The organism is Streptomyces longwoodensis (assembly GCF_001514125.1).
Lineage (GTDB): Bacteria > Actinomycetota > Actinomycetes > Streptomycetales > Streptomycetaceae > Streptomyces > Streptomyces longwoodensis.
The window spans coordinates 223,943-335,433 of record NZ_KQ948554.1 but is presented as its reverse complement, the minus strand read 5'-3'; the positions used below and the strand labels follow the sequence as shown (position 1 = coordinate 335,433).

At 73.1% G+C, this 111,491-nt stretch carries 108 protein-coding genes and 7 tRNA genes (2 of these 115 running past the window's edge); 36 read left to right on the top strand and 79 right to left on the bottom strand.

The annotated features are described in order from the left end of the window. From mltG to AQJ30_RS19355, 10 genes are all read right to left on the bottom strand, one after another. On the bottom strand, positions 1-272 hold the start of the coding sequence (gene mltG, locus AQJ30_RS19400; protein WP_079084146.1) for an endolytic transglycosylase MltG. Its footprint begins 1,531 nt before the window's first position; only the first 272 of its 1,803 coding nucleotides appear in the window; it begins with the start codon at positions 270-272; its stop codon lies beyond the left edge, outside the window. A gap of 122 nt (positions 273-394) precedes the next feature. Then, on the bottom strand, positions 395-859 hold the full coding sequence (gene ruvX / locus AQJ30_RS19395; protein WP_067235508.1) for a Holliday junction resolvase RuvX: 465 nt from the start codon (positions 857-859) through the stop codon (positions 395-397). 32 nt (positions 860-891) lie between these two features. Next, a complete protein-coding gene (gene alaS / locus AQJ30_RS19390) occupies positions 892-3,564 on the bottom strand; it encodes an alanine--tRNA ligase (protein ID WP_067235505.1) in 2,673 nt (890 codons plus the stop codon). Continuing rightward, positions 3,564-3,908, bottom strand: a complete 345-nt coding sequence (locus AQJ30_RS19385) for a hypothetical protein (protein ID WP_067235502.1) — start codon at positions 3,906-3,908, stop codon at positions 3,564-3,566. The genes alaS and AQJ30_RS19385 overlap by 1 nt, the downstream gene beginning before the upstream one ends. 12 nt (positions 3,909-3,920) lie before the next feature. Further along, the gene (locus tag AQJ30_RS19380; RefSeq protein ID WP_067235500.1) at positions 3,921-4,352 is read right to left on the bottom strand and encodes a DUF948 domain-containing protein; all 432 of its coding nucleotides are present in this window, start codon (positions 4,350-4,352) and stop codon (positions 3,921-3,923) included. Between the two features lie 182 nt (positions 4,353-4,534). Next, positions 4,535-5,149 carry a 30S ribosomal protein S4 gene (gene rpsD, locus AQJ30_RS19375; RefSeq protein WP_067235497.1) on the bottom strand — a complete coding sequence of 205 codons (615 nt, stop codon included), beginning with the start codon at positions 5,147-5,149 and terminating at the stop codon, positions 4,535-4,537. Positions 5,150-5,447: 298 nt separating this feature from the next. Next, on the bottom strand, positions 5,448-6,803 hold the full coding sequence (locus tag AQJ30_RS19370; protein ID WP_067235494.1) for a replication-associated recombination protein A: 1,356 nt from the start codon (positions 6,801-6,803) through the stop codon (positions 5,448-5,450). Positions 6,804-6,846: 43 nt separating this feature from the next. Further along, complete coding sequence (locus AQJ30_RS19365; RefSeq protein ID WP_067235492.1) at positions 6,847-7,506, bottom strand: vitamin K epoxide reductase family protein; 660 nt, start codon at positions 7,504-7,506, stop codon at positions 6,847-6,849. 267 nt (positions 7,507-7,773) lie between these two features. Further along, entirely contained in the window at positions 7,774-9,036 is a 1,263-nt protein-coding gene (gene hisS / locus AQJ30_RS19360; protein ID WP_067235490.1) for a histidine--tRNA ligase, read from the bottom strand. Positions 9,037-9,049: 13 nt separating this feature from the next. Further along, positions 9,050-9,772: an MBL fold metallo-hydrolase gene (locus AQJ30_RS19355; RefSeq protein ID WP_067235488.1), complete on the bottom strand. Its 723-nt coding sequence runs from the start codon at positions 9,770-9,772 to the stop codon at positions 9,050-9,052. A gap of 129 nt (positions 9,773-9,901) precedes the next feature. Between AQJ30_RS19355 and AQJ30_RS19350 the strand changes: the two genes are divergently transcribed. Both AQJ30_RS19350 and AQJ30_RS19345 read left to right on the top strand, forming a co-directional pair. Further along, positions 9,902-10,717, top strand: coding sequence for a peptidylprolyl isomerase (locus AQJ30_RS19350; protein ID WP_067235486.1), 816 nt, complete (start codon positions 9,902-9,904; stop codon positions 10,715-10,717). 144 nt (positions 10,718-10,861) lie between these two features. Then, positions 10,862-12,091, top strand: a complete 1,230-nt coding sequence (locus AQJ30_RS19345) for a DUF349 domain-containing protein (RefSeq protein ID WP_067235484.1) — start codon at positions 10,862-10,864, stop codon at positions 12,089-12,091. A 97-nt stretch (positions 12,092-12,188) separates the two neighbouring features. Here AQJ30_RS19345 and AQJ30_RS19340 read toward each other — a convergent pair whose 3' ends face one another. The 15 genes from AQJ30_RS19340 to pgsA all read right to left on the bottom strand — a co-directional run bounded on the left by AQJ30_RS19340 (position 12,189) and on the right by pgsA (position 27,604). After that, the gene (locus AQJ30_RS19340) at positions 12,189-14,807 is read right to left on the bottom strand and encodes a RelA/SpoT family protein (RefSeq protein WP_067235482.1); all 2,619 of its coding nucleotides are present in this window, start codon (positions 14,805-14,807) and stop codon (positions 12,189-12,191) included. A 187-nt stretch (positions 14,808-14,994) separates the two neighbouring features. After that, positions 14,995-15,534 carry an adenine phosphoribosyltransferase gene (locus AQJ30_RS19335; RefSeq protein WP_067235480.1) on the bottom strand — a complete coding sequence of 180 codons (540 nt, stop codon included), beginning with the start codon at positions 15,532-15,534 and terminating at the stop codon, positions 14,995-14,997. Beyond that, a complete protein-coding gene (gene secF, locus AQJ30_RS19330) occupies positions 15,531-16,652 on the bottom strand; it encodes a protein translocase subunit SecF (RefSeq protein ID WP_067235477.1) in 1,122 nt (373 codons plus the stop codon). Before secF ends, AQJ30_RS19335 begins: the two co-directional genes overlap by 4 nt. A gap of 3 nt (positions 16,653-16,655) precedes the next feature. After that, positions 16,656-18,422, bottom strand: a complete 1,767-nt coding sequence (secD, locus tag AQJ30_RS19325) for a protein translocase subunit SecD (RefSeq protein ID WP_211279031.1) — start codon at positions 18,420-18,422, stop codon at positions 16,656-16,658. A gap of 134 nt (positions 18,423-18,556) precedes the next feature. Beyond that, on the bottom strand, positions 18,557-19,054 hold the full coding sequence (gene yajC, locus AQJ30_RS19320) for a preprotein translocase subunit YajC (RefSeq protein WP_067235473.1): 498 nt from the start codon (positions 19,052-19,054) through the stop codon (positions 18,557-18,559). A gap of 187 nt (positions 19,055-19,241) precedes the next feature. Then, on the bottom strand, positions 19,242-20,330 hold the full coding sequence (ruvB, locus tag AQJ30_RS19315) for a Holliday junction branch migration DNA helicase RuvB (RefSeq protein ID WP_067235470.1): 1,089 nt from the start codon (positions 20,328-20,330) through the stop codon (positions 19,242-19,244). A 71-nt stretch (positions 20,331-20,401) separates the two neighbouring features. Then, on the bottom strand, positions 20,402-21,007 hold the full coding sequence (gene ruvA, locus AQJ30_RS19310) for a Holliday junction branch migration protein RuvA (protein ID WP_067235467.1): 606 nt from the start codon (positions 21,005-21,007) through the stop codon (positions 20,402-20,404). Further along, positions 21,004-21,543 (bottom strand): crossover junction endodeoxyribonuclease RuvC, encoded by a 540-nt coding sequence (gene ruvC, locus AQJ30_RS19305; RefSeq protein WP_067235463.1) that lies wholly within the window; start codon positions 21,541-21,543, stop codon positions 21,004-21,006. Before ruvC ends, ruvA begins: the two co-directional genes overlap by 4 nt. A gap of 145 nt (positions 21,544-21,688) precedes the next feature. Beyond that, entirely contained in the window at positions 21,689-22,441 is a 753-nt protein-coding gene (locus AQJ30_RS19300; RefSeq protein ID WP_067235460.1) for a YebC/PmpR family DNA-binding transcriptional regulator, read from the bottom strand. A gap of 48 nt (positions 22,442-22,489) precedes the next feature. Further along, on the bottom strand, positions 22,490-23,098 hold the full coding sequence (pdxT, locus tag AQJ30_RS19295; RefSeq protein WP_067235457.1) for a pyridoxal 5'-phosphate synthase glutaminase subunit PdxT: 609 nt from the start codon (positions 23,096-23,098) through the stop codon (positions 22,490-22,492). A gap of 6 nt (positions 23,099-23,104) precedes the next feature. Further along, a complete protein-coding gene (pdxS, locus tag AQJ30_RS19290) occupies positions 23,105-24,010 on the bottom strand; it encodes a pyridoxal 5'-phosphate synthase lyase subunit PdxS (protein WP_067235801.1) in 906 nt (301 codons plus the stop codon). 115 nt (positions 24,011-24,125) lie between these two features. Continuing rightward, positions 24,126-24,668, bottom strand: a complete 543-nt coding sequence (locus AQJ30_RS19285) for a LemA family protein (RefSeq protein WP_067235454.1) — start codon at positions 24,666-24,668, stop codon at positions 24,126-24,128. A gap of 121 nt (positions 24,669-24,789) precedes the next feature. After that, positions 24,790-25,959, bottom strand: a complete 1,170-nt coding sequence (locus tag AQJ30_RS19280) for a glycosyltransferase family 4 protein (protein WP_067235452.1) — start codon at positions 25,957-25,959, stop codon at positions 24,790-24,792. Continuing rightward, positions 25,956-26,873, bottom strand: a complete 918-nt coding sequence (locus AQJ30_RS19275) for a phosphatidylinositol mannoside acyltransferase (protein WP_067235449.1) — start codon at positions 26,871-26,873, stop codon at positions 25,956-25,958. Before AQJ30_RS19275 ends, AQJ30_RS19280 begins: the two co-directional genes overlap by 4 nt. After that, positions 26,870-27,604, bottom strand: a complete 735-nt coding sequence (gene pgsA / locus AQJ30_RS19270) for a phosphatidylinositol phosphate synthase (protein WP_067235446.1) — start codon at positions 27,602-27,604, stop codon at positions 26,870-26,872. The genes AQJ30_RS19275 and pgsA overlap by 4 nt, the downstream gene beginning before the upstream one ends. A 246-nt stretch (positions 27,605-27,850) precedes the next feature. Between pgsA and AQJ30_RS19265 the strand changes: the two genes are divergently transcribed. Both AQJ30_RS19265 and AQJ30_RS19260 read left to right on the top strand, forming a co-directional pair. Beyond that, positions 27,851-30,046, top strand: coding sequence for an elongation factor G-like protein EF-G2 (locus AQJ30_RS19265; protein WP_067235444.1), 2,196 nt, complete (start codon positions 27,851-27,853; stop codon positions 30,044-30,046). 228 nt (positions 30,047-30,274) lie between these two features. After that, complete coding sequence (locus AQJ30_RS19260) at positions 30,275-31,936, top strand: hypothetical protein (RefSeq protein ID WP_067235442.1); 1,662 nt, start codon at positions 30,275-30,277, stop codon at positions 31,934-31,936. A 28-nt stretch (positions 31,937-31,964) separates the two neighbouring features. Here the strand turns inward: AQJ30_RS19260 and AQJ30_RS19255 are convergent, their stop codons facing one another. Beyond that, positions 31,965-32,525 carry an HIT family protein gene (locus AQJ30_RS19255; RefSeq protein ID WP_067235439.1) on the bottom strand — a complete coding sequence of 187 codons (561 nt, stop codon included), beginning with the start codon at positions 32,523-32,525 and terminating at the stop codon, positions 31,965-31,967. A 67-nt stretch (positions 32,526-32,592) separates the two neighbouring features. Between AQJ30_RS19255 and AQJ30_RS19250 the strand changes: the two genes are divergently transcribed. Then, positions 32,593-33,249, top strand: coding sequence for a potassium channel family protein (locus tag AQJ30_RS19250; protein WP_067235437.1), 657 nt, complete (start codon positions 32,593-32,595; stop codon positions 33,247-33,249). A 55-nt stretch (positions 33,250-33,304) separates the two neighbouring features. Here AQJ30_RS19250 and thrS read toward each other — a convergent pair whose 3' ends face one another. The 3 genes from thrS to AQJ30_RS19235 all read right to left on the bottom strand — a co-directional run bounded on the left by thrS (position 33,305) and on the right by AQJ30_RS19235 (position 37,199). Beyond that, a complete protein-coding gene (gene thrS / locus AQJ30_RS19245; RefSeq protein WP_067235435.1) occupies positions 33,305-35,281 on the bottom strand; it encodes a threonine--tRNA ligase in 1,977 nt (658 codons plus the stop codon). Positions 35,282-35,409: 128 nt separating this feature from the next. Next, positions 35,410-36,636 (bottom strand): hypothetical protein, encoded by a 1,227-nt coding sequence (locus AQJ30_RS19240; RefSeq protein ID WP_067235433.1) that lies wholly within the window; start codon positions 36,634-36,636, stop codon positions 35,410-35,412. Then, positions 36,633-37,199, bottom strand: a complete 567-nt coding sequence (locus AQJ30_RS19235) for a DUF4365 domain-containing protein (RefSeq protein WP_067235798.1) — start codon at positions 37,197-37,199, stop codon at positions 36,633-36,635. Before AQJ30_RS19235 ends, AQJ30_RS19240 begins: the two co-directional genes overlap by 4 nt. A gap of 168 nt (positions 37,200-37,367) precedes the next feature. Here AQJ30_RS19235 and AQJ30_RS19230 point away from each other — a divergent pair, with 168 nt between their 5' ends. After that, on the top strand, positions 37,368-38,093 hold the full coding sequence (locus tag AQJ30_RS19230) for a 3'-5' exonuclease (protein WP_067235430.1): 726 nt from the start codon (positions 37,368-37,370) through the stop codon (positions 38,091-38,093). An 82-nt stretch (positions 38,094-38,175) separates the two neighbouring features. Here the strand turns inward: AQJ30_RS19230 and AQJ30_RS19225 are convergent. Both AQJ30_RS19225 and AQJ30_RS19220 read right to left on the bottom strand, forming a co-directional pair. After that, positions 38,176-38,247, bottom strand: a tRNA-Val gene (locus AQJ30_RS19225). A gap of 39 nt (positions 38,248-38,286) precedes the next feature. Further along, positions 38,287-38,742, bottom strand: a complete 456-nt coding sequence (locus tag AQJ30_RS19220; protein WP_067235429.1) for an SRPBCC family protein — start codon at positions 38,740-38,742, stop codon at positions 38,287-38,289. 139 nt (positions 38,743-38,881) lie between these two features. On the opposite strand from AQJ30_RS19220, the gene AQJ30_RS19215 reads away from it, so the two are divergent. Then, positions 38,882-41,365, top strand: a complete 2,484-nt coding sequence (locus AQJ30_RS19215) for an SCO7613 C-terminal domain-containing membrane protein (RefSeq protein WP_245726992.1) — start codon at positions 38,882-38,884, stop codon at positions 41,363-41,365. A gap of 220 nt (positions 41,366-41,585) precedes the next feature. Here the strand turns inward: AQJ30_RS19215 and AQJ30_RS19210 are convergent. Beyond that, positions 41,586-41,657: transfer RNA gene (locus tag AQJ30_RS19210), tRNA-Val, on the bottom strand. 75 nt (positions 41,658-41,732) lie between these two features. Beyond that, entirely contained in the window at positions 41,733-42,197 is a 465-nt protein-coding gene (locus AQJ30_RS19205; RefSeq protein WP_067235424.1) for a TIGR02611 family protein, read from the bottom strand. Positions 42,198-42,388: 191 nt separating this feature from the next. Here AQJ30_RS19205 and AQJ30_RS19200 point away from each other — a divergent pair, with 191 nt between their 5' ends. Continuing rightward, on the top strand, positions 42,389-42,802 hold the full coding sequence (locus tag AQJ30_RS19200) for an SsgA family sporulation/cell division regulator (RefSeq protein WP_004002642.1): 414 nt from the start codon (positions 42,389-42,391) through the stop codon (positions 42,800-42,802). Between the two features lie 238 nt (positions 42,803-43,040). Then, the gene (locus AQJ30_RS19195; RefSeq protein WP_067235421.1) at positions 43,041-43,601 is read left to right on the top strand and encodes a CGNR zinc finger domain-containing protein; all 561 of its coding nucleotides are present in this window, start codon (positions 43,041-43,043) and stop codon (positions 43,599-43,601) included. Between the two features lie 111 nt (positions 43,602-43,712). Here the strand turns inward: AQJ30_RS19195 and AQJ30_RS38745 are convergent, their stop codons facing one another. Together AQJ30_RS38745 and AQJ30_RS19190 are read right to left on the bottom strand one after the other, a co-directional pair. Next, the gene (locus tag AQJ30_RS38745) at positions 43,713-43,877 is read right to left on the bottom strand and encodes a hypothetical protein (RefSeq protein ID WP_168372645.1); all 165 of its coding nucleotides are present in this window, start codon (positions 43,875-43,877) and stop codon (positions 43,713-43,715) included. Positions 43,878-44,054: 177 nt separating this feature from the next. Next, complete coding sequence (locus tag AQJ30_RS19190) at positions 44,055-44,501, bottom strand: hypothetical protein (protein ID WP_067235418.1); 447 nt, start codon at positions 44,499-44,501, stop codon at positions 44,055-44,057. Positions 44,502-44,698: 197 nt separating this feature from the next. Here AQJ30_RS19190 and AQJ30_RS19185 point away from each other — a divergent pair, with 197 nt between their 5' ends. Beyond that, positions 44,699-45,250 carry a DsbA family protein gene (locus AQJ30_RS19185; protein WP_067235415.1) on the top strand — a complete coding sequence of 184 codons (552 nt, stop codon included), beginning with the start codon at positions 44,699-44,701 and terminating at the stop codon, positions 45,248-45,250. Positions 45,251-45,257: 7 nt separating this feature from the next. Here AQJ30_RS19185 and AQJ30_RS19180 read toward each other — a convergent pair whose 3' ends face one another. The 3 genes from AQJ30_RS19180 to AQJ30_RS19170 are packed head-to-tail and all read right to left on the bottom strand — an operon-like array spanning position 45,258 to position 48,009. Then, positions 45,258-46,082, bottom strand: a complete 825-nt coding sequence (locus tag AQJ30_RS19180) for a GNAT family N-acetyltransferase (protein WP_211279024.1) — start codon at positions 46,080-46,082, stop codon at positions 45,258-45,260. 53 nt (positions 46,083-46,135) lie between these two features. Continuing rightward, positions 46,136-46,957 (bottom strand): aminotransferase class IV, encoded by an 822-nt coding sequence (locus tag AQJ30_RS19175; RefSeq protein ID WP_067235412.1) that lies wholly within the window; start codon positions 46,955-46,957, stop codon positions 46,136-46,138. Next, complete coding sequence (locus AQJ30_RS19170; protein WP_067235410.1) at positions 46,954-48,009, bottom strand: chorismate-binding protein; 1,056 nt, start codon at positions 48,007-48,009, stop codon at positions 46,954-46,956. Before AQJ30_RS19170 ends, AQJ30_RS19175 begins: the two co-directional genes overlap by 4 nt. A gap of 197 nt (positions 48,010-48,206) precedes the next feature. Between AQJ30_RS19170 and AQJ30_RS19165 the strand changes: the two genes are divergently transcribed. From AQJ30_RS19165 to AQJ30_RS19145, 5 genes are all read left to right on the top strand, one after another. Continuing rightward, positions 48,207-48,279, top strand: a tRNA-Gly gene (locus AQJ30_RS19165). A gap of 36 nt (positions 48,280-48,315) precedes the next feature. After that, positions 48,316-48,389: transfer RNA gene (locus tag AQJ30_RS19160), tRNA-Cys, on the top strand. Position 48,390: 1 nt separating this feature from the next. Then, a tRNA-Val gene (locus AQJ30_RS19155) sits at positions 48,391-48,462 on the top strand. Between the two features lie 23 nt (positions 48,463-48,485). Continuing rightward, positions 48,486-48,557: transfer RNA gene (locus AQJ30_RS19150), tRNA-Val, on the top strand. A 34-nt stretch (positions 48,558-48,591) separates the two neighbouring features. Continuing rightward, a tRNA-Val gene (locus AQJ30_RS19145) sits at positions 48,592-48,663 on the top strand. A 51-nt stretch (positions 48,664-48,714) separates the two neighbouring features. On the opposite strand, the gene AQJ30_RS19140 is transcribed toward AQJ30_RS19145, so the two are convergent. From AQJ30_RS19140 to AQJ30_RS19125, 4 genes are all read right to left on the bottom strand, one after another. Next, complete coding sequence (locus AQJ30_RS19140) at positions 48,715-49,008, bottom strand: TFIIB-type zinc ribbon-containing protein (RefSeq protein WP_079084145.1); 294 nt, start codon at positions 49,006-49,008, stop codon at positions 48,715-48,717. Between the two features lie 80 nt (positions 49,009-49,088). Continuing rightward, positions 49,089-50,021, bottom strand: a complete 933-nt coding sequence (locus tag AQJ30_RS19135) for a phosphotransferase enzyme family protein (RefSeq protein ID WP_067235405.1) — start codon at positions 50,019-50,021, stop codon at positions 49,089-49,091. A gap of 263 nt (positions 50,022-50,284) precedes the next feature. Next, the gene (locus AQJ30_RS19130; RefSeq protein ID WP_067235401.1) at positions 50,285-50,491 is read right to left on the bottom strand and encodes a hypothetical protein; all 207 of its coding nucleotides are present in this window, start codon (positions 50,489-50,491) and stop codon (positions 50,285-50,287) included. A gap of 197 nt (positions 50,492-50,688) precedes the next feature. Further along, positions 50,689-50,964 (bottom strand): hypothetical protein, encoded by a 276-nt coding sequence (locus AQJ30_RS19125; RefSeq protein ID WP_067235398.1) that lies wholly within the window; start codon positions 50,962-50,964, stop codon positions 50,689-50,691. A gap of 196 nt (positions 50,965-51,160) precedes the next feature. Here AQJ30_RS19125 and AQJ30_RS19120 point away from each other — a divergent pair, with 196 nt between their 5' ends. Then, positions 51,161-52,636 (top strand): serine/threonine-protein kinase, encoded by a 1,476-nt coding sequence (locus tag AQJ30_RS19120; RefSeq protein WP_067235395.1) that lies wholly within the window; start codon positions 51,161-51,163, stop codon positions 52,634-52,636. On the opposite strand, the gene AQJ30_RS19115 is transcribed toward AQJ30_RS19120, so the two are convergent. The 9 genes from AQJ30_RS19115 to AQJ30_RS19075 all read right to left on the bottom strand — a co-directional run bounded on the left by AQJ30_RS19115 (position 52,603) and on the right by AQJ30_RS19075 (position 65,158). Further along, on the bottom strand, positions 52,603-53,421 hold the full coding sequence (locus tag AQJ30_RS19115; RefSeq protein WP_067235393.1) for a TrmH family RNA methyltransferase: 819 nt from the start codon (positions 53,419-53,421) through the stop codon (positions 52,603-52,605). The two genes, AQJ30_RS19120 and AQJ30_RS19115, sit on opposite strands and share 34 nt — an antisense overlap. Before the next feature lie 64 nt (positions 53,422-53,485). Continuing rightward, positions 53,486-54,727 (bottom strand): uroporphyrinogen-III C-methyltransferase, encoded by a 1,242-nt coding sequence (cobA, locus tag AQJ30_RS19110; RefSeq protein WP_067235390.1) that lies wholly within the window; start codon positions 54,725-54,727, stop codon positions 53,486-53,488. 237 nt (positions 54,728-54,964) lie between these two features. Next, a complete protein-coding gene (cobT, locus tag AQJ30_RS19105) occupies positions 54,965-58,981 on the bottom strand; it encodes a nicotinate-nucleotide--dimethylbenzimidazole phosphoribosyltransferase (protein WP_067235388.1) in 4,017 nt (1,338 codons plus the stop codon). A gap of 346 nt (positions 58,982-59,327) precedes the next feature. Continuing rightward, the gene (gene cbiE / locus AQJ30_RS19100; RefSeq protein ID WP_067235385.1) at positions 59,328-60,539 is read right to left on the bottom strand and encodes a precorrin-6y C5,15-methyltransferase (decarboxylating) subunit CbiE; all 1,212 of its coding nucleotides are present in this window, start codon (positions 60,537-60,539) and stop codon (positions 59,328-59,330) included. Between the two features lie 117 nt (positions 60,540-60,656). After that, complete coding sequence (locus tag AQJ30_RS19095; protein WP_067235384.1) at positions 60,657-61,295, bottom strand: GNAT family N-acetyltransferase; 639 nt, start codon at positions 61,293-61,295, stop codon at positions 60,657-60,659. 128 nt (positions 61,296-61,423) lie between these two features. Further along, on the bottom strand, positions 61,424-62,263 hold the full coding sequence (locus AQJ30_RS19090; RefSeq protein ID WP_067235381.1) for a MetQ/NlpA family ABC transporter substrate-binding protein: 840 nt from the start codon (positions 62,261-62,263) through the stop codon (positions 61,424-61,426). A 67-nt stretch (positions 62,264-62,330) separates the two neighbouring features. Next, positions 62,331-63,056, bottom strand: a complete 726-nt coding sequence (locus AQJ30_RS19085) for a methionine ABC transporter permease (protein ID WP_067235378.1) — start codon at positions 63,054-63,056, stop codon at positions 62,331-62,333. Next, positions 63,053-64,096, bottom strand: coding sequence for a methionine ABC transporter ATP-binding protein (locus AQJ30_RS19080; protein ID WP_067235375.1), 1,044 nt, complete (start codon positions 64,094-64,096; stop codon positions 63,053-63,055). Before AQJ30_RS19080 ends, AQJ30_RS19085 begins: the two co-directional genes overlap by 4 nt. Before the next feature lie 411 nt (positions 64,097-64,507). Continuing rightward, entirely contained in the window at positions 64,508-65,158 is a 651-nt protein-coding gene (locus AQJ30_RS19075; RefSeq protein ID WP_067235374.1) for an HAD-IA family hydrolase, read from the bottom strand. Positions 65,159-65,249: 91 nt separating this feature from the next. Between AQJ30_RS19075 and AQJ30_RS19070 the strand changes: the two genes are divergently transcribed. Both AQJ30_RS19070 and AQJ30_RS19065 read left to right on the top strand, forming a co-directional pair. Beyond that, entirely contained in the window at positions 65,250-65,609 is a 360-nt protein-coding gene (locus AQJ30_RS19070) for a hypothetical protein (RefSeq protein WP_067235371.1), read from the top strand. Further along, a complete protein-coding gene (locus tag AQJ30_RS19065) occupies positions 65,590-66,048 on the top strand; it encodes a hypothetical protein (RefSeq protein ID WP_067235370.1) in 459 nt (152 codons plus the stop codon). Before AQJ30_RS19070 ends, AQJ30_RS19065 begins: the two co-directional genes overlap by 20 nt. A gap of 33 nt (positions 66,049-66,081) precedes the next feature. Here the strand turns inward: AQJ30_RS19065 and AQJ30_RS19060 are convergent, their stop codons facing one another. The 3 genes from AQJ30_RS19060 to AQJ30_RS19050 all read right to left on the bottom strand — a co-directional run bounded on the left by AQJ30_RS19060 (position 66,082) and on the right by AQJ30_RS19050 (position 68,408). Further along, positions 66,082-66,579 (bottom strand): GNAT family N-acetyltransferase, encoded by a 498-nt coding sequence (locus AQJ30_RS19060; protein WP_067235367.1) that lies wholly within the window; start codon positions 66,577-66,579, stop codon positions 66,082-66,084. A 60-nt stretch (positions 66,580-66,639) separates the two neighbouring features. Beyond that, positions 66,640-67,131 carry an RNA polymerase sigma factor gene (locus tag AQJ30_RS19055; RefSeq protein WP_067235365.1) on the bottom strand — a complete coding sequence of 164 codons (492 nt, stop codon included), beginning with the start codon at positions 67,129-67,131 and terminating at the stop codon, positions 66,640-66,642. A gap of 110 nt (positions 67,132-67,241) precedes the next feature. Then, entirely contained in the window at positions 67,242-68,408 is a 1,167-nt protein-coding gene (locus AQJ30_RS19050; RefSeq protein ID WP_067235362.1) for a glycerophosphodiester phosphodiesterase, read from the bottom strand. A 356-nt stretch (positions 68,409-68,764) separates the two neighbouring features. Between AQJ30_RS19050 and AQJ30_RS19045 the strand changes: the two genes are divergently transcribed. After that, positions 68,765-69,436 carry a lysophospholipid acyltransferase family protein gene (locus AQJ30_RS19045; RefSeq protein WP_067235359.1) on the top strand — a complete coding sequence of 224 codons (672 nt, stop codon included), beginning with the start codon at positions 68,765-68,767 and terminating at the stop codon, positions 69,434-69,436. Between the two features lie 230 nt (positions 69,437-69,666). Here AQJ30_RS19045 and AQJ30_RS19040 read toward each other — a convergent pair whose 3' ends face one another. From AQJ30_RS19040 to argH, 4 genes are all read right to left on the bottom strand, one after another. Continuing rightward, a complete protein-coding gene (locus AQJ30_RS19040; protein ID WP_067235358.1) occupies positions 69,667-71,190 on the bottom strand; it encodes an MFS transporter in 1,524 nt (507 codons plus the stop codon). Then, a complete protein-coding gene (locus AQJ30_RS19035) occupies positions 71,187-71,735 on the bottom strand; it encodes a TetR/AcrR family transcriptional regulator (protein ID WP_067235355.1) in 549 nt (182 codons plus the stop codon). Before AQJ30_RS19035 ends, AQJ30_RS19040 begins: the two co-directional genes overlap by 4 nt. Positions 71,736-71,850: 115 nt before the next feature. Continuing rightward, a complete protein-coding gene (locus AQJ30_RS19030; protein ID WP_067235352.1) occupies positions 71,851-72,822 on the bottom strand; it encodes an aldo/keto reductase in 972 nt (323 codons plus the stop codon). 72 nt (positions 72,823-72,894) lie between these two features. Further along, positions 72,895-74,322 (bottom strand): argininosuccinate lyase, encoded by a 1,428-nt coding sequence (gene argH, locus AQJ30_RS19025; protein WP_067235349.1) that lies wholly within the window; start codon positions 74,320-74,322, stop codon positions 72,895-72,897. Positions 74,323-74,551: 229 nt separating this feature from the next. Here argH and AQJ30_RS19020 point away from each other — a divergent pair, with 229 nt between their 5' ends. The 3 genes from AQJ30_RS19020 to AQJ30_RS19010 all read left to right on the top strand — a co-directional run bounded on the left by AQJ30_RS19020 (position 74,552) and on the right by AQJ30_RS19010 (position 76,810). Continuing rightward, positions 74,552-75,388 carry a hypothetical protein gene (locus tag AQJ30_RS19020; protein WP_211279022.1) on the top strand — a complete coding sequence of 279 codons (837 nt, stop codon included), beginning with the start codon at positions 74,552-74,554 and terminating at the stop codon, positions 75,386-75,388. A 120-nt stretch (positions 75,389-75,508) separates the two neighbouring features. Next, complete coding sequence (locus AQJ30_RS19015; protein WP_067235345.1) at positions 75,509-76,096, top strand: pyridoxamine 5'-phosphate oxidase family protein; 588 nt, start codon at positions 75,509-75,511, stop codon at positions 76,094-76,096. 3 nt (positions 76,097-76,099) lie between these two features. After that, entirely contained in the window at positions 76,100-76,810 is a 711-nt protein-coding gene (locus tag AQJ30_RS19010) for a L,D-transpeptidase family protein (RefSeq protein WP_067235343.1), read from the top strand. A 46-nt stretch (positions 76,811-76,856) separates the two neighbouring features. On the opposite strand, the gene AQJ30_RS19005 is transcribed toward AQJ30_RS19010, so the two are convergent. Both AQJ30_RS19005 and AQJ30_RS19000 read right to left on the bottom strand, forming a co-directional pair. Beyond that, on the bottom strand, positions 76,857-78,344 hold the full coding sequence (locus AQJ30_RS19005) for a sensor histidine kinase (RefSeq protein ID WP_067235340.1): 1,488 nt from the start codon (positions 78,342-78,344) through the stop codon (positions 76,857-76,859). Continuing rightward, a complete protein-coding gene (locus AQJ30_RS19000; RefSeq protein ID WP_067235792.1) occupies positions 78,341-79,081 on the bottom strand; it encodes a response regulator transcription factor in 741 nt (246 codons plus the stop codon). The genes AQJ30_RS19005 and AQJ30_RS19000 overlap by 4 nt, the downstream gene beginning before the upstream one ends. 149 nt (positions 79,082-79,230) lie before the next feature. Here AQJ30_RS19000 and AQJ30_RS18995 point away from each other — a divergent pair, with 149 nt between their 5' ends. The 5 genes from AQJ30_RS18995 (at position 79,231) to AQJ30_RS18975 (ending at position 84,218) form a co-directional block, all read left to right on the top strand. Continuing rightward, on the top strand, positions 79,231-80,586 hold the full coding sequence (locus AQJ30_RS18995; protein ID WP_067235338.1) for a ferredoxin reductase family protein: 1,356 nt from the start codon (positions 79,231-79,233) through the stop codon (positions 80,584-80,586). A 6-nt stretch (positions 80,587-80,592) separates the two neighbouring features. Further along, on the top strand, positions 80,593-81,117 hold the full coding sequence (locus AQJ30_RS18990; protein WP_067235335.1) for an FMN-binding protein: 525 nt from the start codon (positions 80,593-80,595) through the stop codon (positions 81,115-81,117). A 75-nt stretch (positions 81,118-81,192) separates the two neighbouring features. Continuing rightward, on the top strand, positions 81,193-82,575 hold the full coding sequence (locus tag AQJ30_RS18985) for a ferredoxin reductase family protein (protein WP_067235332.1): 1,383 nt from the start codon (positions 81,193-81,195) through the stop codon (positions 82,573-82,575). Positions 82,576-82,654: 79 nt separating this feature from the next. Beyond that, a complete protein-coding gene (locus tag AQJ30_RS18980; protein WP_211279021.1) occupies positions 82,655-83,422 on the top strand; it encodes an FMN-binding protein in 768 nt (255 codons plus the stop codon). 4 nt (positions 83,423-83,426) lie between these two features. Continuing rightward, entirely contained in the window at positions 83,427-84,218 is a 792-nt protein-coding gene (locus tag AQJ30_RS18975) for an FAD:protein FMN transferase (RefSeq protein WP_067235787.1), read from the top strand. Positions 84,219-84,311: 93 nt separating this feature from the next. Here AQJ30_RS18975 and AQJ30_RS18970 read toward each other — a convergent pair whose 3' ends face one another. The 5 genes from AQJ30_RS18970 to argC form a co-directional block, all read right to left on the bottom strand. After that, positions 84,312-84,860: an arginine repressor gene (locus AQJ30_RS18970; protein ID WP_067235329.1), complete on the bottom strand. Its 549-nt coding sequence runs from the start codon at positions 84,858-84,860 to the stop codon at positions 84,312-84,314. A 7-nt stretch (positions 84,861-84,867) separates the two neighbouring features. After that, on the bottom strand, positions 84,868-86,067 hold the full coding sequence (locus AQJ30_RS18965; protein ID WP_067235327.1) for an acetylornithine transaminase: 1,200 nt from the start codon (positions 86,065-86,067) through the stop codon (positions 84,868-84,870). Then, a complete protein-coding gene (argB, locus tag AQJ30_RS18960) occupies positions 86,064-86,969 on the bottom strand; it encodes an acetylglutamate kinase (RefSeq protein WP_067235324.1) in 906 nt (301 codons plus the stop codon). The genes AQJ30_RS18965 and argB overlap by 4 nt, the downstream gene beginning before the upstream one ends. Further along, positions 86,966-88,117, bottom strand: a complete 1,152-nt coding sequence (gene argJ / locus AQJ30_RS18955; protein ID WP_067235321.1) for a bifunctional glutamate N-acetyltransferase/amino-acid acetyltransferase ArgJ — start codon at positions 88,115-88,117, stop codon at positions 86,966-86,968. The genes argB and argJ overlap by 4 nt, the downstream gene beginning before the upstream one ends. A gap of 88 nt (positions 88,118-88,205) precedes the next feature. Next, positions 88,206-89,234, bottom strand: a complete 1,029-nt coding sequence (gene argC / locus AQJ30_RS18950; RefSeq protein ID WP_067235320.1) for an N-acetyl-gamma-glutamyl-phosphate reductase — start codon at positions 89,232-89,234, stop codon at positions 88,206-88,208. Between the two features lie 199 nt (positions 89,235-89,433). Between argC and AQJ30_RS18945 the strand changes: the two genes are divergently transcribed. From AQJ30_RS18945 to AQJ30_RS18930, 4 genes are all read left to right on the top strand, one after another. Further along, positions 89,434-90,972 carry a S1 RNA-binding domain-containing protein gene (locus tag AQJ30_RS18945; RefSeq protein WP_067235317.1) on the top strand — a complete coding sequence of 513 codons (1,539 nt, stop codon included), beginning with the start codon at positions 89,434-89,436 and terminating at the stop codon, positions 90,970-90,972. 225 nt (positions 90,973-91,197) lie between these two features. Continuing rightward, entirely contained in the window at positions 91,198-92,520 is a 1,323-nt protein-coding gene (locus AQJ30_RS18940) for a WD40 repeat domain-containing protein (RefSeq protein WP_211279019.1), read from the top strand. After that, positions 92,517-93,002: a hypothetical protein gene (locus AQJ30_RS18935; protein ID WP_169808482.1), complete on the top strand. Its 486-nt coding sequence runs from the start codon at positions 92,517-92,519 to the stop codon at positions 93,000-93,002. Before AQJ30_RS18940 ends, AQJ30_RS18935 begins: the two co-directional genes overlap by 4 nt. Positions 93,003-93,166: 164 nt before the next feature. Next, positions 93,167-93,631: a DUF6314 family protein gene (locus AQJ30_RS18930; protein ID WP_067235781.1), complete on the top strand. Its 465-nt coding sequence runs from the start codon at positions 93,167-93,169 to the stop codon at positions 93,629-93,631. A 4-nt stretch (positions 93,632-93,635) separates the two neighbouring features. On the opposite strand, the gene AQJ30_RS18925 is transcribed toward AQJ30_RS18930, so the two are convergent. The 3 genes from AQJ30_RS18925 to AQJ30_RS18915 form a co-directional block, all read right to left on the bottom strand. Further along, entirely contained in the window at positions 93,636-94,229 is a 594-nt protein-coding gene (locus tag AQJ30_RS18925) for a histidine phosphatase family protein (protein WP_067235313.1), read from the bottom strand. 84 nt (positions 94,230-94,313) lie between these two features. Next, positions 94,314-94,784, bottom strand: coding sequence for a GNAT family N-acetyltransferase (locus AQJ30_RS18920; protein WP_067235309.1), 471 nt, complete (start codon positions 94,782-94,784; stop codon positions 94,314-94,316). Then, positions 94,781-96,262: an aminotransferase-like domain-containing protein gene (locus AQJ30_RS18915; protein WP_079084144.1), complete on the bottom strand. Its 1,482-nt coding sequence runs from the start codon at positions 96,260-96,262 to the stop codon at positions 94,781-94,783. The genes AQJ30_RS18920 and AQJ30_RS18915 overlap by 4 nt, the downstream gene beginning before the upstream one ends. Here AQJ30_RS18915 and AQJ30_RS18910 point away from each other — a divergent pair. Then, a complete protein-coding gene (locus AQJ30_RS18910) occupies positions 96,261-97,178 on the top strand; it encodes a DMT family transporter (protein WP_067235305.1) in 918 nt (305 codons plus the stop codon). The two genes, AQJ30_RS18915 and AQJ30_RS18910, sit on opposite strands and share 2 nt — an antisense overlap. A gap of 79 nt (positions 97,179-97,257) precedes the next feature. Further along, positions 97,258-97,461 carry a DUF1918 domain-containing protein gene (locus AQJ30_RS37020; RefSeq protein ID WP_079084143.1) on the top strand — a complete coding sequence of 68 codons (204 nt, stop codon included), beginning with the start codon at positions 97,258-97,260 and terminating at the stop codon, positions 97,459-97,461. On the opposite strand, the gene AQJ30_RS18900 is transcribed toward AQJ30_RS37020, so the two are convergent. Beyond that, positions 97,400-98,752, bottom strand: coding sequence for a glycoside hydrolase family 10-like protein (locus AQJ30_RS18900; RefSeq protein ID WP_067235300.1), 1,353 nt, complete (start codon positions 98,750-98,752; stop codon positions 97,400-97,402). The genes AQJ30_RS37020 and AQJ30_RS18900 overlap by 62 nt on opposite strands. Before the next feature lie 193 nt (positions 98,753-98,945). Here AQJ30_RS18900 and AQJ30_RS18895 point away from each other — a divergent pair, with 193 nt between their 5' ends. Further along, positions 98,946-99,803 carry a 3-hydroxybutyryl-CoA dehydrogenase gene (locus AQJ30_RS18895; RefSeq protein ID WP_067235298.1) on the top strand — a complete coding sequence of 286 codons (858 nt, stop codon included), beginning with the start codon at positions 98,946-98,948 and terminating at the stop codon, positions 99,801-99,803. A 70-nt stretch (positions 99,804-99,873) separates the two neighbouring features. On the opposite strand, the gene AQJ30_RS18890 is transcribed toward AQJ30_RS18895, so the two are convergent. The 9 genes from AQJ30_RS18890 to infC form a co-directional block, all read right to left on the bottom strand. Next, positions 99,874-100,404: an NUDIX domain-containing protein gene (locus tag AQJ30_RS18890; protein ID WP_079084142.1), complete on the bottom strand. Its 531-nt coding sequence runs from the start codon at positions 100,402-100,404 to the stop codon at positions 99,874-99,876. Positions 100,405-100,501: 97 nt separating this feature from the next. Then, positions 100,502-101,842 (bottom strand): NsdA family TPR-like regulatory protein, encoded by a 1,341-nt coding sequence (locus AQJ30_RS18885; protein ID WP_067235294.1) that lies wholly within the window; start codon positions 101,840-101,842, stop codon positions 100,502-100,504. Positions 101,843-102,082: 240 nt separating this feature from the next. Further along, positions 102,083-104,596 (bottom strand): phenylalanine--tRNA ligase subunit beta, encoded by a 2,514-nt coding sequence (pheT, locus tag AQJ30_RS18880; RefSeq protein ID WP_067235291.1) that lies wholly within the window; start codon positions 104,594-104,596, stop codon positions 102,083-102,085. Continuing rightward, entirely contained in the window at positions 104,596-105,717 is a 1,122-nt protein-coding gene (gene pheS, locus AQJ30_RS18875; protein WP_067235289.1) for a phenylalanine--tRNA ligase subunit alpha, read from the bottom strand. The genes pheT and pheS overlap by 1 nt, the downstream gene beginning before the upstream one ends. Before the next feature lie 147 nt (positions 105,718-105,864). Beyond that, positions 105,865-107,019: a sensor histidine kinase gene (locus tag AQJ30_RS18870; protein ID WP_067235287.1), complete on the bottom strand. Its 1,155-nt coding sequence runs from the start codon at positions 107,017-107,019 to the stop codon at positions 105,865-105,867. Between the two features lie 47 nt (positions 107,020-107,066). Beyond that, positions 107,067-107,918 carry a TrmH family RNA methyltransferase gene (locus AQJ30_RS18865; protein ID WP_067235284.1) on the bottom strand — a complete coding sequence of 284 codons (852 nt, stop codon included), beginning with the start codon at positions 107,916-107,918 and terminating at the stop codon, positions 107,067-107,069. A gap of 114 nt (positions 107,919-108,032) precedes the next feature. Further along, on the bottom strand, positions 108,033-108,416 hold the full coding sequence (rplT, locus tag AQJ30_RS18860; protein WP_004002577.1) for a 50S ribosomal protein L20: 384 nt from the start codon (positions 108,414-108,416) through the stop codon (positions 108,033-108,035). 114 nt (positions 108,417-108,530) lie between these two features. Continuing rightward, positions 108,531-108,725, bottom strand: a complete 195-nt coding sequence (rpmI, locus tag AQJ30_RS18855; protein WP_004933563.1) for a 50S ribosomal protein L35 — start codon at positions 108,723-108,725, stop codon at positions 108,531-108,533. Positions 108,726-108,836: 111 nt separating this feature from the next. Beyond that, positions 108,837-109,502, bottom strand: a complete 666-nt coding sequence (gene infC, locus AQJ30_RS18850; RefSeq protein ID WP_079084155.1) for a translation initiation factor IF-3 — start codon at positions 109,500-109,502, stop codon at positions 108,837-108,839. A gap of 361 nt (positions 109,503-109,863) precedes the next feature. Between infC and AQJ30_RS18845 the strand changes: the two genes are divergently transcribed. After that, on the top strand, positions 109,864-110,226 hold the full coding sequence (locus AQJ30_RS18845) for a DUF1844 domain-containing protein (protein ID WP_067235278.1): 363 nt from the start codon (positions 109,864-109,866) through the stop codon (positions 110,224-110,226). A gap of 22 nt (positions 110,227-110,248) precedes the next feature. On the opposite strand, the gene AQJ30_RS18840 is transcribed toward AQJ30_RS18845, so the two are convergent. Next, on the bottom strand, positions 110,249-110,992 hold the full coding sequence (locus tag AQJ30_RS18840; RefSeq protein ID WP_067235276.1) for an SseB family protein: 744 nt from the start codon (positions 110,990-110,992) through the stop codon (positions 110,249-110,251). A 160-nt stretch (positions 110,993-111,152) separates the two neighbouring features. Here AQJ30_RS18840 and AQJ30_RS18835 point away from each other — a divergent pair, with 160 nt between their 5' ends. Next, positions 111,153-111,491, top strand: the start of a protein-coding gene (locus AQJ30_RS18835; RefSeq protein WP_067235274.1) for a serine hydrolase. It continues 621 nt past the right edge of the window; 339 of the gene's 960 nt are visible here — the first part of the coding sequence; it begins with the start codon at positions 111,153-111,155; its stop codon lies off the right edge, out of view.

The window sequence follows — 111,491 nt, the reverse complement described above, 5'->3', positions numbered from 1 at the left end:
TACTGCTGGTGACCGCCCTGGTACTGCCCGCCGGCGTACTGCTGCTGGTCGTACTGCTGCCGGCCGTACGGCTCCTGGCCCGGGGCGTGGCCCTGGTGCCCACCCCAGTCGCCGTACTGCGCCTGCTGGTGGGGCTGCTGCGGGTGCTGCTGGCCGCCGTGGGCAGGCTGGTGGCCCGCGTGGGGCTGCTGCCCTCCCCATCCTCCGTCCCCGTACAACGGGTCCTCGGGAGGCCACGGTTCGGAGCCCTGGCCCCGGCCATACTCAGTCATCGATCCCCTAGAGCCGCGAGGCGGCGGTCACGCGGCCGGCGGGCCCGGCGTCCGTTCCGTCTCTTGCTGTGCGGCGGCTGTTCGAACACCGCCGCATCGCGCGGAACGTTACCGTATCGCGATCAGATGACCACTTCGACGCCCTCGCCGGGTGGTCTGCCTGACACCCGTTCGGATTCCAGCGCCTGCTGCAGGATGATCACTGCGGCCGCCTGATCGATGACGGAGCGGCCCTTCTTGGACTTCACGCCGGAGGCGCGCAGTCCTTGACTGGCCGTCACGGTCGTCATGCGCTCGTCCACCAGTCTGACCCCGATCGGCGCGATCATGCGGGCCAGTTCCCGGGCGAACACGCGGACCTTGGCCGCCGCCGGGCCCTCGCCCCCCTTGAGGGAGCGGGGGAGGCCGACGACGACCTCGATGGGCTCGTACTCCTCGACGAGTTGCCGCAGCCTGCGGTGCGCCGCGGGGACGTCCCGGCCCGGCACGGTCTCCACCGGCGTCGCGAGGATCCCGTCGGGGTCGCACGAGGCGACCCCGATCCGGGCGTCCCCGACGTCGACGGCGAGGCGACGGCCGCGGCGCATGACCGGGCCGCCGTCCTCTCCGCCCGCGGCGCTCACTTGGCGGTGTCGGCGACGAGCCGCTCGACGGCGTCGACGGCCTCGCCGACGGCGGCCGGGTTCTGGCCGCCGCCCTGGGCGACGTCGGGCTTGCCGCCGCCACCGCCGCCGAGGGTCTTGGCGGCGGTGCGGACCAGGTCGCCGGCCTTGAGGCCCCGCTCACGGGCGGCCTCGTTGGTGGCGATGACCGTGAGCGGCTTGCCGTTGTTGACCGTGAACAGGGCCACGACCGCGGCCCGCCCGCCCTGGATGCGGCCGCGCACGTCCAGGACCAGCTTGCGCAGGTCGTCCGGCGTGGTGCCGTCGGGCACCTGGCCGGTGACGACGGCGACGCCGCGCACGTCCTTGGCGGACTCGGCCAGTCCGGCGGCGGCCTGCAGGACCTTCTCGGCGCGGAACTTCTCGATCTCCTTCTCGGCGTCCTTCAGCTTGCCGAGCATCGCGGAGACCTTCTCCGGCAGCTCCTCCGGGCGTCCCTTGACCAGCTCCTGGAGCTGGGCGACGACCGTGTGCTCGCGGGCGAGGAAGTTATAGGCGTCGACGCCTACCAGGGCCTCGATGCGGCGGACACCCGAACCGATCGACGACTCGCCGAGCAGCTTCACCAGGCCCAGCTGGGCGGTGTTGTGCACGTGCGTGCCGCCGCACAGCTCCTTGGAGAAGTCGCCGATGGTCACCACGCGGACGCGCTCGCCGTACTTCTCGCCGAACTCGGCGATGGCGCCCTGCTTCTTGGCCTCGTCGATGCCCATGACGTCGGCGCGCACGTCGAGGTCGCGGGCGAGCACCTCGTTGATCTTCTGCTCGACGTCGGTCATCACGGCCGTCGGCACGGCGGACGGGGATCCGAAGTCGAAGCGGAAGCGGCCGGGCTGGTTCTCGGAGCCGGCCTGGGCGGCCGTCGGGCCGAGGGCGTCGCGCAGGGCCTGGTGGGTCAGGTGGGTGGCCGAGTGGGCGCGGGCGATGGCCTTGCGGCGGCGGGCGTCGATCGAGGCGTGGGCCGTGGCACCGACGGTGACCTCGCCGACCTGGACGACGCCCTTGTGGACGTAGACGCCCGGCACCGGCTTCTGGCAGTCGCGCACCTCGATGACGGCGCCGGAGTCGGTCCTGATGCGGCCGGTGTCGCCGATCTGGCCGCCGCCCTCGGCGTAGAACGGGGTGCGGTCGAGGACGATCTCGACCTCGTCGCCCTCGGTGGCGGCCGGGGAGGACACGCCGTCGACCAGGATGCCGACGACCGTGGACTCGGCGTCGGTGTCGGTGTAGCCGATGAAGTCGGTGGCGCCGGCCCGGTCCGCGATCTCGCGGTAGGCACCGAGGTCGGCGTGGCCGGTCTTCTTGGCCTGGGCGTCGGCCTTGGCGCGCTCCCGCTGTTCCTTCATCAGGCGGCGGAAGCCGTCCTCGTCCACGGACAGCCCCTGCTCGGCGGCCATCTCCAGGGTGAGGTCGATCGGGAAGCCCCAGGTGTCGTGGAGCAGGAAGGCCTTGTCGCCGGCCAGGACGGTGCCGCCGGCCTGCTTGGTCTCGGTGACGGCGGTGTCGAGGATGTTGGTGCCGGCCTTCAGCGTCTTGAGGAAGGCGTTCTCCTCGGCGAGGGCCACCTTCTCGATCCGCTCGCGGTCGGTGACGAGCTCGGGGTACTGCCGGCCCATCATCCTGATGACGGTGTCGATCAGGTCCTGGACGACCGGTCCGGTGGCGCCGAGCAGGCGCATGTTGCGGATGGCGCGGCGCATGATGCGGCGCAGCACGTAGCCGCGGCCCTCGTTGCCGGGGGTGACGCCGTCGCCGATGAGCATGGTGGCGGTGCGCATGTGGTCGGTGACCACGCGCAGGGACACGTCCGAGGCGTGGGCGTCGCCGTAGCGGACGCCGGTCAGCTCGGTGGCCGTGTCGATGACGGCCATCGAGGTGTCGATCTCGTACATGTTCTGCACGCCCTGCAGGATCATGGCGAGGCGTTCGAGGCCGAGACCGGTGTCGATGTTCTTGCTCGGCAGGTCCCCGAGGATCTCGAAGTCGTCCTTGCCGGTGCCCTCGCCCCGCTCGTACTGCATGAAGACGAGGTTCCAGATCTCCACGTACCGCTCGTCGTTGACGGCGGGGCCGCCCTCGGCGCCGAACTCGGGGCCGCGGTCGTAGTTGATCTCGGAGCAGGGGCCGCACGGGCCGGGTACGCCCATGGACCAGAAGTTGTCCTTCTTGCCCAGGCGCTGGATGCGCTCCATCGGCACGCCGACGACGTCGTGCCAGATGCGCTCGGCCTCGTCGTCGTCCTGGTAGACGGTGATCCAGAGCTTCTCCGGCTCCAGGCCGTAACCGCCCTGGTCCTGGGAGCTGGTGAGCAGCTCCCAGGCGAGCTTGATGGCGCCTTCCTTGAAGTAGTCGCCGAACGAGAAGTTGCCGCACATCTGGAAGAACGTGCCGTGCCGCGTGGTCTTGCCGACCTCTTCGATGTCGGGCGTGCGCACGCACTTCTGCACGCTGGTGGCGCGGTCGAAGGGCGGCTTGACCTCACCGAGGAAGTAGGGCTTGAAGGGCACCATGCCGGCGGGGACGAGGAGCAGAGTCGGGTCGTCCGCGATGAGCGACGCCGAAGGGACGACGGTGTGCCCGCGCTCCTCGAAGAAGCTCAGCCAACGGCGGCGAATCTCGGCCGACTCCATCAGTGGTCCTCATTCCGGTTGTACGAGTGCGTCGGCGGGGCGACGTACTGCGAGGGGTTGCTGTTCTCCAGGGCGGTGTAGCGCCGGGGTGCGGGGAGTTCGGGGGCGGCGTTGATGCCCAGCGCCTCCCCCAGCTCGTCCTCCCGCTGGGCCATGTTGTCGCGCACGTCGTGCGCGAAGCCGACGGCCCGGTCCTTGAGCCGCTGGCCGGTCTCCAGCGCCTTGTGGGCGGCGGCGACGGCGAGGCTCTCGGGGGTCAGCTGCTTGATCTTGCGGTTCACCTTGGTGGTGGCCCAGACACCGGCGGCCACACCGGAGGTGAACCAGAAGGTACGGCGGAACATCTGAGCTGGCTCCTACTTTCGCCGGTTCTTCCGCCGTGCGGCCGGGACGGTGCGGCCCACGATCACCGTGCGCCGGGGCTCCCGGGCGGGCGCGTTCTCCTTGCGGCCGCCGAGGGCGCGGCGGACGCCGTAACCGAAGGCGGCGACCTTGACCAGCGGCCCCCCGAAGGTGGAGGCGACGGTGGTCGAGAGCGCGGAGGCGTTGGACGTGACCTCCTGGACGTCCGAGGCGATCGCGTCGACCCGGTCGATCTGGGTCTGCGCGGACCGCACCGCCGCGGAGGCGTCGGCCAGCAGCGGGACGGCCTGGTCGGTCACGTCCGCCACGAGCTTGGTGGTCGCCCTGAGCGTCTGGGCCAGCCTCGCCAGCGCGACGGCGAGGAAGGAGACCAGGATCGCCCAGAAGACGGCCACCAGGATGCCGGCCACCTCTCCACCGGACACTGCGCACCCGCTTCCGCTCTTCGGTCACTGTTGACAGGGGTCGAGCCTATCGCGCCGGGGGCGGCGCCCCGTACTCGATTGGCGCCGGGCCGGGGACGGAAGAACCCGCCGCCCCGGCCGCCCGGGAGGGCGGCGGGACGACGGGTTCCAGTGCTGCGGGTCCTACGACCGTCGATCCGTGATCAGCGGGCGTAGTACTCGACGACGAGCTGCTCGTCGCAGATCACCGGGATCTCCTTGCGGTTCGGCTCGCGGTCCAGGCGGAACGCCAGGGCCTTGAGGTTCACCTGCAGGTAGCGCGGGGTCTCACCGTCGGGGGCGAAGCCACCCTCGCGGGCGATCTGGAAGAGGGTCTTCTCGCGGCTGCGCTCGCGGACCATCACGACGTCGTCGGGACGGACGCGGAACGACGGCTTGTCGACCTTCTGGCCGTTGACCTCGATGTGGCCGTGGACGACCATCTGACGGGCCTGGTAGATGGTGCGGGCGATGCCCGAACGCAGGACCAGGGCGTCGAGACGGCGCTCGAGCTCCACGATCAGGGCCTCACCGGTCTTGCCCTGGACCTTGGACGCGCGCTCGTAGGCGCGGACCAGCTGGCGCTCGGAGAGGTCGTACTGCGCGCGCAGACGCTGCTTCTCCAGCAGACGGACCTTGTAGTCCGAGTTCTGCTTGCGGCCGCGGCCGTGCTCACCCGGCGGGTAGGGGCGGGCCTCGAAGTACTTGACGGCCTTCGGGGTCAGCGCGATGCCGAGGGCACGCGACTTCTTGACCTTGGGGCGGGACTGGTTCGCCACTGTCTCAATCTCTTTTCGCTGTTTCCGGCTCGTCAGGGTTCAGGGAGGTCGCATCCGCAGCCGGGGAAACCCGCCGGGTCCGCTGGGGACCTGCCGGGCAGCCGCTCCCCTGGTCTGGGCAACTACGTGCAGCACGCGAGTGGCCCACCGACCTGTCCCGGGAACCGGGTGGTGGTGGGCGGCCCGCGACACCGTTCGACGGTGCGCGACGCTCCTGGAGTCCCCCGAGGGGGTCTCCGGCCGGTTGTCCCGCTCTGACAGCGCGGGACTCGGCACTTCGGGTCAGTCTACAGGCCGCTCAGGACCGCTTGCGACCGAGGTGCTGGCGGGTCCACTCCACGGCGTCCGCGTACCGCGCCTCCGCGCCGTGCCGGGTCGGGGTGTAGTACGTGCGGTCCTTCAGGGCGTCCGGCGCGTACTGCTGCTCGGCGATGCCCTCGGGCACGTCGTGCGGGTACACGTAGCCCTGGGCGTGGCCGAGCTTGGCGGCGCCCTTGTAGTGGCCGTCGCGCAGGTGGGCCGGGACGGGGCCGGCCAGTCCCTTGCGCACGTCGTCCAGGGCGGCGCCGATGGCGGTGGTCGCGGCGTTGGACTTGGGAGCCAGGGCGAGCGCGATGGTGGCGTGGCTGAGGGTGAGCGCGGCCTCGGGGAAGCCGATCATGGCGACGGCCTGGGCGGCGGCGACCGCGATCGGCAGGGCGTTGGGGTCGGCCAGGCCGATGTCCTCGCTGGCGGAGATCATCAGGCGGCGGGCGATGAACCGGGGGTCCTCGCCGGCCTCGATCATCCGGGCCAGGTAGTGCAGGGCGGCGTCCACGTCGGAGCCGCGGATGGACTTGATGAGGGCGCTGGCCACGTCGTAGTGCTGGTCGCCGTCGCGGTCGTACGTGACGGCGGCGCGGTCGACGGTCTGCTCCAGCGTGGCGAGGTCGATCTGCGCCGCGTCCTGGTCGAGGGCGGCCCCGGCGGCGGCCTCCAGGGCGGTCAGGGCGCGGCGGGCGTCGCCCCCGGCGATGCGCAGGAGGTGGGCCTCGGTGTCCTCGGGGAGGGTGACGGCGCCCTTGAGGCCGCGCTCGTCGGTGAGGGCGCGGCGCAGCAGGCCGCGCAGGTCGTCGTCGGTGAGGGGTTCGAGGGTGAGCAGCAGCGAGCGGGACAGCAGCGGGGAGATGACCGAGAAGTACGGGTTCTCGGTGGTCGCGGCGATCAGGGTCACCCAGCGGTTCTCGACGGCGGGCAGCAGGGAGTCCTGCTGGGCCTTGCTGAAGCGGTGGATCTCGTCGAGGAAGAGGACGGTCTCCTGGCCGTAGCCGCCCGAGGCGCGGCGGGCGCCGTCGATGACCGCGCGGACCTCCTTGACGCCGGCGGTGATCGCGGACAGTTCCACGAAGCGCTTGTTGGTGGCCTTGGAGACGACGTAGGCCAGGGTGGTCTTGCCGGTGCCGGGCGGGCCCCAGAGGATCACCGAGGAGGGGCCGGCCGGGCCCTTGGCACCCTCGCCGACCAGGCGGCGCAGGGGTGAACCCGGTTTCAGCAGGTGTTGCTGCCCCACGACCTCGTCGAGGGTGCGGGGGCGCATGCGGACCGCCAGGGGGCTGGCCGACGGGTCCTTCTCCTGGCGTTCTTCGGCGGCGGCGGTGAACAGATCGGGCTCCACCCTGAAACCCTAGAACACCGCACTGACAATCCCCTCGGGGCTGTCAGCTGGTCCAGAAGTCCCACCAGCGGGTCAGGATCAGCATCCCGATGATGCCGATGTGCAGCACGGGCACGACCCAGGTGAACTCGCTGAAGAAGCCCTTCAGCCAGCGCGGGCCGGGCAGCAGGCCGTTGCGCACGGTGAACGAGGTGACGTACCAGAACATGAGGATCGTGGCGACCCAGGCCAGGCAGCACCACAGGCACAGGGCGTTGATCCGGTACAGCGACTGGAACTGCAGCCAGGTGACGAAGCCCACGCCGAAGAGCGTGCCGGCGTTGAAGGTCAGCCAGTACCAGCGCGGGAAGCGGGCGCCGGCCAGCAGGCTCATGCCGACGCAGATCACGATGCCGTAGGCGACCAGGCCGAGCATCGGGTTGGGGAACCCGAAGGCGGCGGCCTGCTTGGACTCCATGACGCTGCCGCAGGAGACCACGGGGTTCAGGCTGCAGCCGGGGGTGAAGCTCGTGCCGGCGACCTTGGCCTCGAGCAGCTTGAACTTGTCGATCGTGATGACCCACGCGGCGAGCAGCCCGGCCGCCCCGGTGAGCAGCAGCAGGATGGCGAACGCGCGGCTGCCGCCCAGAGCGCGCGGTCCGGGGGCCCCGGCGTGCTGCGGCTCGGGGTCGGTGGAGACGTCCTTCACTGTCGTCTTGCTCATTCCGCCGGTTCCGTCACGTGAGAGGTGGACCTGCTTCGGGCAGGGCCATTGTGCCGCACGTGGCCCGCGGGCCACCGTTCGTTGCGCATAAGGAGATACGCGCGCACGGGCCGGACCGTTCGGTTCCGGCCGTGGTGCGGGGCACCCGTCGGCCGGGTGCCCCCGCGTCGAAAACCGTCCCGGAGGACGAATCCGGGGCCGCCGGGTTGACGCCCAGGGGCCCCGGAGGTGAAGACGCTCGGGACGCGGTGCGGCCCACCGGGCCGGTCAGCCCAGCCGGGACTCCAGCTCCGCCACGATCTCGCCCACGCCGACGGCCACCTGCTCGCCGGACTCCATGTCCTTCAGCTGGACGACGCCCTCGGCGAGGTCCCGCTCACCGGCCACGATCGCAAAGCGCGCGCCGCTGCGGTTGGCGTTCTTCATCGCGCCCTTGAGCCCCTTGCTCCCGTAGGAGAAGTCGGCGGCGACGCCCAGCTTGCGCAGCTCGGTGACCTTGGCGAACAGCACCCGGCGGGCCTCCTCGCCGAGCGGGACCGCGTAGACCGAGGTCGCGGACGGCAGGTCCAGCCGCACGCCCTCGGCCTCCAGGGCGAGGACCGTGCGGTCGACGCCCAGGGCCCAGCCCACGGACGGCAGCGCGGGGCCGCCGATCATCTCGGACAGGCCGTCGTAGCGGCCGCCGCCGCCCACCGCGGACTGCGCGCCCAGGCCGTCGTGGACGAACTCGAACGTGGTGCGCGTGTAGTAGTCCAGGCCGCGCACCAGCCTCGGGTCGTCCTCGAAGGCGACGCCGGCGGCGGTGATCAGCTCGCGGACCTCCTCGTGGTACGCCTTGCAGGCGTCGCACAGGTAGTCGCGCAGCAGCGGGGCGCCGGTGAGCTGCTTCTGCACGTCGGCCCGCTTGTCGTCGAGCACGCGCAGCGGGTTGATGTCCGCCCGGCGCAGGGTGTCCTTGTCGAGGTCCAGTCCGCGCAGGAACGTCTGCAGCGCCTCCCGGTAGACCGGGCGGCACTCCTTGTCGCCGAGCGAGTTCAGCAGGATGCGGAAGGAGCGCAGGCCCAGCGAGCGGTAGGCCTGGTCGGCCAGGATGATCAGCTCGGCGTCCAGGGCCGGGTCCTCGGCCCCGATGGCCTCGGCGCCGACCTGGGAGAAGTGGCGGTAGCGGCCCTTCTGCGGCTTCTCGTAGCGGTAGTACGAGCCGGAGTACCAGAGCTTGACCGGGAGGTTGCCCTGCTTGTGCAGGTTGGCCTCCAGCGCGGCGCGCAGCACGGAGGCGGTGCCCTCGGGGCGCAGGGCGAGCCGGTCGCCGCCCTTGGTCTCGAAGGCGTACATCTCCTTGGTCACGATGTCGGTGGACTCACCGACACCGCGGGCGAACAGCTCGACGTTCTCGAAGCCGGGTGTCTCGACGTAGCCGTAGCCGGAGGTGCGCAGCGGGGCGGCGATGGCCTCGCGGACCGCGAGGTAGGTCGCGGAGTCCGGCGGGATCAGGTCGTAGGTGCCCTTGGGGGCCTGGAAGGTGCTCACGGGAGTCTCTCGTTCACATTCCTCGTCGGGGAGCGGTGCCGGTGTCCGCGCCGGGCTCCGGGCGGCCGTCGGCCACCTGGCGCAGGTACGGGTTGGCGGTGCGCTCGCGGCCGATGGTCGTCTGGGGGCCGTGGCCGGACAGCACCACGGTGGAGTCGTCGAGCGGCAGGCACACGCGGGCCAGCGACTCGAGCATGTCCGCCATGGATCCGCCCGGCAGGTCGGTGCGTCCGATGGAGCCGGCGAAGAGCAGGTCGCCCGAGAAGAACACCGGGGGGACGTCCGCGTTCTCGGGGAGCTGGAAGGTCACCGACCCCTTGGTATGGCCCGGGGCGTGCGCGACGGCCAGCTCCAGGCCGGCCAGTTCCAGCCGCGCGCCGTCGGTCAGCTCCCGGACGTCGTCCGGCTCGCCCACCGTCAGGTCGCCGAGCAGCGGCAGGCCGATCGACCGGCCGAGCGCCTTCTCGGGGTCGCTCATCATGTACCGGTCCTCGGGGTGGATCCAGGCCGGCACGTCGTGCGCGCCGCACACGGGGACGACCGAGGCCACGTGGTCGAGGTGGCCGTGGGTGAGGACGACGGCGACGGGCTTGAGCCGATGCTTCTGGAGTGCTTCCTCGACTCCGGGGGCCGCTTCGTGGCCCGGGTCGATGATCACGCACTCCTCACCGGGGGCGGGGGCGACGAGGTAGCAGTTCGTCCCCCAGGCACCGGCGGGGAACCCGGCAATGAGCACGTTCGTCCTTCGTTTGTGTCGATACGGGTGGCTACGGCTTGCGCCCGAGCCTACCGGCGCTGCCGAATCCTCAGCGAACCCATATACGGTACGGGGCACACACAGACGGACGCATGAGGAGACAACCCCGTGGTCACCCAGGAACAGCGGCGGCGACAGCTCGCCCGGGAGAAGTTCTTGCGGCAGCAGCAGCGGCGGACCGAGGCGCGGCGGAAGGCGAAGGTCCGCACCTCGGTGATCGCGTCGGTGCTCGGCGTGGTCCTGGTGGGCAGCCTGGCGCTGTACACGACCGGTGTCATGAAGGACGACTCGGACGACAAGGCGAGCGCGAGCGCGTCGACGGCCCCGTCGCCCAGCGCGGCCAAGGACCCGTGCGAGAAGCCGGCCGCCGGCAAGGTCGCGACGCAGACCTGGAAGAAGGAGCCGGCGATGTCGATCGACAAGTCGGCTAAGTACACGATGACGCTGGACACCACGTGCGGCGCGATCGACGTCGCGCTGAAGGCGTCGGCGGCCCCGCACACCGTGAACTCCTTCGCCTTCCTCGCGGGCAAGGGCTACTTCGACCACACGAAGTGCCACCGCCTGACGACCAACGGCATCTACGTGCTCCAGTGCGGCGACCCCACGGGCAGCGGTTCGGGCGGTCCGGGCTACACGCTCCCGGACGAGAACCTCAAGGACACGAGCCTGAAGAACAACACCTACCCGGCGGGCACGATCGCGATGGCCAACACCGGTCAGCCGCACACCGGCGGCAGCCAGTTCTTCCTGGTCTACCAGGCGAGCCAGCTCCCGCCGAGCTACACGCCCTTCGGTACGGTCTCGGCCGCCGGCATGAAGGTCCTCAAGAAGATCGCCGCGGCGGGCGAGAACACCGGCGGGGGTGACGGCGCACCGAACGCGACCGTGGTGATCGACAAGGCGACGGTCGGGAAATCCTGACGACCAGGGCGGCCAACAGCGCAATTTCGGTCGTGCGGGATGCGGACAGGCGCCCTGCCGGTCGCCTAGATTGGCCGTGACGAAACTGTGGACGATGCCCGGGGGCCCTGAAACCCCCCGCGGGCATCATGTGGAGGAGGCGCTGTGAGCAGCGACCCGTGGGGCCGCGTCGACGAGACGGGGACCGTGTACGTGCGTACGGCCGACGGCGAGCAGGTGGTCGGCTCCTGGCAGGCGGGCTCCCCCGAGGAGGCGCTGGCCTATTTCGAGCGCAAGTACGAGGGCCTGGTGGTCGAGATCGGCCTCCTCGAGAAGCGGGTGCGGACGACCGACCTGTCCACCAAGGACGCCCAGGTCGCCATCGGCCACCTGCGCGAGCAGGTGGACGCGCACCACGCGGTCGGTGACCTGGACGCGCTGCGGTCGCGCCTGGACAAGCTGGTCGAGACCGTCGAGGCGCGCCGCGAGGAGCGCAAGGCGCAGCGGGCCAAGCAGTCCGACGAGGCCCGCCGGGCCAAGGAGGACCTGGTCGTCGAGGCGGAGCAGCTGGCCCAGTCGGACCAGTGGCGGGCGGCCGGTGAGCGGCTGCGCGCCCTGGTGGACACCTGGAAGGGCCTGCCGCGGCTGGACCGCAAGTCCGACGACGAGCTGTGGCACCGCTTCTCGCACGCGCGCTCGGCGTTCTCCAAGCGCCGCAAGGCGCACTTCGCGCAGCTGGACGCGCAGCGCGAGGACGCCCGCCGGGTCAAGGAGCGGCTGGTCGTCGAGGCCGAGGCGCTGTCGGGCTCCCAGGACTGGGGTCCCACGGCGGCCCGCTACCGGGAGCTGATGGCCGAGTGGAAGGCCGCGGGCCGCGCCCAGCGCGAGCACGAGGACGACCTGTGGAACCGCTTCCGCGGCGCCCAGGACGTCTTCTTCGCCGCCCGCAGCTCGGTGTTCGCCGAGCGCGACGCCGAGCAGGCGGAGAACCTGAAGCTGAAGGAGGAGCTGGCCGAGGAGGCCGAGAAGCTGCTCCCCATCGAGGACCTCAAGTCGGCCCGGGCCGCGTTCCGCTCGATCAACGAGCGGTGGGAGGCCATCGGTCACGTCCCGCGGGACGCCCGGCCGCGGGTCGAGGGCCGGATGCACACCGTGGAGCGCGCGCTGCAGGAGGCCGAGGAGGCCGAGTGGCGCCGCACCAACCCGGAGGCACGCGCGCGTGCCGCGGGTCTGACCGGTCAGCTGCAGGCCGCGGTGGACAAGCTCAAGGGCCAGATCGAGCAGGCGCGCGCCCAGGGCAACACGTCCCGGGCCGAGAAGCTGGAGCGTGAGCTGGAGGGCCGCCAGGCCCTGCTGGACCAGGCGCTGAAGGGCCTGCACGAGTTCGGCGGCTGATCCCCGCCTGAGCGAGCCGTGCGAGAGGCCCCCGTACACCGCGTACGGGGGCCTCTCGCGTGTCCGGATGTCGCCGGTCGCGGTCCGGGGCCCGGGGTCAGTCGGAGGGCCGGCGGGCCGAGGTGACCCGGTAGACGTCGTACACGCCCTCCACGCCGCGGACGGCCTTCAGGACGTGGCCGAGGTGCTTGGGGTCGCCCATCTCGAAGGTGAAGCGGGACGTGGCCACCCGGTCCCGGGAGGTCTGCACCGCCGCCGAGAGGATGTTGACGTGCTGGTCGGACAGCACGCGGGTGACGTCCGACAGCAGCCGGGAGCGGTCCAGCGCCTCCACCTGGATGGCGACCAGGAACACCGAGGACTGGGTCGGCGCCCACTCGACCTCGAGGATGCGCTCCGGCTCCCGGGACAGCGACTCGACGTTGACGCAGTCGCTGCGGTGGACCGAGACGCCGCTCCCCCGGGTGACGAAGCCGATGATCGGGTCGCCGGGCACGGGGGTGCAGCAGCGGGCCAGCTTGACCCACACGTCGTCGACGCCCTTGACGACCACACCGGGGTCGTTGCTGCTGCGCCGCTTGCGGCTGCGGGTGCGCGACGGCGGGACCGCCTCGTCCATCTCCTCGGTGGCCGCCTCCTCGCCGCCGAGGGCCTGCACCAGCTTCTGCACGACGTTCTGCGCGGCCACGTGGCCCTCGCCGATCGCCGCGTACAGCGAGGAGATGTCCGGGTAGCGCATCTCGTGCGCCAGGGTGACCAGCGAGTCGCCGGTGAGGATGCGCTGGATCGGCAGGTTCTGCTTGCGCATGGCCCGCGCGATGGCGTCCTTGCCGTGCTCGATCGCCTCGTCGCGCCGCTCCTTGGAGAACCAGGCCCGGATCTTGTTGCGGGCGCGCGGTGACTTGACGAAGCCCAGCCAGTCGCGGGAGGGCCCGGCACCGGCCGCCTTGGAGGTGAAGACCTCCACCAGGTCGCCGTTGTCCAGGGTGGACTCCAGCGGGACCAGCCGGCCGTTGACGCGTGCCCCTATGGTCCGGTGGCCGACCTCGGTGTGGACCGCGTAGGCGAAGTCGACCGGCGTCGCCCCGGCGGGCAGCGCGATGACGTCGCCCTTGGGGGTGAAGACGAAGACCTCGTTGCGGGACAGGTCGAAGCGCAGGGACTCCAGGAACTCGCCGGGGTCCTCCGTCTCCTTCTGCCAGTCGAGCAGCTGGCGCAGCCACGCCATGTCGTTGAGGTGGTCGTCCTTCTTCCCGGCCTTGGGCACGTCGGTGCGCACCTTGGAGGCGCCGGCGACGGCCTCCTGCTTGTACTTCCAGTGCGCGGCGATGCCGTACTCGGCGCGGCGGTGCATGTCGAAGGTGCGGATCTGCAACTCGACCGGCTTGCCGTTGGGCCCGATGACCGTCGTGTGCAGCGACTGGTACATGTTGAACTTGGGCATCGCGATGTAGTCCTTGAACCGGCCGGGGACCGGGTTCCATCGCGCGTGCACGGTGCCGAGGGCGGCGTAGCAGTCCCGGACGGTGTCGACCAGGACGCGGATGCCGACCAGGTCGTAGATCTCCGCGAAGTCACGGCCGCGGACGATCATCTTCTGGTAGACGCTGTAGTAGTGCTTCGGGCGTCCGGTGACGGTGGCCTTGATGCGGGCGGCGCGCAGGTCGGTCTGGACCTCGTCGGTCACTATGGCCAGGTACTCGTCACGCTTCGGTGCCCGCTCGGCCACCAGCCGGACGATCTCGTCGTACATCTTGGGGTAGAGGATCGCGAAGGCGAGGTCCTCCAGTTCCCACTTGATGGTGTTCATGCCCAGGCGGTGGGCGAGCGGCGCGTAGATCTCGAGGGTCTCGCGCGCCTTCTTCTCCTGCTTCTCGCGCTTGAGGTAGCGCATGGTGCGCATGTTGTGCAGGCGGTCGGCGAGCTTGATGACCAGGACGCGCGGGTCCTTGGCCATGGCGACGACCATCTTGCGCACGGTCTCGGCCTGCGCGGCCTCGCCGAACTTGACCTTGTCGAGCTTGGTGACGCCGTCGACGAGCAGCGCGACGACGTCGCCGAAGTCGCGGCGCAGGTCCTCCAGGCCGTACTCGGTGTCCTCGACGGTGTCGTGCAGCAGGCCCGCCATCAGGGTCGCCGGGTCCATGCCCAGCTCGGCGAGGATGGTGGTCACCGCGAGGGGGTGGGTGATGTACGGGTCGCCGCTCTTGCGCTTCTGGCCGCGGTGCCAGCGCTCGGCGACCTGGTAGGCGCGCTCGATCTGGCGGAGCGTGGACGTCTCGATCTTGGGGTCGTTGCTGCGCACTATCCGCAGCAGGGGCTCCAGGACCGGGTTGTACGGGTTCGCGCGCTGGACGCCGAGGCGGGCGAGGCGGGCGCGGACGCGGTTGGAGGAGCCGGAGCGGGCGCCCTGGCCGGCCGGCGGCCGCGCCGCGGGCGCGGAGGACGCCTTGGGCGCGGGCGACTGCTGCTGCGCGGGGTCCGCGGCGGGCGCCGGGGAGGGGCGTCCGGACGCGGCGGAGTCCGGCCCCGCGGGCCCGGCGGCGTCGGGGGACGGCTTGGGACGCGGGGCCTCCGCCGGGCGGTCGGCCGGGGCGGAACGGTCGTGCTCGACCGGCCCGCGGGTGTCGTCCTGCGCGTGCGCCGCTGGCTTCGCCGCGGGCGCCGAGGCGGACTCGGGCTTGGCGGCGGTCAGGTGCTGGGCCTCGTCTGGCAAGAGGACTCCTCGTGCGCGATCCGGGTGCCCGGTCAGGCTCCGGAGCACCCATCGTAGCGATCCCGGACCGCGGGATCGCCTTCAGGCCTGTGAGGGCCGTGTACCCGGGAAACGCCGAGGGCGGGCACCGGATTCCTCCGGGCCCGCCCCAGTGCGGTACAGCGGCTTTCGGCCTGCGGCCACCCTGTCACACGGTGAGCAGGGATTCCAGGGGTGCGCCGTCCAGCGCGGCCTCCAGACGGCGGCGGCCGGGCAGGAAACCGAGCTCCATCAGCACGGCGACGCCGGCGACCCGGGCGCCCGCGCGCTGGATCAGCTGGATCGACGCCTCGGCGGTGCCGCCGGTGGCCAGCACGTCGTCGACGATCAGGACGCGGTCACCGGCGGCCAGGTCCTCGGCGTGCACCTCGATCTCGGCCGAGCCGTACTCCAGGTCGTAGGCCTGGCTGAGGGTGGCGCCGGGCAGCTTGCCCGCCTTGCGCACCGGGATGAAGCCCAGGCCGGCGCGCAGGGCCACGGGTGCGCCGAGGATGAAGCCCCGGGCCTCCAGGCCGACGACCTTGGTGGCGCCGGTACGCGTGGCGATCTCCGCGAACGCGTCGGTGAGCGCGGTGAACGCCGCCGGGTCCGCGAGCAGCGGGGTGATGTCCTTGAACATCACGCCCGGCTCGGGGTAGTCCGCCACGTCCCGGATCCGGCTGAGCAGCAGCTCCTGGATGTCGGTCATCGGCGCTTCCCGGACGGCCGGCCGCCGCGGCCGCGGCCGCGGGACGCGGGCTGGTGGCGCGGTCCGACCACGGCGGGCGTGGCGTCCTCGGGCTCACCGGCGGCGTCACCGGCGGCACCCGTACGGGCCTCCACCAGGTCCTCCGTCGAGGCGGCCTGGGCCCGCTTGGCCAGCACCCGCTTGCGCAGCGCCCTGATCTGCGGCTCGCGCTCCTTGAGGTCGGCGACGAGCGGCGTGGCGATGAAGATCGACGAGTAGGCACCGGCGGCGAGGCCGACGAACAGCGACAGCGAGATGTCGTTGAGCGTGCCCGCGCCGAGGAAGCCGCCGCCGATGAACAGCAGGCCCGCGACCGGCAGCAGCGCGACCACGGTGGTGTTGATGGAGCGGACCAGGGTGCCGTTGATCGAGCGGTTGGCGATCTCGCTGTAGGTGACCTTGGTCTGCTTGGTGATGTCCTTCGTCTGCTCCTTGAGGGAGTCGAACACCACGACCGTGTCGTACAGCGAGTAACCGAGGATGGTCAGCAGACCGATCACCGTGCCGGGCGTGACCTCGAAGCCGACGAGGGCGTAGATGCCGGTGGTGATGGTGATGTCGTGGATCAGGGCGACGAGCGCCGCGATGGCCATGCGCCACTCGAAGGCGATCGCCAGGTAGATCACCACCAGGACCATGAAGATCGCCAGGCCCTGCCAGGCCTTGTTGGCGATCTGGTCGCCCCAGCTCGGGCCGACCAGGTCGGCGGCGATCTTCTCCTTGTCGACCTTGAAGTCCTGCGCCAGCTCGGTCTTGATCTGGTCGGACTGCTGGGTGTCCATGCCGGCGATCTGGATGCGCAGCGCGCCGTTGCCGAGCTTCTGCACGACCGCGTCGTGGCCGGAGGCGTCCTTGGCGTACTCCTCGGCCTGGCTGACCGAGACCGACGTCTTCGGGGTGGTGAAGACGGCGCCGCCCTGGAAGTCGATGCCCATGTTCAGACCCCGCACCGCGAGGCCGAGGATGGCCGTGATGGTGATCAGGATCGAGATGCCGTACCAGATCTTGCGGTGACCGATGAAGTCGTAGCTGATCTCGCCACGGTGCAGTCGGGCGCCGAGGTTGCCGAGTTTCGACATCGCTCACGCTTCCTTGGGGTCGACAGGGCCGGAGACGGGACCGGCGGGACGGCGGGTGCGGCGCAGCGGCGGCTTGGCCCCCAGGCTCTTCGGGTCGAGGCCGGACCACTTGTGGCCGTTCGCGAAGAACGGGCGGCGGGCGGCGAGCGTCATCAGCGGCTTGGTGAAGAAGAACACCACGACCACGTCGAGGACGGTCGTCAGGCCCAGCGTGAACGCGAAGCCCTGCACCTTGCCGACGGTGACGATGAACAGGACCGCGGCGGCGAGGAACGACACGAAGTCGGAGACCAGGATGGTGCGCCGGGCACGCGGCCAGGCCCGCTCGACGGCGGGGCGCAGGGTGCGGCCCTCGCGGATCTCGTCCCGGATGCGTTCGAAGAACACGATGAACGAGTCCGCCGTGATGCCGATGGCGACGATGGCGCCGCAGACAGCCGGCAGGTTCAGCGCGAAGCCGATGGTCGGGCCGAGCAGCGCCATGATCACGTAGGTGAGCGCGGCGGACACCAGCAGCGACGCGATCGCGATGACCGACAGGCCGCGGTAGTAGGCCACCAGGTAGATGATCACCAGCGCGAGGCCGATGGCGCCGGCCAGCAGACCCGCGTGCAGCTGCTCACCGCCGAGGGCGGCGGTCACGGTGGTCACGCTCTGCTCCTTGAAGGAGAGCGGGAGGGCACCGTAGGACAGCATGTTGGCGAGGCTCTGGGCCTCCTCCTGGGTGAAGCTGCCGGAGATCTGGGCCTGGCCGCCGGTGATGGCCTGGCTGACGTACGGGCTGGAGACGACCTCGCCGTCCAGCACGATGCCGAACTCGTTCTGCGGCTGCTGGTTCTGGGCGAGCTTGCCGGTGATGTCCGCGAACTTCTTGGCGCCCTTGCCGGTGAAGTCCATGGTGACCTGCCAGCCGGCGGCGTTCTGGGTGTCGTAGACCGCCTTGGCCTTCTTCACCTCGGTGCCGTCGACGGCGGCGGGGCCGAGCAGGTACTTGTACCAGACGCCGTTCATCTTGCCGCAGCCGACGGTGGGCTCGGCGGGCTTGGCGCGCTCGCCGGCCTTGGTGCGGGCGGACTTCTTGGAGCAGTCCAGCGCGGCGTACTGCGCCTGGAGCTTGGTGGTGTCGGGCGTCGAGGCGCCGGCGCTGCTGCTCGCCGAGGGGCTGGCGGACGGCGAGGAGTCGGCCTTCAGCGCGTCGGTGACGGCGCGGCCCTGGGAGGTCGCGGAGGCGGACGGACTCGAGGACGCCGAGGACGCCGGGGATTCCGAGGAGGAGGACGAGGCCTTCTCGCCGGTGGCGGAGGCGCTCGGCGACGGGCTGCCGGAACCGCTGGGGGACGCGCTCGGGGAGGCGTTGCCGGCCGGGCCGGTGGCCTCGGTGGCGAGCACCGGGCGGAAGTAGAGCTTGGCGGTGGTGCCGACCTGGGCGCGCGCTTCCTCGGAGTTCGTCCCCTTGGGGATGTTCACGATGATGTTGCGATTACCCTGGGTCTGCACCTCCGCCTCGGAGACGCCCAGACCGTTGACACGGCGGTTCATGATGTCGACCGCGGTGTCCATGTTGGCCTTGTTGATCGCGGATTCCTGGCCTGACTTGGCCTCGAGCGTGATGCTCGTACCGCCGGCCAGGTCGATGCCGAGACGCGGGGTGGTGTGTCCGGAGGCGAACATGCCCCCGGTGAGCCCCACGATGGCGATCAGGATCAGGGCCAGCGAGCGCCCCGGCTTGCTCTGGGCACTCGCGCTCCGGCCCTTTTTAGGTGCTGCCACCTTCTCGTACTCCCTCTCGGGCCGCTCCGCGCCGGGTCAGCGCGGGGACGGCCATGACATGGTGTCGTCGGTCCGCTGCGAGGTGCGGGCACCCCGGAGCACGCGGGAGCGGCCCGCGCGGCCCGGGGAGACGGTCACTTCGCGCCGGACTCGCCGTCGGTCTTCTTCGGCTCCACGGCCGGGTCGGCCCCGGCGGCCGGCTCCTCGGTCTCGTCCTTCTTGCCGAGGTCGACGGACTTGTCGGCGGGGGCGGCGGCAGCTTCGTCGGCCGACCCGTCGGTGTCGGGGGTCTCGGTGAGGGAGGAGGCGTCGTCCGGGACAACGTCGGCGTCGGACTTCAGGTCGTGCTCGATGCCGTGGACGATGCGGTTGTACTCGTCGTCGGTCAGGACGGCACCGATGGCGTTCTTCGCGAAGAGCAGTTCCACGCCGGGGCCCGCGTCGACGAGGACCGTGTCGTCGTTGACCTCCTTGACCGTGGCGTACATGCCCCCGATGGTGCGGATGCCGCTGCCGGGCTGCATGTCGTTCCGCATGGCAGCGGCCTGCTGCTGCTTCTTCTTGGCCGACCGCGTCATCAGGAACATGGCCCCGATGAGCACGATGAACGGGAGGAGGGTCACGAGACTCACGGGTCGGAACTTCCTTCACACGACCGCGATGGTGAGCGGCCTGATGGTTGGGGGTTTGTGCGCTGCCCGCGAGGGCGGCATCGGCGGAGTCTAAGCGAGTCCGCGCGCAAGGAACAACGCTCAGCATGGCACCTGGGTTCCTCACCTCGCGAATGTCCCGGCCGTGGTGGGCGCGGGCGCGGGCCCCTCACGCCCCGAACAGGTCCCCTTGTCCGTTTCCGCCGCCCTGGGAGCGGGGCGGGGTCAGGCCCAGGTGGCTCCAGGCGGCCGGGGTGGCGACCCGGCCGCGCGGGGTGCGGGCGAGCAGTCCCTCCCGTACGAGGAAGGGCTCGGCGACCTCCTCGACGGTCTCGCGCTCCTCCCCCACCGCCACGGCCAGCGTGGACAGGCCGACCGGGCCGCCGCCGAACAGCTTCAGCAGGGCCTCCAGGACGGCGCGGTCCAGCCGGTCGAGGCCGCGCCCGTCGACCTCGTACACGGCGAGGGCCGCCGAGGCGATGTCGCGGGTGATGACGCCGTCCGCCTTGACCTGCGCGTAGTCGCGGACGCGGCGCAGCAGGCGGTTGGCGATGCGGGGCGTGCCGCGCGAGCGTCCGGCGATCTCGGCGGCGCCGTCCGGGTCGATCTCCACGTCGAGCAGATGCGCCGAACGGTGGATGACGCGCTGCAGCTCGGCGGGCTCGTAGAACTCCATGTGCGCGGTGAAGCCGAAGCGGTCGCGCAGCGGGGGCGGCAGCAGGCCCGCGCGGGTGGTGGCGCCGACCAGGGTGAACGGCGGCAGTTCGAGGGGGATGGCGGTGGCGCCGGGGCCCTTGCCGACGATGACGTCGACGCGGAAGTCCTCCATCGCCATGTAGAGCATCTCCTCGGCGGGCCGGGACATGCGGTGGATCTCGTCGAGGAAGAGGACCTCGCCCTCCTGGAGGGAGGACAGGATCGCCGCGAGGTCGCCGGCGTGCTGGATGGCGGGGCCGGAGGTGATGCGGATGGGGGCGCCCATCTCGGCCGCGATGATCATCGACAGGGTGGTCTTGCCGAGGCCGGGAGCGCCGGAGAGCAGCACGTGGTCGGCGGTGGCGCCCCGCGCGCGTGCGGCGCGCAGCACCAGGTCGAGCTGTTCGCGGACCTTCTCCTGGCCGATGAACTCGCCCAGGTCCTTGGGGCGCAGGGCGGCCTCGACGGCCTGGTCCTCCCGGTCGGCGACCGAGTCCACCAGGCGCTCCGCGGCGGGGGCGGCGGGGGTGTCGGTCGGGTCGGTCGGGTCGTCCCAGTTCATGTGTGTGCCTTACGGAGGTCGGGTCGGCGGGTGGTGCTGTCCGTGGTCGGTGCCGGCGTTCGCCAGGTGTCTCAGCGGGCTCTGTTCAGTGTCTGGAGGGCGGCCTTGAGCAGCACGCCGACCTGCGGTGTGCCCTCGGCGGCCTCGGCCTGCGGGGCCACGGCGGCCACGGCCTCGTCGGCCTCGCGGGTCGCGTAGCCCAGGCCGATCAGCGCGGCGTGCAGCTGGTCGCGCCAGCCGCTGCTGACCGGCGCGCCCACGGCGGGGGCGCCGAGCGGCTCACCGAGGCGGTCCTTGAGTTCGAGCAGCAGCTTCTGGGCGCCCTTCTTGCCGATGCCGGGGACGGCGGTGAGCGCCTTCTCGTCGCCGGTGGCGACCGCGCGGCGCAGCGCGTCCGGGGTGTGCACGGCGAGCATGGCCTGGGCGAGGCGGGGGCCGACGCCGCTCGCGGTCTGCAGCAGTTCGAAGACCTGGCGTTCGTCGTCGTCGGCGAAGCCGTACAGGGTCAGCGAGTCCTCGCGGACCACCAGGGAGGTGTGCAGCTTGGCGGGCCGGCCGAGCCGCAGCGCGGACAGCGTGTTCGGCGTGCACTGGACGGCCATGCCGACACCGCCGACCTCGACGACCGCGGCGTCGGGGGCGAGGGCGGCGACCGTGCCGCTGACGAAGGCGATCATGCGAGGCGGCCTTTCGGTGTTCTGGCGGTCTGCAGGGCGACGGCCTGCTGGAGCCGGTTCTGCGCGGGGGCGCGCCAGATGTGGCAGATGGCGAGGGCGAGGGCGTCGGCGGCGTCGGCGGGCTTCGGCGGCGCGGCGAGCCGCAGCAGCCGGGTGACCATGGCGCCGACCTGGGCCTTGTCGGCGCGGCCGCTGCCGGTGACGGCGGCCTTGACCTCGCTCGGGGTGTGCAGGGCGACGGGGATGCCGCGCCGGGCGGCGCACAGCATGGCGACGGCGCTGGCCTGGGCGGTGCCCATGACGGTGCGGACGTTGTGCTGGCTGAAGACGCGCTCCACGGCCACGAACTCCGGCCGGTGCTCGTCGAGCCACTCCTCGATGCCCCGCTCGACGGCGAGCAGGCGGTGGCTGAGCTCGGCGTCCGCGGGGGTGCGCACGACCCCCACGCCGATCATGGTGAGCGGCCGCCCCGCGACCCCCTCCACGACGCCGACACCGCACCGGGTCAGCCCGGGGTCCACCCCCAGTACGCGCACGCGCCCCTCCCTCCGACGGCCCGACCGGCGACTCGTTCGCCTGTTTGTGCAGGCTATCGGGTGCCACCGACAACGCCGCGCAAAGGGACGGGCCGACGGGTGTGTCCCGTCGGCCCGTTGAACCCTGCGCCCCGCGCGGCGGCGGCTACGCGTCGACCTTCTCCATGACCTCGTCGCTGACGTCGAAGTTGGCGAAGACGTTCTGCACGTCGTCGCTGTCCTCCAGCGCGTCGATCAGCTTGAAGATCTTGCGGGCGCCGTCCTCGTCCAGCTCGACCTGCATGGTCGGGACGAAGTTGGCGTCGGCGGAGTCGTAGTCGATGCCGGCGTCCTGGAGGGCGGTGCGGACCGCGACCAGGTCGGTGGCCTCGCTGATGACCTCGAAGGTCTCGCCGAGGTCGTTGACCTCCTCGGCACCGGCGTCAAGAACGGCGCCGAGCACGTCGTCCTCGGTCAGCTCGCCCTTGGGGACGATGACGACGCCCTTGCGGTTGAACAGGTACGACACCGAGCCCGGGTCGGCCATGGAGCCGCCGTTGCGGGTCATGGCGACGCGGACCTCGGAGGCGGCGCGGTTGCGGTTGTCGGTGAGGCACTCGATGAGCACCGCGACGCCGTTCGGGCCGTAGCCCTCGTACATGATCGTCTCGTAGTCGGCGCCGCCGGCCTCCAGGCCCGCGCCGCGCTTGACCGCGGAGTCGATGTTCTTGTTCGGGACCGACGACTTCTTCGCCTTCTGGATGGCGTCGTACAGCGTCGGGTTGCCCTCGACGTCCGCGCCGCCCATCCGCGCCGCGACCTCGATGTTCTTGATCAGCTTCGCGAAGAGCTTGCCGCGCTTGGCATCGATCACGGCCTTCTTGTGCTTCGTCGTGGCCCATTTAGAGTGGCCGGACATCTGCCTGTCTCCTTCGCGTAACCCATCCCATCAACGAACGCAGGAATCCTACAAGGACTCGGCCGCCCGGCTCGCCCGCACCATGTCCACGAACAGCGCGTGCACCCGGTGGTCGCCGGTCAGCTCCGGGTGGAACGACGTGGCGAGCGCGTTGCCCTGGCGGACCGCGACGATGTGGCCCTCGTGCTCGGCGAGCACCTCGGCCGCCGCGCCGACGGACTCCACCCAGGGGGCGCGGATGAAGACGCCCTCCACGGGGTCGCCCGGGACGCCCCGGACGTCGACCGCGGCCTCGAAGGACTCGTTCTGCCGGCCGAAGGCGTTGCGGCGCACGATCATGTCGATGCCGCCGACGGTCTCCTGGCCCGAGCGCGGGTCGAGGATCTTGTCGGCGAGCAGGATCAGGCCGGCGCAGGTGCCGTAGACCGGCATGCCGTCCCGCACGCGTGCGCGCAGCGGCTCCATCACCCCGAAGAGCAGGGCCAGCTTGGAGATGGTGGTGGACTCGCCGCCGGGCAGGACGAGGCCGTCGACCTCCGCGAGTTCCTCGGGACGCCGCACCGGCCTGGCCACGGCGTCGGCCGCGGCCAGGGCGATGAGGTGCTCCCGTACGTCGCCCTGGAGCGCCAGGACGCCGATGACAGGTGCGTCGGTCATGGGTGGTTACCAGCCGCGGTTGGCGTAGCGCTCGGACTCGGGCAGCACGTCGCAGTTGATGCCGACCATGGCCTCGCCGAGGTTGCGGGACGCGTCCGCGATGATCTTCGGGTCGTCGTAGAAGGTGGTGGCCTTCACGATGGCGGCGGCGCGCTTGGCCGGGTCGCCGGACTTGAAGATGCCGGAGCCGACGAACACGCCCTCGGCGCCGAGCTGGCGCATCAGGGCCGCGTCGGCCGGGGTGGCGACGCCGCCGGCGGAGAAGAGGACCACCGGGAGCTTGCCCAGCTCGGCGACCTCCTTGACCAGCTCGTACGGGGCGCGCAGCTCCTTGGCGGCGGCGTACAGCTCGTGGTTGTCCAGGCCGCGCAGCCGGGCGATGTCGCCCTTGATCTGGCGCAGGTGGCGGACCGCCTCGACGACGTTGCCGGTGCCGGCCTCGCCCTTGGAGCGGATCATCGCGGCGCCCTCGGAGATGCGGCGCAGGGCCTCACCGAGGTTGGTGGCACCGCAGACGAAGGGGGTGGTGAAGGACCACTTGTCGGAGTGGTTGACCTCGTCGGCCGGGGTGAGGACCTCGGACTCGTCGATGTAGTCGACGCCGAGGGACTGCAGGACCTGGGCCTCGACGAAGTGGCCGATGCGGGACTTGGCCATGACCGGGATGGAGACGGCCTCGATGATGCCCTCGATCATGTCCGGGTCGGACATGCGGGCCACGCCGCCGTCCTTGCGGATGTCGGCCGGGACCCGCTCGAGGGCCATGACGGCGACGGCGCCCGCGTCCTCGGCGATCTTCGCCTGCTCCGGCGTGACGACGTCCATGATGACGCCGCCCTTGAGCTGCTCGGCCATGCCGCGCTTCACGCGGGCGGTGCCGGTCTCGGGAGCCTGGTTCTCGGTGCTGGACACGGGGCTGGACACGGGGTGACCTCACTGGGGTGAAGAGGGTTTCTGCAAGCACCGAGGAAACGCGAGTGGACCAGTCCACAGCAAGGGCCAATGCCGAGCCGGTGGATCCTTTTGCTCAGGCGGCCCGGTCGGCCAGGGCGGCGGGCGGCTCGTCGTCCATCTCGAAGGCCATCGGGAACGGCGCGTGGCCCGCGAGCCGGAACCAGCGGACCTTGCGGTGCTCGCGCAGGCGGCGGGCGGCGCCGACGGCGTCGTTGTGGAAGCGGCGGGCCATCGGGACGCGCCGGGCGGCCTCGGTCAGCTCACGGGCGGCCCCGTCGCCGCCCGGTGCCTCCCGGACCACCTCGACCTGCCGGGGGTCGGCGAACACCGCGCGCAGCGCCTGGCTCAGCTCGCTCTCGGCCACCTCCCGCTGCTCCTCCTCGGCCTGCCGGGCGGCGTGCGCGGCCTCGTACAGCACGATGGAGGCGGCCGGGTCGAGGATGCCCGACGTCGCCACCTCCTGGGCCACCGAGGCGCGGCGCAGCAACTGCGCGTCCAGTGCCGCCCACGCCGCGTCGATCCGCGCGTGCAGCCGGTCGAGCCGCCCCGCCGTCCAGCTCAGGTAGAGGCCGATCGCCAGCAGGGCGACGAGGATCCAGATGAGGGTTGCGGTCACGGGCGGACAGCGTACGCGGCCGGGGACGGGCGGCGGGGCGCGGGCCGCGGGCGGGTGGGTCCCGGCGGCACTGTGGGAGGCCCGGCCGGCCCGCGCGCGCCCGCCTGCTCAGCCCGCGCGGCTAGTCACGGGCCAGGCCCAGGCGGGAGCGCAGCCCCGGGGGGCGGGGGTCGTCCGTGGTGGCGACCGCGGCCGCGCCCGCGGTGACCGTCTCGTACACCGAGAGGATGTCCGCGCCCACCGTGGACCAGTCGAAGCGGCGCACGTGCGCGCTGCCGCGGGCGCTCAGCTCGGCGCGGCGCGAGGGGTCGCCCAGGAGCCGTAGGGCCGCCTCGGCGAGGGCGTCGGCGTCCTCGTTGGCGAACAGCTCGCCCGCCGCCCCCCGGTCGAGGACCTGGGCGAAGGCGTCGAGGTCGGACGCGAGCACGGGGGCGCCCGCGGACATCGCCTCGACCAGGATGATGCCGAAGCTCTCGCCGCCGGTGTTGGGCGCCACGTACAGGTCGACGCTGCGCAGCAGGCGCGCCTTGTCCTCGTCGCTGACCATGCCCAGGAACTCCACCCGCGGGCGCAGTTCGGCCGGCAGCGAGGCGACCGCCTCCTCCTCGTCGCCGCGCCCGGCGATCAGCAGCCGGGTCCCCGGGCGGGCGGCGAGGATCCGCGGCAGGGCGCGCATCAGCACCGGCAGGCCCTTGCGGGGTTCGTCGATGCGGCCGATGAAGCCGATGGTGTCGCCCTGCCAGGCGGGGTTCGGGTCGGCCTCGGCGAAGAAGTCGACGTCGACGCCGTTGGGGATGACGACGGCGTCCCCGCCGAGGTGTTCCACCAGTGTGCGCCGGGCGTACTCGCTGACCGCGATCCGGGCGCTGATCTTCTCCAGGGCCGCCTGGAGGATGGCGTAGGCGGCGATCATCGCCTTGGAGCGCGGGTTGGACGTGTGGAACGTGGCCACCATCGGGCCCTGCGCAGCCCAGCAGGTCAGCAGGCCGAGGGACGGCGAGGTCGGCTCGTGGATGTGGACCACGTCGAACGCGCCGTCGTGCAGCCAGCGCCGCACGCGCGCGGCGGACAGGAACCCGAAGTTCAGCCGCGCCACCGAGCCGTTGTACGGCACCGGGACCGCGCGGCCCGCGGAGACGACGTACGGCGGCAGCGGGGTGTCGTCGTCGGCGGGGGCGAGGACGGACACCTCGTGGCCGAGCCGCAGGAAGTACTCGGCGAGGTCGCGGATGTGGAACTGGACGCCACCGGGCACGTCCCAGGAGTACGGGCAGACGATGCCGATCCTCACGGGCGCTCCCCCTCGGACGGACGCGGCTCCAGGTCCGCGACCCACAAGCGCTGCAGCATGTGCCAGTCCTCCGGGTGCTCGGCGATCCCCGTGGCGAAGGCGTCGGCCAGCGCCTGTGTCATGACGGACGCCTTTTCGGCCCGGTTGCCTGACCCGGGCACCTCGATCGGGGGGTGGACCCGGCCGTGCATCACGGGCGAGTCGTCGTACCAGAGGGTCACGGGCAGCAGCAGCGCGCCCGTCTGCTGGGCGAGCAGGGCGGGCCCCGCGGGCATCCGCGCGGTCTCGCCGAAGAAGGTCACCTCGACGCCGGAGGCGGACAGGTCGCGGTCGGCGACCAGGCAGACCAGGCCGCCGTCGCGCAGCCGCCGGGCGAGGGTGCCGAAGGCGGCGCCGCCGCTGTGCGGGAGGACCTCCATGCCGAGGCCCTCGCGGTAGGCGACGAACCGGTCGTAGAGCGTCTCCGGCTTCAGCCGCTCGGCGACCGTGGTGAACGGGGTGCCGAGCGCGGTGGTGACCCAGGCGCCGGCCAGGTCCCAGTTGGCCAGGTGCGGCAGGGCGAGGATGACGCCCCGGCCGGCGGCGAGACCGTCGGTCAGGTGGTGCAGGTCCTTGGGCTCGAAGCCGTCGCGGACGCGCTCGGCGCTCCAGGCGGGCAGCCGGAAGGACTCCATCCAGTACCGCAGGTAGGACCGCATGCCCGCCCGGGACAGCTCCGCCAGGCGCTCCGGCGAGGCGTCCGGCACCACGCGCGCGTAGTTGCGCTCCAGCCGCTGCACGCCCTTGCCGCGCCGTTTCCAGGCGAGGTCGGCGACCGAGCGGCCCAGGCGCACCGCGACGGGTTCGGGGAGCTTCTTCACGGTGCCCCAGCCGAGGCCGTACAGCGCGTCGGTCAGCCGCTCCTGGGCGCTCACTGGGCGGTCTCCCTCCCCTGGGACCCCGGCTGCGCGGCGGCCGCGGCCTCCGCCTCGGCGGACTCGCGGCGCACCGTGACGACCCGCTGGACCAGCGTGACGAGGCTGCCGACGGCGACGATCCACAGGGCGACGGGCAGCAGGTACTGGATGCCGGGCACGCCGAACTTGTGCAGGCCGGCGAAACCGGCCGCGACCAGGGAGATCACCAGGCGCTCGGCGCGCTCGACGAGCCCGTTGACGGCGACCGGCAGGCCGATCGACTCGCCGCGCGCCTTGGTGTACGACACCACCTGGCCGCTGGCCAGGCAGAAGATCGAGACCGCGCACAGCACGTTGTCGTCGCCGCTGCCGGCGTACCAGAGGGCGAAGCCGCCGAAGATCGCGCCGTCGGCGACCCGGTCGAGCGTGGAGTCGAGGAAGGCGCCCCAGCGGCTGGAACGGCCCAGCTGGCGGGCCATGTTGCCGTCGACGAGGTCGGAGAAGACGAAGAGCGTGATGACGACCGTGCCCCAGAAGAACTCGCCCCGGGGGTAGAAGACCAGCGCGCCCGCCATCACGCCGGCGGTGCCGATCAGCGTGACGGTGTCGGGGCTGACGCCCCGGCGGATGAGAAACGCGGCGAACGGTGTGAGGACACGCGTGAAGAATGCACGCGCGTACTTGTTCAGCATGGCCTTCCCGACGGTCGGTGTGGCGCCGCGACCCCTGCTGGTCACCGGCTGGCCCATCGTAGTCACGCGCGCGGGGGTGCGACGGCCGGGCACCCGCGGCCGGGGTCACGTCCCGGCGGCATCCGGGTCACGGCCCGATCGCGGGCGCGGGGCCGCCGGGTGGCGGGTTCGGGTCCCTCGTATGGACGCACCGTGACGGGAGTGGAAAGCTCGAAGGACCGCGGGCGTCGCCGGAGCCGCCCCCACGCGGATCCGCCGCTTCGCCGCGCCCCAGTGACCTCACCGTGCACGGGAGGCAGGATCATGGGCGACAAGACACAGACACACCCCGGAGCCGCCGGCAGGGCAGTGGCGGCCGACCACCCCGCGTCCCTACGGAATGTGGTGCTGGTCGGCCACTCGGGATCGGGCAAGACCACCTTGGTGGAGGCCCTCGCGCTCACGGCGGGGGCGGTGAACCGGGCGGGCCGCGTGGAGGACGGCGGCACCGTCTCCGACCACGACGAGATCGAGCACCGCCAGCAGCGTTCGGTGCAGCTCTCCCTGGTGCCGCTGGAGTGGGACGGCATCAAGGTCAACGTCCTCGACACCCCCGGCTACGCCGACTTCGTCGGGGAGCTCAGGGCCGGTCTGCGCGCGGCGGACGCGGCCCTCTTCGTCGTCTCGGCGTCGGACGGCGTGGACGGCTCCACCCGCATGGTGTGGGAGGAGTGCGCCGCCGTCGGCATGCCGCGCGCGATCGTCGTCACGCACCTGGAGGCGGCGCGGGCCGACTTCGAGGAGATGACCCGGGTGTGTGCCGAGACGTTCGGCGGCGACGACCCGGACGCCGTGCTGCCGCTGTACCTGCCGCTGCACGGCCCGCAGGGGCCGGACGGGCACGCGCCCGTGACGGGGCTGGTCGGGCTGCTGTCGCAGAAGCTGTTCGACTACTCCTCCGGCGAGCGCAAGGAGTCCGAGCCGGGCCCGGAGCAGCTGCCGGACATCACGCAGGCCCGCAACCGGCTGATCGAGGGGATCATCGCCGAGAGCGAGGACGAGACCCTCATGGACCGCTACCTCGGCGGTGAGCAGGTCGAGGTCAAGACCCTGGTCGAGGACCTGGAGCGGGCCGTCGCGCGCGGCACGTTCTTCCCCGTCCTGGCCGCCGCCCCCGCGGCCGGGGGCGCCCGGCAGGGCATCGGCACGGTGGAGCTGCTGGAGTTGATCACCCGGGGCTTCCCGACGCCGTTCGAGCACCCCACGCCGGGCGTGACCACGATCGACGGCGCGCCGCGCGAGATCAAGCCGTGCGACGTCGACGGCCCGCTGGTCGCGGAGGTCGTCAAGACGTCGTCCGACCCGTACGTCGGCCGGATCTCGCTGGTGCGCGTCTTCTCCGGCGTGCTGCGGCCCGACCAGACGGTGCACGTGTCCGGGCACGGCATGACCGACCGGGGCCACGAGGACCACGACGTGGACGAGCGGGTGGGAGCGCTGTCGATGCCGTTCGGCAAGCAGCAGCGCCCGGTGCCGCAGGCCGTCGCGGGCGACCTGGTGTGCGTGGCGAAGCTGACCCGCGCGGAGACCGGCGACACCCTGTCCGCCAAGGACGACCCGCTGGTGATGGAGCCGTGGCGGATGCCGGACCCGCTGCTGCCGCTGGCCATCCAGGCGCACAGCAAGGCCGACGAGGACAAGCTGTCCCAGGGCCTGTCCCGGCTGGTCGCCGAGGACCCCACGATGCGCCTGGAGCAGAACCAGGACACCCACCAGGTCGTCCTGTGGTGCCTGGGCGAGGCGCACGCGGACGTGGCCCTGGAGCGGCTGCGCACCCGCTACGGCGTCCAGGTCGACGTCGTCCCGCACCGGGTGTCGCTGCGGGAGACGTTCGCGCACCGGTCGGCCGGGCGCGGGCGGCACGTCAAGCAGTCGGGCGGGCACGGACAGTACGCGATCTGCGAGATCGAGGTGGAGCCGCTGCCGGGCGGCTCGGGCATCGAGTTCGTGGACAAGGTCGTCGGCGGGGCGGTGCCGCGCCAGTTCATCCCGTCGGTGGAGAAGGGCGTACGGGCGCAGGCGGCCAAGGGGGTGGCGTCCGGCCATCCGCTGATCGACGTGCGGGTCACGCTGCTCGACGGCAAGGCGCACTCGGTGGACTCCTCCGACGCCGCGTTCCAGACGGCCGGCGCGCTGGCGCTGCGGGAGGCCGCGGCCGACGCGAGGATCCACCTGCTGGAACCGGTGGCCGAGGTGAGCGTGCTGGTCGGCGACGACTACGTGGGCGCCGTGATGAGCGACCTGTCCGGCCGGCGCGGCCGGGTGCTGGGCACCGAACAGACCGCGGGCGGGCGGACGGTGATCCGCGCCGAGGTGCCCGAGATCGAGATCGGCCGGTACGCCGTGGACCTGCGCTCTCTGTCGCACGGCACGGCACGGTTCGACCGCCGGTACGTGCGGCACGAGCCGATGCCGGCGCAGGTCGCCGAGCGGGTCCGCGAACAGGCCCGGGACAGCTGAGGGTTGGTGCGCACCGGCCCCAAGTGGCCCGTGGGACACCCGGACAGGCGGCCGGGGAGCGTGGCACCGGGGCCGGAACGGATCGGTCGGCTCCGGTTCGGCGGGCGGCTTCGGCCGTCCGCCGACGCGCGTCCGCGCCGGCGGATACCCTGATGACCTGATCAACAGGTGTGCGGAGCACGGAAGTCGGGAAGGCCGCAGGAGCGAGCCTTGCGGCGTTGGGGGGGAATGAGCGTGGACGGCAGTTACGCGGACTTCTTCGGACCACAGGTGCCGCGGGCGGGCGACGAGGGGCAGACGGCGACCTTCGCGCTGGCGTCGGCGGCCTACCGGGACAACCCGGTCGAGGACATCAAGAAGGCCGACAACGAGTGGCACCAGTCCACGGTCTCCGTGGGCCGTTCCTGGGCCAAGATCTTCCGGCCGAACCTCGGCGAGGCCTTCTCGCAGGCGGTGGTCGACCGCATGCTGGGCGTCGGCCGCAAGCCCCTCATCCAGTCCTTCGGCACCGAGCCGCAGGTCGTCGTGGAGCACTGCCTGGCGGCCAACCGCATCCGCCGCGAGCGCGACAAGAGGCTCACCGGCATCATGCTGCTGTTCGGGGTGCTGTTCCTGCCCGGTCTGCTGGTGTGGCTGCTGGTCTTCCAGCTCCGGGCGACCGTGGGCCGGCTGGACAACCGGCGGGTGTCCGGCATGGCCACCGTGCTGCTGTTCGCGGTCGGCGCGCTGGCGCTGCTGTTCCTGCTCAAGATGCCGTTCGGCGGCCTGGTGGGCTGGTACGCGCGCGGTGCGGTCGTCGCCCCGGTGGTCGGCTGGTTCCTGGCCAAGCGGGTCTGCGAGGGCACCGCGCAGGACCTGCGCGGCCGCTGGGACAGCCTGCTGGCGGGCAGCAGCATCGGCGCCAAGGTGCCCGAGGCCGTGCCCACCAGCCCCAACCAGACCGCCGCCGAGCAGCTGCGCCAGTCCCTGGCCCGGCTGAGCGCCGAGCAGCAGTCCAACTCGGTCTTCTACGCCGGTCCCAAGGGCATCCTCGGCATGGGCACGCGCTGGGGCGCCTGGCACCTCGCCGAGGAGCTGACGCCCCTGGACCCGAACAAGGGCGTGCACGAGTTCCGCAGCTGGACCGTGATCCGCGCGATCCACGACCAGCTGACCCTGCTGAACCGGCAGAGCCTGAAGACCGGCGGCTTCCCGCCGCCCAGCGTGCGGCACTGGATCGTCACCCCGGTCGGGGAGAACGCCAAGGCGGTCGCCCGGCCGGAGGGCACGGACGTCGAGGCGTACCAGGTCAAGCCGTCGGCCATAGAGAACATCTGCAACAACCAGCAGTTCGGCGGCGGTGACCGGCACTACCTGGGCGTGCAGTGGCCGCTGTGGGACGGGCAGTTGATCATCACCATGATGATCACCGTGACGGTGCTGCACGAGACGCTGCGCATCGAGGTCACGGGCCACGCGCTCGGCCCGGTGAACGGGCTGTTCACCACGAAGCCGGAGGCCCCGACCAAGGAGGTCGCCAAGACCGTCCGGTTCTGGGAGACCCGCAAGGTCACGCTGCCGCTGGTCACCCCGGACGAGGTGGTACGCCTCGCCGCGCGGGCGACGCTCAGCTGGTACCCGCCGCTGCTGAACTGGCTCGGCGGCTCGATAGGACTGCCGGAGCCGTTCGGCCTGCGGCACGCGTGGGCCGACCAGCCCTGGCGCCACCGCTTCATGGCCGACGACGCGCTGCGCGCGGCCACCCCGGTCCTGCGGGTGGTGCACGCCGCCGCGATCAAGGTGCTCAAGGAACACGACGTGGACACGGAGAAGTTCGGCTCGCGGTCGGCCTTCCTGAGCACGGCGGTCCAGGACCCCAGCCCCAGGAAGGTCGACGTCTACGACGCGTAGGCCGCCGGGCCGCGGCTCACGGCCACGCTCAGGCCGTGGGCCACGCCTCCGCGAGCATCTTGCGGGTGTCCGCGAGGAGTTGGGGCAGGACCTTGGTGTGGCCGACGACCGGCATGAAGTTGGTGTCGCCGCCCCAGCGCGGGACGATGTGCTGGTGCAGGTGGGCGGCGATGCCCGCGCCCGCGACCGCGCCCTGGTTCATGCCGATGTTGAAGCCGTGGGCGCCGGAGGCGCCGCGCAGGGCCGTCATCGCCTGCTTGGTCAGCTCGGCCAGCTCGACGGTCTCCGCCCCCGTGAGGTCGGTGTAGTCGGCGACGTGCCGGTAGGGCACGGTCATCAGGTGGCCGCCGTTGTACGGGTACAGGTTCAGCACCGCGTACACGTGCTCGCCGCGGGCGACGATCAGCGCGTCCTCGTCGGACTTCCCCGGGAGTGAGCAGAAGGGACAGCCGTCGTCGGCCCCCGGGCCGCTGGGCTTGCCCTCGCCCTGGATGTAGGCCATCCGGTGGGGCGTCCACAGGCGCTGGAACGCGTCCTGCGTCCCCGCTCCGATCTGCTGCTCCGGCTCACTCGTCATACCAGGCAGCATATGGCTTCGCCCGTTCGCGGCGTGTCGGCGGGGTTGCGGCGCGGCCCCCGCGGGCGAAGCTGGGCCGGTGGACCAGGACAGCCGTCAGACCCGCTGGGAGCAGCGCACCGAGGTGCCGCTCGGGATCGCCTCGTTGGTCTTCCTCGGCGCCTACGCCCTCCACGTCCTGGCCCCCGGCATGTCCGGGGTGTGGCACGACGTGTGCCTGACGCTCACGGTGGTCACGTGGGCCCTGTTCGTCCTGGACTACGCGGTGCGCTGGCGGCTGAGCGGACGGCGGCTGGGGTTCGTGCGGACCCACTGGCTGGACACCCTGGTGGTGGCGCTGCCGCTGCTGCGCCCGGTGCGGATCGTCCGGCTGTACGAGGCCGTCCAGCGCCGGCACGGTGAACCGCGGCTGTCGCTGCACGCGCGCGTGATCACGTACGCCGGGGTGTCGACGGCCCTGCTCGGCTTCGCCGGCGCACTCGCCGTGTACCAGCACGAGCGCGGTGCGCCCGGGGCGACGATCAAGACCTTCGGGGACTCCGTGTGGTGGGCCTGTTCGACCCTCGCGACCGTCGGCTACGGCGACGTCACCCCGGTGACACCGGTGGGGCGGCTGATCGCGGTCGGGCTGATGGCGTGCGGGCTGGCGCTGCTGGGCGCGGTCACCGGCTCGTTCTCGTCGTGGCTGATCCAGGTGTTCTCCCGGGAGGAGGACGAACGGCCCCCGGGGAGGTGAGCACCTCCCCGGGGGCCGTGACCGTCGCGGCCGCCGGACGGGGCGGCTGCCGGGATCAGACCTGCGTCCGCTCCTCGACGACCTGGGCGATCTTGGCGATGGCCTCGTCGAACGGGATGCCGTTCTCCTGCGAGCCGTCGCGGTAGCGGAAGGACACCGAGCCGTTCGACATGTCCTCGTCGCCCGCGATGACCATGAAGGGCACCTTCTGCTTCTGGGCGTTGCGGATCTTCTTCTGCATGCGGTCCGAGGAGGAGTCCACCTCGACCCGCAGGCCCCGCTTCTTCGCGGCGGCGGCGAACTTCTCCAGGTACTCCACGTGCGCGTCGCCGATCGGGATGCCGAGGGCCTGGACGGGCGCGAGCCACGCCGGGAAGGCGCCCGCGTAGTGCTCGAGCAGGACGGCGAAGAACCGCTCGATGGAGCCGAACAGCGCGCGGTGGATCATGACCGGGCGCTGCTTGGAGCCGTCGGCCGCGGTGTACTCCAGGTCGAAGCGCTCCGGCAGGTTGAAGTCGAGCTGGATGGTCGACATCTGCCAGGTGCGGCCGATGGCGTCCTTGGTCTGCACGGAGATCTTCGGACCGTAGAAGGCGGCGCCGCCCGGGTCGGGCACCAGGGGCAGGCCCTGCTTCTCGGCGACCTGGCGCAGCGTCTCGGTGGCCTCCTCCCACACCTCGTCGGAGCCGACGAACTTCTCCGGGTCCTTGGTGGACAGCTCCAGGTAGAAGTCGGTGAGGCCGTAGTCGCGCAGCAGGTTCAGCACGAAGGTGAGCGTCTTGTCGAGCTCCTCGGACATCTGCTCACGGGTGCAGTAGATGTGCGCGTCGTCCTGGGTGAAGCCGCGGGCCCGGGTCAGGCCGTGCACGACGCCCGACTTCTCGTACCGGTACACGGTCCCGAACTCGAAGAGCCGCAGCGGCAGTTCGCGGTAGGAGCGGCCGCGCGCGTCGAAGATCAGGTTGTGCATCGGGCAGTTCATGGGCTTGAGGTAGTAGTCCACGCCCTCGTCGAGCTGCATGGGCGGGTACATGCCGTCGGCGTACCAGTCCAGGTGGCCCGAGGTCTCGAAGAGCTTCCCCTTCGTCGCGTGCGGGGTGTAGACGAACTCGTAGCCCTCCTCCTCGTGGCGGCGGCGCGAGTAGTCCTCCATGACCCGGCGGACGACGCCGCCGCGGGGGTGGAAGACCGCGAGGCCGGAGCCGATCTGCTCCGGGATGGAGAACAGGTCGAGCTCGCTGCCCAGCTTGCGGTGGTCGCGCTTCTCCGCCTCGGCGAGGAAGTCCAGGTACTGCTTCAGCTCGTCCTTGGACGGCCAGGCGGTGCCGTAGATGCGCTGGAGCATGGGGTTCTTCTCGCTGCCGCGCCAGTAGGCGGCCGCGTTGCGCATCAGCTTGAACGCCGGGATGAGCCGGGTGGAGGGCAGGTGCGGACCGCGGCAGAGGTCCTTCCAGCACAGCTCGCCGGTCTTGGCGTCCAGGTTGTCGTAGATCGTCAGCTCGCCGGCGCCGACCTCGACGTCCGCGCCGTCGTCCGAGGACGCCGAGCCCTTGAGGCCGATCAGCTCCAGCTTGTAGGGCTCGTCGGCCAGCTCCTCGCGGGCGGCCTCGTCCGTCACGACCCGGCGGGAGAACTTCTGGCCCCGCTTCTGGATCTCCTGCATCTTCTTCTCGACGGCCTTGAGGTCCTCGGGCGTGAACGGCCGCTCGACGTCGAAGTCGTAGTAGAAGCCGTCCTTGACGGGCGGGCCGATGCCGAGCTTGGCCTCGGGGAAGAGCTCCTGCACCGCCTGCGCCATGACGTGCGCGGTGGAGTGGCGCAGGATGTTCAGGCCGTCCTCGGAGGAGAGCTCGACGCCCTCGACCTCGTCGCCGTCGGCGAGCGCGTACGACAGGTCCTTGAGCTCGCCGCCCACGCGCGCGGCGATGACCGAGCGCTCGCCGGCGAAGAGCTCGGCGGCCGTGGTGCCCGTCGTCACCGTGCGCTCTTCCCGCTCGGAATCGCGTTGGATGATCACACGGACGTCTGCCACCGGTCTCTCCTGACTGAAGGGGGGTGCGGCGCCATACCGGAGCGCACGCATGAGGGGGATCGTACCGACCCGCACCCGCCGACCGCGAAACCAGTGCCGCGGTCCCCCGCACCGGCGCCCGGTGCCCGTCAGTCCCCTTCGCAGGTCTCCTCCAGGAACGCCGCGGTGCCGGCGGTCTCCTGGAGGGACTTCATCAGGCGGTCCCGTTCCGCCTCGTCGACCTGCACCGCTTCGACGTCCGAGGCCGCCGTGACCCGGCGGAAGCCGCCCCGGCTCTCCAGCCGGCCCCGCACCCGCACGGGCAGGCCGGCGAGGTGGGCCTGCCCGGCGGTGCGGTAGCCGTCCTCGTCGAGGGTGAGGCGGACGTGCGGCACCTCGGCGCCGGCCAGCACCCGCAGCCGTACGCTGCCCTCGCCGCGCGGGCCGGACCGGCGCAGCCGGACGACGGTGCCGGTGATCCGCACCGGCACGGCGGGCTCCTCGCGCAAGTAGCGGGCGCCGGCCTCGCGCAGCGCGGGCAGGTCGCCGGGTGAGAACTCGACGGGCTCGCCGCTCGCCGCGCAGTCCTCGGGGACGCCCGCCGCGGGCGCCCACGCGACGGCGACCCGGGCGCCCTCGGTGCCCTGGACGAGGGCGACCAGCGCCTCGGTGAGCTCCCGGCTGACGCCCGCCCCGACGGCGCTGTCGAAGGCGTCCATGCCGCCGGTGGCCCGCCGGTAGTCGACGGCCTCGCGGGCCGCGCACAGGGACTGGTGCAGGCGCACCGCCAGCGCCCGCCCGGTCGCGACCGGCACGAACGCGGTCAGCGCCCGGTCCCCGGTGGCCGGGCCCACCAGCACGCCCTCCAGCAGCGCGGCGGCGGTGCGGCGGTGGCGGGCGCCGTGGTAGCCGGCCCGGGCGCGGGTCGCGAGGGCGGCGGCCAGCAGGGTCCGGCGGGCCGCGGCGCGCAGCCGCTCCTCGGCCGTCCAGGACGCGGTCCCGGCGGGCCCGCCGGGCACGTCCCGCCACCAGCGGACCTCGTCGCTGGGCACGGCCAGGGACACCAGCACCTCCCGCGCGGACGGCGCGGCGCTGCGGGCCAGGGCGTCCAGCGCCTCCCCGAGCAGGTCGTCGCTGTCGGGGAAGGCGCGACTGACGGGCACGAGCAGGCTGGTGCCGGCCGCGCCGGGACCGGGCGGGGTCCAGCGGCCATAACGTCCGGCGGCGCCGCCGCGCCGCTGCCAGCCGTGGCGCAGCAGCAGGGCACCGAGGACGGCCGGGTCGACGTCGGCGGGCTCGGGGGCGCGGTCCCAGGGGGCACCGTCCGGGTGCGGCCGCACCGGTCGCAGGTGGTCCTCCGGGGGGCGGTGGGTCATGGTCGTCCTCCCGTCCCGACCCGCGTCATGATCTCGCACAGGGCCCGGTCGTCGAAGATGCGTGCCGTCGGGATCCGCACGGTGGTGCGCGTGCGGCCGGTGACCGGGTGGCCGGCCAGGTTGACCCAGTAGCAGCAGTGCCGCAGGTCCAGCCGGTCGTGACCGGCCCGCAGCCACTGGTCCCGGGACCGGGGCACGATCATCACGACGAGGATCTTGTGCACCGAGACCGGTGTGCGGGCGAGCTTCCTCAGGTGGTCGTTGTCGAGCGTGAACGAGAAGGACCGCCCCGGGGGGCCGGGCGGGATCTGGTACGTCGCCTTCAGCTGCACCTTGATGGTCACCTCGTCGTCGACGGTGTGCCCGGGCGCGCTGTGGCTGACGTGCCAGTCGATGCCGTTGTCCGGGAACGGCTGGGACAGCGAACACCCCGCGGCCGCCGCGACGGCGTGCAGGTAACCGACCTGCAGCGTCTCCATGCAGGCGGTGGTGGCGAGCGAGCCGCGATGAGGACCCGTGCGGTCGGGCAGCAGCCCGCCCCGCTCGGGCTGCGCCATCACCATGGGCAACAGCCTTCCGAACCAGGTGAATCCCCGCGTCGGGTCGCTGAACTGCAAAGACCCGTACTCCTGTTGTCTCCTCGCGGCGTACGGCGCAAACAGCCCGGGTATCACCAAACGGGCAGAGGACGGGGCGTCAGCTGCCGCGGCTGAGTGAGGGGTTGGGTTGGTATGAGTTGCTGGTACGACGGCCCGCTGGCCGCGTTCGACACGGAGACGACAGGGGTGGACGTCGAGAGCGACCGGATCGTGTCGGCCGCGCTCGTCGTCCAGGACACCGCGGGCGCCCGGCCACGGGTGAGCCGGTGGCTGGTCAACCCCGGCGTGCCGGTGCCCGAGGCGGCGACGGCGGTGCACGGGCTGACGGAGGACCACCTGCAGCGCACCGGCCGCTGGCCGGCGCCGGTGATGTACGAGATAGCCGAGCTGCTGGCCGAACAGACGGTCGCGGGACGGCCGTTGGTGGTGATGAACGCGCCGTTCGACCTGACGCTGCTCGACCGCGAGCTGCGCCGGCACCGCGCGTCGTCGCTGGCCCGCTGGGTGGACCCGGACGCGCTGGTGGTGCTGGACCCCAGGGTGCTGGACAAGCACCTGGACCGCTACCGCAAGGGCCGGCGCACCCTGACCGACCTGTGCGCGCACTACGAGGTGAGCCTGGCCGAGGCGCACGACGCGGCGGCGGACGCGCTGGCCGCGCTGGAGGTGGTCCGCGCGCTGGGCCGGCGCTTCGCGGCCCGCCTGGAGCGCCTGTCCCCCGGCGAGCTGCACGCGCTGCAGACGGGCTGGCACGCGGCGCAGGCGCGGGGCCTGCAGGCCTGGTTCGCGCGCAGCGGGCAGGAGGAGACGGTGGACCCGGCCTGGCCCCTGCGCCCGGAGCTGCCGGCGGCGGCGTGACCGCACTCGACGGGACGCGCCGCGCGGACCCCCGGGGACACGAAGAAGGCCGGCCCGCTGTGGCGGACCGGCCTTTTCCCGGTGGGCGATACTGGGTTCGAACCAGTGACCTCTTCGGTGTGAACGAAGCGCTCTCCCACTGAGCTAATCGCCCGGGAACGCACTGAACCATACAGGTCCCCGCGGCCATCCTTCAAACCGCGTCGAGCGTGCCGAGCAGTTCGCGCAGTCCGCGCCGTCCGGCCCGCATCATCAGCCGGTGGTTGGCGCGGAACAGCGGCCGCCCCGGCACGGCGAACCGCCGGAGCAGCGGCTTGGCCACGTCGACCTCCTGGTCGTAGCGGGCCAGGCAGCCGCCCTCGGCCGGGCCGACCGTCCAGCGGGCCCAGCCCTCGAGGTCGCCGGTCAGCGCGGTCTCCAGCACCCCGGCCACCGGATCGCGGCGCGTCTCGCGCGCGGTGAAGGTGATGTCGTACGGCAGCAGGGAGCGGACGCGGAAGGCGCCGCTCGTGCCGTCGAGCCGGGTCACCTCGCGCACCTGCGGCCACCAACGGGGGTAGTCCTCGGGCCGCTCCAGCAGCGCGTACACGACGGGGGCGGGCGCGGGCAGGGGCCAGCGGCTGACGAAGCGGTAGTGCGTCCAGTCCATGACCTGCGTCTTCCCCGTACGCGGCGGACTCCCCCGGCGACCGGAAGGCTTTCGGCAACCTCGACCGAGTAGCTTCCCCGGCCGGTCCTGAGTACCGGTACTCATGGCGCGGGTCGTGACCCCGGCCACACTCCGAAGCATGACGTTCATTCCGCCCCCGGCCGAGGAACTGCGGTTCCTCGACGCCGAGCTGCGCCGACTGGACGCGCACCGCGCCCAGTTGCTGGCCCGCCGCGCCTGGCTGGTCTCGGTCCTCCAGTCGGCGGCGCCCGGACCCGCCACGCCGCCCTTCGGCGGACCCGCGCCCGCCACCGCCCCGCGCCCCGAGGCGTCCGCGCCCCGCGTGCAGAACGTGCTGCTGGTGCTCGGCGGTGTCCTGCTGACCATCGCGGCGATGGCCTTCACCCTGGTCAGCTGGGGACACCTGGGGATCGCCGGACGGGCCGCGGTGCTCGGCACGGTGACCGCGGCGGCGCTCGCGGCGCCGGTGCCGCTCCTGCGGCGCGGCCTGCGCTCCACCGCCGAGTCGGTGGCCGGACTGGGGCTGGCCCTGACGGTCCTGGACGCCTACGCCCTGCACGAGGCGGCCCTCGCGGACACGGACGGCACCGCGTACGCGGCCGTGGCGGCGACCGTGCTGGCCGGTGCGTGGGCGGCCTACGGCACCGCCCTGGGCGCGCTGCGCCTGCCCCGGCCCGCCGCGCTCGCCGCCGCCCAACTCCCGCTGCTGCTCACCGCGCTCGCGGCCGACGCGGGCCCCCACGGCATCTCGGCCGCGCTGCTGCTGACGGCCACGGCCGACGCGGCGGCGGCCCTCCTGGTGACCTCCCCCGCGCTGCGCCCCGTACGGATCGCCGCCGCGATCGGCGCCTACGGCACGGGCGGCTGGGGTCTCCTGGGAGCACTCTGGCTCTCCTGGACGGCTCCGGACCCGGGCGCAGCGGCCCGCGCGGCGGCACTGCTGCTCCCGGCGTCGGCGGTGGCGCTGACGGCGGCCTGGCGGATAGCGGGGACGGCGCGGACGGCTGAGCCGGGTCGTACGGGCGTGACGAGCGCGACGAGCGCGACGAGCGGCACTGATGCCCCTGCGACCTCGGGCACGCCCTCCCCCGCCCTCCCCTCCTTCTCCCCGCAGCCGCTCACCACCGCCCTCCTCGGGGCCCTGGTGCTGCTCGCCGCGCTCGGCGGTGTCCTGCGCGTCACGCTGCCCGGCGGCTGGGCGGTGCCGGCGCAACTGCTGGGCGCCCTGGCCCTGTTGACGGCCCCGCGGATCCCGCGGATGCCCGAGCAGGTGCGGCACGGCGTGGCCTGGGCCTCCGCCGCGGTCCAGGGGCTCGCGCTGCTGTGGGCGCTGCCGCTCGTGGCCGTGGCCCTGTTCGGTCCGTTCGGCTGGGCGGACCGGCCCTGGTCGGGTGGCCCGGCGGACGCGCGGGACGCGGTGACCGTGCACGCGCCCTGGCTGTCGCACTCCGGTCCGGCGCTCGCGGTGCTCGGCCTGCTCGCCGGCGCCCTCGCCCTGCTCGTGCGCAACGCCACGTGGCGTCAACGGGCCCTGGCCGGCGCTGCGGTGCTCGCCTGGGCGGCGGCACTGTCTGTGCCGGCCGCGCTGGAACTCCCGTACGTGGTCGGCCTGCTGCTGCTCGGTCTGCTCACCGTGGCCGCCCTCGCGCTGCCCGTCCTCCCGCCGACCGGTACCGTCCTGGCGCTGGTCACCTCGGTCGACCTGGCCTTCCTGGCGCTGGCCGACCGGACCGCGACCCTGACCGCGCTGTCCGCCCTGACCGTGCTGTACGCGGCGGCCTCGACGCGCTCCCGGCTCGCCCCGGTGACGGCGCCCGCCGCCCTGGCGTACGCCACCGCGCTGGCCTGCGCGACCGGGGCGGCGGCGGGGTGGCAGGCACCGCACACGGCCCTGCTGGTCCTGGTGGTCCCGGCGGTCGCGGTGGCCGTCGCACCCCGGCTCGCCACCACGGCGCGGGTCGCCTGCGAGCTGACGGGCGCGGTCGCCGCCCTGGTGGCGGTCGGTCTGGCGGTGACGGACGCGCCCATGCTGGCCCTGGTGCTGTCCTCGCTCGGCGTGCTCGCGGGGGCGACGGCGACGCAGCCGGACCGCCGCGCGGCCGGCTACGCGGCGGCCACCCTGTTCGCGCTGGCCGCCTGGGTGCGGCTGGCCGCGTGGGAGGTCACGGCCCCGGAGGCGTACACCCTGCCGGTGACCGTCCCGGCCCTGCTGGTCGGCGCCTGGCGCAGGCGCCGGGACCCGCTGACCGGGTCGTGGACGGCGTACGGTCCGGGGCTGGCCGTGACCCTGCTGCCGAGCCTCGCCGCCCTGTGGCGGGACGAGGGCTGGCCGCGTCCGCTGCTGCTCGGCTCGGCGGCGCTGCTCATCACGCTGCTGGGTGCCCGTCACCGGCTGCGGGCGCCGCTGGTCCTCGGCGGTACGGTGCTGGTGCTGACCGCGCTGCACGAACTGGCGCCGTACCTGGTGCAGTTCGCCGACGCGCTGCCCCGGTGGGTGCCGCCCGCGCTGGCCGGACTGCTGCTGCTCGCGCTGGGCGCGACGTACGAGCGGCGCCTCAGGGACGTCCGGCGGGTGCGGGACGTGCTGGGCCGGATGAGTTGAGGCGGGCGTCCCGGGCGGGGTCCGGCCGGACTCCGTCCGGGCACTTCGAATTCCCTGTGTCCGAAGGGGACTTGAAGCGGACCGCATTTCCCGGGAAACGTCGGGGAATTTCCGCCCGGGGCCTTGATCCGTATTTCTGCCGGATACGCCTCGTGGTCGATCATTTCCGAAATGCAACCGGCCCGCCTGCGGTCTCGCAGGCGGGCCGGTGTGTGGGCGGTGGGCGATACTGGGTTCGAACCAGTGACCTCTTCGGTGTGAACGAAGCGCTCTCCCACTGAGCTAATCGCCCGGGCGCACGGAGAACATTACCCCATGTCAGGGGGTGCCTGTGACCAGTGGCGGACGGCCCTCGCCCCCGGCCGGCTCACTGGTTCTCGATCTTCCACGGCATGACCAACCCGAACTTCCACACGTAGACGCCGACGAGCACGCCCACGACCACCAGGCCGATCGAGGTCAGGACGATGTTCCGGCGCCGGACGCGCGGATCGAGGGCCCGCTGGGCCGCCTCGGTGACTTTGCGTTTCGTCCAGCGGAGCACCAGCTGGGCCCAGACGAACTCGGTCGCCCAGATCGCCATGCCACCGAAGATCACCACCCAGCCCGGCCCGGGCAGCGGCAGCATGATCACGCCGGCCGCGACGACCGCGAGGCCGACCACGAAGACGCCGACCTGCCAGCTCACGTGCAGCAGACGGCGTTCCTTGACGTACTGCGGCGCACGGGAGCCGAGCCCCTGGTGCTCGTGCTGCCCGCTGCCGGCCTCGCCCACTTCCGCTCCGTCCGACGCCACGGCGACCTCACCCGGCACGTCACTCCCCGTATTCATACGCCCAGACCCTACCGGAGAGCATCACGTCACTGGAATGGTCGTACCCACCGAAGGCGCCCTCGGCCGGAAGAGTTACGTAAAGACACGCAAAACACGCAGAGGGGTTTACAACGGCACCGTAGGTGGCATGTCGATTTCGCCGACGTGCGAATCCCCGAGCGCACACTGAGCGAAAGGCCCTGGCGCTTATGAACACCACGGTCAGCTGCGAGCTGCACCTGCGCCTCGTTGTGTCGAGCGAGTCATCCCTGCCTGTCCCCGCAGGCCTGCGGTACGACACGGCCGACCCCTACGCCGTGCACGCCACCTTCCACACCGGAGCCGAGGAGACCGTCGAGTGGGTGTTCGCCCGCGACCTCCTCGCCGAGGGCCTGCACCGGCCCACGGGTACCGGCGACGTCCGTGTCTGGCCGTCGCGCAGCCACGGTCAGGGCGTCGTGTGCATCGCCCTGAGCTCGCCCGAGGGCGAGGCCCTGCTCGAGGCCCCGGCCCGGGCGCTGGAGTCCTTCCTGAAGCGGACGGACGCCGCCGTGCCCCCGGGCACGGAGCACCGCCACTTCGACCTCGACCAGGAGCTCTCGCACATTCTGGCGGAGAGCTAGGGCGGGGCCCCTACGAGCCGCCCGGCGCCGTCCACTCGGGGAGACGGCTCGGGCCAGGACAACCGCATAGGGCACGCGCCGACGCCGTCCCCCGGAGATTCACAGGGATCCGGGGAGCGGCGCCTGCGCGTGCCCGCGGGAAACCGGCGGGGACGGACCCTCCGCCGGGCGGCCAGGTGCGGCTACCATCGGCCAGCATCGGCGGGCGCCCGCCCGTCCCCAGGCCAGGGAGCGAAACGTGCTGATCACCCACGACACCCGGTGTGCGCTCGATGCCGTGGTGGATCTGGTGAACACCGCCCCGGAGGACGACACCACCCCGGACGGGCTGTCGGACGTCGCCTCCCTCGAGGAGTTCGTGCGCGGCCACGACATCAGTGACGTCGGGGTGCTGTCCGAGTTCGACCTGTCGGCGGTGCGCAAGGTCCGCGGCCGGTTCGCCGGGATCTTCGCGGCCACCGACCCCCGGACCGCGGCCGGGCTGATCAACGAGCTGGTGGCCGCCGCCGGCACCACGCCGCGGCTCACCGACCACGACGGCTACGACTGGCACATCCACTACTTCGCGCCGGGTGCCTCCATCGCCGACCACCTGGCCGCCGACTGCGGGATGGCGCTGGCGTTCTTCGTGGTCGCCGGCGAGCAGGAGCGGCTGCGGCGCTGCGAGGCCCCGGACTGCCGGCGGGCCTTCGTGGACCTCTCCCGCAACCGGTCGCGCCGGTACTGCGACAGCCGGACCTGCGGCAACCGCCTGCACGTGGCCGCGTACCGCGCCCGCCGCAAGGAAGCGGCCGGCTGAACGAGGCGGCCGGGAACGCGGGGGCGTCGCGCTCCGTGCGCGCCGGACGTCGTGTCGTGGGTCGATGCCGACGCGGCCCCGGCGGGTGGCGCCGGGGACCGCGGGTACGGCTCACAGCAGCAGCAGGTCGTGCAGCGCAGCCATGAGCAGCAGACACCCGATCACCGCCAGGAAGATCATCAGCGGTGGCTGGGAAAGGGCGAAGAGGCATCCACGCGGCTCGTGCTCCGGCGGCGTGGGGTCGGTCTGTGCCTCGCTCTGTGTCGTGTCCAGCATCTCGCGGCGATGATGGCGCAGCGGGCACCCTCTTCGCGATCACCACGCCCGGAATGAGCGGGTGGGCGCACCTTTCCTCGATCTCCCGTCCGCGGAGTGATCAGTTCCGTTCACCTGCGGTTCCGACTGTGTCGTTTCAGCGGACCCGACGGCCGGGGGCACAGACGCGCACGGCGGTCATATGCCGTGCTTCTTGAGGATGGCCTCGATGTCGCTGAAGTCGTCGGAGGAGGTCGCGCGCGGCGCCGCCGCGGGGCGGGCGGCCGGACGGGGTGCGGCGGTGCCGATCGAGGGCGCCGAGGCGTCGGGGGCCACCGCCTCCTGCCGCGCGGACCTGGCCGCCGCCCTGCGCTCCTTGCGGGTGCCGCCCCGGCGGCGCTCCACGGCACGGGTGAGGGCGAACAGGCCCCAGGCGACACCGAGCAGCGCGAAGCCGGCCCAGGCCGTCGGGCTGAAGGCGGTGTCCGCGAGCCACTCGACGACACCGGTCAGGACCAGGCCGAGCGGGACGAGCGCGTAGGCCGCGATGCGGGTCGCGGCGAGGAAACGCCGGCGGTAGGCCGTGACCGCGGCGATGCCCAGGCCGGCCGCGGCGACGGCGGAACACACGGTCTCGGCAATCATCCGGTCCTCCAGGGGGCACGGTCGCTGCAGGGGACCGAACCGGCCCCTGCCCCTCCATCGTGCACCTGCGGACGGCCCCGGGGCCACGCTCCGAGCGGACATCAGGGACATCTCCGGGTCGCCTCCTCCCCAGGTGCCGCCCCCGGCGGGGCCGCCGCGGATTGGGGCGCGGCGCCCCGGGCTGGAAGACTGGCCGCATGAGCGACACCTCCTCCGACGCCACCACCCCTGCCACCCCTTCCACCCCTTCCACCCCCGCCGTCGTGCTCGACGTCTGGTGCGAGCTGCAGTGCCCGGACTGCCGGGGCGCCCTCGCCGACCTGCGGGCCCTGCGCGAGCGCTACGGCGACCGGCTGGAGCTGCGGCTGCGGCACTTCCCGCTGGACAAGCACCGGCACGCCTTCGCCGCCGCGCAGGCCGCCGAGGAGGCCGCGGAGCAGGGCAGGGGCTGGGCCTACGTCGAGGCCGTCCTGGAGCGGGTGGAGGAGCTGGACCGTACGGGAGAACCCTTCCTGGTCCAGGTCGCCGGGGACCTCGGGCTGGACGCGGACGAGTTCGACACCGCCCTGATCGACGGCCGGCACATCCTGATCGTGGACGCCGACCAGGCCGAGGGCAAGGCGATCGGCGTGACCGGCACCCCGACCTACGTCATCGGTGGCGAACGCCTCGACGGCGGCACGAGCCAGGAAGGGCTGCGCGAGCGCGTCGAGGAGATCGCCGACCGGCTGCTGGCCAAAGCCTCCTGAGCGGGCGTCAGAGCAGGGACTTGGCCATCGAGTAGCCCACCGGTTCGTAGCCGAGCGACTCGTACAGCCGCTCGGCCGGGGTGTTGCCCGCGAACACGTTGAGCCCGATGACGCGTGCGCCGGCGGCGATCGACTGGGCCTCGGCGAGCAGCATCAGGCCGCGGCCGTGGCCCCGGCCGCGGAAGGCGGGGTCCGCCTCCACGTCGTACACGAAGGCCCGGTCCCCCTCGACGTGCAGCCAGAGGGTGCCGACCCGGGTGCCCTCGTGTTCGAGGACGCTGATCAGCGTGTTCTCGGTGGCGGTCCCGTGCGGCAGCAGGCGCCGGTCGTCCCCCTCCGCCTTGATCCTCGCCTCCTGCTCGGGCACCCCGCGGCTGATCCAGCTCTGCGCGTAGGCGTGCAGGCCGTGCTCGCGCCAGGGTCCGTACTCGGCGTCGGTGAGCGGCCGGCCGCGGCTGCCGGCGGGCAGTTCGGGGGCCACCGTGCCGAGGGGCTTCTCCATGCCGCGGTTGCGGTGGACGTAGCCGAGCGTCGTCGCCAGCCGCAGGGCGACCGGTGCCGTCACGGGGATGCGCACCTCCAGCATCCGGCAGCCCCAGCCGCGTGCCACCTCCTCGGCGGCGAGGGCGGCGACCGTGCCCCGGCCGCGCCGGCGGTCGGGCTCGTCGATGCGCAGCTCGTCGATGCGGCCGATGCCCGGACCGAAGTCCGGGTGGGTGGACAGGCGTATCTCGCCGACCGGACGGCTGTTCACGCACACCTGGAAGTGGCGTGACACCGCCCCGTCGGCGGCTCGCTGGAGCGGCTCGGTGGGCCGCAGGGTCGTGGTCATCAGCTGATTTCTACCCCGCGCACGCCCCACCGGTCAGCTGCATATCCGGGAGATCAGGGGTCGAGGTCGTCGCCCGCGCGCTCCTCGAAGACGCGCATCGCCTTGGCCGTCACCGGGCCGGGCGCGCCGGGCAGTTCGCGGTCGTCGACGCGGTGCACGGCCTGCACGTCGCGCAGGGTGGAGGTCAGGAAGACCTCCTCGGCGCGGTCCAGGACGTCCAGCGGCAGGTCGGTCTCGTGGGCGCCGGTCCACTCGACGGCCAGCGCGCGCGTGATGCCCGCCAGGCAGCCGGAGTGCAGCGGCGGGGTGTGGATCTCCCCGTCGAGGACGACGAAGACGTTGGAGCCGGTGCCCTCGCAGAGCTGTCCGACGGTGTTGCCGAACAGTGCCTCGGTGGCGCCGTGCTCGTGCGCGCGGGCGAGCGCGACCACGTTCTCGGCGTACGAGGTGGTCTTCAGGCCCGTCACCGCGCCCCGTTCGTTGCGCGTCCAGGGGACGGTGACCACGGCCGTGGTGTCGGCGCGGCGGGTGGTCGCGCCGAGCGCGACCACCAGGGTCGGGCCGTGCTCGCCCCGGTCGGAGCCGAGGGGGCCGTACCCGCCGGTGTAGGTGATGCGCAGCCGGCCCAGCGGCACCGGGTCGGCCTCCAGGACGGCGGCGCAGGCGCGGCGGACCTCGTCGAGGTCCGGGTCGGGCAGGCCCAGGCCCCGCGCGGAGCGGGTGAGCCGGTCCAGGTGCCGGGTGAGGGCGAACGGCCTGCCCCCCTGTGCCTTGACCGTCTCGAAGACGCCGTCGCCCACGGTCAGGCCGTGGTCGAAGACGGAGACGCGGGCGGAGTCGCTGTCCTGGAGCCCGCCGTCCAGCCAGATCTTCACGTGTGCAGTCCCTCTCCACTCACCTCGTACGCTCCCGACGCTACCGCGAGGAGCCTGGACGCCTTCAGTTCGGTCTCCCGCCACTCCCCCTCGGGGTCGGACCCCCAGGTGATGCCGGCGCCGGTGCCGAAGCGCAGCACCGCGACGTCCGGCGCGGGCCGGTCGATCCAGAAGGTGCGGATGCCGACGGCCAGCTCGCCGGTCCCCCGGTCGGCGTCCACCCAGCCGATGCCGCCGCAGTACGGTCCGCGCGGTGCCGTCTCCAGGGCGTCGATGATCCGCAGGGCGCTGGACTTGGGCGCTCCGGTGACCGAGCCGGGCGGGAAGGCCGCGGCGAGCAGCTCGGGCCAGCCGGCGTCCTCGCGCAGCTCGCCGCGGACGGTGGAGACGAGGTGGACGAGGCCGGGGTGCTTCTCCACGGCGCACAGGTCGGGCACGGTGACGCTGCCGGTGGCGCAGACGCGGCCGATGTCGTTGCGGACCAGGTCGACGATCATCACGTTCTCGGCGTAGTCCTTGTCGAGCAGGTCCGCCTCGGTGCGGCCGGTGCCCTTGATCGGACCGGACAGCACGGTGCGGCCGTCCCGGCGCAGGAACAGCTCGGGCGAGGCGGTGGCGATCTCGACGCCGTGCCCGGGCAGCCGGATCGTTCCCGCGTACGGCGCCGGGTTGCCGCGGGCCAACAGGGCGGTGAGCGCGTCGACGTCGGTGTCCGGGGCGACGGGGGCGGACAGCACCCGGCAGAGGTTGGCCTGGTAGACCTCGCCGGCCGCTATGTGCGCGCGGATGCGCCGCACGCCCTCCTGGTACGCGGCGCTGTCGAGGGAGGACGTCCAGTCGCCGGCCGCCGGGCCCCGCCAGCGGCCCGGCACCGGTGCGGGCACGGGCGCGTGGCGGACGTCGGCGAAGCGCGCGCACACCAGCCGGCCCTCGAAGTCGGCGCTGACGGCCCAGAAGCCGGCGGAGTCCAGCGCGGCGGGGTCGTCGGTGACGTCGAGGAGGCCGGTGGCGAGGCGGTCACCGAAGCGGGCGAGGGCGGGCAGGTCGAGCACGGTGTCGAGTCTATGAGGGGTGCGCGGCGGTCCGGCCGCGTGTCCGCGCGGTGACCCGGACGTGACCCTCAGGGGCCCTGAGCTGGACCGCGGTGGAACGCAGGGCAGCACGCTGCGCAAACGCGTTTTTGTACTGGCCCGGGAATCCGCTAGAGTTCAACACGTCGCCGGGACGCGTGAGCGGACCGAACCGACAGGCGGACGTAGCTCAGTTGGTAGAGCGCAACCTTGCCAAGGTTGAGGTCGCGAGTTCGAGCCTCGTCGTCCGCTCGAAGGAAGAGGGGCCTCCCGGGCCCCTGCACTCCTGGTGGAGTGGCCGAGAGGCGAGGCAACGGCCTGCAAAGCCGTCTACACGGGTTCAAATCCCGTCTCCACCTCCAAGGACGATTAGCTCAGCGGGAGAGCGCTTCCCTGACACGGAAGAGGTCACTGGTTCAATCCCAGTATCGTCCACTGGAGCCGTTCGGCTCCCACCCGCGCGATTAGCTCAGCGGGAGAGCGCTTCCCTGACACGGAAGAGGTCACTGGTTCAATCCCAGTATCGCGCACGCAGTGCCCTTGGCCCGCGGGTCGAGGTCCCGAGGACGATTAGCTCAGCGGGAGAGCGCTTCCCTGACACGGAAGAGGTCACTGGTTCAATCCCAGTATCGTCCACACAGCGAACAGCCCCCGGTCCCGCGACCGGGGGCTTCGTCGTGGTCCGGCTCAGCTGGAGAACAGCATGTGGCCGAAGCTCTTGTGGCGGTGGTGGCCGCCGTAGTGCCCTCCGTGGTGACCGCCGTGCTGCGGGGCGCCCCAGGCGGGGGCGGGCGGGGCCGGGTACGCCTGCGGGGCGGGCGGGGCCGGCGGCGCGGCCGGCGACCACTGGGACTCCAGGCGGGTCAGCGCCTCCAGCTCGCCGTAGTCCAGGAAGATTCCCCGGCAGTTGCTGCACTGCTCGATCTGGACACCGTTGCGGTTGTACGTGTGCATCGCCGCATGGCACTTCGGACACTGCATGGTCGGCTCAACTCCTCGCCGGTCGGTCCTGCTTCGCGTTCCGCCAGGACAGACTCTGCCCGGCCGCGGTCGGTTGCACCCTACGTCGGCGGATTCGGTGCCTGTGCCCCGGGGAGCCGGCCCATCCGGGCGCAGGCGTCCACCAGGGCCTGTTCGACCTCGTCCAGCGAGCGGTCCTCGGCGGCGGCCTTGGCGACGGAGCTGGCGGCGGTCTGCACGGTCAGGGCGCGGGCCGGGACGTCCAACGCGGGCCAGGGATCGCCGTCCGCGGGGACGGCAGGGCCGCCGGCGGAGCGGTAGGCGCCGAGGAACCGCGCCCACTCGTCGGGCGGGAGCAGGCCGCAGGCGTACCAGGCGGCCGGGCGGGCGAGGTCCCACGCGGGGACGCCGGTGCCGAGGTCGTCGACGTCGATGAGGTGCCACGGGCCGTCGGGGGCGGGGTGGCGGACCAGCTGGCCGAGGTGGAGGTCGCCGTGGCACAGGGCGGAGGCGGGCAGGGGGGCCTCGGCGCGGGCCCAGGGGGCGAGCGTGGACCAGGCGGCGAGGATCGGAGCGGTGGCCGGGTGGCCGGGGCCCACGGTCCGGCGGAGCCGGTGCACCGCGTCGGCGGCCTTGGCCGGGCCGCGCATCGGGGGCAGGCCGGGCGGGGCGGGGGTGCGGTGGAGCCGGGCGAGCAGGGTGCCTGCCGCCTCCCAGGGCGCGGCGTCCGGGTCGCCGGGGTCCACGGGGGTGCCGTAGGGCCAGAGCGTGTGGGGGCGGGGCTGCCCCTCCGGTGCCGTGGCGACCGGGGGCAGGAGGACGCCGGGCAGGCGCGCCGCCACGCGGAGTCGGGCGGCCAGGGCCTCGGGGTCGGTGCCGGGGGCGTGCGCCTTGCCGACGAGGGAGCCGTGCCGGACGACGGTGGCGTCGGGGCGGTCGGCGAGCACGACCGTCTCGCAGGCGCAGCCCGGCAGGTCCCGGCCGGGGTGGACGGCCTGCCGTACGCGTGCGGCGAGGCTCGGGTGCGGCGACATGGGGGCGAGCGTACGACGTGGCGCGGGTCGACGGCGGCGGTGACTGGGGCTCGGAACGGCCGGGACGTCTCGTGCGCGAAGGGTGCGGGGCCTGGGCGGTCGCCCCGGGAAGAGGGACCCGTGCGGCCGCCCCGGGGAAGAGCAATGCCGGCGCAGCTCCCCAGCTGCGCCGGCATTTTGCCGTCCGCCGCACCCCCGTCCCCACGGGGTTTCATGGGTGGATGTCCCCGCCCGGACCGCTCTTCCGGGCCTGGGGTCGCCGCTCAGCGCCCCAGCATCACGCCCACGGACGACGCCTGTGTGGCCACCGTCTCCCAGCCGTCGAAGACGAGCAGGAGCAGGGCCGCTAGGGGAAGGGCCATCAGGGTCGCCACCAGCGGGTGGCGACGGCCCTGGCGGCGGGGGCGCACGCCGGCGTGCGCCGTGCGTCCCGGGTCGCGGATCAGCGTCCGCGGTGCCGTCTGGGCCATGGTCCCTCTCCTGACCGTGTCGGTTGTCGTCGGCAGCGGCGGGTGTCTGACCTCGGGGGACGAGTGCTGCACCCGCCGCTTGACCTCAAATCTAGGCGTGCGGCACCCGGCGGACGTCATGCCCTCGTACCGATTGCCGGGCCTCCCGGAGGATGAGCCACCCCCGGCGGTGTACTCCCCTGGGTGGAGACCAGGTCCTACGTCTCGGGGTCTTCCCGGAGGGGCTGCCCGGTCCGGCCCGATATCTCCGAACCGTCCTCGCGCGGGACCGGCTGTTCGACCAGGGCCAGGACCCGGTTCGCCATGAACCGGGCCGTCCGGACGACCACCCCGGTACGGGTGACTTCGCTCACTTCGACCACCCCCCTGCGCACCGCCGTCTCCACCCGGCGGCCCGCCCTGCTGGCCACCACCTCGTACGTGCGCGTCGTGTCCCCGGCGTCCACGACGATTTCCACTCGGTCACCCTTCATGGGCCCAATCCCCCTTCTGTGACAGGTGGTTGGGGTCAGGGGCAGGCCGAATGCGCCCTGTTCGCCCGCCTTCTGACCACCCCTCAAGTGTCCCACCGGGCACTGACAATCCGTCGGGACGAGAGGGCGCGGCCTCTGCGCGCGGGCGGCCGGGGAAACGTAAGCTGTGCCACGTCACACGGACCGGGCAGCGGGGATGAACATGGCGATGATGCGCCTGAGGCGCGAGGACCCGCGCGTCGTCGGCTCGTTCAGGCTTCACCGACGGCTCGGCGCGGGCGGGATGGGCGTTGTCTACCTGGGCTCCGACAAGAAGGGACAGCGGGTCGCCCTGAAGGTGATCCGGCCCGATCTCGCGGAGGACCAGGAGTTCCGGTCGCGGTTCGCACGCGAGGTGTCGGCCGCGCGGCGGATCCGCGGCGGGTGCACGGCCCGGCTGGTCGCGGCCGACCTGGACGCCGACCGCCCCTGGTTCGCCACCCAGTACGTGCCCGGCCCCTCCTTGCACGACAAGGTCGCCGACGAGGGACCGATCGGGGCAGCCGAGGTCGCCGCCATCGGCGCCGCCCTGTCGGAGGGGCTGGTCGCCGTGCACGAGGCCGGTGTCGTCCACCGGGACCTCAAGCCGTCCAACATCCTGCTGTCCCCGAAGGGGCCGCGGATCATCGACTTCGGCATCGCCTGGGCCACCGGTGCCTCGACGCTCACCCACGTGGGGACCGCCGTGGGCTCCCCCGGCTTCCTCGCCCCGGAGCAGGTGCGCGGGGCCGCGGTCACCCCGGCCACGGACGTGTTCTCCCTCGGCGCCACCCTCGCCTACGCCGCGATGGCCGACTCGCCCTTCGGGCACGGCAGTTCCGAGGTGATGCTGTACCGGGTGGTGCACGAGGAGCCGCAGCTGCACGGCGTGCCCGACGCCCTCGCGCCGCTGGTGCGGGCCTGTCTGGCGAAGGACCCCGAGGAGCGGCCCAGCACCCTGGACCTCTCGCTGCGGCTGAAGGAGATCGCCGCGCGCGAGGCGCACGGGGCGGGCGACGTGCGTCCGCCGGTGCCCCGCGCGCTGGAGGCCGAGCGGCCGACCGGGCGGCTGTCGGAACCGACGTACCCGCAGCGGACGCAGCGCCCGGCGGGCGGCGGTGGCGGAACGCCGTCCCGGGGCGGGGCACCCGCGTCGCGGGGCGGGAGCGCCCCCCGCAACGGCGCCGGGCCGCGCGGCGGGACCGGCTCGCGCGGCGCCGTCCCGGGGTCGCGCTCCGGTACGCCGAGGCCCGCTCCGGCCGCCCGCTCCACCCCGTCGGGACGCGGCACGCCGACCGGCGGGCGCACCACCCCGACCGGCGGGCGCGGCACGCCGACCGGGCGTGGCACCCGGCCCGGTGGCGGCGGCCGGCCCGGCCCCCGCAACGGCGCCGGTCGTCCGGGGCCCCGGCCCACCGGGACCGGGCGGCGGCCGGCCAATCCGCGGCTGCTGCGGCAGCGGCTGTTCGTCTTCGTGGTCGTGACGCTGCTGGTCGCCCTCGGCATCGGCATCGTCCAGGGCTGCCAGGGACCGGCCCGCGGCCTGGGCGACGACCACCACGGCGTCGTACGGCAGGACGTCGTACGGCAGGTTCCCGGGGTGCAGGCCGGGTCAGGGGATCAGGCCGTCGGGCGGCCCGTCGCCACGGCGTAGAAGGCGACCGCGGCCGCGGCGCCGACGTTGAGGGAGTCGACGCCGTGCGCCATGGGGATGCGGACCCACGCGTCGGCGGCGGCGAGGGCCCGGGCGGACAGGCCGTCGCCCTCCGCGCCCAGCATCAGCGCGACGCGGTCCATCCGGTGGGGGGCCGCCTCGTCCAGGGAGACGGCCTTCTCGTCCGGGGTGAGGGCGAGCAGCGTGAAGCCCTCCTCGCGGAGCGGGCCGAGGCCCTGGGGCCAGGTGTCGAGCCGGGCGTACGGCACGGAGAAGACGGCACCCATCGACACCTTCACGCTGCGCCGGTACAGCGGGTCGGCGCAGTCCGGGGAGAGCAGCACCGCGTCCATCCCGAGGGCGGCCGCCGAGCGGAAGATCGCGCCGATGTTGGTGTGGTCGTTGACGGACTCCATGACGACGACCCGGCGCGCGGCACGCAGGAGTTCGGTGGCCGTGGGCAGGGGCTTGCGCTGCATCGAGGCGAGGGCGCCGCGGTGCACGTGGTAGCCGGTCACCCGCTCGGCGAGCTCGGGGGTGACCACGTAGACGGGCGCCGGGAGTTCGTCGACGACGTCGCGCATGACGTCGACCCACTTGGCGGACAGGAGCATCGAGCGCATCGCGTAGCCCGCGTCCTTGGCCCGCCGGATGACCTTCTCGCCCTCCGCGATGAACAGGCCCTCGGCGGGCTCGCGCCTGCGGCGCAGCTCGACGTCGGTCAGTCCGGTGTAGTCGCGCAGGCGGGGGTCGTCGGGGTCCTCGACGGTGATGAGTTCGGCCACGGGGTGATACTGCCTCGTCCTGGATGGGGTGCCAAACGGCTGGGAACGACCACGCCGCCCGTGGTCACGCGCCCGACGCGGGGGTCCGTGCGCCGACGGCGACGACCTCGCCGACGACGATCACGGCCGGCGGCTTCACGTCCTCGGCGACGACCGTCTCGGCGACCGTGGCGAGGGTGGCGTCCACGCGCCGCTGGGTGGCCGTGGTGCCCTCCTGGACCAGGGCGACCGGGGTGTCCGGGGACTTGCCGTGCGCGACGAGCGTGTCGGCGATCCGGCCGATCTTGTCGACGCCCATGAGGACGACCAGGGTGCCGTTGAGCTTCGCCAGGGCGGGCCAGTCGACCAGCGAGCGCTCGTCGTCGGGGGCCACGTGCCCGCTGACCACGGTGAACTCGTGGGCGACGCCGCGGTGGGTGACGGGGATGCCGGCCGCGCCCGGGACCGAGATGGAGCTGGAGATGCCGGGGACCACCGTGCACGGGATGCCGGCCTCGGCGAGCGCCTGCAGCTCCTCCATGCCCCGGCCGAAGACGTACGGGTCGCCGCCCTTGAGCCGGACCACGGACCTGCCCTGCCGGGCGTGCTCGATCAGGGCGTTGTTGATGGCCTCCTGGGCCATGTACCGGCCGTAGGGGATCTTCGCGGCGTCGATCACCTCGACGTGCGGCGGGAGTTCGGCGAGCAGGTCGCGCGGGCCCAGCCGGTCGGCGATGACGACGTCCGCCTCGGCCAGCAGCCGGCGGCCGCGCACGGTGATCAGGTCCGGGTCGCCGGGGCCGCCGCCGACCAGGGCGACGCCGGGGGTGCGGGTGCGGTGGTGCGGGGCGACGAGCGTGCCGTCGCGCAGCCCCTCCACGACCGCGTCGCGGACGGCGGCGGTGTGCCGCGGGTCGCGGCCGCGCGCGTTCGTGGTCAGGACGGCGACCGTGACGCCCTCGCTGTGGCCGGTCGCCGGGGTCCAGGCGGTGGCCGCGTCGGCGTCGTCGGAGCGCACGCACCAGACGCGGTGCCGCTCGGCCTCGGCGGAGGCGGCGGCGTTGGCGTCGGGGTCGCTGGTGGCGATCAGGGCGTACCAGGCGTCGGCGAGGTCGCCCACGGTGTAGGCGCGCCGCTCCCAGGTGATCTCGCCGGCGTCCGCCATGGCCTCGACGGACGGGGTCGCCTCCGGTGACACCAGCAGGACGTCGGCGCCCGCCGCGATCAGGGCCGGCAGCCGGCGCTGGGCGACCTGACCGCCGCCGAGGACGACCACGCGACGGCCGGTGAGGCGGAGACCTACGGGGTAGGCGGGGTGTTCGGCCATGGGGTACGGCTCCTCATCCGGGCGGCTGCACGGGTCCTGGGCGGCTGCCAGGGCCCCGGGCGACTGCGAAGGTCCTGGGCGACGGTACGGGGACGCCGGGGGTCCCCGCGAGGTCGGGAAGGGCGCTGCGGCGCTGGAGCGGCCCTGACGTGCGGATTTTAGCCGTCCGCACGGCGTACGGCGGGGCCGGGGGGAACGCGTGGCTGCGTACCCCGCCGACCCCGGCGCGGTGCGGTGCTACTTCTCGGTGACGCCCGCCGAGTCGAAGGTGGCCACCTCGTGCATCGCGCGGGCCGTGCTCTGCACCAGCGGCAGGGCGAGCAGGGCGCCGGTGCCCTCGCCGAGGCGGAGGTCCAGGTCGACCAGGGGGCGCAGGCCCAGCTTGTTGAGCGCGGCCACGTGGCCGGGCTCGGCGCTGCGGTGGCCCGCGATGCAGGCCGCCAGCACCTCGGGGGCGATCGCACGGGCCACCAGGGCGGCGGCACCGGCGCTGACGCCGTCCAGGATGACCGGCGTGCGCAGCGAGGCGCCGCCGAGCAGGAGGCCGACGATCGCCGCGTGCTCGAAGCCGCCGACGGCCGCGAGGACGCCGATCGGGTCGGCCGGGTCCGGCTGGTGGAACTCCAGGGCGCGGCGCACGACGTCGGTCTTGCGGGCCAGGGTCTCGTCGTTGATGCCGGTGCCGCGGCCCGTCACCTCGGCCGGGTCGGCGCCGGTGAACACGGAGATCAGCGCGGCCGACGCGGTGGTGTTGGCGATGCCCATCTCCCCGGTGAGCAGTGCCTTGTTGCCGGCCGCCACCAGGTCGCGGGCGGTCTCGATGCCCACCTCGATGGCCTGCTTGGCCTCCTCGCGGGTCATCGCGGGGCCGGTGGTCATGTCGGACGTGCCGGCCCGGACCTTGCGGGGCAGCAGGCCCGGGGTGGCCGGCAGGTCGGACGCGACGCCCACGTCGACCACGCAGACCTCGGCGCCCACCTGGCTCGCGAAGGCGTTGCAGACCGCTCCCCCGCCGAGGAAGTTGGCCACCATCTGGGCGGTCACCTCCTGCGGCCAGGGGGTGACGCCCTGGGCGTGCACGCCGTGGTCGCCCGCGAAGATCGCGACGGCCGCGGGCTCCGGGATGGGCGGCGGGCACTGCCGGGACAGGCCCGACAACTGCGCGGAGATGATCTCCAGCATGCCGAGCGCGCCGGCCGGCTTGGTCATGCGCTTCTGCCGCTCCCACGCCTCGCCGAGCGCCTTGGCGTCCAGCGGGCGGATGCCGGCGACCGTCTCGGCGAGCAGGTCGTGCGGGTCCTCGCCGGGCAGCGCGCGCCGCCCGTACGTCTCCTCGTGCACGACCCAGGACAGCGGGCGGCGCTTGGCCCAGCCGGCCTGCATCAGCTCGGGCTCGTCCGGGAACTCGTCGACGTACCCGACGCACAGGTAGGCCACGACCTCCAGGTGCTCGGGGAGCCCCAGCGCGCGCACCATCTCGCGCTCGTCGAAGAAGCTGACCCAGCCGACACCCAGGCCTTCGGCGCGGGCGGCGAGCCAGAGGTTCTCGACCGCGAGCGCGGAGGAGTACGGCGCCATCTGCGGCTGGGTGTGCCGGCCCAGGGTGTGGCGGCCGCCGCGGGTGGGGTCGGCGGTGACCACGATGTTCACCGGCGTCTCGAGGATGGCCTCGATCTTCAGTTCCTTGAACTGCTTCGCCCGGCCCTTGGGCAGCGACCTCGCGTACGCGTCGCGCTGGCGCATCGCCAGTTCGTGCATCGCGCGGCGGGTCTCGGCGGACCGGATGACGACGAAGTCCCAGGGCTGGGAGTGGCCGACGGACGGCGCGGTGTGCGCGGCCTCCAGGACGCGCAGCAGCACCTCGTGCGGGATGGGGTCGCTGCGGAAGCCGTTGCGGATGTCCCGGCGCTCGCGCATGACCTTCAGGACGGCCTCGCGCTCGGCATCGTCGTACCCGGGCGCGGCGGGACCGGCGGGCCGGGCCGCCTCCTCCGTCGCGGCGCCGCCCTCCTCGTCCTGCTCGGCGGCCCGGGTGTCCAGGTCCTCGGCGCTCTGGGCGACCTCGGGGTCGGGCTCCTGGGCGGTGGCCGGGGCCGCCGGGGCGGGGGCGGGGTCCGCGGTGCGGGGGGCGGGGACGGCGAGGGGGGCGGTGGGGGCCTCGGGGGCGACCGGGGTGCCTGCCGCGACCGCCGTGGGCTGGTCGGCGGACGGGGGCGTGAGGTCCGGGGTGGTGGGGGGCTGCGGCGCTTCCGGGGTCTGCGGCGCCTGGGGCGGCCGGGGCAGGTCCGACAGCTCCGGCAGGGCCTGCGCGTGCACGACGGGGGCGGCGGCGAGGTGCGGTGCTTCCTCGGTCTGGGTGGGGTCAGCGGCCGGTGCGGTGTCGGCGGCCTGGACGGCGTCGGCGGCCGGTGCGGCTTCCGCAGGCAGGACGAGGGACTGCGGCGGGGTCGGCGCGGCGAGGTGCGGGGCGCCGGGCACCGTGCCGTCGACCGGCACGAACCGGCCCGGCGCCTGCTCGCCCTGCACCTGCGGGCCCGCCACGGGAGCACCGGGCGCGCTCTGCGCCTGGGCTGCGGGGTCGAGGTGCACGGGGCCTCCCAGGGGGGCGGGGACGGCCGGTGCGTCCGGGATGAGGGGCGCGACGTCCGGGGTGGGGTCCGAGGCCTCGTCCTGCGGCTGCACCTGTGCCTGCGGCTCGGGGTGGGGCTGGGCCTGGGGCTCGGGTGCCGTGACCGAGGGCTGCGCGAGCTGGTCGGGCTCGGGAGTGGTGCCGGCCTCGGGCGTCGGCGGCTGAGCCTCCACGACGGCGGGCTCGGCGGGCGGGGCGACGGGGGCGGCCGCAGGGGCCGGAGCCTCCTCGGCGACCGTCGGCTCGCTGACGACGGCGACCGGGGCCGGGACCTCCGCGAGGGCGTGTGCTTCCTCGGCGATGTCCACGGCGACCGGCAGGACCGGAGTCAGTTCGACAGCCTCGGGCACCTGCGCGGGGGCCTCGGTCTCCTGGAGCTCGGGCAGGGCCTGGGACTCCGGGGCCGGGACGGCGAGGGACTCGGCGGGCACGGCGACGGCCTCTGGAGCCGGGGCCGTGGGGACAGCAGGGACCGCGTCGTCTCCGGGCACCGGCTCGGGCAGCGCGGCCATGTCATTGGCCTTCGGGTCCACCGTCTCGGGGGCGGCAACCGCCTGCTGGACGGCCACGGGCTCCGGAGCCTGCTCGACGGACTCGACGACCTCGGCGGCCTCGACCGCCTCGGGGCTGGCGGCCCCCGCCGGGGCGGCCTCGACGGCCTCCGCCGCAGGCGTCTGCACGGGCTCGGACGCGCCGGTCACCGGCGTCACCGGCGTCTGAGGCTCCTCGGCGGCACCCTCCGGAGCGGCAACCGCCTCCTCCACGGGCACACCGGCACCGGCGTCCTCGGCGGGAGCCTGGTCCGCGTCCGCGGGCACCCCGGCAGCGCCACCCGCGACCGCCTCGGTCACCGTCACCGGCACGTCCGCGGGCGCGCCCGCGTCAGCCGTGTCCGGGTGCTCGGGAGCGGCGGCGACGGCCTCGGCCACGGCCTGCGCCGCGGGGGTCTCCTCCTCGGCCGGCTGTGGGGCCGTCGCGGCGATGGCCTCCGTGGCCAGGCGGGCGACGACGGCCTGGGCCGCGCCCACCGGCTCCGGGTGCGGCGCGGCGGCCGGGGCCGGGGCAACCGTTTCGGCGGGGGTGCCGGCCGGGGCGCCCCACGGTGCGGCGCCCTGCGGGGGCAGGTCACCGGCGGCCTGGGCGTCGAGGTACTCGGGGCCGGACGCGGGCGGCACGGGGTGACGCACCGGCGCACCGGCGGGACCGCGGTCGGCGAGCGAGCGGACCGGACTGGCGGAGGCGTCGGGGATCGGCGGGCCCAGGTGCAGCGGCCGGCGCGGGGTGATCGGCGGGATCGGGGTGGTCGGCGCGGTGGGCACCGGGCGGCGCACGGCGGTCAGGTCGACCGCGCCGCTGTCCCGGCCGGACAGCTCGTGCGGGCCGGGCTCGTGGACGCCGGGCTCGCCGGGGCCGGGCGCGTGCAGGGCCTCCATGACCGGTTCCGGCGCGGGCGGCGGGACCTCGTTGCCCCAGGCCCCGCCGGAGCCGGGCAGCAGCAGGTCCTCGTCGGCGGCGGTGGTCTCGGAGAGGTAGGGGTACGCACCGGGCTCGGGAACGCCCGGCTGCTCCACCGTGCCTGCGCTCTCCGGCAGCCCCTCGCCCGGGATCTGGCCGGTGTCGGTCATGCGTACCCCTCGCCCATCGGTTAGTGCTCCTACGACCAGCTCACCCGGAACGGCGCACCGACCGCCCCGTAGTGAAGAACGAGCGTCCGTGCCCAGCGGCACGAACGACCCGCCCGAAAAAGACGACAAAGCCATTCAGTGGCATTGTCGCGGTCGTCCGGCCGTCGCGACAGCATGATCCGCGACGCTCCGCTGTGGACTGCGCCACGTTGCGCGTCCTCCGGTCACGCCGTACCACACGCATCCCAAAACGGATGGGTTTTCCGGACATTGACCGACGAGGTGCCGGGTGCCCGAAAGCGGTACGACGATCGGCCACCCTACCGCGCGCGGTACGACAAGAGGATCACGGGGCGCGATCCGGCAGAACCCCGCTGAGCAGGAACGCGACGCTCCGCTCGGTCTCCGTCCAGGCACGGGTGTCGAGTTCGACGGACTGGATGAGGGCGCACTCGACGCGGTAGCCGTGTTCGCTCAGGTCGCGGCCGACGAGTTCGGCGGCGTCGCGGGTCATGGCGTGGGTGACGATGCACTGGGGACGGCGGTCGGCGACCGCGGAGACGACGGCCGCGCCCCCACCGGCGATCCGGACGACGTCCGGTTCGGGCAGGTTCTCCAGGACGTGCGGGGCGGTGCCGTGGACGACGTGCATCTGGACGCCGTGGCGGCGGGCGGCGGCCTCGGTGCGGGCGCACGCCTCGGCGTCCCGGTCGACGGCGAGCACGGCGGCGCCGGCCCGCGCGGCCTCGGTGGCGAACGCGCCGCTCGCGCAGCCGATGTCCCACACCAGGTCGCCGGTCCGGGGCCCGAGACGGGCCAGTTGGGCGGCGCGCAGCAACTCCGCCTCGCCCTCGCCGAGTCCGCCGCCGTAGGCGTCGGCGGGCAGGGTCCAGCCGCGCGGGCCGGCCGCCGGGTCGCGCCCGGCGATCCAGTCGCCGTTGTCCCCGGCGGTCACCGGGCCGCCGATGACGATGACGACGTTGGGGTCGCGCCAGATGTGGTCGGCGGCCTTGTCGGAGGTGACGACGCTGACCTGCTCGCGGGCGGTGCCGAGTTCCTCGCAGACCACGAAGGTGCGGTGGACGCCCTCCAGCAGCAGCCCGAGTTCGGCGGGGCCGGCGCCGGGTGAGGTGAGGACGGCGACCTTGGCGTGGGCGCGGCACACGTTCACCGCGCGGCGCAGGGTGCGGCGGTGGGCGACGACCACCTGGGCGTCGTCCCAGGGCATCCCGGCGCGGGCGAAGGCGGCGGCCACGGAGGACACGGCGGGCACGACCTCGACCTCCAGGCCGAACTCCGGTGCGCGCAGGGTGCGTACGACGCCGAAGAAGCCGGGGTCGCCGTCGGCGAACACCACCGCGGTGCCGCGGTGGGCGGCGATGCGGCGGGCGGCGAGGGCGGTGCTGCCGAGGCGGATGCGTTCGGCGGCGGGCGGTACCTCGGGCAGCGCCAGGTGGTGGGCGGCGCCGGCCACCAGTGTGGCGGCACCGAGTGCGGAACGTGCCGCGGCGGTCAGCGGTGAGCCGTCCCAGCCGATCACCGTGACGCGGTCGGCCATGGTCGTCAGTCTCCCGGGGATGTGCGCAGGCTGCGGGCTCCGTGAGGGTACCTGGTCGCGCGGCCCGGGGCGCGGCGGCGGTCCGGGGTCGGAGGGTCCGCGGGGTGTTCGGGCCGGTCAGTGCCAGTCGTCGTACGACGGGTAGCCGTCGCCGTCGGCGAGTTGGTCCCCGACGCCCTCGAGGTCCTCGGGGAGCAGGCTCCAGACGATGAGGTCGGTGCGGACGTCCGTCCAGGCGCCGCCGTCGTCCTTGGCGCGCGCTATCCAGGCGCCGCGCAGGACGCCCTCGCTGATGCAGCCGATCTTCTGGGCGACCTGCTGGGAGGCGGTGTTGTCGGCGGCGGTGCGCAGTTCCAGGCGCTCGAACTTCTGGTCGTGGAACAGCCACTGAGCGGTGGCGAGGACGGCTTCGCTGGCGTAGCCCTCGCCGCGCGCCCAGGGAGCGACGACGTAGCCCATCTCGGCGGAGCGCACGCGCCAGTCGGCGTTGCGCAGGTGGACGGTGCCGACCAGGCGCTGGGTGAGGAACTCGGTGACGGCGAAGACGATGCCGCGGCCGGCGGTGCGTTCGGCGGGGGCGGTCCCGGTGACCCAGGCGCGGGCGTCGGCCTCGGTGTAGGGGTGGGGCACGGAGGTCCAGGCGACGACGGATTCGTCGTTCATCATCTCGGCGAGGGCGTCGACGTCGGAGTCCTCGAAGGGGCGCAGGACCAACCGCTCCGTACTGATGGAGACGTTCGGGAAGGTGCCAGTCATGCGCCGCTCCGTAAGCTTCGGAAATACCGTCAGGTCCTGCTGAACTGCCCAGCATGCAGCATGAAAGCACCTGACCGCACCACGGGGTCCACTGCCTTTCCGGCAGCGGACCCCGTGCGTGTGAGGGGTCAGAACGCCGGGACGACGGCGCCCTGGTACTTGTCCTCGATGAACTTCTTGACCTCGGGCGAGGTGAGGAGCTCGGCGAGCTTCTGCACGCGCGGGTCGTCCTCCTCGCCCTTCTTGACGGCGAGGAAGTTGCCGTACGGGTTGTCCTTGGGGGACTCGGCGGCGATGGCGTCCTTGGCCGGGCTGAGGTCGGCCTCCAGGGCGTAGTTGCCGTTGATCACCGCGGCGTCGACGTCACCGAGGGAGCGCGGCAGCTGGGCCGCCTCCAGCTCCTTGAACTTCAGGCCCTTGGGGTTGGAGGTGACGTCCTTCGGGGTCGCGTCGTAGCCCACGCCGGACTTCAGGCCGATGACGCCGTTGACCGCGAGCAGCTTCAGCGCGCGGGCCTCGTTGGTGGTGTCGTTCGGCAGGGCGACGGTGGCGCCCTTCTTGAGGTCGTCGAGCTTCTTGACGCCCTTGGAGTAGACGCCGAGGGGCTCCAGGTGCACGGTCCCACCGGGCACGGCCACGATGTCGGTGCCGTTCTTCTTGTTGAAGTCGGTGAGGTAGGGCTGGTGCTGGAAGTAGTTGGCGTCCACCTCGCCCTGCTGGACGGCCGTGTTGGGCGTCACGTAGTCGGTGAACTCCTTGACCTCCAGCTTGAGGCCGGCCTTCTGCGCCAGGTGGTCCTTCACGTAGGTGAGGATCTCGCCCTGGGGGGTCGGGGTGGCGGCGACGGTGAGGGTGCCGCCCCCGTCGGCCTTGGAGTCGGAGTCGGAGCCCGAGCCGCAGGCGGAGAGACCGAAGGTGAGGGCTCCGGCGGCGAGGACGGCGGTGGTGATCTTGGCGGTGTTACGCACGAAAAGTGCCTTTCCTGAAGGGTGGAGCGGCCCCGTCGTTGGGTGGACGGGGAGTTCTGGGAGGGGGTCAGGCGGTCTCGCCGGCGGCCGCGTCGGCCTTGAGCAGACGGAGCCTGGGGGCGGGGCCGGACCGGCCGTCGCGGCGGTGCAGCGAGCGGGCGGCGTAGTCGCCGGCGAACTGGATGAGGGAGATGACGACCGCGAGGATCGCCACCGTGATCCACATCAGCTGGGTCTCGAAGCGCTGGTAGCCGTAGCGGATGGCGATGTCACCGAGGCCGCCGGCGCCCACCGTGCCGGCCATCGCGGAGTAGCCGATGAGGGCGACGACCGTGGTGGTGGTGCTGGCGATCAGCGAGGGCAGGGACTCGGGGACGAGGACCTTGCGCACGATCGTCCAGGTGTTGCCGCCCATGGCCTGCACGGCCTCGACCAGTCCGCCGTCCACTTCGCGCACGGCGGTCTCGACGAGCCGCGCGAAGAACGGGACGGCGCCGATCGCGAGGGGCACGATGGCGGCCTCGCGGCCGATGGTCGTGCCGGTGATCCAGCGGGTGAAGCCCATGAGGGCGACCATCAGGATGATGAACGGCATCGAGCGGGCGATGTTCACGACCTGCCCGAGCACCTTCTGCGCGACGACGTTCTGGAGCAGCCCGCCCCGGTCGGTCAGCACCAGGAGGATGCCCAGCGGCAGTCCGCCGGCGACGGCGATGAGGGTGGACCAGCCCACCATGTAGAGGGTGTCCCAACACGCCTGCGACAGCAGGGGCTGCATCTCGGTCCAGGTCACTTGGCGCTCTCCTTCACCAGGGCGGTCTGCCGGGCGGCGGAGTCGACGACGTCGATCTGCAGGCCCTTCTCGCGCAGGAAGCCGATCGGCACGACGTTGTCCTCGTAGCGGCCGGGCAGTTCGATGCGCATCCGGCCGATCTGGAGGCCGCCGACGGTGTCGATGGCGGCGCCGAGGATCGAGATGTCGATGTTGTAGGTGCGGGCGAGCTGGGAGACGACCGGCTGGGTGGTGTGCTCGCCGTGGAAGGTGACGTCGAGGACGGTGCGGTCGTCGCCGGTGGCCTCGCCGCCGACCGGGAAGAGCGCGGAGGCCAGCTGCGAGCCGGGGGTGGCGAGCAGCTCGCTGACGGTGCCGGACTCCACGATGCGCCCGTTCTCCATGAGGGCGGCGGAGTCGCAGACCGACTTCACGACGTCCATCTCGTGGGTGATGAGCAGGACGGTGAGGCCGAGCTGGCGGTTGAGGTCGCGCAGCAGCGCCAGGATCGAGCGGGTGGTCTCCGGGTCGAGGGCGCTGGTGGCCTCGTCGGAGAGCAGCACCTTGGGGTCGCCGGCGAGGGCGCGGGCGATGCCGACGCGCTGCTTCTGGCCGCCGGACAGCTGCGCGGGGTAGGCGCCGGCCTTGTCGGCGAGGCCGACCAGGTCGAGCAGTTCCAGGGCCTTGGCGGAGCGGGCCCGGCCGGAGGTGCCGAGGATCTCCAGCGGGAGTTCGACGTTGTCCTGCACGGTCCGCGAGGAGAGCAGGTTGAAGTGCTGGAAGACCATGCCGATGCGGCTGCGCGCCCGCCGCAGCTCCTTGCCGGCCCGCGGTCCGCGCCCGGCGAGGGCGGTGAGGTCCTGCCCGGCCACGGTGACGGTGCCGGAGGTGGGGCGTTCGAGGAGGTTGACGCAGCGGATGAGGGAGGACTTGCCGGCGCCGGACTGGCCGATGACGCCGTAGACCTCTCCTTCGCGGACGTGCAGGTCGACGCCGTCGAGGGCGGTGACCTCGCGACCGCGCGAGCGGTAGACCTTGGTGAGGCCCGAGGTGGTGATCACGTGGGTTTCCGTCACTGTCGAGTGCGCGGCGCGTCGTGGGCGCCGGCACGGGGCATGCAGGGTCGAAGGCAGCCCGGCGCGGCACGTCCGCGCGCGAGGGCGCGGTGGGACACGGGGAGGACGTGCGCGGGGGGCGGGCTCAGTCGCGGACGCGTGGCGTACGGCGGGACGTGAGCGGGCTCTCGCTTCGGGGCGCGAGGCTCAGGTGGTGCAGGGGCCCTCTAGCAGGCACACATTCGGCGCGTGGGACACATACAACGAGCACCGGGCGTCATGGTCGCCTCGGTCGCAAGGGTGCGGCAGCTCGTCGTGGTCATGCGATCAGTAAAGCAGACGGACGGTCCTGACACGGCATGACTGTCCGCATTGCGGACAGCCGTGGACAGCTTGCGGAACGGCCGCGGCCGGCCGTCACCCGCGGACGGAGATGTCGATCCCTCCCGCCGTGACCTGCACCGACAGGGCCGACAGGTCGCTCACCACCAGGTCGGCGTCGAGCTCGTCGGCGCGGTGGGTTGTGGCCAAGGCCACGGTGGTCATGCCGGCGGCGCGGCCGGCCGCGAGTCCGGCCGGGGCGTCCTCGAGGACGACGCAGCGGGCCGGGTCGACGCCCAGCTGCCGGGCGGCGAGCAGGTAGGGCTCGGGGTGGGGCTTGCCGCGGGTGACCTCGTCGGCGGTGACCAGGGTCTTGGGGCTGATGCCCACGGCGTCGAGGCGGGCGGCGGCCAGGCGGTGGGTGGCGGAGGTGACCACGGCCCAGCGGTCGGCGGGCAGGGCGTCGAGCAGGTCCCGGGTGCCGGGCAGCAGCTCCACTCCCCCGTCGGCCACGTCGTCCACCTCCAGCCGCTCGACGCGGGCGACGGCCTCGGCGACCCGGTCGGCGGGCAGCAGGTCGCCCACGATCTCCACGGCGGTGCGGCCGTGCAGGGCGATCCCGGCGAAGTCCTCGGCGCTGACGCCGTACTCGCGTGCCCACCTGGTCCAGCAGCGCTCCACCGAGGCGAGGCTGGAGACGAGGGTGCCGTCGTTGTCGAACAGGAGGGCGTGCGCGTGGATCGTCATGACCTCGACCCTACGCCCAGTGGTCTAGACCCTGTGGCGGTGGACCGGGGGCGGCCTCCGTGCGGCTCCCCCGCCGTAATAAGGTCGCCCCATGCTCGATGCCCTGACGCTGGTGACCGGTGTCGCCGCGCTGCTGCTCGCCGCGTGGTGCGGCTGGGCGGCCTACCGTGACCAGCCGACGAAGGACTGGCACTTCATCGGGATGGCCGTGGTCTCGGTGCTGGCGCTGGTGCAGCTGGTGATCGGGATCGTGCAGCTGGCGCGGGGCGAGAAGCCGGACCAGGGCACGACGATCTTCGTGGCGTACCTGCTCGGCGCGTTCGCGTGCGTGCCCGCGGCGGGCTTCATGTCGCTGGGTGAGCGCACCCGCTGGGGCTCGGTGACCGCGGCCGCCGGCGGTGTGGTGCTGGCGGTGCTGGAGGTGCGGCTCCATGACATCTGGGGAGGCTGAGGTGGCGACGGGGGACGGGTCGACCGGGAGGTCCGGGCGGCTCACCAGCGGACCGGGGACCCTGCTGGTCTGGCTGTACGGCGTGATGGTGGTCGGCGCGGTGTCGCGCTCCGCGTACCAGATCGCCACCGAGTTCGACCGGGCGCCGCTGGCGTACTCGCTGTCGGCGGTGGCGGGCGTGGTCTACGGCTTCATCACCTACACGCTGGTGCGCGGGAGCGAGGGCGCCCGCAGGGCGGCGCAGGTGTGCTGCGCCGCCGAGCTGGCCGGCGTGCTGATCGTGGGCACCTGGACGCTGATCGAGCCGTCCGCGTTCCCGGACGCCACGGTGTGGTCGAAGTACGGGATGGGCTACGTCTTCATCCCGGTGCTGCTGCCGGTGTCCGCCCTGTACTGGCTGCGCAGGTCGCGCGACCCGGAGCGCTCCGTCCGGGGCTGACTGGGCTCCGGGGCTGACTGGCTCCGGGGTCGGCTAGGCGGTGACCGCGTAGGTGCCCGCCGGCTTCTCCAGGACGATCATCGGCACGCCGTCCGTGCCCTGGGCCGTGCCCACCGTCTCGTAGCCGACGCGGCGGTACAGGCGCAGGCTGCCCTCGCTGCGGTGGCCGGCGTGCAGGCGGAAACGGGTCGCGCCGCGCTCCCCCTCCAGGGCCGCCTCGGCCGCGCGCAGCAGCCGCGCGCCGATGCCGTGGCCCTGCAGACGGGGGTGGACGCAGAGCTTGCCGATGGCGGCGGCGCCGTCCTCGGTGACCCGGCCGCGGACCGAGCCGACCACCTCGTCGCCGAGGCGGGCGACGTACACGCAGTCGGCGGCGAGCTCCTCGCGCACGGAGTCCAGGCTCTGCACGAGCGGGTCGATGCGGTAGTTGCCGTACAGCGCCGCCTCGCTCTGGAAGCACAGGTACTGGAGCCTGAAGATCTGCTCCGCGTCCTGCTCGGTCGCCACCGAGATGGTCACGCTCATGCCCATGTGCGCACGCCTCCCGCTCACCTGATCACCGGTTGTCCCCCACTCCTATCCCCGCCCGGTTCACGCCGCAACCTCCGGTGCGAGCAATCTCCGCAGACATCCCAGACATCTGGAACGTTCCGGTCCGAGGGAGCCCTGTGAGATACCCAACTCCCCCGCGATCTCCCGGTAGGTCGGGTCCCGCGGCGACAACAGGGCCTCGACCAGGCGCGGGCAGCGGCCGGGGAGCCGGCCGACCGCCGCGCGCAGCGCGCGCCCCCGCGCGGCGGTCAGGGCGAGCTGCGCGGGGTCGCGGTCCGCGTCGTCGGCCGGGTCGCCGTCGTACGGGCGTTCCCGGCAGTGGGTACGGCGGGTGCGGCGGGACTCGGCGCGCACGGCCCCGCGCAGCCAGCCGTGGGGGTCGGCCGGGGGGCCGTCGGCCCGGAGGTGTTCCAGGAGCCGGAGCCAGACGGCCTGTTCGAGGTCCGCGGGTTCGGTGCCGGTGGCGTGGGCCTCGGCCGACGCCTCGGCGGCGAGGAGGGGGGCGAGCCGCAGGAGCATGTCGTGCTTCACGTGCGGCACGACGCGGCCGCCCGGGCGGTGGGTTGCCCGGGCGGCCGGCAGTCACTCGATGGGAGGGCGCGCGTCCCCTGCCTTCGCGCGGGGGGCGCGGGGCGCCGGGGTCAGCCCTTGAGGAAGTCCTGGCGCGCGAGCAGGCCCGTGTCCGGGTTGTCGGTGAAGACTCCGTCGATGCCGGTGGCGAAGTAGGCGCGGTAGGCGCCGAAGACGTCGCCGTACCCGTCGGCGTCCGTGCCCTTGCGGAACTCCGCGGGCAGGAAGGGGTTCTCGTTGCGCATGGTGTACGGGTGCAGGATCAGGCCGGCCGCGTGGGCGTCCTTCACCAGGCTGGTCGGCGTGGTGAGCCGGCCGCTCGCGTCCTTCGGGACGACCAGGTCCAGGGTGGGGCCGATGCCCTGCGCGTAGGAGGCGATCTCGCGCAGGCCCTTCGGGGTGACGAGGTCGGCGACCGTGCGCGGGTCGCCCGTCTCGACGAAGTCCCAGGGCCGGCTGGTCGCGCCGGACAGCAGGACCACCAGCGGGTTGCCCACCAGCTTGTCCAGGCGCTGGATGCTGGTCGGCTCGAACGACTGGAGGATGACCGGCGAGTCGCGCTTGTCCTTGCCGTGCTTGCGCAGCAGCTGGGCGAGGCGCTCCTCCAGGCCGAGGCCGAGCTTGCGGAAGTAGGTGGGGTGCTTGGTCTCGGGGTAGATCCAGACCTGCTTGCCGCGCCTGCGGGTCTGCTCGTCCTGCCACCGGAGGACTTCCTCGAAGGTGGGGATCTCCCAGCGGCCGTCGTAGAGGGTGTTGTGCGGCCGGTTCGCCGGGATGCGCTCGACGGCGCGGAGGGTCTTCAGCTCGGCGAGCGTGAAGTCCTCGGTGAACCAGCCGGTGGTGGGCACGCCGTCCAGGACCTTGGTGGTGCGGCGGCCCGCGAACTCCGGGTGGTCGGCGACGTCGGTGGTGCCGCCGATCTCCGGCTCGTGCCGGCAGACCAGGTGGCCGTCCTTGGTGGGGACCAGGTCGCCCGCCTCGACGATGTCGGCGCCCAGGTCCAGGGCCATCTGGTAGGAGCCGAAGGTGTGCTCGGGGCGGTAGCCGCTGGCACCCCGGTGACCGATGACCGTCGGCACCGGCAGGCTCCCCAGCCCGCGGCCGGTGTGCCGCGCCCCGCCGGCCTGCGCCGTGCCCGGCAGACCGAGGACGGTGCCGGTCGCGCCCAGGACGGCGGCGCCCAACAGGGCCCGTCGTCCGGTGCCGCGCTGTTGTTCGTTCGACTCCTGCGTTCCCATGGCGCCTCCTGCCGTCGGCTCGTGCGGTGCGCGCCGATCGTAGGGGCGTGGACATGACGCACGGGAGGCCGCGGGCCGAACGGGCGGGTGCGGGCGCATGGCGCGTGGTGGTACGAACGGCTGACGGTCCGTCGGAATCGGGCGCGGCCGGACGGGTACCCGGGCAGTGAGGAGAACGCGACGTCCGTCACACGTTCCGCCCGCGTGACCGGGGCGTTACGGGGTGCCGCCGCAGGTAAAGGTGCGTCAATACCTCGTAAGACGCGGGTGAACCCGATGTGCGTCACCCCCCGACCCGCGAGTATCGTCCTCACCTGCACAGACTCATATACAACCCCTTGACATCGGAGGGCCCGTTGTCCCGCTTCGCGCTCATCAAGGCAGTGCTCGGACCGGTCATGCGCCTCATGTTCCGCCCCCGGGTCGAGGGCGTGGAGCACATCCCGGCCGACGGACCTGTCATCCTGGCCGGCAACCACCTCACGTTCATCGACTCGATGATCCTCCCCCTGGTGTGCGACCGTCAGGTCTTCTTCATCGGCAAGGACGAGTACGTCACCGGCAAGGGCCTCAAGGGCCGCCTGATGGCCTGGTTCTTCACCGGCGTCGGCATGATCCCGGTGGACCGCGACGGCGGCAAGGGCGGGGTGGCCGCGCTGATGACCGGGCGGCGCATCCTGGAGGAGGGCAGGGTCTTCGGGATCTACCCCGAGGGCACCCGCTCGCCCGACGGACGGCTCTACCGGGGGCGCACCGGTATCGCGCGGCTGACGCTGATGACCGGTGCGCCGGTGGTGCCGTTCGCCATGATCGGCACGGACAGGATCCAGCCGGGCGGGTCCGGGATGCCGCGGCCGTGCCGGGTGAAGGTGCGGTTCGGCGAGGCGATGGAGTTCTCCCGCTACGACGGGATGGACCGCGACCGGTACGTGCTGCGGGCCGTGACGGACTCCGTGATGACGGAGGTCATGCGGTTGTCGGGGCAGGAGTACGTGGACATGTACGCCACGAAGGCGAAGGCGGCGTAGCCCTCCGGGGGGTGGGCCGGGGGGCTACGGGGGGTGCCGGTTGTCTTTCGGGTGCCTGTGCATTGTGGCTGGTCGCGCAGTTCCCCGCGCCCCCAGGTGGGGACGGTGGCTGTAGTCCGTCGGGTGCGGGTGCGTTGTGGCTGGGTGCGCAGTTCCCCGCGCCCCTGGGTGGGGACGGTGGCGGTCGGACGTGGCGTTGCCCCGGGTCGGCGTCCCCTGGGTGGGACCAGTCAGGCTCCGGTTTCGAGGCGCTGGTTCCTCAGGAGGAACCAGGCTGCTGCCGCTGTGATCAGGAGGACTGCCGCTCCCGCGCCCGAGGCCAGGTGGAGGCCGTGGACGAAGGCTTCGCGGGCCGAGGTCAGGAGGGTGTCCGCGGTGGGTGCCGGCAGGTGCGACGCCGCTTCGACCGCCCCGCCCAGCGACTCGTGCGCCCCGGCCGGTGTGCCCGCCGGTGCGGCGAAGTCGCGGTAGGCGCCCGTCACGATGGACCCCAGCACGGCGATGCCCAGGGCCGCGCCCAGTTCGTACGCCGTCTCGGAGACCGCCGAGGCCGCCCCCGCCTGGTCCTTGGGGACCGCGGAGAGGATGACGTCGGCCGTCACCGTGAAGGAGAAGCCGGCGCCGACGCCGACGACCAGCAGGGCCGCGCCCAGCAGCGGGTAGCCGGTGGACGCGTCGATCACCGTGATCACGGCCAGGGCCAGCCCGATCGCCGCGAGGCCGCCGGTGACCACCGCGCGCACCGAGAAGCGGCGCGCGGCACGGCCGGCCACCAGGCCCGCCGCCACCGCGCCGATCGCGGCGGGCAGTTCGGCCAGGCCCGCCTCGAACGGGGGCCGGTCCTGCACCAGTTGCAGGAACTGGGACAGGAAGAACACCAGGCCGGACAGCCCGAGCACGGTCAGCAGGTCGGCCAGCACCGCCCCGGAGAAGCCGCGGTTGCGGAACAGCCGCATGTCCAGCAGCGGCGCGGGCAGGGTGAGCTGGCGTCGTACGAAGCCGTACAGCGCGGCGGCGCCCAGGACGCCGGCGCCCAGGGTGGGCCACGCGAACCCGTGGGCCGCGACCTCCTTCACCGCGTACACCACGGCGATCATGCCGACCAGGGACAGCAGCACGCTGGGCAGGTCCCAGGGGCCCGGGTCGGGGTTGCGGGACTCGGGCAGGGTGCGGATGCCTACCAGGACGAGCACCGCCATCACGGGCAGGTTGATCAGGAAGACCGAGCCCCACCAGAAGTGCTCCAGCAGGAAGCCGCCGACGATCGGGCCGACCGCCGTGCCGGCCGAGGCCGCCGCGCCCCAGATGCCCACGGCCAGGCTGCGCTCGCGCGGGTCGTGGAAGAGGTGGCGGATCAGGGCCAGGGTGGCCGGCATCAGGGTCGCGCCGGCGACGCCCAGCAGGGCGCGGGCGGCGATCATCGCCTCGGGCGTGGTGGCGTAGGCGTTGAGGACCGAGATCGCGCCGAACGCCGTGGCGCCGCCGAGCAGGATCCGCTTGCGGCCGATGCGGTCGCCGAGGCTGCCCATCGAGACCAGCAGGCCCGCGATGACGAACGAGTACACGTCGCCGATCCACAGGAGCTGGGTGCCGGAGGGCTCGAGGTCCTCGCTGATGTAGGGGGTCGCGAGACCGAGGACGGTCGCGTCGACGGCCACCAGCAGCACGGCGAGCACCAGGACGGACAGCGCCAGCCAGCGGCCCGGGCGCTTCACCGCCTCGGTCGTGCGCGCCGGCTGCAGGGTGCTGGTCATGCTTCCTCTCTCCGTAGTGCGCCGCCGAGCAGCAGCTCGACGACCATGTGGGTGAAGTCCTTGGGGGCGACGCGCCCGGCCTGGGTGGCCCAGGCGCAGGAGGCGACGAGGCCGTAGAGCGCCTCGGTGAGCCAGACCGGGCTGAGGTCGATGCGGAACTCGCCGCCCTGCTGGCCGCGGACGAACACGGTGGCGATCCGGGTGTCGAGCCGGGCCCAGGGTTCGTCGCCGCCGTCCTCCCAGAGCTGGTTCTCTCCGTAGAGGAAGGCGAGCAGTCCGGCGGCGGGTTCGATCTCCCGCACGAGCCTGCGCAGCGCGTCACCGGCGGGCCCGTCGTCCAGCCGGGCCCGGTCGAGCGCCGCCTCGCACTCCGCGACGCCGAGCGACTCCAGGGCGCGGACGAGCGCGTCCCGGCCGGCGAAGTGCCGGTGCAGGGTGGCGCGGCTGATGCCCGCCGCCCGGGCGACCTCGTCCATGGTCGCGGTGGGTCTGCGGGTCAGCAAGGCGGCGGCGCTGCGGAGCACCTGGTCACGGTCGACGGCCATGAGACGAGTGTAGCTCATGTGAGACATCGATGTCTCATCGCGGGCATGGGTGTATCAGGACGAGGGCTTCAGGAGGGGTGCCTCAGCGGGGGTGACGTGCGGTGGGCGGCGTCGCTCAGTGCCAGGGAAGCTGCGCGCGCCGGTCCCAGTACGCGGGGGGTTCCTCGGCGAGCGTCGCCAGGCGGGCGAGCTGGTCCTCGTCCAGGTCGACGGCCGCGGCGTGCAGGTTGGACGTGAGCTGGGCGGCCGTCGCGGCGCCGGACAGGACGACGCCGGCCCAGGGCTGCCGCAGGACCAGGGCGAGGGCCACGGCGTCGCAGCCGAGGCCCGTCTCCTCGGCCACCTCCCGCAGGGCGGCCGGGGCGTGCGGGTCCGCGAGGCGGCCGTTGGCCATGCCCTCCTTGACGATGACGGTCAGCCCCGCGTCGTGCGCCTGCGCGAGGGCGGGGCCCGCCGAGGTCTCCAGCGCGTTGTACGTCGACTGCACGGTCCGGAAGAGGGGGGCGCCGTCGACGGTCACCTCCAGGGCGGCACGGATCGCGTCGGCCTGGGCGGGGCCGCTGGTGGAGAAGCCGACGGTGAGCCCCTCGGCGGCGGCCTCGGCCAGGCGCGCGTGGAGGTCCTTGTCGGTGAGGGCGGGGCTGTCCGGGGTCACCGAGTGGATCTGGTAGAGGTCGAGGCGGTCGCCGAGCAGGGCGTCGGTCTCGGCGCGCTGGCGCTCGTACGTCGCGAGGGTGTGGTCCTTGACCTCGTGGGTCTCGGCGTCCGCCGACCAGCCGGCGGTGTAGGTGTAGCCCCACTTGCTGCCGACGACGACGTCGGTGACCTCGGGGCGGGCGGCGAGCCAGTCCGCGAGGAACTCCTCGGAGCGGCCGTAGGACCGGGCGGCGTCGAGGTAGCGGACGCCCTGGGCGTAGGCGGCGTCCAGGAGTTCGTGGGTGCGGGCCCGCAGGGCGTCGACGCTGCGGTCGGCGGGCAGGTCCCGGTCCCGGCCGAGGGTGATGTAGCCGGGCCGTCCGACCGCGGCGAGGCCCAGCCCGAGGTGGCAGGTGGGCGTCGTGGCGGTCGCGAGACGGGCGAAGGGCATCGCGGGCTCCGTTCGGTCGGGCGGGTGCCGGACCAACGTAACCCGCGACGCCCCGGGCTCACGTCCCGGCGTTCACTTCTTGGCGTTCGCCCACCCCTGCTGGGCCGCGACGTCCGCCTTCACCTCGGCCAGCTGGACCGCGACGGCGCTCGGGGCCGTGCCGCCGCGGCCGTCGCGGGAGGCCAGGGCGCCGGGCACGTTGAGGACGGTGCGGACCTCGGGGGTCAGGTGGGCGCTGATCTTGGCGAACTGCTCGTCCGTCAGCTCGTCGAGCTCCTTGCCCTCGGCCTCCGCGGCCTTGACGCACTCGCCGGCGACCTCGTGGGCCACCCGGAACGGCACGCCCTGCTTGACCAGCCACTCGGCGATGTCGGTGGCCAGGGAGAAACCGGCCGGGGCCAGCTCCTCCAGCCGCTCGCGGTGGACGGTGAGGGTGGCGACCATGCCGGTGAAGGCGGGCAGCAGCACCTCCAGCTGGTCGCAGGAGTCGAAGACCGGCTCCTTGTCCTCCTGGAGGTCACGGTTGTACGCGAGCGGCAGGGCCTTCAGCGTGGCCAGCAGACCGGTCAGGTTGCCGATCAGGCGGCCGCTCTTGCCGCGGGCCAGTTCGGCGATGTCCGGGTTCTTCTTCTGCGGCATGATCGACGAGCCGGTGGAGAAGGCGTCGTGCAGGGTCACGAAGGAGAACTCCTTCGTGTTCCAGATGATGATCTCCTCGGCGATCCGGCTGAGGTTCACGCCGATCATCGCGGTGATGAAGGCGAACTCGGCGACGAAGTCGCGGGAGGCCGTGCCGTCGATGGAGTTGCCGACGCTGCCGCGCTCGAAGCCGAGGTCCCGGGCGACCGCCTCGGGGTCCAGGCCGAGGGAGGAACCCGCCAGGGCGCCGGAGCCGTACGGCGAGACCGCCGTGCGCGCGTCCCACTGGCGCAGCCGCTCGGCGTCCCGGGACAGCGCCTGCACGTGTGCCAGGACGTGGTGGGCGAACAGCACCGGCTGGGCGTGCTGGAGGTGGGTGCGGCCGGGCATGGCCACGTCCGGGTGGGCCTCGGCCAGGCCGATCAGCGCCTCCTGGAGGTCGGCGACCAGGCCGCCGATGACGCGGGCGTGGTCGCGCAGGTACATCCGGAAGAGGGTGGCGACCTGGTCGTTGCGGGAGCGGCCCGCGCGCAGCTTGCCGCCCAGGTCGGGGCCGAGGCGCTCCAGCAGGCCCCGCTCCAGTGCGGTGTGGACGTCCTCGTCGGCGATGGTGCCGACAAAGGCGCCCGAGGCCACGTCCGCCTCCAGCAGGTCCAGCCCGGCGATCATGCGCTCCAGCTCGTCCCCGGTGAGCAGGCCCGCCTGGTGCAGCACGCGCGCGTGGGCGCGCGACCCGGCGATGTCGTAGGGCGCGAGGCGCCAGTCGAAGTGGACGGAGGCGGACAGCTTGGCCAGGGCCTCGGCGGGGCCGTCGGCGAAACGTCCGCCCCAGAGCCGTACGTCACCGCTGTTGCTGCTCACTTGCGCTGCTCCTCACCGCTGCCGGTCACCACGTTGTGCATGAGTATGCAGAGCTCTGCATGATTCGTCAATTCACCGAGGCGGGCGGTGGCGTCCGGGGTGAAAAGGGTTGCGGGTTTTCGCAACACCGTTGAACAACCTTGAACACCGGCAAGCGCTTGCGCGTACTCACCGCTGGACGCAGGCGCCGCGTCCCTCCACCCGCTCCTGACCCAAGTGAGGCTTCCGCATGTCCAGGGCTCTCCCCAAGTACAACAAGCGCCGCGTGGCGATCGTCGGCGGCGCCGCCGCTCTGGCCCTGACCGGCGCGGTGGTGGTGAACTCCGCGCTGGCCGGGGAACCGGGCAAGGGCGGCGCCGCCGACGCCCGGACGCTCGCCGCCGGCCCCGGCACGATCACCTGCCCGGACGTCGCTTCCCGGCTGCCCGCCGTTCCCGCCTCCGCGAAGGCCGAGGTCGACCGCAACCTCGCCCTCCTGCGCACCCAGATCGACGAGGCCAACACCCGCCTGGTCAAGACCGTCGGCCAGGGCGGACCCAACTTCGTCCAGAACGCCATCCTCGGCCCCCTCAAGGACAAGCGCGTCTCCACCATCGACCGCATCGCCATAGCCATCGGCCGCCAGGGCACCAAGCCCCAGGGCCTCGACGCCCTGGCCGGGTGCACCCTCGGCGCCGGAGGCACCGGCGCGGGCGGCGCGGCCACCCAGGCTCCGGGCGGCCAGGGGAACGCGGGGAACGCAGGCGACAACGGCAACGCGGGCAACACCGGTGTCGGCACCATCACCTGCCCGGACGTCGCCTCCCGGCTGCCCGCCGTTCCCGCCTCCGCGAAGGCCGAGGTCGACCGCAACCTCGCCCTCCTGCGCACCCAGATCGACGAGGCCAACACCCGCCTGGTCAAGACCGTCGGCCAGGGCGGACCCAACTTCGTCCAGAACGCCATCCTCGGCCCCCTCAAGGACAAGCGCGTCTCCACCATCGACCGCATCGCCATAGCCATCGGCCGCCAGGGCACCAAGCCCCAGGGCCTCGACGCCCTGGCCGCCTGCACGTTGAACCGGTGACGTGACAGGCCGGTGGCCGCCCCGCAGGAAGCGCCGGCCGGGGCGGCCACTGGGGTGCGCGCGGAAGTGACCGGCCAATTCCTTAGACAGCCGAACCATCCGCCACGATAATCGTTAGACATGGGAAAGACTTACGAGCGCATCGACGGCAGACTCCGTACCTTCATCGAGTCCCAGCCGGTCTTCTTCACCGCCACCGCGCCCCTCTCGGACGACGGCACCATCAACCTCTCCCCCAAGGGCCTCAAGGGGTCCTTCGCCGTGCTCGACGAACACACCGTGGCCTACCTCGACTTCGCGGGCTCCAACGCCGAGACCATCGCCCACCTGCGGGAGAACGGGCGGATCACCCTGATGTGGTGCGCCTTCCAGGGACCGCCCAACATCGTGCGGGTGCACGGGCGCGGGGAGCCCGTCTTCCGTGACGACCCCCGCTTCCCCGGCCTCCTCGCGCACTTCCCCGGCATCGACCCGGGCCCGCACGGCCTGCGCGCCGTCATCGTCGTGCACGCCGAACTGGTGCGCGACACCTGCGGCTACGCGGTGCCGTTCATGAGCTACGACGCCGAACGCGACCTGCACGAGAAGCGGTTCGCGCGCGAGGACGACGCGTCGCTCAACGCGTACTTCACCAAGAAGGACCACATCGCGACCAGCCTGGACGGACTACCCGGGCTGCCGTTGCCGCTGCCGCCCTCTACGGTCTGAGGCATGCGCCCCGGTGCCGTCGCCCTCGCGTCCCTGTCCCTCCTGCTGCTCGGCGCCGCACCCGTCGGTGCCGCCGGGGCCCCGCCGCAGCCGCTGCCCGCGCGGATGCGGGACACCGGCGGCGGCACCCAGCTGATCACCGCCGTGGCCGCCCGGACCGGCTCGACGACCGGCACCGTGACCTGGTGGGACCGGGTGGGCGGGCGCTGGGTGAAGGCGGGGTCGGCGTCCGCGCGGTTCGGGGCGAAGGGGCTCGTCGAGGGGACGAAGCGCCGGCAGGGCACCTACACGACGCCGACCGGGCTGTACGACCTGCCGTTCGCCTTCGGCACCGAGGCGGCGCCGTCCGGGACGCGGTACCCGTACCGGGCCGTGCGGCAAAGCTCGTGGTGGTGCGAGGACAACGCCTCGCGGTCCTACAACCGCTGGACCGACCCGCGCCCGGCGGACTGCCGCGCGGCCGAGTCCGAGCACCTCGTCTCGTACCCGACGCAGTACGCCCACGCGCTGGTCATCGGGTTCAACTACCGCACGCCGGTGCGCGGCCGGGGCGCCGGGATCTTCCTGCACGTCGACGGGCGCGGCGCGACGGCCGGTTGCGTGTCGGTGCCGGCCGCGGACATGCGGCGGATCCTGCGGTGGGCCGATCCCGCGCGCGGGCCGCACATCGCGGTGGGGACGACGGGCGGGGCCACGGCGGTCACGCGGTACTGACCCGCCGTACGGGCCCGCCCGCTCACGGGCGCACGGGCCCACGGGCTCAGGCGGTGTCCGCCGCGGGGAGCCGCACGGTGAACGTCGTCGTGCCCGGGGCGCTGTCCACCGCCACGTCCCCGTCGTGCGCCTCGACCACCGCGGCGACGATCGACAGGCCGAGGCCCGCGCCGCCGCCCGAGCCGTCCGGGCGGCGGCGGTCGGCCCGGGTGAAGCGCTCGAAGACCGAGGGGCGGACGTCGTCCGGGATGCCGGGGCCGTCGTCGTGGACGGTGAGGACCGCGGAGCCCGCCCCGGTGTGCAGGGTCACCGTCACCGTCGTGCCCACGGGTGTGTGCAACCGCGCGTTGGCCAGCAGGTTGGCCAGCACCTGCTGGAGGCGGTGGGGGTCGCCGGGGACGGTGACCGGCTCCTCCGGGAGGTCCAGGGCCCAGCGGTGGCCGGGCCCCGCGGCCCGCGCGTCGGTGACGGCGTCCAGGACGAGCCGGGTGAGGTCCACCGCACCGCGCTCCAGCGGGCGGCCCGCGTCCAGCCGGGCCAGGAGCAGCATCTCGTCGACCATCTCGCCCATCCGGGAGGACTCCGCCGCGATGCGCTCCAGGGCCCGGGTCACCTCGGGCGGCACCGGGCCCGGGTGCAGCAGGGCCAGCTCCGCGTGGCCGCGCACGGAGGCGACCGGGGTGCGCAGCTCGTGGCTGGCGTCGGCGGCGAAGCGGCGCAGCCGCTCCTCGCTCGCGTGGCGCTTGGTCAGCGCGTCCTCGACGTGGCCCAGCATCCGGTTGAAGGCGCTGGCCACCCGGCCCACCTCGCCGCGCGGGTCCGACGCGGGCGCCCGGGGCGGCAGGGCCACCTCCCCGCTGGCGAGCGGGAGTTCGCTGACCCGGGTGGCCGTGGCCGCGACCCGGCTGAGCGGGCGCAGCGACCAGCGCACCCACAGGGCGCCGGCCACGCCGGTGACCGCGAGGGCGACGCCGAAGACACTGCCGGCGACCAGCTCCAGCCGGTGCACGGCGGCCTCCACGGGCTCCAGCGGCAGCCCGGTGATCAGCACGTCGCCGTCCAGGCCCCGGCCGGCCGAGACCCGGTAGTCGTCGAGGGCGGACAGGTGCACGCTGTGGCCCCGGCCGTCGACGGGCACGGCGGCCAGGGTCCGCGCGTCCCGGGCGGTCAGGGCGACGTTCAGGTCCGCCGTCAGGTCGCCGGAGCGGACCACCGCCGCGTTGGTGACCCGCCCGTCGACCAGCCGGGCGCCGAAGGTGCCGGTGGACTGGCGGCGGGTGTCGCCGCGTTCGTCGCCGTCGTGGTCGTCGCGCTCGCCGGGGAGCCGGCCGCTGTGCTCCAGGCTCGCCGGGAAGCGGGTGCCGACATCGCTCAGCTGCTGGTCGACGCGGCGGGTGAGGAAGCGTTCCAGCTCGACCACGGCGGCCACGCCCACCGCAGCGCAGCTGACGGCGAGCAGCACCACCAGCCCGACGGTCAGCCGGGCCCGCAGGGTGCGCGGCCAGCGGGGCCGGCCGAGTCGGACGGACCTCACCGCGCGGCCGGCTTGAGCACGTAGCCCGCCCCGCGCACGGTGTGGATCATCGGCTCGCGGCCGGCGTCGACCTTCTTGCGGAGGTAGGAGATGTACAGCTCCACGACGTGGGCGCGGCCGCCGAAGTCGTAGGACCAGACGCGGTCGAGGATCTGGGCCTTGCTCAGGACGCGGCGGGGGTTGCGCATCAGGAAGCGGAGGAGTTCGAACTCCGTCGGGGACAGCTCGACGAGCTCGCCGGCCCGGGTCACCTCGCGGGCCTCCTCGTCCATGACAAGGTCGCCGACGACCAGCCGGGGGCCCTCGTCCGGCTGGCGGGCCATGCCGGCCCGGCGCAGCAGGCCGCGCAGCCGGGCGACGACCTCCTCCAGGCTGAAGGGCTTGGTCACGTAGTCGTCGCCGCCGGCCGTGATCCCGGCGATGCGGTCCTCGACGGCGTCCCGCGCGGTCAGGAACAGCACGCAGACGTCCGGCTTGACGGCGTGCAGGTCGCGCAGCACGGCGAAGCCGTCGGTGTCGGGCAGCATCACGTCGAGGACCACCGCGTCGGGCAGCAGCTCGCGGGCGGCGGCCAGCGCCGAGGCGCCGTCGCCGGCGGTGCGGATCCGCCAGCCCTCGTAGCGCAGGGCGCCGGAGAGCACCTCGGCGAGGTCCGGGTCGTCGTCGACGACGAGCACGCGCAGCGGGGTGCCGTCGGGGCGGGTGAGGGCGGGGCGCCCGGAGCGGGTCGTGTTCATGGCTGCCACCAGCATCGCGCGTGCGCGGCACCCGGTGCCTCTCGGGCAGCTCTGAGTTTCCTCTGAGTCCGCGCGCGGACCGCCCGCTCAGAGCCCGCTCAGAGGTTCGGCCCGCACAGTGGCGGGCGACGAGGCGAAAGGACCCGCCCATGACGACCGTGTACGAGCGACACCGGACGGCCCCTCCCCGGGCCGCCGGGCGGCCGCGCTCCCCCGCCGGTCCGCTGCTGGCCGCGCTGTGGGCCGGGGCGGCCGCCGTGGTCGCGCTGTGGTGGGCGGACACCGCTTCGGTGGTCGGCCCGGCCGGCTGGCTGACCGGGGCGGGGCGGATCGCGGGGCTGCTGTGCGGGTACGCGTGCGCGGTGCTCGTCGGCCTGATGGCGCGGGTGCCGCTGCTGGAGCGGCGGATCGGCTCGGACCGGGTGGCCCGCTGGCACGCGGGGGCGGGCCGCTCCACCATCTGCCTGCTGGTGGCGCACGTCGTGCTGGTCCTCGCCGGGTACGCGGCCCAGGACCACCGCTCGCTGGTCGCGGAGACGCTGACCGTCGTGCTGGACTACCCCGAGATGCTCAAGGCCACCGCCGGCACGGTGGTCCTCCTCGCGGTCGGCGTCACCTCGGTGCGCGCGGTGCGCCGCCGTACCGGCTACGAGTTCTGGTACTACGTCCACCTCCTCACCTACGCCGCGGTGTTCCTGGCGTTCGGCCACCAATTGGCCCTGGGGAACGACCTGAACGGCCGGCCGGTGGCCACGGCCGCCTGGTACGCGCTGTACCTCGGCGTGGCCGCCCTGGTGCTGTGGTTCCGGGTGCTGGTCCCGGTCCGGCTCAACCTGCGGCACCGGCTGCGGGTGGAGTCGGTGCACCCGGAGGCGCCGGGCGTGTACTCGGTCGTCGTGCGGGGGCGGCGCCTGGATCGGCTGGACGCGCGGGCCGGGCAGTTCTTCCGCTGGCGCTTCCTCGGCGCCCGGCTGGGCTGGACGTCGACGCCGTACTCGCTGTCGGCGCCGCCGCGCGGGGACCGGCTGCGGATCACGGTGAAGGCGCTCGGCGGGCACAGCGCGGCCGTGGCGCTGCTGCGGCCCGGCACGCGCGTGTGGGCGGAGGGACCGTACGGCTCGCTGACCGTCGGCCGGCAGACCTCGTCGAAGGCGCTGCTGGTCGCCGCGGGCGTCGGCATCACCCCGCTGCGCGCGCTGTTCGAGACGCTGCCCGGCGAGGTCACCCTGCTCTACCGGGCGCACGGCGCCCAGGACCTGGCGCTGGGCGGCGAGTTGGAGGCGATCGCCCGCTGGCGGGGCGCCCGGGTGCTGTACGCACTCAACGACGAGCACGGCCGGCGCCCCGCGCTCACCGCCGCGTCGCTGCGCACGGCCGTCCCGGACCTGCCCGGCCACGACGTGTACGTCTGCGGCCCGCACGGCTTCGCCCGGGACGTGTACGAGGCGTTGCGCGCCGCCGGTGTACCGGACCGGCGGATCCACCACGAGTCGTTCGAACTGTGAGGCGTCGTGCACCCGTTGAGGAAGAGCCGTCCCCTGCGCCGGGTGGTGCTGGCGAGCGCCGGCACCGTGTCGGCGTTCGTCCTGCTGCTGTCGCTCAAGCCGCACGACCTGCCGGAGGTGACAGCGGCACCGGCGCCCGCGCCGTCGAGCAGCGCGAGTGCGTCCGGCGGGTCCGGCGGGTCCGGGTCGAGCGGATCGGGGTCGACCGGGTCCGGCTCCGGTGGGACCGGATCCGGTGGGTCCGGTGCGTCCGGCACGCGGACCGTCACCGGTGAGTCGGTGCAGACCCGTTGGGGCCCGGTCCAGGTCCGCGTCACCGTGGCGGACGGGAAGCTCACGGACGTCACGGCGGTGGCGTACCCGCAGGACAACCCGCGCGACCAGCAGATCAACTCCTCCGCCCTCCCCGAGTTGCGCAGCGAGGCGCTGCGGGCGCAGAGCGCGGACATCGACACCGTGTCGGGAGCGACGTACACGAGTGACGGTTACCGCGAGTCACTCCAGTCCGCGCTGGATGCGGCGGGCCTGTGACCCCGGCGGCCCGCTGAACACTCCCGCGTCGCGGCACGTATCTGTGGGCCAAGGGTCAAGTCCCCCGGAGGAACCGTGACCACCACGATCGCAGGCGGACGTGCCGCCCGCCGCCAGACGATGCGCCGCATCCGCCCGCGCCGCTCCCCCGCCGTCCCGCTGCTGATCGCCGTGTGGGCGGGCGCGGCGGGCGTGCTGTGGCTGTGGTGGGCCAACACCCCGTCCATCGCGGACGACGACAGCCGCATCCTCAACGCGGGCCGGATCACCGGACTGCTCGCCGGCTACCTGATGGCCCTGGTCGTCCTGCAGATGGCGCGGGTGCCCGCGCTGGAGCGGCGGGTCGGCTCCGACCGGGTGGCGCGCTGGCACGCGATGAGCGGCCGGTACACGCTGTGCCTGGTGGTGGCGCACGTGTTCCTCATCATGTGGGGGTACGCGCTGCAGGCCGGCAAGTCCCTCGGCGACATCGTCCAGCAGACGGTCGACTCCATCGACCAGCTGCCGGACATGGGCAAGGCGGCCATCGGCACCGGCCTGCTGGTCCTCATCGGGCTGGTCTCCGCGGGCGGGGTGCGCCGCCGGATGCCGTACGACACCTGGTACCACGTGCACCTGCTGACGTACGCGGCGGTGTTCCTGACGTTCTGGCACCAGATCACCACCGGCAACGACTTCGCCGTCGAACCGGCCGCCAAGACCGCCTGGTACGCGCTGTACGGCACGGTCACCGCGCTGGTCCTGTGGTACCGGATCCTCACCCCGATCCGGCTGAACCTGCGCCACCGCATGCGGGTCGAGGCGGTCATCGAGGAGACGCCCGGGATCGTGTCCGTGCTGATCGGCGGGCGCAGGCTGCACCGGATGGGCGCGGAGGCGGGGCAGTTCTTCCGGTGGCGGTTCCTCGCGCCGGGGATGCGCTTCAGCTCCCACCCGTACTCGCTGTCGGCGGCGCCCCGCCCGGACCTGCTGCGCATCACGGTCAAGGCGATCGGCGACCACAGCGCCGCCCTGCGCGAGCTGAGCCCGGGCACGCGCGTGTGGGCCGAGGGCCCGTACGGCGCCCTGACCGCCTCCCGGCGCAGCCGCGGCAAGGTGCTGCTGGTGGCCGGCGGGGTGGGCATCACTCCGATGCGGGCGCTGTTCGAGACGCTGCCGGGCGCGGCCGGGGACATCACGCTGCTGTACCGGGCCAACAGCACGCAGGACCTGGCCCTGTGGGACGAACTGGCGAAGATCGCCGACGAGCGCGGGGCGCGGCTGATGTACGCGGTGAACAGCCCGGACGGGGAGCGGCCCGACATCTCGGCGGAGTCCCTCCAGCGCAAGATCCCGGACATCGACCACCACGACGTCTTCATGTGCGGCCCGGCGGGCTTCGCCCAGACGGTGTACGACGCGCTGCGCGGCGCCGGGGTGCCGGCCCGCCGCATCCACCACGAGTCGTTCGAGATGTGAGCGCCGGTACGTCCTTCGCACGCGGACTGCGGACCCCGCAGGACCCGCCGAACCCGCGGAACCAGGAGCTTGGGAACAGATGAGGAAGAGCCACCCGATCCGGCGCGTCGTGCTGACGACCGCCGCCACCGTGTCCGGGATCGTGCTGCTGCTGTCGCTGAAGCCCGGGTCCGACCCGGCGTCCGCGGCGGCGGGCGCGGCCCCGGGGGCGCCCGGTGCGGCACAGGAGTCGGCCCAGGGCGGGGCCGGTGCCGCCGCAGCCTCCACGGTCACCGGGGACGCAGCGCAGACCCAGTACGGCGTCGTGCAGGTACGGCTGACCGTCGCGGGCGGGAAGATCACCAAGGCGGAGGCCGTCCAGGCGCCCAAGGGCGGCCGGAGCGACTCCGTGACCGCCGACGCGGTGCCCAAGCTGAACCAGGAGGCGGTCGCCGCGCAGGGCGCGGACATCGACGCGGTGTCCGGGGCGACGTACACCAGCGCGGGCTACCGGCAGTCCCTGCAGTCGGCGATCGACAAGGCGAAGGCGGCGCCCGCTCCTTCGGCCCCGGCCTCGCAGAGTGGGGGCGGGGCGGCGCGGACCGTCACCGGTGCGGTCGCGCAGACGCAGTACGGTCCCGTCCAGGTCCGCGTCACCGTCAGCGGCGGGCGGATCACCGCGGCGCAGGCCGTGCAGGCGCCCAAGGGCGGGGAGAGCGACCAGAAGACCGCGCTGGCCGTCCCGCGGCTCAACCGGGAGGCCGTCGCGGCGGGCAGCGCGGACATCGACTCGGTCTCCGGCGCCACGTACACCAGCGAGGGCTACAAGAAGTCGCTCCAGTCCGCGCTGGACCGGGCCGGTGGCTGACACGGTGACCGAGCCGGCTGGGGCGCCCGTCGCGGTGCGGCACGCGGAGGACGTCATGGGGACGGTCTTCTCCTTCGACGTGCGCGGCGGGGAGTCCGGGGCGGTGCGCCGGGCGCTGGACGCGGCGGTCGCGGGACTGCACCGGGTGGACGAGGTGTTCAGCACCTACCGCGAGGACAGCGAGGTGTCCCGGCTGGCGCGCGGGGAGCTGGCCGTCGCCGACTGCGCTCCCGAGGTGGCCGAGGTGCTGGAGCTCGGGGCGCGGGCGGAGCGGGCGAGCGACGGGTGGTTCAGCCTGCGCTACCAGGGGCGGATAGACCCGACGGGGATCGTGAAGGGCTGGGCGGCGGAGCGCGCCGCGCGGCTGCTCGCGGAGGTCCCCGGGGTGTGCGGGGTCAGCGTCAACGGGGGCGGCGACGTCCAGTTGCTGGGCGTGCCCGCGCCCGGCCGGCCCTGGCGCGTCGGGGTCGCGGACCCGCTGCGGCCGGGCGGCCTGGCCGCCGTCATCTCGGCGGCGGGGGTGTCCGAACTGGCGGTGGCCACGTCCGGCACGGCGGAGCGGGGCGCCCACATCGTCGACCCCCGCACGGGCCGCTCCGCGGTCACGGACCTGGTGGCCGTGACGGTGGTCGCCCCCCGCCTGACCTGGGCGGACTGCTGGGCCACGGCAGCCTTCGCGATGGGCTCCCGCGCGGGCCTGACCTGGCTGGACACCCTCCCCGACACGGAGGCCCTGCTGATCACGGCGGGCGACGAGGTGCGGTGCACCGGGGGGTTGGCGGCGAGGCTCGGCTGATCCCACCCAGGGGCGCGGGGAACTGCGCGACCAGCCAACACGCGCCCGCAGCCGGCGGACCACCGCAGCCGCTCGCCAAGCCGCGGCACCGCGTCAGTGCCCGTTCTGCGCCAACCTCAGCAAGTGGTCCGCCAGGGCCTGCCCCCCGGTCGGGTTGCGGCTGATGAGCAGCAGGGTGTCGTCGCCGGCGATCGTGCCCAGGATGTCGTGCAGTTCGGCCTGGTCGATCGCCGAGGCGAGGAACTGCGCGGCGCCCGGCGGGGTGCGCAGGACCACCAGGTTCGCGGACGCCTCCGCGGAGATCAGCAGTTCCTGGGAGAGGCGGCGCATCCGCTCCTCCTTGGCCGACTCCCCGAGCGGGGCCCGCGGGGTGCGGAAGCCGCCCTCGCTGGGCACCGCGTAGATGAGTTCGCCGTCGGTGTTGCGGATCTTCACCGCGTTGAGCTCGTCCAGGTCCCGCGACAGCGTCGCCTGGGTGACGCTCAGCCCGTCGTCGGCCAGCAGCTTCGCCAACTGGCTCTGCGACCGCACCGGTTGCCGGTTGAGGATGTCCACGATCCGGCGGTGGCGTGCGGTGCGGGTCTGCGGCACGGCGGGGCCGGCCGCGTCCGGCTGCCCGTGGTCGTCCTGCGCCTGGCTCATCGTCGTCTCATTCTCCGGCTCGTCCGTCCCCGTGCGCACTTGCGTCGAGGATGCCGGGCAGTGCCCGCAGAAGCGCCTCCACCTCGTCGTCGCCGAGGTTCAGCGGCGGCATCAGCCGTACGACGTCGGCGGCGGGCGCGTTCACCAGGAACCCGGCCTCCTGAGCCGCCTGCTGCACCTGGGGCGCGAGCGGCTCGGTGAGCACGATACCCAGGAGCAGGCCCGCGCCCCGGACATGGTCGATCAACCGGTGGTCCAGCGCCTCGATCCCCTCGCGCAACCTTTCACCCTGCCGCTTGACGTTCTCCAGCAGCCCCTCGGAGGCGATGGTGTCCAGGACGGCGAGACCGGCCGCGCAGGCGACGGGGTTGCCGCCGAACGTCGTACCGTGCTGGCCGGGTTGCAGCAGCTCCGCGGCCCGGCCGAAGGCGACGGTCGCCCCCAGCGGCAGGCCGCCGCCGAGCTGCTTGGCCAGGGTGACCACGTCGGGCAGCACGCCCTCGTGGGCCTGGTAGGCGAACCAGGACCCGGTGCGCCCGACGCCGGTCTGCACCTCGTCGAGGACGAGCAGCGCGCCGGTGGCCGCCGTGATCGCCCGCGCCGCCTTGAGGTAGCCGGCCGGGGGCACGACGACGCCGTTCTCGCCCTGGATGGGCTCGATGACGACGAGGGCGGTCTCCTCGGTGACCGCGGCGGCGAGGGCCTGCGCGTCGCCGTACGGCACGTGGGTGACGTCGCCGGGCAGGGGCAGGAACGGGGTCTGCTTGGCGGGCTGTCCGGTGAGCGCGAGGGCGCCCATCGTACGGCCGTGGAAGCCGCCCTGGGTGGCGACCATGTGGGTGCGCCCGGTCAGCCGGCCGATCTTGAAGGCGGCTTCGTTGGCCTCGGCGCCGGAGTTGCAGAAGAACACCCGGCCGTCGCGGCCGAAGAGGTGCAGGAGCCGTTCGGCGAGGGCGACGGTCGGCTCGGCCATGAAGAAGTTGGAGATGTGCCCGAGGGACGCGATCTGCGTGCTGACGGCCTGGACGATCGCGGGGTGGGCGTGGCCGAGGGCGTTGGTGGCGATGCCGCCGACGAAGTCGAGGTACGTGCGGTCCTCGGCGTCCCACACCCGGGTGCCCGCACCGCGGACCAACGGCAGCCTGGGCGTGCCGTAGTTGTTCATGAGCGCGCCCTGCCACCGGGTGGTCAGTTCCTCGTTGCTCACGACTCCCCCTCGTGCTCGTCGGGCACGACCATCGTGCCGATGCCCTCGTCGGTGAAGATCTCCAGCAGGATCGAGTGCGGGACCCGGCCGTCGATGACGCGGGCGGTGTGCACCCCGTTGCGGACGGCGTGCAGGCAGCCCTCCATCTTCGGGACCATGCCGGAGCTCAGGTCCGGCAGCAGCTTCTCCAGCTGGGACGCGGTGAGGCGGCTGATCACCTCGTCGGAGTGCGGCCAGTCCTCGTAGAGTCCCTCGACGTCCGTGAGGACCATGAGGGTCTCGGCGTCCAGAGCAGCAGCGAGTGCCGCAGCCGCCGTATCAGCATTGACGTTGTAGACATGTCCGTCGTCCTGACTGCGGGCGATCGAGGAGACGACCGGGATGCGGCCGTCGGCGAGCAGGGCCTCGATGGCGCCCGTGTCGATGTCGGTGATCTCGCCGACCCGCCCGATGTCGACCGACTCGCCGTCGATCAGGGGCTGGTGCTTGGTGGCGGTGATGGTGCGCGCGTCCTCGCCGGTGAGCCCGACGGCGAGCGGGCCGTGCTGGTTGAGCAGGTTGACCAGCTCGCGCTGGACCTGTCCGGCCAGCACCATCCGTACGACGTCCATGGCGTCCTCGGTGGTGACGCGCAGGCCCGCCCTGAACTCGCTGACGATGCCGTGCTTGTCGAGGGCCGCGCTGATCTGCGGGCCGCCGCCGTGCACGACGACCGGCTTCAGGCCGGCGTGGTGCAGGAAGACGACGTCCTGCGCGAACGCGGCCTTCAGCTCCTCGTCGACCATGGCGTTGCCGCCGAACTTGATGACGACGGTCCTGCCGTTGTGCCGGGTCAGCCAGGGCAGCGCCTCGATGAGGATCTGCGCCTTGGGCAGCGCGGTGTGCTTTCGCGTGGGTGTCATGAGGAGTAGGCGCTGTTCTCGTGGACGTAGTCGGCGGTCAGGTCGTTGGTCCAGATGGTCGCGGTCTCGGAGCCGGCGGCGAGGTCGGCGACGATGTGCACCTCGCGGTAGCGCATGTCGACCTTCTCGCGGTCCTCGCCGACGCCGCCGTCCTTGCAGACCCAGACGCCGTTGATGGCGACGTTGAGGCGGTCCGGTTCGAAGGCGGCGCGGGTGGTGCCGATCGCGGAGAGCACGCGGCCCCAGTTGGGGTCCTCGCCGTGGAGGGCGCACTTGAGGAGATTGTTGCGGGCGATGGAGCGGCCCACCTCCACGGCGTCGTCCTCGCTGGCCGCGTTGATCACCTCGACCTTGATGTCCTTGCTGGCGCCCTCGGCGTCGCGGATCAGCTGCTGGCCGAGGTCGTCGCAGACGGCCCGTACGGCGTCGGCGAACTCGGCGTACTCCGGGGTGGTGCCGGAGGCTCCCGAGGCGAGCAGCAGCACCGTGTCGTTGGTGGACATGCACCCGTCGGAGTCGACGCGGTCGAAGGTGACCCGGGTGGCGGCGCGCAGCGCCTCGTCCAGGGTCCCGGCGTCCACGTCGGCGTCGGTGGTGAGGACGACGAGCATGGTGGCGAGGCCCGGCGCGAGCATGCCCGCGCCCTTCGCCATGCCGCCGACGGTCCAGCCGTCCTTGGTGACGACGGACGTCTTGTGGACGGTGTCGGTGGTCTTGATGGCGATGGCGGCCTTCTCGCCGCCGTGCTCGGACAGCTGCGCGGCGGCGGTCTCGACGCCCGCGAGCAGCTTGTCCATGGGCAGCAGCACGCCGATCAGGCCGGTGGAGCAGACGGCGACCTCGACAGCGCCGCGGCCGAGCACCTCGGCGGCCTTCTCGGCGGTGGCGTGGGTGTCCTGGAAGCCCTTGGGGCCGGTGCAGGCGTTGGCGCCGCCGGAGTTGAGGACGACGGCGGAGACCTGGCCGGTCTTGAGGACCTGCTCGGACCACAGGACCGGGGCGGCCTTGACGCGGTTGGAGGTGAAGACGCCGGCGGCGGCGCGGCGGGGCCCGACGTTGACCACGAGGGCCAGGTCGGGGTTGCCGTTCTCCTTGATCCCGGCGGCGATGCCCGCCGCCGTGAATCCCTTGGCTGCCGTGACGCTCACTGCATCTCCTCGTTCGCTTCTCCGCCCGTGCAGCGCGCCGCTGCCGGTTTCTTCTTCGTCTGCGGCCCGGTGGCTGCACGTGCGTCGCTCACGGAGCGACTCCGATCGTGGTGAGCCCCGTGGTCTCGTCGAGACCCAGGGCGATGTTCATGCTCTGGACGGCGCCGCCCGCCGTGCCCTTGGTGAGGTTGTCGAGGGCGCTGATCGCGATGATGCGGTGCACCGCGGCGTCGTACGCGACCTGCACCTGAACGGCGTTGGAACCGTGGACGGACGCTGTGGCGGGCCACTGTCCCTCGGGCAGGAGGTGGACGAACGGCTCGTCGGCGTACGCCTTCTCGTAGGCGGCGCGCAGGGTGTCCGCGGTGACGCCCGGGGCGGCCTTGGCGCTGCACGTGGCGAGGATGCCGCGGGACATCGGGGCGAGGGTCGGCGTGAACGACACGGCGATCCGCTCCCCCGCGACACCGCTGAGGTTCTGGATCATCTCGGGGGTGTGCCGGTGGCCGCCGCCGACGCCGTACGGCGACATGGAGCCCATGACCTCGCTGCCCAGCAGGTGCGGCTTGGGCGCCTTGCCGGCGCCGGAGGTGCCGGACGCGGCGACGATCACGGCCTCGGCCTCGGCGAGCCCGGCCGCGTAGGCGGGGAAGAGGGCGAGGGTGGCCGCGGTGGGGTAGCAACCGGGGACCGCGATGCGCTTGGACCCCTCCAGCGCGGCGCGGCCGCCCGGCAGTTCGGGGAGGCCGTAGGGCCAGGTGCCGGCGTGCGCGGAGCCGTAGAACCGCTCCCAGTCGGCCGCGTCCCGCAGCCGGAAGTCGGCGCCCATGTCGACGACCAGCACGTCGGGGCCGAGCTGCTCGGCGACGGCGGCGGACTGGCCGTGCGGCAGGGCGAGGAAGACGACGTCGTGCCCGGCGAGCACCTCGGCGGTGGTCTCCTCCAGCACCCGCCCGGCCAACGGCAGCAGGTGCGGCTGGAGCGCGCCGAGCGTCTGGCCCGCGTTGGAATTGCCGGTCAGGGCACCGATCTCGACCTCGGGATGCGAGAGCAGCAGCCGCAGCACCTCACCACCCGCATACCCACTCGCCCCGGCCACTGCCGCACGTACCGCCATTGCTCCTCCTCTGCGATGGCATGACTATACGTTGCCATGTACGTTTATGCAATGCGGGTGGATGGGTATGCGGTGCGGCGTCGGGTGTGCAACGGGTTCGGCCCCGCACCTCGCTTCCGTACGATGCGGATCGGGCTTCCGGTCAGGCGATCCGGAACGGCAACCGCGCCCGCCCCTTTCCGCCCGTTCAGGGAGCACTGTGCCGCCCCCCTTCGTTTATCGGATCAGCCACTACGACCCCGCCGACCGCAACGAGCACGGTCACTACACCGGCACCCGGGACACGGTCAGCGACCGCGGACCTGTCGAAGCGGCGTACCTAGTAGCGATCAGCGCCTTCGCGGAGGCCTCGGACGTCGACCGGCTGGAGATCCGTGAACCTGCGGTCACCGGCTTCGTCCACTTCGGTGCGGCGCCCGCGGTCGCGGCGCACGGCCTCGGTGAGCTGTTCCCGTCGGACCTCACCGGCTACCACGACGGGGCCGAGGTCTCGCTGCCCGTCGCCCTGGAACTCGTCCGGACCATGCTCCGCGATCAGGGCGCCTGGTGTCGGCTGGAGGTGGGAGACGTGTTCACCCTGCACGTGGGTTGGGACCAATACATCTACATCGGCAGCAACCAATCCTGCGGGACCGCACTGGCCCGCACCCGCGCGCTCGGCCTGTTCCCGGAACGCCTGGACGCCTCGCCGTACGACTTCGTTCCCGAGGACCCCGCGTACGTGCAGCGCCCGGCCGACGCCGACTTCTGGGCCCGCCTGCACTGGACCGTCAGTGCCCACCACGCGGTGTTCCTGGAGGAGGTCTTCGCCGTCAACGCCTCCCGCTGGCCCCGCCTGACCCGCCACAACATCGAGACCGTGCGCTCCCGGCTGGCCCCACGCGCACAGCTGGCAATCTGGCCGGACCTGCTCACTGACATCGACACGGCCGTGGCCGCCCTGCCCGACGAAGGCCTCCTGAAGATCGTCCGGGAAGACGAGAACGGGCAGATCACGAGCATGGTTGTGGACGAGACCCAGTTCGAGGCAGTGACCTCCCGGCTCGCCACCGCGCGTGCTGCCGGCGTCGTATCCCTGTATGCCGGCGAGGATCTTCCGCTGTTCACCGCTGTGCTTCCCGACAGCGACGGCGTTCTACGCGCTCGCTGGCAGACCGAGCCAACGCCCAGCGACCGGGACTGGGCCATCCTGAAGACCTTGCGGCGCGGTCAGGTCGTCACTGGCACGGTCACGACCATCGCGGGCTTCGGCGTCACCTTCGTGGACATCGGCGGCTTCACCGCGATGATCAACATCCCAGAGCTGTCCTGGCGCCCCTTCGACCACCCCTCTGACGTCGTCAGCGTCGGCCAGGAGATCACAGCCGAGATCCTCGACGTCGACATGATCAGCGAACGGGTACCCCTGTCGCTCCGAGCAGTGCAGGAAGACCCCTGGCCGCAGGTGGCGCAGAGGATCGGTGAGGTGGCCATCGGGCCGGTCACCAAGATCGTGCCGTTCGGAGTCTTCGTCCGCATCGAGGACCGAGAGGACGGCTTCCAGGGGCTCGTGCACACCAGTGAGCTGGATGAGTCGCTCAGAGACGTCGTCGCGGTCGGCGACACCCTCAGCGTCAAGATCGTCGATGTCGATCTCAGGCGCCGCCGTATCGCCCTGTCGCACGCCCAGGCCCGCACCTCTCATACCTGGGTCGGCCGCGTGACTGACAACGAGAAGAATCCGGTGCAGGACGAGTAGCCACGAGCCGTGATCTCGCCCATGCTCCAGAGAGCTGCGCGATCCTGAAGCCGGCGGGCTGCTGATTCGGTCGACGGCATCTGTCCATGATCTCGTCAGTGGGTTGAGCGAGTCGAGTGGGTTTCATTGGTTGATCAGCAGGTGAGGACGGGCCGTGCTCCCTCACGGTGACTGAGGACCCGTGAGGCCTCGCCCGTGAGGGCACGCGAGCACTACGGTGCCGGAGTGACTGATCTTGAGGTGGTGGCTCGTGGGCACGTCGGCGGCGACGGCTCTGTCGAACGGCTGAGCTGTCATCCGCGGCTTCCGCTGGTGGCGTGCTCGGACTCCGAGCGCCCGGCCGTCCACATCTGGGACTGCGGCGAGGGGCGGCTCCGCGCACTCGGCTCCGTGGGCCTCACGTCGACGCCCTACGGAGACGCCTTCGGGTGGGAGCGGGCGGGGCGGACGCCTGCCGTCGCGTGGCATCCGGAGCAGCCACTGCTGGTCGTGGCAGGGGAAGACGGGCTGCGCCAGTGGACTCCCACGGGAATCTCCGAGCCGGAAGGCGCTCCAGCCACGGCCTCGTACCGCAGTCTCGCTTTCAGTCCGGACGGGCGGACCCTGTGGGGCTCACCGTCCGCACGCGACGAAGGCGAGGCGTGGGAGAGCTCGGACGTCCTCGATCTCGGCTCCGGAACCATCGGCGCCGGTCCCCGGTGGGACACGGGAGTCGCGGAGCATCCCGGCGGCGGACTCGTCGCCACGCTCGCCAGTGACCAGGGGGCGACGTACTGCCTCTTCGCGCGTGTCGATCAGGGGACCGCACCTGCCGTGATGCGGCCACTCCGCCGGGCGCTGATCCTGGACTGCGACGGCTACGGTACTCCGCTCTTCAGCGCGGACGGACGTCATATCGCGGTCCGTGGCAACGCGTACGACAACTCGGTGGAGGTCTTCGAGTTGCCTTCGTTGCGCCGGGTTCTGGCCACCACCCTCGGTGACCCGAGTCCCGGCTACCCGTACCCGCAGGAGTGGCTCGACCAGATGCGGTCCTGGGCGCGTCAGAACATCGCCTTCGGCTCGCGACCGGACGTGCTGTGGATCGCCGAGCCCACGGGAGCGCTGATCGAGGTGGACCTCGAAACCCGGCAAGCGGTCGAGCACGACGTACTGACCGGAACGCGAGTGTCCGCACTGGCCGCCACAGCCACCGGTGAACTCCTGGTCGCCGGCAGCGGAGGGAACCTGATGCTCTTGTCGGTGCTCTACCGCTCCGCGCAGAACCACACCACCAACAGGGGCACCGCAAAAGCCACAGCCGAGGCGTTCCTGGAGACCACGGCCGAACTCCCGGACGACGGCGACGACTGGGAGACCCACCTCGTCCTGACCGACGGGACCCGCACTTGGGAAGCCGACGATCTGGCGACGACGACCACTGCCAGCTCAACGGATCCCACGTGGCTTCAGTTGCAAGCCGCCATCAACACGGCACAGCTGCATCGCGACGGTGGAACCACGACTGGTACGGACGTGCCCCGGTCAGGGTCAGGGGTGGACGGATGAGCGCAGACGGTGAACGGGAGTGCTGGGAGCCGTCCGACACCGGTGTGGGACCGCTGCGCTTCAGGATGTCTCCGGCCGAGGTCGCCGAGACCCTCCTGGTTCCCGAGCCGCAGCTCCACATGGACGGTCTGTACGAGCAGCACAACCTCCCGAACGGAGTGAAGGCGTTCTACGACGCGGGCAAGCTTGCGTGCGTCGCATTGGATGCGGTCGTCGGTCCGCAGGTCTTCCTGGCCGGCTTCCCACTGGCAGGGAGCGACCACGGACAAGGCCAACAGTTCCTCCTGGACCAGGCTGCCGAGCATGGGCACTGCATCCTGTTCACCTCTGACGGGTCGCTTTCCCTGACCGATCTGGGAATCCTCCTGCGTCCACAGAGGGTCGGGGAAGCGTGGCTCACGCGCCCGCTCTTCGTGAGGGAGGAGTGGCTGGAATCGGAGTACTACCGAGACCGTCTCCCGCTGGAAGGCGTCACGGACTGACCGCGCTGGCTTCGCCTTCCAGAAAATGACGGCACAGCCCGATGGCCGATCATCGGTCCCGCACAGTGGCCAGACCTGCGAACGGCAAAATAGGGGCAGGGCGGAGTGGCGTCCATGGGGCATGGGGTTGAGCGGGACGGTATGAGGTCAGGGAGCGAGTGACGGTGGGCGACTTCTGGCCCGTGGACGATGTGCTGGGCTATCTGGCCGGTGGCTGGCGCGTGCGGCGGGTCGCTCGGGATCTGGCGAGCGGGGACGAAGGCTCGTTCGACGGGACCACCGTGTTCCGGCCGCCGGCGGGACACGACGGCGGGCTGCTGCACGAGGAGCGCGGCACCTTCACCTGGCGGTCCGTCGCGCGGCCCGCCGAGCGCACCCTGCGCTTCCTGCCCGGCCCGGTGCCCGGCACCGCCGAGGTGCGCTTCGCCGACGACCGCTTCTTCCACGACCTGGACCTCACGCGCGGCCACCACGTCGCCGACCACCCGTGCTCGGCCGACCTGTACCGCGGCGAGTTCACCGCCCTGGACGCCGACCGCTGGCGCACGGTGTGGCGGGTGCGCGGCCCGGCCAAGGATCTGATCCTGACGACCCACTACACCCGCGCACAGGGCCCGCCGGGCCGCTGAGGGCCTACGCCCGCAGCGTCTCCCCCGCCACCCCGTCGAACCGCAGGTTCCACCGGCCGCCCCGTCCCGTGACCGTGGTCGTCGACAGGGGGCGCACGTCGAGGTTCCAGTACGTCGCCGGGGGTGCCATCAGCGCGTAGACCAGGGCGGCGCGGATCACCGAGGGTTCCGCGACGGCGACGATCCGGCCGCCGTCCTCCACCGGCCGGGTGTCGAGCCAGCCGCCGACCCGCGCGATGAACGCGAGCAGCGGCTCGCCGCCGTGCGGGGCGGAGCGCGGGTCGGCCAGCCAGGCGTCCACCGCCTCCGGCTCACGGGCCATCGCCTCGCCGAGGGTCAGGCCCTGCCAGCGGCCCATGTCGCAGTCGCGCAGGGCGAGCTGCACCAGCGGGGCGTACCCGAGGGCGTCCCCCGTCGCGCGGCTGCGCGGGGTCGGCGAGCAGTAGCGCAGCTCGGCCGCGGCGAGCGGGATCAGCTCGCCGGCGGCGCGCTGCACCTCCTCCCAGCCCGCCTGGTCCAGCGGCCGGTCGTCCTGGAAGCGCTCCGCCAGCGCGGGCGTGCTGCGCGCGGCGGCGACGAACGTCACCCGAAGAGCCATGCGTGGATGGTCTGCCCGCGAACTGGGCAGGTCAAGGCTTGTTCGCGCGCATTCACGGAAGGTGCCCGAAAACTTACCCGCCAGTCAGGACGAGCCCGGCATCCCGCCGGAAACGGGCGGCTCGAAGACCAGCGCCATCCACCGCTCCGGCACCTCCAGCGGCGCGAAGCCCACCTTCCGGTACACCCCGTGCGCGTCGTGCGTGGCGAGCAGCATCCGGCGCAGCCCGAGCGGTTCCATCTCGTCGCGTATGGCGGCGACGAGGGCCGTGCCGAGGCCCTTGCCGCGCACGGACCGGTCCACGTAGACGTCGCACAGCCAGGCGAAGGTGGCCCGGTCGGTCACCACGCGCGCGTACGCCACCTGCTCGCCGGACGCCGTGTCGTACACGCCGTAGTTCAGCGACCCGGCGATGGCCCGGTCCTGCTTGTCCCGGTCGCGCCCGATCGCCCAGTACGCGTCGGTGGACAGCCAGTGGTGGACGCGCTCGGCGTCGACGCGGGCGGGGTCGGTGGAGATCTCGTAGCCGTCGGCGAGCGGCGGGGTGTCGGTCATGGCTGGAACCTCTCAGGGGCGGGTCCGTCGTGTCGAACGGTTTGCGGCAGCGCCTCGTCGCAGGCCGCGCGCAGGCGTCGTACGCCCTCGGTGATCTCGCCCTCCCCCGCGACGGCCGCGAAGCTCAACCGCAGGTGGGCGGCCGGGGGTTCGGCGCTGAAGTAGGGCCGGCCCGGGGTGAGGGCGACGCCGGCGCGCAGGGCGGCCGCGGTGACGGCGGACTCGTCGGTGCCGTCCGGCAGCCGCAGCCACAGGTGGTAGCCGCCGGACGGGACGTGCGGCAGGGCGAGTTCGGGCAGGTGCAGGGCCAGGGCCGCGGTCATCGTGTCGCGGCGGGACTTCAGCGCGGTGGCGATGGCGCGCAGGTGGCGGGGCCAGGCGGGCGAGCCGACGAGTTCCAGCGCGGCCTCCTGCAGCGGCCGCGGCACGAAGAACGTGTCCACGACCTGGATGGCGCGCAGCCGTTGGAGCACGGGCCCGCGGGCGACCAGGGCGCTGACCCGGAAGCTCGGCGAGGTGGCCTTGGTCAGGGACCCGACGTGGACGACGACTCCGTCGGGGTCGTCGGCCACGAGGGGGCGGGGCAGCGGCCCGGCGTCCTCGTGGGCGAGGCGGCGCACGAAGTCGTCCTCGACGACGAAGGCGCCCGCCTCGCGCGCGATGCGCAGGACCTCGGCGCGGCGGGCCGGGGCCAGGACCGCGCCGGTGGGGTTCTGGAACAGCGGCTGGCAGACCAGGACGCGGGCCCCGGTGGCGTGGAGGGCGTCGGCGAGCAGCGCGGGCCGCACGCCGTCCGCGTCGACCGGCACCGGGACCGGGCGCAGTCCCGCCGAGCGGGCGATGGCGAGCATGCCGGGGTAGGTCGGCGACTCGACCAGGACCGGTGCGCCGGGCGGGGCGAGCGCGCGCAGGGCGGTGGTGAGCGCCGACTGCCCGCCCGCCGCGACCAGCACCTCGGCGGCGGTCACCGAGCCGCCCACGGTCCGCGCGAACCACTCGCGCAGCTCGGGCAGCCCCTCCATGGGCGGCCTGCCCCACGCCCCGGGCCGCCGGCCGGCCCGGGCCAGCGCCGCCGCCATCGCGCGCTCCGGCTGGAGGGAGGGGTGCAGGTAGCCGCCGTTGAACTCGATCACGCCGGGCGGCGGTGCGGCCAGCGACACGGTCACGCCGTCGGCGTCCACCGAGCGCGGGACGAGGTCGGCGGCGCCGTCGGCGCTCAGCGCGACCTCCTGCCAGGAGGTGTCCCCGGCGGGCGTCGCGGCCGGGCGGGGCCGCGCGCGGAAGGCGCCCGCGCCGGGCCGGGTGACCACCAGCCCCTCGGCGGCCAGCTGGGCCAGTGCCCGGGACACGGTCACGGGGCTCACCCGGAAGCGGTCGACGAGGGCCCGGCTCGACGGGAGCTTTCCACCCGGCGAGTAGCGGTCCAGTTCCCGGCGCAGCTGGTTCGCCAGGTCAGCCACACTGCTACGCTCATGCATGAAGACACAGAGTAGCGCTATCGCCCCGGCTCCGATAGCAGTCAGCACTCCCTCGGCGTCCCGCTCCGTCGGCACCCTCCAGGCGGCGCTCGGTGTCGTCGCCTTCTCCCTGACGTTCCCGGCCACCGCGTGGGGCCTGGAGGGCTTCGGGCCGTGGAGCCTGGTCGCGGTGCGCAGTGTGCTGGCCGCGCTGATCGCCGGCGGCTGCCTGCTCGCGGTGGGGGCGCCGGTGCCCGCCCGGCGCCACTGGGCCGGGCTCGCCGTGGTGGCCGCCGGGGTCGTGATCGGCTTCCCGATGCTGACCACGCTGGCCCTGCGGACCTCCACCACCGCGCACGCGGCCGTGGTGGTCGGGCTGCTGCCGCTGACCACCGCGCTGCTGTCCGCCCTGCGGATGGGCACCCGCCCCTCGCGCACCTTCTGGCTGGCGGCGCTGGCGGGCGCGGGCGCGGTGGTGGCGTTCACCGTGCAGCAGAGCGGCGGCGCCCTGAGCACCGCCGACCTGTACCTGTTCGGCGCGCTGCTGGTGTGCGCGGCCGGCTACACCGAGGGCGGCCGGCTGGCCCGGGTGATGCCCGGCTGGCAGGTCATCGGCTGGGCGCTGGTGCTGTGCCTGCCCCTGTCCGTGCCCGCCGCCGCGGTGGCCCTGGCGCACGAGCCGGTGGCGCTGACCGGGCACAGCGTGGCCGGGCTGCTCTGGGTCGCGGCGGGCTCGCAGTTCCTGGGCCTGGTCGTCTGGTACCGGGGGATGGCCGCCATCGGCATCCCGAAGGCCAGCCAGTTGCAGCTGGCGCAGCCGCTGCTCACACTGGTGTGGTCGGTGCTGCTGCTCGGCGAGCACCTCACGCCCGCCGCCCCGCTGACGGCCGCGGCGGTGCTCGTCTGCATCGCCGTCACCCAGCGGGCCCGCGGCTGAGCGGCCGGGGCGCGTACCCGGGGTTCCCGGCGGCACCCGGCGGCACACCCGGCGCCGCACACATGAGGAGGGCCGGCAGATGCGCGCATCGGTGGGCGACCAGCTCGTCCAGCACGGCAGGGTGGTCGGTCAGCACGACCAGGTCTCGCAAGTCGTCGAAGTGATGGGCACGGCGGGCACCCCGCCCTACCGCGTCCGCTTCCCGGACGGCCACGAGGCCGTCATGTCACCGGGCCCCGACTGCGAGGTCCGGCACCCGGAGCAGGCACAGCAGCACCCATAGGGCGGCGCGGGGCCGGGGCCGGCCGCGCGTAGTGGTCGGCCACCACCCGCGCCATCGCACCGACGCGGTCCGCCGCCACGTCCCCGGCGGCGAAGAAGACGTGCCCGCGCACCTGCGGGTACCGCGCGGCCAGGGTCAGGTGGTCCGACAGCTCCGCCGGGTCCTGCCAGGCGGCGGGCTGCGCGGGGTCGCCCGCCTTGTACAGGGCCTCACCGAGGTACAGCCGGGTGCGGCTGCCGCGCGCCACGTCCGCCCACCAGGGCACGAGCTTCGCGTAGTCGGCCGCGGCCAGCCCGATGTTCCAGTACAGCTGGGGCACCAGGTAGTCGATCCAGCCCTCGCGGACCCACGTGCGGGTGTCGGCGTAGACGTCGTCGTACGACTGCAGGGCGCGGGTGTCGGAGCCGAGCGGGTCGGTGGAGGCGTTGCGCCACACGCCGAAGGGGCTGATGCCGAACTGGGTCGTGGGGCGGATCGCCTTGATCCGGCCGGCCGTCTCCAGGACCAGCAGGTCGATGTTGGCCCGCCGCCAGTCGGCCCTGCTGGGGTGGCCGCCGCCATGGGCCTCGTATGCGGCGTCGTCGTCGAAGGTCTGGCCGGCCACCGGGTAGGGGTAGAAGTAGTCGTCGAAGTGGACGGCGTCGAGCGGGTAGCGGCGGACCGCGTCGAGCATCGCGTCCTGCACGAAGGCGCGGACCTCGGGCAGGCCGGGGTTGTAATAGAGCTTCCCGCCGTACGGCACCACCCACTCGGGGTGCAGGCGCGCGGGGTGGGTGGGGACCAGCCTGCCGAGGTCGGAGTGGGTCGCCACGCGGTACGGGTTGAACCAGGCGTGCAGCTCCAGGCCGCGGGCGTGGGCCTCCGCGACGGCCGTGCCCAGCGGGTCCCAGCCGGGCGACTGGCCCTGGGTGCCGGTGAGCACCTGCGACCAGGGCTCGTACGGCGACGGCCACAGGGCGTCGGCGGTGGGCCGGACCTGGAACACCACCGCGTTCAGGCGGTTGCGGACGGCCAGGTCGAGCCGGGCGAGCAGTTCGTCGCGCTGCCGGGCGGCGCTCAGGCCGGGGCGGGAGGGCCAGTCGCGGTTGGCGACGGTGGCCAGCCACATGCCGCGCATCTCGGCCGGTTCCGCCCGGTGGCGGCCCGCGGCCGCGGCCGTGCCGGTGACGGTCGGCGTGGCGGCCTCCGGGCCGGTCCTGGCCGGTGCTGCGGCGGCCGTGCCGGCCGGTCCGGTCGTGGTGACGGCGGCCAGCGCGGCCAGTGTGAACGCCCGCCGGGTCGGATTCCCCATGGGCACACGCCCCCGAGAACTCGGTGGATCCGTGCGGTCACGGATCGCGTCGGCGCCCAGCATGCCCCCACCCCGGCGATCGATCATCGATACTTGCTAGTAACGTGCACGATCGGAGCAGGGCGCCGTACCGGGAGACCCGCGGACGGCCGGATACGCAGCGAATGCGGCAAACCGCAGCAAAGGGGACGACGTGACCGACATCGAACGCGTGGGAGTGGTGGGCTGCGGCCAGATGGGAGCGGGCATCGCCGAGGTCTGCGCCCGTGCCGGTCTGGACGTCAAGGTCGCCGAGACCACCGGCGAGGCACTGGAGATCGGCCGCACCCGGCTGTTCAACTCCCTGGCGAAGGCCGCCGAGCGCGGCAAGATCACGGCGGAGGAGCGGGACGCCACGCAGGCGCGCCTGAGCTTCACCACCGACCTCGGCGAGTTCGCCGACCGGGACCTGGTCATCGAGGCCGTCGTCGAGAACGAGCAGGTCAAGACGGAGATCTTCCAGGTCCTCGACCAGGTGGTGACCCGCCCGGACGCGATCCTCGCCTCCAACACCTCCTCGATCCCGCTGGTGAAGCTGGCGGTCGCCACCTCGCGGCCCGACCACGTCGTCGGCATCCACTTCTTCAACCCGGCCCCGGTGCAGTCCCTCGTCGAGCTGATCCCGGCGCTGACCACCTCCGAGGGCACGCTCAGCCGGGCGCAGGTCTTCGCCGAGAAGGTGCTGGGCAAGCACGCGATCCGCGCCCAGGACCGCTCCGGCTTCGTGGTGAACGCGCTGCTGGTGCCGTACCTGCTGTCCGCGATCCGGATGTTCGAGTCGGGCATCGCGAGCCGCGAGGACATCGACAACGGCATGGAGATGGGCTGCGCCCACCCGATGGGCCCGCTGAAGCTGTCCGACCTGATCGGCCTGGACACCATCGTGTCCATCGCCAACTCCATGTACACCGAGTACAAGGAGCCGCTGTACTCCGCTCCCCCGCTGCTCCAGCGCATGGTCGACGCGGGCCGGCTGGGCCGCAAGACCGGCTCGGGCTTCTACACGTACTGATCCGGGTGTGCGGGCCCGGCACCGGGGGGTGCCGGGCCCTTGGCGTGCCCCGCCGCCACGCGGGCGCCGGTCAGCCGAGCCGCAGGTGGTGCAGCAGCAGTAACGCCGCCGCCATGTTGGCGGCCGGGACCTCCCCCCGCGCGATCATGTCCGGGACCAGCTTGAGCGGGACCCAGGCGCGGCGGTCCGACTCGAAGTCGTCCACCGGGTGCCCGAGGTACTCGCCCCGGTCCGACCAGTAGATGTGGTGCCGGGCGTCGCTGAGGCCGTTGGACGGCTCCACGGTCATCAGGTGGTGCAGGGGGCCCGGCCGCCAGCCGGTCTCCTCCTCCAGTTCCCGGGCCGCCGCGGCGGCGACGTCCTCGCCGTCCTCGACGACGCCGGCGGCCAGTTCCCAGCCCCAGCTGTCGGTGATGAAGCGGTGGCGCCACAGGAGCAGGACCTCGTTGGCGTCGTTCACGACCGTGGCCACGGCGACGGGCCGCAGGCGGATCAGGAAGTGGTCGAGGTGCCGGCCGTCGGGGAGCTCCACGTCGGCCAGGTTGACCCGGAACCAGCGGTTCTCATACACGGTTTGTTCGTTTTGTTTCGTCCACTGCACGGTTCTGCCACCTTCCGTCGAGTCAGGGGCAATATCGCAGCAGGGACGCGGGTGACCCACAGGGCGCTTCCGGCCCGTGGGTCCCCGCCGGGGCGTGCTAGATCGGTACGCGCAGGGCTCCGTCGATGAGTTCGGCGGCCTCGGCCGTCCCGGCGCAGCCGCTGCGCACCAGGTGTTCGCGCACCGCGCGCAGCCGGTCGCGCAGCCGCTGGGACTCCATCCCGCGGGCCGCCTCGGCCATCCGCACCGCCGTCGCCACCGCCCGGTCGGCGTGGCCCTGGCGCAGCTCGATCGTGCTGAGCATGGCCAGCCGGTGCACCCGGCCCCGGTCGTGCGCCGGGGTGTCCACCGCGGCCGTCGCGTGCTCGGCGGCGGCCGCCAGCTCGCCCAGGCTCAACAAGGCTTCCGCCACTTGGACGTTGACCAGGCCCGGCTGGACGTAGCCGGTCTCGTCGGGCTCGTGCCCGCGCCGGATGCGCTCGGCGGCCGTCTCCGCCCGCCGGATGCAGGTGAGGGCGCTGGAGCCGTCGCCGAGGTGTGCGTACGCTTTGGCCTGCATCGCGTACAGGTCGGAGGCGAGAGCGGGGGTGAGGTGCTTGCCCGCGGCACGCAGCGCGGCCTCCGCGAAGGCGACGGCCTGGCGGAACTCCCGCAGGAACAGCGCCTGGTTGACCAGCAGTGCGATCACGTACGCCCCGAGTCCCCGGTCCCCGCTGGCCTTGGCCAGCCGCAGCGCCTGGTGGAAGTAGCGCTGGGCGAGCCCGTGTGCGTCGGAGTCGTACGCGCAGATGCCGGCGATCGCCACCAACCCGCCCGTGGCCCGGTGCAGTTGGCGGCCCGTGGCGTCGGTGTAGCTGCCGCGCAGCAGCGGCGCCGCCTCGGCGTTGAGGAAGCCCACGATGCGCGCCCGGGTCGCGATGCCGCCCGCCTTGCGGTACATCTGCTCGTAGTGGCTGCGGGCGGCGCGCAGCGTCTCCAGGTCGGCCGGGGTGACCCGGTGCCGGCCCCCGCGGGAGACGTCGACGTCCTCGGGAGGGTTCTCCCACTCCCACACCGGCATCACGGCGGGCGTCCCGGTGACCGCGGGGGCGCCGAGGAGGTGGGGGCGCTGCTGTTCGTCGGAGCGCCACAGGGCGGTGGCCCGCTCGACGAAGCCGGACAGGGAGGTGCCGTGCGGGCCGGTCGGCTCCCCCGGCACGCCGAGGCCGATGTCGTCCAGGGTGACCGGGCGGTGCAGCCGGGCGGCGAGCACCTCGCAGATCAGGTCGGGCACCTGGCCGCGCGGTCGCTGGCCCTTCAACCAGCGGGCCACGGCGGTGTGTTCGTACCGCAGCTGGAGCCCTCGGGCACGTCCGGCCTGGTTGACGTGGGCGGCGAGGCCAGCGTGGGAGATCCCCGCCTCGTCCAGGATCGCGTCGAGGAGAGTGTTGGGCTGCATGGGTGGCCCCCCGGGTGGTTCAGTGCGGACAGGGTAGTGCGTCCGCCTTCACACGGGGTGTGAACGGAGTGCGCGCATCCGGCGCGTGTGCGCGCTGTCGCGCAGCGTGGCCGGGTCGGTTGACTGAGGTGCCGGGCCGCCGGCTCCCCCTCGTACAACTGGCGGCCCGGCGTCCGCACACGGGCGGCCGGCCACGAACGCGTCGTGACCGGCCGCCTGGGGGCCCCTGCGGGGACGGGATCAGCCGCGCAGCACCGCTCCGGTGCGCTCCCCGGCGAGGGCGACGGCCGCGTCGCGGGCCGCCGATGCCTCGTCCACGGTGAGCGTCCGGTCCGCCGCGCGGAACCGCAGCGCGTACGCCAGGGACTTCTTGCCGTCGCCGAGCTGCTCCTCGTTCTCGTACACGTCGAACAGCCGGATGGCCTCCAGGAGTTCACCGGCGCCCTCGCGCAGCGCGGACTCGACCTCGGCGGCCGGGACCGGCTTGTCGACCACCAGGGCGACGTCCTGCGTGGCGACGGGGAACGTGGAGATGTGGGGCGCCTGCGGGGTGTCGTCGCCGACCCGCTCCAGGACGTCCAGGTCGATCTCCATCGCGCAGGTGCGCGCGGGCAGCCCCAGCGCCTTCAGCACGCGCGGGTGCAGCTCGCCGGCGTGGCCGACGACCCGCTCCGCGCCGTCCAGGTCGACGACGAACTCGGCGCAGCGGCCCGGGTGCCACGGACCGTACTGGCCCTTGCGGACGCCGAGTGCGGCGCCGGCCTCGCGCGCGACCTGGCGGCCCGCCTCGACCGCGTCGGCCCAGCCGGCCGGGCGGCCCTCCCCCCACCAGCCGGCCTGCTCGCGGGCGCCCGCGAGGACCACGGCGACGTGGCGCGGCTGCTCGGGCAGCACGGCGTCGAGCGCGGCGAGCTCCTCGTCGGTGGGGCGCCGGTCGACGGGCAGGTGCCCGGCGGCCCGCTGCTCCTCGCGCGGCTGGAAGACCAGGCCGGTCTCGAAGAGGGCCAGGTCGTGCGAGCCCCGGCCGTCGTTGCGGCGCAGCGCGCCGAGCAGGCCCGGCAGCAGCGAGGTGCGCAGCGCCGGCTCCTCGTCGTTGAGCGGGTTGACCAGCTTCACGACCCGGCGGGCCGGGTCGTCGGCCTCCAGGCCGAGCTGGTCGAAGACGTGCTCGCTGACGAAGGGGTAGTTCGGCGCCTCGACGTAGCCGGCGCCGGCCAGGGCGCGGCCCACACGGCGGTGCAGCCGCTGGCGGTGGGTCAGGCCGCGGCCGGACGGCGGCTTGGGCAGCGTGGAGGGCAGGTTCTCGTAGCCCTCCAGGCGGATGACCTCCTCGGCCAGGTCGTTGGCCTCCAGGAGGTCGGGCCGCCAGGACGGGGCGGTGACGATCAGCTCGTCCTGCCCGTACACGTCGCAGCCGATCTCCTGCAGCCGGCGCACCACGGTCTCGCGGCCGTAGTCGACGCCCGCGACGCGGTCGGGGTGGTTCGCCGGGCAGCTGATCGTGTGCGGCGCGGACGGCGCGGTGATCTCGGTGACGCCGGCGTCGGCCGTGCCGCCCGCGAGCAGGACCAGCAGGTCGACGGTGCGCTGCGCGGCGGCCGCCGCGGCCTGCGGGTCGACGCCCCGCTCGAAGCGGCGGGACGCCTCCGAGGACAGCTTGTGGCGGCGGGCCGTACGGGCGATGGAGACGGCGTTGAAGTGCGCGGCCTCGATCACGACGTCGCTGGTGGCGTTCTCCAGGTCGTCGTGGTCGGCGATCTCGGTGTTGGCGCCGCCCATCACGCCCGCCAGGCCGATGGGGCCGCGGTCGTCGGTGATGACCAGGTCCTCGGCGTGCAGCGTGCGCTCGACGCCGTCGAGGGTGACGAGCTTCTCGCCCTCCTGGGCGCGGCGCACCCCGATGGTGCCCTGGACCAGCGTGCGGTCGTAGGCGTGCAGGGGCTGGCCCAGCTCCATCATCACGTAGTTGGTGACGTCGACGGCCAGCGAGATCGGGCGCATGCCGACCTTCTGCAGCCGGCGCTGGAGCCAGATCGGCGAGCGCGCCTCGGGGCTGAGGCCGCTGACCGTGCGGGCGGTGAAGCGGTCGCAGCCGACCGGGTCGGTGACCTGGACCGGGTAGCCGTAGGCGTTGGGCGCGGGCACGTCGAGCAGCGCGGGGTCACGCAGCGGCAGGCCGTAGGCGATGGCGGTCTCGCGGGCGACGCCGCGGATGGACAGGCAGTCGCCGCGGTTGGCGGTGACGGCGATGTCCAGGACCTCGTCGACCAGTTCGAGCAGCTCGACGGCGTCCCGGCCGACCTCGGTCTCGGGCGGCAGCACGATGATGCCCTTGCTGCCGTCGTCGCCCATGCCCAGCTCGTCGCTGGAGCAGATCATGCCGTGGGAGGTCTTGCCGTAGGTCTTGCGCGCGGCGATGGCGAAGCCGCCCGGCAGCACCGCGCCGGGGAGCACCACGACGACCTTGTCGCCGACGGCGAAGTTGCGGGCGCCGCAGACGATCTCCTGGGGCTCACCCGTGCCGTTGGCCCCGCCGACGTCGACGGTGCAGAAGCGGATCGGCTTCTTGAAGCCCTCCAGCTCCTCGATGGTGAGCACCTGGCCGACGACCAGGGGGCCCTTGAGGTCGTGGCCGAGCTGCTCGACCGTCTCGACCTCCAGGCCCGCCGCGATCAGCTTGGCCTGGACGTCGCGGCCGGTCTCGGTGGCCGGCAGGTCGACGTACTCCCGCAGCCAGGAAAGCGGGACCCGCATCAGATCTCCATCCCGAACGGCCGGGTGAACCGGACGTCACCCTCGACCATGTCTCGCATGTCCTCGACGTTGTGGCGGAACATCAGCATCCGCTCGATGCCGAACCCGAAGGCGAAGCCGCTGTACTTCTCCGGGTCGACGCCGCAGGCGGTGAGCACCCGCGGGTTGACCATGCCGCAGCCGCCCAGCTCGATCCAGCCCTCGGAGGAGCAGGTGCGGCAGGGGCGGTCGGGGTTGCCGACGGACTCGCCGCGGCAGACGTAGCACACCATGTCCATCTCGGCGGACGGCTCGGTGAACGGGAAGAAGTTCGGCCGCAGCCGGGTCTTCATGCCCTCGCCGAACAGCGACTGGACCATGTGGTCCAGGGTGCCCTTGAGGTCGGCCATGGTCAGGCCCTCGTCGACGGCGAGCAGCTCGACCTGGTGGAAGACCGGGGTGTGCGTGGCGTCCAGCTCGTCGGTGCGGTACACGCGGCCGGGGCAGATCACGTAGACCGGCAGGTCGCGCTCCATCAGGGAGCGGATCTGCACGGGCGAGGTGTGGGTGCGCAGCACCACGCCCGAGTCGGCGCCGCCGTCCGGGCCCTGCACGAAGAAGGTGTCCGCCTCGCCGCGGGCCGGGTGGTCCGGGCCGATGTTCAGGGCGTCGAAGTTGAACCACTCGGCCTCGACCTGGGGGCCCTCGGCGACCTCGTAGCCCATGGCCACGAAGATGTCCTCGATGCGCTCCGAGAGCGTGGTGAGCGGGTGGCGGGCGCCGGCCGGGACGCGGTCGTACGGCAGGGTGACGTCCACCGACTCCTCGACCAGCACGCGGGCGTCGCGCTCGGCCTCCAGCTCGGCCTGGCGGGTGGCGAGGGCCTTGTTCACGGCGCCGCGGGCCTGCCCGACGCGCTTGCCGGCGTCGGCCTTGGCGTGCGGGGGCAGGGCGCCGATCTCGCGGTTGGCGAGCGACAGCGGGGAGGTGCCCCCGGTGTGGGCGACCTTGGCCTCCTGGAGCGCGTCGAGGGAGTCCGCGGCGGCGAAGGCGGCGAGCGCCTCGTCCCGCATGCGCTCGATCTCTTCCGGTTTCAAGGCCTCGACCTCGACTGGGTCGTACGACTTATTGGGTGCCGACATCTCTTCCCGTGCTTCCGTTGGCTGGCGGTGGTCCCCGTGACCGGCTCTGCGTCGCTCGGAGGGCCGTGTGCAGGACACAAAGGTGCCGAACGCCGAGTCTAACGGGGTTGAGGTGAGCGAATGCGCCCGTGGGGCCGGGGCCGGGCCTCAGGTGAGGTACGCCGGGGCCGCCACGGGCAGCGTAAATCGGAACTCGGCGCCGCCGCCGGGGGCGCGGCCGACCGTGATGACACCGCCGTGGGCCTCGACGATGCCCTTGACGATGTACAGCCCGAGTCCCGTGCCGCCGCGCTTGCTGCCCCGCCAGAAGCGGGTGAAGACGCGGTTCATGGACTCCTCCGGGATGCCGGCGCCCTCGTCGCTCACGGTGACCGACGTGCCGGTGTCCTCCCCCTCACGGGGGGACGCGGCGGGCGTGATGTCGATGGTGACGGTTCCCTCCCCGTGCCGCACGGCATTTTCGATGAGGTTGCTGAGCACCTGGTCGATCTTGTCGGGGTCGGCCCACAGGGCGGGCAGGGGCTGCTCGATGCGCAGCAGGAAGCGGTCGGCGGGCTGGCCCGCGGCGACGTAGGCCTGGATGTGGCGGCCGACGGCGGCGCCCATGTCGACGGGCTGGCGCCGCACCTCCAGGCGTCCGCTGTCGATGCGGGAGATGTCGAGCAGCTCGGCGATGAGCCGGGTGACGCGGTCGGCGTCGGCGTCGACGGTCTCCAGCATCAGGCGCTTCTGGTCGTCGGTGAAGCGTTCCCACTTGGCGAGCAGGGTGGCGGTGAAGCCCTTCACGGAGGTCAGGGGCGAGCGCAGTTCGTGGGCGACGGTCGCGATCAGCTCGGCGTGGGAGCGCTCGGTGCGGCGGCGGGCCTCCGTGTCGCGCAGGCTGACGACGACGCGCTGGACGGGGCCGGTGGGGCGGGCGCGGACGTAGCGGGCGGTGACGAGGACCTCCCGGCCGCCGGGGAGCAGGAGGTTGCGCTCGGGCTGGCGCACCCGGATGGCGAGTCCGCCGTAGGGGTCGGTGAGCGGCCACCAGCGCCGGCCCTCCAGGTCCTCCAGCGGCAGTGCCTTCTCCAGCGGCTGTCCGAGGGCGTCGGCGGCCCGGGTGGCGGTGATGCGCTCGGCGGCGGCGTTGAAGCGGACGACGCGGCCCTGCGCGTCGGCGACGACGAGGCCGTCGGGCAGGTCGTCGGGGTCGGTGTCCGGGGCGGACGCGACGGCGTCGGCGGGGTCACCGGGCGGGGCGGCCGCCGGCGGCTGCCGCACGTCGCGGCCTCCCGGTGTGCTGCTCGTGCCCACGCTCATCCCCGCACCCCACCTCCCAGACGAGGATCCCCGAGCAGGTCACCCTACTAGCCCTCCGTGACGGAGCGGCACCCTCCGGAGGCGCGCTGTGCACGGGCCGACGCATACAGACATACGGCCGCGGCGGTCGCGAGGTTCAGGCTCTCGGCCTTTCCGTGGATCGGGACGCGGACGACGGCGTCGGCGAGCGCCCGGGTCTCCTCGGGCAGCCCCCAGGCCTCGTTGCCGAACACCCAGGCGGTGGGGCCGCCCATGGTGCCCCGGTCGAGTTCCTCGTCGAGGTCGCGGTCGCCCGCGCCGTCCGCGGCGAGGATGCGGACCCCGGCGTCCTGGAGCCCGGCGACGGCCCGTTCGACGGGGACGCCGACGGCGACCGGCAGGTGGAACAGCGAGCCGACGGAGGCGCGGACGGCCTTGGGGTTGTAGAGGTCGACGGAGGCGTCGGTGAGGACGACGGCGTCGGCCCCGGCGGCGTCGGCGCAGCGCAGCACGGTGCCCGCGTTGCCGGGGTCGCGCACGTGGGCGAGCACGGCGACGAGACGGGGGCGGGCGGCGAGGACGTCCTCGAAGGGGGTGTCGACGAACGCGCACACGCCGACCAGTCCCTGGGGGGTCACGGTGGTGGAGATGTCGGCGATGACCTGCTCGTCCGCGAGGTGGACGCGGGCGCCGACCGCGCGGGCCTCGCCGACGATGTCCGCGTGGCGCTCGGCGGCCTCCACGGTGGTGAACAGCTCCAGGAGGGTGTCCGCGCCGTACGCGGCCGCCTCCCGTACGGCCTGCGGTCCCTCCGCGAGGAACAGCCGCTCCTTGCTCCGGAAGTTCCGCCTGGCCAGCCGCCGTGCGGCGGCGACGCGGGGGGAACGGGGGGAGATCAGCTCGGGGCTGGCGGGGGGCATGCCTGGTTCACCTTCATCGTCGTGCGGCCGGCTCGGCGGCGGGGGCAGCAAAGGACCCGCAGGCCTGGAGCCTGCGGGTCCTTCGGGGTCACGTCGGCTGGCGCCGGGGCAGCGTCACGCGGCCTTCGGGGCGTTGACGTCGCTCGGCAGGGCCTTCTGGGCGACCTCGACCAGCGCGGCGAACGCACCGGCGTCGTTGACGGCCAGCTCGGCGAGGATCTTGCGGTCCACCTCGACGTTGGCGGCCTTCAGACCCTGGATGAAGCGGTTGTACGTGATGCCGTTCGCGCGGGCAGCGGCGTTGATGCGCTGGATCCACAGCTGACGGAAGTCGCCCTTGCGCTTCTTGCGGTCGTTGTAGTTGTAGACCAGCGAGTGGGTGACCTGCTCCTTGGCCTTGCGGTACAGGCGCGAACGCTGACCGCGGTAGCCGGAGGCCTGCTCGAGGATCGCCCGGCGCTTCTTGTGGGCGTTGACTGCCCGCTTGACGCGTGCCACTTGTTTAACTCCTTGTAGCGGGGCCGTGGGGGGACTCACACGGCCCGGAATCGATTGGGTCCCGGTCCTGCTGACGTACGGCGCGCGCCGGTCCGGGGACCGGGCGCCGCGACGTCACTTGCCGAGAAGCTTCTTGATCTTCGCGGCGTCGCCCGGGGCCATCTCGGCGTTGCCGGTGAGGCGGCGCGTCACGCGGGACGACTTGTGCTCGAGCAGGTGGCGCTTGCCGGCGCGCTCGCGGAGCACCTTGCCGGAGCCGGTGACCTTGAAGCGCTTGCTGGCACCGCTGTGCGACTTGTTCTTCGGCATAGCGCCGTTCTCTCCTCGTGGGTGGCGCTCCGGTGCCCGGTTCGTGGAACCGGGCACGGGGTGGAGCGTCGCTCTGGTTTCGGTTGGTCCTGGGGACGGTGTCCCCCGGGGTCACGCCTCGGCGGGGGCCTCGGCCGGAGCCTCGTCGTGGACCTCGGCGTTCACGGCGTCCGGGTCGGCCGCGTTCTGCGACTTGCCCGGGTTCGCCTTCGCCTCGGCCTTGCGAGCCTCCTGGGCCTGCCGGGCCTCGGCCATGGCCTCGGTCTTCTTCTTGTGCGGACCGAGAACCATGATCATGTTGCGGCCGTCCTGCTTCGGGTTCGACTCGACGAACCCGAGGTCCTGGACGTCCTCCGCCAGCCGCTGGAGCAGTCGGTAGCCCAGTTCGGGCCGGGACTGCTCACGACCACGGAACATGATCGTGATCTTGACCTTGTCGCCCTGCTTGAGGAACCGGACGACGTGACCCTTCTTGGTGTCATAGTCGTGCGGGTCGATCTTCGGCCGGAGCTTCATCTCCTTGATGACCGTGTGCGCCTGGTTCTTGCGCGCCTCACGGGCCTTCATGGCCGACTCGTACTTGAACTTCCCGTAGTCCATGAGCTTGCAGACCGGCGGGCGGGCGTTCGCCGCGACCTCGACCAGGTCCAGGTCGTACTCCTGCGCAAGCTCCAGTGCCTTCGCGAGCGGCACGATGCCGACCTGCTCGCCACTGGGACCGACAAGTCGCACCTCGGGAACGCGAATCCGGTCGTTGATGCGGGGCTCGGCGCTGATGGATCCTCCTCGGTAGCACCACGCGACCCTCTGGCTTGAGCGCCGCGTAACGTCTGTTTTCGTAAGACCTAACCGCGCCGCGGCACAAAAAATGCCCCGGACGATCACAGACGGGGCTCCTCGCACTACCGGAGCACCGCCGCGAGACCGCGGGGCGCGCTTTCGGACGGCGCTCCATCGTCCGTACGGAACGATGGCGGCCGTCTGACCGGATGACCCGCCGCCCTGGGGGCGTCAGGTGGGAGTTCGGAGCCTCCACTTGTGGGCCGAGCACGCTGGTGTCCGGCCGGTCGTCACACAAGGTTAGCAGCTGCCCGGGGGTGGTGCGAACCGGCGTGGTCCGGGGCCTATCGTGTGGGACATGAGTGACACCCCTCCCCAGTCCCCCGCCCCCGACTTCGACGAGATGACCCGGGACATCGCCGAGGTCCCCGCCGTCGAGGTGATCGTGACGGTCGCCGTGAACCTCATGAGCGCCGCCGCGGTGAAGCTCGGGCTGACCGAGGAGGGCGACGCGTACAAGGACCTGGACGAGGCGCGCAAGCTGGTGCACGCCCTCGCCGGCCTGCTGGACGCGTCGGCGACGGAGATCAGCTCCTTCCACGCGGCCCCGCTGCGCGACGGCCTGAAGTCGCTGCAGCTGGCCTTCCGCGAGGCGTCGATCGTCCCGGACGAGCCGGGCCAGGGACCGGGCGAGAAGTACACCGGGCCGATCTACGGCTAGCCGTTCGCGTCGCACACGTCGTCTACGTCGCGTCCGCGTCGCGCACGTACAGGGGCTCGCCCGGGGGCGTGGCCGAGGCCGGCAGCAGTGCCAGGTCGAGGCCGCGCACCAGGCGGGCCCTCAGTGTCTCGTCGGCGGCCAGGCGCCCGGCGACCGCGCGGGCGGCCTCGGCGGGCGCGGCGGCCGGGTCCAGGACCAGGGCGAGCGTGCCGTCGGCCTGTCCGGGGCCGAGGTGGGCGCGCAGGACGGCGGGCTCCGCGGCCACTGCCGCGCGGACCGCCCCGACCACCGCCGGGTCGGCGAGCGGGTCGGTGCTGGTGCGGCCCTCGGCGAGCGCGAGCAGGGCCGGTCCGGTCAGCTCGAAGGGCACGGGCCCGGCCAGGTCCAGCACGACCGTGTCCGCCTTCTCGTGCGCGGCGGCCTGGAGCGCCTGGTGCAGCGGTACGGCGACGGGGCGGGCCCCGGGGTCCCAGCGGGCGAGCGACGCGGTGGAGGTGAAGGCGGGCAGGGCGGTGCGGCCGCCGGCCTTCAGGGTGGGCACGGCCATGTCGGAGGTCTTCTCGCGGCGCAGGCCGTTCTCGTCCTCCTCGACCTCGCCGAGCACGGCGACGACGGGCACCAGCAGCCGGGCACCCTCGAGCGCGGCCAGGACGGGCCCGACGGCCGTGCGGTCCTCGGCCCAGGCGGCCAGCGCGGCGCTCAGCCGGGGGTCGGCGGAGCCGTCGTCGTCGGAGAAGCCGGGGTCGGGGATGTTCTTGTTCGCCACGGTCCCGACCCTATCGGGGGGATGCCGCGCAGCTCGTGCGGGGCCGGACGCCGCCGGACGCCTCCCGGGGCACTCCTTTCACGGATTTCTCAGCGGCCCCTGACGCGGTTCTCACCTCCGTCCCACGGTGGCCACAGCGCCCGGCTCCAGCATCGCCGGCATGGAGTCCCCCACTGCCCCGAGGCGCCGCCGTGCCAGACCCCCGCGGACCCGCCGCCTGCTGCTGTGCACGACCCTCGCCGTGGTCGCCGTCGTGGGTGCGACCGCCGGCGGCACGGTCTACGTGCGGGCCGGGGCGCACCCGGGCACGGCCGCGGTACCGTCGCCCGCGGGGTCGGCGAGCGGGGAGGCGGCGGTGGAGCCCGTGGCGGAGTCAGCGGCCGACCACGACGCCGTCCTCGGGGCGGCGCTGGCGTCCGTGGACGTGCCGGACGGCGCGAAGGTGTCCGTGGCCGTCCTGGACGTGGGCTCCGGGGCTCACGCGGTGTACGGCGACGCG

Bases quoted from the DNA above. Each gene is read 5' to 3' on its own strand.
- AQJ30_RS18870 (WP_067235287.1), bottom strand. From the start codon at position 107,019: ATGAGCGTGGGCACGAGCAGCACACCGGGAGGCCGCGACGTGCGGCAG.
- AQJ30_RS19230 (WP_067235430.1), top strand. From the start codon at position 37,368: ATGAGTTGCTGGTACGACGGCCCGCTGGCCGCGTTCGACACGGAGACG.
- argC (WP_067235320.1), bottom strand. From the start codon at position 89,234: ATGGCGGTACGTGCGGCAGTGGCCGGGGCGAGTGGGTATGCGGGTGGT.
- AQJ30_RS19075 (WP_067235374.1), bottom strand. From the start codon at position 65,158: ATGACGATCCACGCGCACGCCCTCCTGTTCGACAACGACGGCACCCTC.
- AQJ30_RS19260 (WP_067235442.1), top strand. From the start codon at position 30,275: ATGAGCGTGGACGGCAGTTACGCGGACTTCTTCGGACCACAGGTGCCG.
- AQJ30_RS19120 (WP_067235395.1), top strand. From the start codon at position 51,161: ATGAACATGGCGATGATGCGCCTGAGGCGCGAGGACCCGCGCGTCGTC.
- AQJ30_RS37020 (WP_079084143.1), top strand. From the start codon at position 97,258: ATGCGCGCATCGGTGGGCGACCAGCTCGTCCAGCACGGCAGGGTGGTC.
- AQJ30_RS18885 (WP_067235294.1), bottom strand. From the start codon at position 101,842: ATGCAGCCCAACACTCTCCTCGACGCGATCCTGGACGAGGCGGGGATC.
- cbiE (WP_067235385.1), bottom strand. From the start codon at position 60,539: ATGGCCGACCGCGTCACGGTGATCGGCTGGGACGGCTCACCGCTGACC.
- alaS (WP_067235505.1), bottom strand. From the start codon at position 3,564: ATGGAGTCGGCCGAGATTCGCCGCCGTTGGCTGAGCTTCTTCGAGGAG.
- AQJ30_RS18845 (WP_067235278.1), top strand. From the start codon at position 109,864: ATGAGTGACACCCCTCCCCAGTCCCCCGCCCCCGACTTCGACGAGATG.
- AQJ30_RS19070 (WP_067235371.1), top strand. From the start codon at position 65,250: ATGCTCGATGCCCTGACGCTGGTGACCGGTGTCGCCGCGCTGCTGCTC.
- AQJ30_RS19040 (WP_067235358.1), bottom strand. From the start codon at position 71,190: ATGACCAGCACCCTGCAGCCGGCGCGCACGACCGAGGCGGTGAAGCGC.
- AQJ30_RS19220 (WP_067235429.1), bottom strand. From the start codon at position 38,742: ATGGACTGGACGCACTACCGCTTCGTCAGCCGCTGGCCCCTGCCCGCG.
- AQJ30_RS19015 (WP_067235345.1), top strand. From the start codon at position 75,509: ATGGGAAAGACTTACGAGCGCATCGACGGCAGACTCCGTACCTTCATC.
- pgsA (WP_067235446.1), bottom strand. From the start codon at position 27,604: ATGGGCCAGCCGGTGACCAGCAGGGGTCGCGGCGCCACACCGACCGTC.
- AQJ30_RS19215 (WP_245726992.1), top strand. From the start codon at position 38,882: ATGACGTTCATTCCGCCCCCGGCCGAGGAACTGCGGTTCCTCGACGCC.
- AQJ30_RS19140 (WP_079084145.1), bottom strand. From the start codon at position 49,008: ATGCAGTGTCCGAAGTGCCATGCGGCGATGCACACGTACAACCGCAAC.
- AQJ30_RS19000 (WP_067235792.1), bottom strand. From the start codon at position 79,081: ATGAACACGACCCGCTCCGGGCGCCCCGCCCTCACCCGCCCCGACGGC.
- AQJ30_RS19050 (WP_067235362.1), bottom strand. From the start codon at position 68,408: ATGGGAACGCAGGAGTCGAACGAACAACAGCGCGGCACCGGACGACGG.
- AQJ30_RS19030 (WP_067235352.1), bottom strand. From the start codon at position 72,822: ATGCCCTTCGCCCGTCTCGCGACCGCCACGACGCCCACCTGCCACCTC.
- AQJ30_RS19125 (WP_067235398.1), bottom strand. From the start codon at position 50,964: ATGAAGGGTGACCGAGTGGAAATCGTCGTGGACGCCGGGGACACGACG.
- AQJ30_RS19130 (WP_067235401.1), bottom strand. From the start codon at position 50,491: ATGGCCCAGACGGCACCGCGGACGCTGATCCGCGACCCGGGACGCACG.
- AQJ30_RS19060 (WP_067235367.1), bottom strand. From the start codon at position 66,579: ATGGGCATGAGCGTGACCATCTCGGTGGCGACCGAGCAGGACGCGGAG.
- AQJ30_RS19185 (WP_067235415.1), top strand. From the start codon at position 44,699: ATGAGCGACACCTCCTCCGACGCCACCACCCCTGCCACCCCTTCCACC.
- AQJ30_RS19335 (WP_067235480.1), bottom strand. From the start codon at position 15,534: ATGACCGACATCCAGGAGCTGCTGCTCAGCCGGATCCGGGACGTGGCG.
- ruvX (WP_067235508.1), bottom strand. From the start codon at position 859: ATGCGCCGCGGCCGTCGCCTCGCCGTCGACGTCGGGGACGCCCGGATC.
- AQJ30_RS19065 (WP_067235370.1), top strand. From the start codon at position 65,590: ATGACATCTGGGGAGGCTGAGGTGGCGACGGGGGACGGGTCGACCGGG.
- AQJ30_RS18935 (WP_169808482.1), top strand. From the start codon at position 92,517: ATGAGCGCAGACGGTGAACGGGAGTGCTGGGAGCCGTCCGACACCGGT.
- ruvA (WP_067235467.1), bottom strand. From the start codon at position 21,007: ATGATCGCCTTCGTCAGCGGCACGGTCGCCGCCCTCGCCCCCGACGCC.
- AQJ30_RS19180 (WP_211279024.1), bottom strand. From the start codon at position 46,082: ATGACCACGACCCTGCGGCCCACCGAGCCGCTCCAGCGAGCCGCCGAC.
- AQJ30_RS19190 (WP_067235418.1), bottom strand. From the start codon at position 44,501: ATGATTGCCGAGACCGTGTGTTCCGCCGTCGCCGCGGCCGGCCTGGGC.
- AQJ30_RS19135 (WP_067235405.1), bottom strand. From the start codon at position 50,021: ATGTCGCCGCACCCGAGCCTCGCCGCACGCGTACGGCAGGCCGTCCAC.
- AQJ30_RS19020 (WP_211279022.1), top strand. From the start codon at position 74,552: ATGTCCAGGGCTCTCCCCAAGTACAACAAGCGCCGCGTGGCGATCGTC.
- AQJ30_RS19235 (WP_067235798.1), bottom strand. From the start codon at position 37,199: ATGGTGATGGCGCAGCCCGAGCGGGGCGGGCTGCTGCCCGACCGCACG.
- AQJ30_RS18920 (WP_067235309.1), bottom strand. From the start codon at position 94,784: ATGACCGACACCCCGCCGCTCGCCGACGGCTACGAGATCTCCACCGAC.
- AQJ30_RS19365 (WP_067235492.1), bottom strand. From the start codon at position 7,506: ATGAGCAAGACGACAGTGAAGGACGTCTCCACCGACCCCGAGCCGCAG.
- ruvB (WP_067235470.1), bottom strand. From the start codon at position 20,330: ATGAACTGGGACGACCCGACCGACCCGACCGACACCCCCGCCGCCCCC.
- AQJ30_RS19265 (WP_067235444.1), top strand. From the start codon at position 27,851: ATGGGCGACAAGACACAGACACACCCCGGAGCCGCCGGCAGGGCAGTG.
- AQJ30_RS19035 (WP_067235355.1), bottom strand. From the start codon at position 71,735: ATGGCCGTCGACCGTGACCAGGTGCTCCGCAGCGCCGCCGCCTTGCTG.
- pheT (WP_067235291.1), bottom strand. From the start codon at position 104,596: ATGCGGGTCCCGCTTTCCTGGCTGCGGGAGTACGTCGACCTGCCGGCC.
- AQJ30_RS19205 (WP_067235424.1), bottom strand. From the start codon at position 42,197: ATGAATACGGGGAGTGACGTGCCGGGTGAGGTCGCCGTGGCGTCGGAC.
- secF (WP_067235477.1), bottom strand. From the start codon at position 16,652: ATGTCGAAACTCGGCAACCTCGGCGCCCGACTGCACCGTGGCGAGATC.
- AQJ30_RS19385 (WP_067235502.1), bottom strand. From the start codon at position 3,908: ATGTTCCGCCGTACCTTCTGGTTCACCTCCGGTGTGGCCGCCGGTGTC.
- AQJ30_RS19095 (WP_067235384.1), bottom strand. From the start codon at position 61,295: ATGACTGGCACCTTCCCGAACGTCTCCATCAGTACGGAGCGGTTGGTC.
- AQJ30_RS18925 (WP_067235313.1), bottom strand. From the start codon at position 94,229: ATGGCTCTTCGGGTGACGTTCGTCGCCGCCGCGCGCAGCACGCCCGCG.
- AQJ30_RS19240 (WP_067235433.1), bottom strand. From the start codon at position 36,636: ATGACCCACCGCCCCCCGGAGGACCACCTGCGACCGGTGCGGCCGCAC.
- argB (WP_067235324.1), bottom strand. From the start codon at position 86,969: ATGACACCCACGCGAAAGCACACCGCGCTGCCCAAGGCGCAGATCCTC.
- pdxT (WP_067235457.1), bottom strand. From the start codon at position 23,098: ATGACCGACGCACCTGTCATCGGCGTCCTGGCGCTCCAGGGCGACGTA.
- AQJ30_RS38745 (WP_168372645.1), bottom strand. From the start codon at position 43,877: ATGCTGGACACGACACAGAGCGAGGCACAGACCGACCCCACGCCGCCG.
- AQJ30_RS18970 (WP_067235329.1), bottom strand. From the start codon at position 84,860: ATGAGCCAGGCGCAGGACGACCACGGGCAGCCGGACGCGGCCGGCCCC.
- AQJ30_RS18995 (WP_067235338.1), top strand. From the start codon at position 79,231: ATGACGACCGTGTACGAGCGACACCGGACGGCCCCTCCCCGGGCCGCC.
- AQJ30_RS18910 (WP_067235305.1), top strand. From the start codon at position 96,261: ATGAAGACACAGAGTAGCGCTATCGCCCCGGCTCCGATAGCAGTCAGC.
- AQJ30_RS18865 (WP_067235284.1), bottom strand. From the start codon at position 107,918: ATGCCCCCCGCCAGCCCCGAGCTGATCTCCCCCCGTTCCCCCCGCGTC.
- AQJ30_RS18980 (WP_211279021.1), top strand. From the start codon at position 82,655: ATGAGGAAGAGCCACCCGATCCGGCGCGTCGTGCTGACGACCGCCGCC.
- AQJ30_RS19255 (WP_067235439.1), bottom strand. From the start codon at position 32,525: ATGCTGCCTGGTATGACGAGTGAGCCGGAGCAGCAGATCGGAGCGGGG.
- AQJ30_RS19300 (WP_067235460.1), bottom strand. From the start codon at position 22,441: ATGTCCGGCCACTCTAAATGGGCCACGACGAAGCACAAGAAGGCCGTG.
- rpmI (WP_004933563.1), bottom strand. From the start codon at position 108,725: ATGCCGAAGAACAAGTCGCACAGCGGTGCCAGCAAGCGCTTCAAGGTC.
- pheS (WP_067235289.1), bottom strand. From the start codon at position 105,717: ATGTCGGCACCCAATAAGTCGTACGACCCAGTCGAGGTCGAGGCCTTG.
- AQJ30_RS19010 (WP_067235343.1), top strand. From the start codon at position 76,100: ATGCGCCCCGGTGCCGTCGCCCTCGCGTCCCTGTCCCTCCTGCTGCTC.
- AQJ30_RS18915 (WP_079084144.1), bottom strand. From the start codon at position 96,262: ATGCATGAGCGTAGCAGTGTGGCTGACCTGGCGAACCAGCTGCGCCGG.
- AQJ30_RS19200 (WP_004002642.1), top strand. From the start codon at position 42,389: ATGAACACCACGGTCAGCTGCGAGCTGCACCTGCGCCTCGTTGTGTCG.
- cobA (WP_067235390.1), bottom strand. From the start codon at position 54,727: ATGGCCGAACACCCCGCCTACCCCGTAGGTCTCCGCCTCACCGGCCGT.
- AQJ30_RS18900 (WP_067235300.1), bottom strand. From the start codon at position 98,752: ATGGGGAATCCGACCCGGCGGGCGTTCACACTGGCCGCGCTGGCCGCC.
- cobT (WP_067235388.1), bottom strand. From the start codon at position 58,981: ATGACCGACACCGGCCAGATCCCGGGCGAGGGGCTGCCGGAGAGCGCA.